The 114635-nt window shown below is 47.0% G+C and carries 111 protein-coding genes and 8 pseudogenes (1 of these 119 cut by a window edge); 54 read left to right on the forward strand and 65 right to left on the reverse strand.

The features are described from left to right. Both SPI9445_RS0114205 and SPI9445_RS0114210 read right to left on the reverse strand, forming a co-directional pair. A partial coding sequence (locus tag SPI9445_RS0114205; RefSeq protein ID WP_017305426.1) for an FAD-dependent oxidoreductase occupies positions 1 to 653 on the reverse strand: 653 nt, incomplete at its 3' end. Positions 654 to 808: 155 nt separating this feature from the next. After that, positions 809 to 1615 carry a COP23 domain-containing protein gene (locus SPI9445_RS0114210; protein ID WP_017305424.1) on the reverse strand — a complete coding sequence of 269 codons (807 nt, stop codon included), beginning with the start codon at positions 1613 to 1615 and terminating at the stop codon, positions 809 to 811. 169 nt (positions 1616 to 1784) lie between these two features. On the opposite strand from SPI9445_RS0114210, the gene SPI9445_RS0114215 reads away from it, so the two are divergent. After that, positions 1785 to 2051, forward strand: a complete 267-nt coding sequence (locus SPI9445_RS0114215) for a (2Fe-2S) ferredoxin domain-containing protein (protein WP_017305425.1) — start codon at positions 1785 to 1787, stop codon at positions 2049 to 2051. Positions 2052 to 2117: 66 nt separating this feature from the next. Continuing rightward, positions 2118 to 3302 carry an RNA-guided endonuclease InsQ/TnpB family protein gene (locus SPI9445_RS0114220; protein WP_017305427.1) on the forward strand — a complete coding sequence of 395 codons (1185 nt, stop codon included), beginning with the start codon at positions 2118 to 2120 and terminating at the stop codon, positions 3300 to 3302. Between the two features lie 104 nt (positions 3303 to 3406). Here SPI9445_RS0114220 and SPI9445_RS0114225 read toward each other — a convergent pair whose 3' ends face one another. The 6 genes from SPI9445_RS0114225 to SPI9445_RS0114250 form a co-directional block, all read right to left on the reverse strand. Beyond that, positions 3407 to 4645, reverse strand: coding sequence for an RNA-guided endonuclease InsQ/TnpB family protein (locus tag SPI9445_RS0114225; protein WP_017305428.1), 1239 nt, complete (start codon positions 4643 to 4645; stop codon positions 3407 to 3409). Positions 4646 to 5111: 466 nt separating this feature from the next. Further along, positions 5112 to 5774, reverse strand: coding sequence for a phycobilisome degradation protein NblB (nblB, locus tag SPI9445_RS0114230; RefSeq protein ID WP_017305430.1), 663 nt, complete (start codon positions 5772 to 5774; stop codon positions 5112 to 5114). A gap of 67 nt (positions 5775 to 5841) precedes the next feature. Further along, the gene (locus SPI9445_RS0114235) at positions 5842 to 6300 is read right to left on the reverse strand and encodes a CBS domain-containing protein (protein WP_026079796.1); all 459 of its coding nucleotides are present in this window, start codon (positions 6298 to 6300) and stop codon (positions 5842 to 5844) included. A 102-nt stretch (positions 6301 to 6402) separates the two neighbouring features. Continuing rightward, on the reverse strand, positions 6403 to 7083 hold the full coding sequence (locus SPI9445_RS0114240) for a Uma2 family endonuclease (RefSeq protein WP_017305432.1): 681 nt from the start codon (positions 7081 to 7083) through the stop codon (positions 6403 to 6405). Positions 7084 to 7351: 268 nt separating this feature from the next. Further along, entirely contained in the window at positions 7352 to 7801 is a 450-nt protein-coding gene (gene dtd / locus SPI9445_RS0114245) for a D-aminoacyl-tRNA deacylase (protein ID WP_017305433.1), read from the reverse strand. After that, positions 7801 to 8307, reverse strand: coding sequence for a hypothetical protein (locus SPI9445_RS0114250; RefSeq protein WP_017305434.1), 507 nt, complete (start codon positions 8305 to 8307; stop codon positions 7801 to 7803). Before SPI9445_RS0114250 ends, dtd begins: the two co-directional genes overlap by 1 nt. Before the next feature lie 209 nt (positions 8308 to 8516). On the opposite strand from SPI9445_RS0114250, the gene serA reads away from it, so the two are divergent. Together serA and prmA are read left to right on the forward strand one after the other, a co-directional pair. Next, positions 8517 to 10097, forward strand: a complete 1581-nt coding sequence (gene serA, locus SPI9445_RS0114255) for a phosphoglycerate dehydrogenase (RefSeq protein ID WP_017305435.1) — start codon at positions 8517 to 8519, stop codon at positions 10095 to 10097. A 251-nt stretch (positions 10098 to 10348) separates the two neighbouring features. Beyond that, a complete protein-coding gene (prmA, locus tag SPI9445_RS0114260; protein WP_017305436.1) occupies positions 10349 to 11239 on the forward strand; it encodes a 50S ribosomal protein L11 methyltransferase in 891 nt (296 codons plus the stop codon). 84 nt (positions 11240 to 11323) lie between these two features. Here prmA and SPI9445_RS0114265 read toward each other — a convergent pair whose 3' ends face one another. Continuing rightward, the gene (locus tag SPI9445_RS0114265; protein ID WP_017305437.1) at positions 11324 to 12136 is read right to left on the reverse strand and encodes an LmeA family phospholipid-binding protein; all 813 of its coding nucleotides are present in this window, start codon (positions 12134 to 12136) and stop codon (positions 11324 to 11326) included. A gap of 175 nt (positions 12137 to 12311) precedes the next feature. Between SPI9445_RS0114265 and SPI9445_RS0114270 the strand changes: the two genes are divergently transcribed. From SPI9445_RS0114270 to SPI9445_RS31670, 3 genes are all read left to right on the forward strand, one after another. After that, positions 12312 to 13064 (forward strand): pseudouridine synthase, encoded by a 753-nt coding sequence (locus tag SPI9445_RS0114270; protein ID WP_017305438.1) that lies wholly within the window; start codon positions 12312 to 12314, stop codon positions 13062 to 13064. 62 nt (positions 13065 to 13126) lie between these two features. Further along, the gene (locus tag SPI9445_RS0114275; protein WP_017305439.1) at positions 13127 to 13945 is read left to right on the forward strand and encodes a helix-turn-helix domain-containing protein; all 819 of its coding nucleotides are present in this window, start codon (positions 13127 to 13129) and stop codon (positions 13943 to 13945) included. A 55-nt stretch (positions 13946 to 14000) separates the two neighbouring features. After that, a complete protein-coding gene (locus SPI9445_RS31670) occupies positions 14001 to 14318 on the forward strand; it encodes a YgiT-type zinc finger protein (RefSeq protein WP_202803699.1) in 318 nt (105 codons plus the stop codon). Positions 14319 to 14368: 50 nt separating this feature from the next. Here the strand turns inward: SPI9445_RS31670 and malQ are convergent, their stop codons facing one another. Beyond that, positions 14369 to 15877 (reverse strand): 4-alpha-glucanotransferase, encoded by a 1509-nt coding sequence (gene malQ, locus SPI9445_RS0114280; RefSeq protein ID WP_017305440.1) that lies wholly within the window; start codon positions 15875 to 15877, stop codon positions 14369 to 14371. Positions 15878 to 15957: 80 nt separating this feature from the next. Continuing rightward, positions 15958 to 19968: an EAL domain-containing protein gene (locus tag SPI9445_RS27665; protein ID WP_017305441.1), complete on the reverse strand. Its 4011-nt coding sequence runs from the start codon at positions 19966 to 19968 to the stop codon at positions 15958 to 15960. A gap of 844 nt (positions 19969 to 20812) precedes the next feature. On the opposite strand from SPI9445_RS27665, the gene SPI9445_RS0114290 reads away from it, so the two are divergent. After that, complete coding sequence (locus SPI9445_RS0114290; protein ID WP_017305442.1) at positions 20813 to 21133, forward strand: PepSY domain-containing protein; 321 nt, start codon at positions 20813 to 20815, stop codon at positions 21131 to 21133. A 120-nt stretch (positions 21134 to 21253) separates the two neighbouring features. After that, positions 21254 to 24493: a carbamoyl-phosphate synthase large subunit gene (gene carB, locus SPI9445_RS0114295; protein WP_017305443.1), complete on the forward strand. Its 3240-nt coding sequence runs from the start codon at positions 21254 to 21256 to the stop codon at positions 24491 to 24493. A 53-nt stretch (positions 24494 to 24546) separates the two neighbouring features. Here carB and SPI9445_RS25650 read toward each other — a convergent pair whose 3' ends face one another. Next, entirely contained in the window at positions 24547 to 25281 is a 735-nt protein-coding gene (locus SPI9445_RS25650) for a methyltransferase domain-containing protein (protein ID WP_017305444.1), read from the reverse strand. On the opposite strand from SPI9445_RS25650, the gene SPI9445_RS30615 reads away from it, so the two are divergent. From SPI9445_RS30615 to SPI9445_RS0114345, 10 genes are all read left to right on the forward strand, one after another. Further along, positions 25219 to 25578, forward strand: coding sequence for a hypothetical protein (locus tag SPI9445_RS30615; RefSeq protein ID WP_164674436.1), 360 nt, complete (start codon positions 25219 to 25221; stop codon positions 25576 to 25578). The two genes, SPI9445_RS25650 and SPI9445_RS30615, sit on opposite strands and share 63 nt — an antisense overlap. Positions 25579 to 25826: 248 nt before the next feature. Beyond that, the gene (locus tag SPI9445_RS27670) at positions 25827 to 26387 is read left to right on the forward strand and encodes a Pvc16 family protein (RefSeq protein ID WP_017305445.1); all 561 of its coding nucleotides are present in this window, start codon (positions 25827 to 25829) and stop codon (positions 26385 to 26387) included. Positions 26388 to 26472: 85 nt separating this feature from the next. Next, entirely contained in the window at positions 26473 to 28191 is a 1719-nt protein-coding gene (locus SPI9445_RS0114310; RefSeq protein WP_017305446.1) for a phage tail sheath family protein, read from the forward strand. Positions 28192 to 28268: 77 nt separating this feature from the next. Beyond that, complete coding sequence (locus tag SPI9445_RS0114315; RefSeq protein WP_017305447.1) at positions 28269 to 28775, forward strand: phage tail protein; 507 nt, start codon at positions 28269 to 28271, stop codon at positions 28773 to 28775. Between the two features lie 219 nt (positions 28776 to 28994). Next, positions 28995 to 29522 (forward strand): phage tail protein, encoded by a 528-nt coding sequence (locus SPI9445_RS0114320; RefSeq protein WP_017305448.1) that lies wholly within the window; start codon positions 28995 to 28997, stop codon positions 29520 to 29522. Positions 29523 to 29848: 326 nt separating this feature from the next. Further along, positions 29849 to 30343, forward strand: a complete 495-nt coding sequence (locus tag SPI9445_RS0114325) for a phage tail protein (protein ID WP_017305449.1) — start codon at positions 29849 to 29851, stop codon at positions 30341 to 30343. Positions 30344 to 30701: 358 nt separating this feature from the next. Beyond that, positions 30702 to 32045 (forward strand): Pvc16 family protein, encoded by a 1344-nt coding sequence (locus SPI9445_RS0114330; protein ID WP_017305450.1) that lies wholly within the window; start codon positions 30702 to 30704, stop codon positions 32043 to 32045. A gap of 14 nt (positions 32046 to 32059) precedes the next feature. Continuing rightward, complete coding sequence (locus SPI9445_RS0114335) at positions 32060 to 34207, forward strand: ATP-binding protein (protein WP_017305451.1); 2148 nt, start codon at positions 32060 to 32062, stop codon at positions 34205 to 34207. Beyond that, positions 34182 to 34361 carry a hypothetical protein gene (locus SPI9445_RS25660; protein ID WP_017305452.1) on the forward strand — a complete coding sequence of 60 codons (180 nt, stop codon included), beginning with the start codon at positions 34182 to 34184 and terminating at the stop codon, positions 34359 to 34361. The genes SPI9445_RS0114335 and SPI9445_RS25660 overlap by 26 nt, the downstream gene beginning before the upstream one ends. Before the next feature lie 353 nt (positions 34362 to 34714). After that, on the forward strand, positions 34715 to 36373 hold the full coding sequence (locus SPI9445_RS0114345) for a hypothetical protein (RefSeq protein WP_017305453.1): 1659 nt from the start codon (positions 34715 to 34717) through the stop codon (positions 36371 to 36373). Between the two features lie 124 nt (positions 36374 to 36497). On the opposite strand, the gene acsF is transcribed toward SPI9445_RS0114345, so the two are convergent. Beyond that, entirely contained in the window at positions 36498 to 37562 is a 1065-nt protein-coding gene (gene acsF, locus SPI9445_RS0114350; RefSeq protein WP_017305454.1) for a magnesium-protoporphyrin IX monomethyl ester (oxidative) cyclase, read from the reverse strand. 235 nt (positions 37563 to 37797) lie between these two features. Between acsF and hemN the strand changes: the two genes are divergently transcribed. Next, positions 37798 to 39183, forward strand: a complete 1386-nt coding sequence (gene hemN, locus SPI9445_RS0114355) for an oxygen-independent coproporphyrinogen III oxidase (RefSeq protein ID WP_017305455.1) — start codon at positions 37798 to 37800, stop codon at positions 39181 to 39183. A gap of 103 nt (positions 39184 to 39286) precedes the next feature. Here hemN and SPI9445_RS31420 read toward each other — a convergent pair. The 7 genes and pseudogenes from SPI9445_RS31420 to SPI9445_RS32140 form a co-directional block, all read right to left on the reverse strand. Further along, positions 39287 to 39727, reverse strand: a pseudogene (locus tag SPI9445_RS31420) (DUF29 domain-containing protein). Between the two features lie 151 nt (positions 39728 to 39878). Further along, complete coding sequence (locus SPI9445_RS31140) at positions 39879 to 41138, reverse strand: HNH endonuclease (RefSeq protein ID WP_017305457.1); 1260 nt, start codon at positions 41136 to 41138, stop codon at positions 39879 to 39881. Positions 41139 to 41615: 477 nt separating this feature from the next. Next, the gene (locus tag SPI9445_RS0114370; protein ID WP_017305458.1) at positions 41616 to 41990 is read right to left on the reverse strand and encodes a type II toxin-antitoxin system PemK/MazF family toxin; all 375 of its coding nucleotides are present in this window, start codon (positions 41988 to 41990) and stop codon (positions 41616 to 41618) included. Beyond that, entirely contained in the window at positions 41983 to 42207 is a 225-nt protein-coding gene (gene mazE / locus SPI9445_RS0114375) for a type II toxin-antitoxin system MazE family antitoxin (RefSeq protein WP_017305459.1), read from the reverse strand. The genes SPI9445_RS0114370 and mazE overlap by 8 nt, the downstream gene beginning before the upstream one ends. A 437-nt stretch (positions 42208 to 42644) precedes the next feature. Further along, positions 42645 to 42995: a DUF5615 family PIN-like protein gene (locus SPI9445_RS0114385; RefSeq protein WP_017305461.1), complete on the reverse strand. Its 351-nt coding sequence runs from the start codon at positions 42993 to 42995 to the stop codon at positions 42645 to 42647. Next, complete coding sequence (locus tag SPI9445_RS0114390; protein WP_017305462.1) at positions 42996 to 43307, reverse strand: DUF433 domain-containing protein; 312 nt, start codon at positions 43305 to 43307, stop codon at positions 42996 to 42998. A gap of 16 nt (positions 43308 to 43323) precedes the next feature. Next, a complete protein-coding gene (locus tag SPI9445_RS32140; RefSeq protein WP_017305463.1) occupies positions 43324 to 43539 on the reverse strand; it encodes a WD40 repeat domain-containing protein in 216 nt (71 codons plus the stop codon). A gap of 195 nt (positions 43540 to 43734) precedes the next feature. On the opposite strand from SPI9445_RS32140, the gene SPI9445_RS28625 reads away from it, so the two are divergent. After that, positions 43735 to 43935 carry a site-specific integrase gene (locus SPI9445_RS28625; RefSeq protein ID WP_202803701.1) on the forward strand — a complete coding sequence of 67 codons (201 nt, stop codon included), beginning with the start codon at positions 43735 to 43737 and terminating at the stop codon, positions 43933 to 43935. Here the strand turns inward: SPI9445_RS28625 and SPI9445_RS32145 are convergent. The 12 genes and pseudogenes from SPI9445_RS32145 to SPI9445_RS0114455 form a co-directional block, all read right to left on the reverse strand. After that, positions 43921 to 44085, reverse strand: a pseudogene (locus SPI9445_RS32145) (PIN domain-containing protein); the annotation flags it as partial. The gene SPI9445_RS28625 and the pseudogene SPI9445_RS32145 sit on opposite strands and share 15 nt — an antisense overlap. 370 nt (positions 44086 to 44455) lie before the next feature. Continuing rightward, positions 44456 to 44734: a BrnA antitoxin family protein gene (locus SPI9445_RS0114405; RefSeq protein ID WP_026079799.1), complete on the reverse strand. Its 279-nt coding sequence runs from the start codon at positions 44732 to 44734 to the stop codon at positions 44456 to 44458. After that, complete coding sequence (locus SPI9445_RS0114410; RefSeq protein WP_017305467.1) at positions 44688 to 44975, reverse strand: BrnT family toxin; 288 nt, start codon at positions 44973 to 44975, stop codon at positions 44688 to 44690. Before SPI9445_RS0114410 ends, SPI9445_RS0114405 begins: the two co-directional genes overlap by 47 nt. Positions 44976 to 45038: 63 nt before the next feature. After that, positions 45039 to 45476 (reverse strand): TM2 domain-containing protein, encoded by a 438-nt coding sequence (locus tag SPI9445_RS25675; protein ID WP_017305468.1) that lies wholly within the window; start codon positions 45474 to 45476, stop codon positions 45039 to 45041. 133 nt (positions 45477 to 45609) lie between these two features. Then, positions 45610 to 45918, reverse strand: coding sequence for a hypothetical protein (locus SPI9445_RS27030; RefSeq protein ID WP_017305469.1), 309 nt, complete (start codon positions 45916 to 45918; stop codon positions 45610 to 45612). A 524-nt stretch (positions 45919 to 46442) separates the two neighbouring features. Further along, positions 46443 to 46673: a hypothetical protein gene (locus SPI9445_RS0114425; protein WP_017305470.1), complete on the reverse strand. Its 231-nt coding sequence runs from the start codon at positions 46671 to 46673 to the stop codon at positions 46443 to 46445. A 79-nt stretch (positions 46674 to 46752) separates the two neighbouring features. Next, entirely contained in the window at positions 46753 to 46971 is a 219-nt protein-coding gene (locus SPI9445_RS0114430) for a type II toxin-antitoxin system HicB family antitoxin (protein ID WP_017305471.1), read from the reverse strand. Then, positions 46968 to 47192: a type II toxin-antitoxin system HicA family toxin gene (locus SPI9445_RS0114435; RefSeq protein WP_017305472.1), complete on the reverse strand. Its 225-nt coding sequence runs from the start codon at positions 47190 to 47192 to the stop codon at positions 46968 to 46970. The genes SPI9445_RS0114430 and SPI9445_RS0114435 overlap by 4 nt, the downstream gene beginning before the upstream one ends. 48 nt (positions 47193 to 47240) lie before the next feature. After that, positions 47241 to 47522: pseudogene (locus tag SPI9445_RS0114440) on the reverse strand (peptide chain release factor-like protein); the annotation flags it as partial. 276 nt (positions 47523 to 47798) lie between these two features. After that, positions 47799 to 48137: a type II toxin-antitoxin system PemK/MazF family toxin gene (locus SPI9445_RS0114445; protein ID WP_017305474.1), complete on the reverse strand. Its 339-nt coding sequence runs from the start codon at positions 48135 to 48137 to the stop codon at positions 47799 to 47801. Beyond that, positions 48137 to 48373 (reverse strand): hypothetical protein, encoded by a 237-nt coding sequence (locus SPI9445_RS0114450; protein ID WP_017305475.1) that lies wholly within the window; start codon positions 48371 to 48373, stop codon positions 48137 to 48139. Before SPI9445_RS0114450 ends, SPI9445_RS0114445 begins: the two co-directional genes overlap by 1 nt. Positions 48374 to 48560: 187 nt before the next feature. Beyond that, a complete protein-coding gene (locus tag SPI9445_RS0114455) occupies positions 48561 to 48911 on the reverse strand; it encodes a DUF5615 family PIN-like protein (protein WP_033374002.1) in 351 nt (116 codons plus the stop codon). Here SPI9445_RS0114455 and SPI9445_RS0114460 point away from each other — a divergent pair. After that, positions 48904 to 49317 (forward strand): annotated as a pseudogene (locus SPI9445_RS0114460) (transposase); the annotation flags it as partial. The gene SPI9445_RS0114455 and the pseudogene SPI9445_RS0114460 sit on opposite strands and share 8 nt — an antisense overlap. Positions 49318 to 49359: 42 nt before the next feature. Here SPI9445_RS0114460 and SPI9445_RS0114465 read toward each other — a convergent pair. The 7 genes from SPI9445_RS0114465 to SPI9445_RS0114495 form a co-directional block, all read right to left on the reverse strand. Further along, positions 49360 to 49815, reverse strand: coding sequence for a type II toxin-antitoxin system VapC family toxin (locus tag SPI9445_RS0114465; RefSeq protein WP_017305478.1), 456 nt, complete (start codon positions 49813 to 49815; stop codon positions 49360 to 49362). After that, on the reverse strand, positions 49815 to 50063 hold the full coding sequence (locus SPI9445_RS0114470; RefSeq protein ID WP_017305479.1) for a hypothetical protein: 249 nt from the start codon (positions 50061 to 50063) through the stop codon (positions 49815 to 49817). Before SPI9445_RS0114470 ends, SPI9445_RS0114465 begins: the two co-directional genes overlap by 1 nt. Before the next feature lie 86 nt (positions 50064 to 50149). Continuing rightward, positions 50150 to 50272 (reverse strand): PIN domain-containing protein, encoded by a 123-nt coding sequence (locus SPI9445_RS31675; RefSeq protein WP_017305480.1) that lies wholly within the window; start codon positions 50270 to 50272, stop codon positions 50150 to 50152. Beyond that, complete coding sequence (locus tag SPI9445_RS0114480; RefSeq protein WP_017305481.1) at positions 50265 to 50537, reverse strand: hypothetical protein; 273 nt, start codon at positions 50535 to 50537, stop codon at positions 50265 to 50267. The genes SPI9445_RS31675 and SPI9445_RS0114480 overlap by 8 nt, the downstream gene beginning before the upstream one ends. Before the next feature lie 88 nt (positions 50538 to 50625). Beyond that, positions 50626 to 51732 (reverse strand): protein NO VEIN domain-containing protein, encoded by a 1107-nt coding sequence (locus tag SPI9445_RS0114485; protein ID WP_017305482.1) that lies wholly within the window; start codon positions 51730 to 51732, stop codon positions 50626 to 50628. Between the two features lie 106 nt (positions 51733 to 51838). Then, on the reverse strand, positions 51839 to 52000 hold the full coding sequence (locus tag SPI9445_RS30625; protein WP_017305483.1) for a hypothetical protein: 162 nt from the start codon (positions 51998 to 52000) through the stop codon (positions 51839 to 51841). A 391-nt stretch (positions 52001 to 52391) separates the two neighbouring features. Further along, positions 52392 to 55208: a cation-translocating P-type ATPase gene (locus SPI9445_RS0114495; RefSeq protein WP_017305484.1), complete on the reverse strand. Its 2817-nt coding sequence runs from the start codon at positions 55206 to 55208 to the stop codon at positions 52392 to 52394. A 236-nt stretch (positions 55209 to 55444) separates the two neighbouring features. Between SPI9445_RS0114495 and ispF the strand changes: the two genes are divergently transcribed. From ispF to SPI9445_RS0114520, 5 genes are all read left to right on the forward strand, one after another. After that, the gene (gene ispF, locus SPI9445_RS0114500; protein ID WP_017305485.1) at positions 55445 to 55939 is read left to right on the forward strand and encodes a 2-C-methyl-D-erythritol 2,4-cyclodiphosphate synthase; all 495 of its coding nucleotides are present in this window, start codon (positions 55445 to 55447) and stop codon (positions 55937 to 55939) included. Positions 55940 to 55945: 6 nt separating this feature from the next. After that, entirely contained in the window at positions 55946 to 56956 is a 1011-nt protein-coding gene (locus tag SPI9445_RS0114505) for a glycosyltransferase family 4 protein (protein ID WP_017305486.1), read from the forward strand. After that, positions 56953 to 58518: an O-antigen ligase family protein gene (locus tag SPI9445_RS0114510; protein ID WP_017305487.1), complete on the forward strand. Its 1566-nt coding sequence runs from the start codon at positions 56953 to 56955 to the stop codon at positions 58516 to 58518. The genes SPI9445_RS0114505 and SPI9445_RS0114510 overlap by 4 nt, the downstream gene beginning before the upstream one ends. Further along, complete coding sequence (locus tag SPI9445_RS0114515) at positions 58478 to 59722, forward strand: glycosyltransferase family 4 protein (RefSeq protein ID WP_017305488.1); 1245 nt, start codon at positions 58478 to 58480, stop codon at positions 59720 to 59722. Before SPI9445_RS0114510 ends, SPI9445_RS0114515 begins: the two co-directional genes overlap by 41 nt. Positions 59723 to 59804: 82 nt before the next feature. Then, positions 59805 to 60989, forward strand: a complete 1185-nt coding sequence (locus SPI9445_RS0114520; RefSeq protein ID WP_017305489.1) for a glycosyltransferase — start codon at positions 59805 to 59807, stop codon at positions 60987 to 60989. A gap of 87 nt (positions 60990 to 61076) precedes the next feature. On the opposite strand, the gene pirA is transcribed toward SPI9445_RS0114520, so the two are convergent. Beyond that, positions 61077 to 61238, reverse strand: coding sequence for an arginine synthesis PII-interacting regulator PirA (pirA, locus tag SPI9445_RS30630; protein ID WP_017305490.1), 162 nt, complete (start codon positions 61236 to 61238; stop codon positions 61077 to 61079). 122 nt (positions 61239 to 61360) lie between these two features. On the opposite strand from pirA, the gene SPI9445_RS0114530 reads away from it, so the two are divergent. Next, a complete protein-coding gene (locus SPI9445_RS0114530) occupies positions 61361 to 62152 on the forward strand; it encodes an SAM hydrolase/SAM-dependent halogenase family protein (RefSeq protein WP_017305491.1) in 792 nt (263 codons plus the stop codon). A gap of 129 nt (positions 62153 to 62281) precedes the next feature. Here SPI9445_RS0114530 and SPI9445_RS0114535 read toward each other — a convergent pair whose 3' ends face one another. Both SPI9445_RS0114535 and SPI9445_RS0114540 read right to left on the reverse strand, forming a co-directional pair. Then, the gene (locus tag SPI9445_RS0114535) at positions 62282 to 62518 is read right to left on the reverse strand and encodes a hypothetical protein (protein WP_017305492.1); all 237 of its coding nucleotides are present in this window, start codon (positions 62516 to 62518) and stop codon (positions 62282 to 62284) included. A gap of 168 nt (positions 62519 to 62686) precedes the next feature. Next, positions 62687 to 63019: pseudogene (locus SPI9445_RS0114540) on the reverse strand (helix-turn-helix domain-containing protein); the annotation flags it as partial. A gap of 229 nt (positions 63020 to 63248) precedes the next feature. Here SPI9445_RS0114540 and SPI9445_RS0114545 point away from each other — a divergent pair. From SPI9445_RS0114545 to murD, 3 genes are all read left to right on the forward strand, one after another. Further along, the gene (locus SPI9445_RS0114545; RefSeq protein WP_017305494.1) at positions 63249 to 64388 is read left to right on the forward strand and encodes an AI-2E family transporter; all 1140 of its coding nucleotides are present in this window, start codon (positions 63249 to 63251) and stop codon (positions 64386 to 64388) included. 36 nt (positions 64389 to 64424) lie between these two features. Beyond that, positions 64425 to 65114: a hypothetical protein gene (locus tag SPI9445_RS0114550; protein WP_017305495.1), complete on the forward strand. Its 690-nt coding sequence runs from the start codon at positions 64425 to 64427 to the stop codon at positions 65112 to 65114. Between the two features lie 97 nt (positions 65115 to 65211). Next, complete coding sequence (gene murD / locus SPI9445_RS0114555; protein WP_026079802.1) at positions 65212 to 66567, forward strand: UDP-N-acetylmuramoyl-L-alanine--D-glutamate ligase; 1356 nt, start codon at positions 65212 to 65214, stop codon at positions 66565 to 66567. Positions 66568 to 66700: 133 nt separating this feature from the next. On the opposite strand, the gene SPI9445_RS25690 is transcribed toward murD, so the two are convergent. Beyond that, entirely contained in the window at positions 66701 to 67300 is a 600-nt protein-coding gene (locus SPI9445_RS25690) for a universal stress protein (protein WP_017305497.1), read from the reverse strand. 163 nt (positions 67301 to 67463) lie between these two features. Beyond that, complete coding sequence (locus tag SPI9445_RS0114565) at positions 67464 to 68384, reverse strand: ribonuclease D (RefSeq protein ID WP_017305498.1); 921 nt, start codon at positions 68382 to 68384, stop codon at positions 67464 to 67466. 57 nt (positions 68385 to 68441) lie between these two features. On the opposite strand from SPI9445_RS0114565, the gene SPI9445_RS0114570 reads away from it, so the two are divergent. Then, a complete protein-coding gene (locus tag SPI9445_RS0114570; protein ID WP_017305499.1) occupies positions 68442 to 69122 on the forward strand; it encodes a hypothetical protein in 681 nt (226 codons plus the stop codon). Between the two features lie 28 nt (positions 69123 to 69150). On the opposite strand, the gene SPI9445_RS0114575 is transcribed toward SPI9445_RS0114570, so the two are convergent. From SPI9445_RS0114575 to SPI9445_RS31425, 3 genes are all read right to left on the reverse strand, one after another. Beyond that, entirely contained in the window at positions 69151 to 69393 is a 243-nt protein-coding gene (locus tag SPI9445_RS0114575) for a hypothetical protein (protein WP_017305500.1), read from the reverse strand. A gap of 371 nt (positions 69394 to 69764) precedes the next feature. After that, the gene (locus SPI9445_RS25695; protein ID WP_017305501.1) at positions 69765 to 70196 is read right to left on the reverse strand and encodes an ABC transporter substrate-binding protein; all 432 of its coding nucleotides are present in this window, start codon (positions 70194 to 70196) and stop codon (positions 69765 to 69767) included. Positions 70197 to 70324: 128 nt separating this feature from the next. Beyond that, positions 70325 to 71974: a sensor histidine kinase gene (locus tag SPI9445_RS31425; protein WP_017305502.1), complete on the reverse strand. Its 1650-nt coding sequence runs from the start codon at positions 71972 to 71974 to the stop codon at positions 70325 to 70327. A gap of 419 nt (positions 71975 to 72393) precedes the next feature. On the opposite strand from SPI9445_RS31425, the gene SPI9445_RS0114590 reads away from it, so the two are divergent. Genes SPI9445_RS0114590 through SPI9445_RS0114610 form a run of 5 tightly spaced genes read left to right on the forward strand, consistent with a single transcriptional unit; the run spans position 72394 to position 76829 of the window. After that, complete coding sequence (locus SPI9445_RS0114590) at positions 72394 to 73263, forward strand: ABC transporter ATP-binding protein (protein WP_026079803.1); 870 nt, start codon at positions 72394 to 72396, stop codon at positions 73261 to 73263. Between the two features lie 40 nt (positions 73264 to 73303). Continuing rightward, positions 73304 to 73837, forward strand: coding sequence for an SMC-Scp complex subunit ScpB (gene scpB, locus SPI9445_RS0114595; protein ID WP_017305505.1), 534 nt, complete (start codon positions 73304 to 73306; stop codon positions 73835 to 73837). Continuing rightward, positions 73834 to 75192, forward strand: a complete 1359-nt coding sequence (locus SPI9445_RS0114600; RefSeq protein WP_017305506.1) for a GTP-binding protein — start codon at positions 73834 to 73836, stop codon at positions 75190 to 75192. The genes scpB and SPI9445_RS0114600 overlap by 4 nt, the downstream gene beginning before the upstream one ends. 51 nt (positions 75193 to 75243) lie before the next feature. After that, on the forward strand, positions 75244 to 75795 hold the full coding sequence (locus SPI9445_RS0114605; RefSeq protein WP_017305507.1) for a J domain-containing protein: 552 nt from the start codon (positions 75244 to 75246) through the stop codon (positions 75793 to 75795). A gap of 2 nt (positions 75796 to 75797) precedes the next feature. Beyond that, a complete protein-coding gene (locus SPI9445_RS0114610) occupies positions 75798 to 76829 on the forward strand; it encodes a hypothetical protein (protein ID WP_017305508.1) in 1032 nt (343 codons plus the stop codon). An 86-nt stretch (positions 76830 to 76915) separates the two neighbouring features. Here the strand turns inward: SPI9445_RS0114610 and SPI9445_RS0114615 are convergent, their stop codons facing one another. The 3 genes from SPI9445_RS0114615 to SPI9445_RS0114625 all read right to left on the reverse strand — a co-directional run bounded on the left by SPI9445_RS0114615 (position 76916) and on the right by SPI9445_RS0114625 (position 79061). Next, positions 76916 to 77389 (reverse strand): CRR6 family NdhI maturation factor, encoded by a 474-nt coding sequence (locus tag SPI9445_RS0114615; RefSeq protein WP_017305509.1) that lies wholly within the window; start codon positions 77387 to 77389, stop codon positions 76916 to 76918. A gap of 5 nt (positions 77390 to 77394) precedes the next feature. Next, positions 77395 to 77748 carry a hypothetical protein gene (locus SPI9445_RS0114620; RefSeq protein ID WP_017305510.1) on the reverse strand — a complete coding sequence of 118 codons (354 nt, stop codon included), beginning with the start codon at positions 77746 to 77748 and terminating at the stop codon, positions 77395 to 77397. 128 nt (positions 77749 to 77876) lie between these two features. After that, positions 77877 to 79061 carry a hypothetical protein gene (locus SPI9445_RS0114625; RefSeq protein ID WP_017305511.1) on the reverse strand — a complete coding sequence of 395 codons (1185 nt, stop codon included), beginning with the start codon at positions 79059 to 79061 and terminating at the stop codon, positions 77877 to 77879. Between the two features lie 513 nt (positions 79062 to 79574). On the opposite strand from SPI9445_RS0114625, the gene SPI9445_RS0114630 reads away from it, so the two are divergent. Beyond that, positions 79575 to 80918: a UDP-N-acetylmuramoyl-tripeptide--D-alanyl-D-alanine ligase gene (locus SPI9445_RS0114630; protein ID WP_017305512.1), complete on the forward strand. Its 1344-nt coding sequence runs from the start codon at positions 79575 to 79577 to the stop codon at positions 80916 to 80918. 106 nt (positions 80919 to 81024) lie between these two features. Here SPI9445_RS0114630 and SPI9445_RS0114635 read toward each other — a convergent pair whose 3' ends face one another. Both SPI9445_RS0114635 and clpS read right to left on the reverse strand, forming a co-directional pair. Beyond that, positions 81025 to 81312 carry a DUF2103 domain-containing protein gene (locus SPI9445_RS0114635; protein ID WP_017305513.1) on the reverse strand — a complete coding sequence of 96 codons (288 nt, stop codon included), beginning with the start codon at positions 81310 to 81312 and terminating at the stop codon, positions 81025 to 81027. Beyond that, positions 81312 to 81605 carry an ATP-dependent Clp protease adapter ClpS gene (gene clpS / locus SPI9445_RS0114640; protein ID WP_017305514.1) on the reverse strand — a complete coding sequence of 98 codons (294 nt, stop codon included), beginning with the start codon at positions 81603 to 81605 and terminating at the stop codon, positions 81312 to 81314. The genes SPI9445_RS0114635 and clpS overlap by 1 nt, the downstream gene beginning before the upstream one ends. Before the next feature lie 284 nt (positions 81606 to 81889). Here clpS and SPI9445_RS0114645 point away from each other — a divergent pair, with 284 nt between their 5' ends. Together SPI9445_RS0114645 and SPI9445_RS0114650 are read left to right on the forward strand one after the other, a co-directional pair. Then, positions 81890 to 83929, forward strand: coding sequence for an FAD-dependent oxidoreductase (locus SPI9445_RS0114645; protein WP_017305515.1), 2040 nt, complete (start codon positions 81890 to 81892; stop codon positions 83927 to 83929). A gap of 78 nt (positions 83930 to 84007) precedes the next feature. Continuing rightward, positions 84008 to 84538 carry a hypothetical protein gene (locus SPI9445_RS0114650; protein WP_017305516.1) on the forward strand — a complete coding sequence of 177 codons (531 nt, stop codon included), beginning with the start codon at positions 84008 to 84010 and terminating at the stop codon, positions 84536 to 84538. 189 nt (positions 84539 to 84727) lie between these two features. Here SPI9445_RS0114650 and ppc read toward each other — a convergent pair whose 3' ends face one another. The 3 genes and pseudogenes from ppc to SPI9445_RS31430 all read right to left on the reverse strand — a co-directional run. Beyond that, positions 84728 to 87814 (reverse strand): phosphoenolpyruvate carboxylase, encoded by a 3087-nt coding sequence (ppc, locus tag SPI9445_RS0114655; RefSeq protein WP_026079808.1) that lies wholly within the window; start codon positions 87812 to 87814, stop codon positions 84728 to 84730. Positions 87815 to 88008: 194 nt separating this feature from the next. Further along, positions 88009 to 88212 carry a hypothetical protein gene (locus SPI9445_RS0114660; protein WP_017305518.1) on the reverse strand — a complete coding sequence of 68 codons (204 nt, stop codon included), beginning with the start codon at positions 88210 to 88212 and terminating at the stop codon, positions 88009 to 88011. 374 nt (positions 88213 to 88586) lie between these two features. Further along, a pseudogene (locus SPI9445_RS31430) lies at positions 88587 to 88901 on the reverse strand (DUF3155 domain-containing protein); the annotation flags it as partial. A gap of 409 nt (positions 88902 to 89310) precedes the next feature. On the opposite strand from SPI9445_RS31430, the gene SPI9445_RS0114670 reads away from it, so the two are divergent. Then, the gene (locus SPI9445_RS0114670) at positions 89311 to 90660 is read left to right on the forward strand and encodes a sensor histidine kinase (RefSeq protein ID WP_017305520.1); all 1350 of its coding nucleotides are present in this window, start codon (positions 89311 to 89313) and stop codon (positions 90658 to 90660) included. Further along, positions 90653 to 92335 carry a DUF3685 domain-containing protein gene (locus tag SPI9445_RS0114675; RefSeq protein ID WP_017305521.1) on the forward strand — a complete coding sequence of 561 codons (1683 nt, stop codon included), beginning with the start codon at positions 90653 to 90655 and terminating at the stop codon, positions 92333 to 92335. Before SPI9445_RS0114670 ends, SPI9445_RS0114675 begins: the two co-directional genes overlap by 8 nt. Before the next feature lie 219 nt (positions 92336 to 92554). On the opposite strand, the gene SPI9445_RS0114680 is transcribed toward SPI9445_RS0114675, so the two are convergent. Then, on the reverse strand, positions 92555 to 92971 hold the full coding sequence (locus tag SPI9445_RS0114680) for a bacteriohemerythrin (RefSeq protein WP_052646640.1): 417 nt from the start codon (positions 92969 to 92971) through the stop codon (positions 92555 to 92557). 302 nt (positions 92972 to 93273) lie between these two features. Here SPI9445_RS0114680 and cysK point away from each other — a divergent pair, with 302 nt between their 5' ends. Then, positions 93274 to 94239, forward strand: coding sequence for a cysteine synthase A (gene cysK, locus SPI9445_RS0114690; protein WP_017305524.1), 966 nt, complete (start codon positions 93274 to 93276; stop codon positions 94237 to 94239). 280 nt (positions 94240 to 94519) lie between these two features. After that, a pseudogene (locus SPI9445_RS32150) lies at positions 94520 to 94672 on the forward strand (RNA-guided endonuclease TnpB family protein); the annotation flags it as partial. Between the two features lie 122 nt (positions 94673 to 94794). Here SPI9445_RS32150 and SPI9445_RS0114700 read toward each other — a convergent pair. Further along, a complete protein-coding gene (locus SPI9445_RS0114700; protein WP_017305526.1) occupies positions 94795 to 95400 on the reverse strand; it encodes a TerD family protein in 606 nt (201 codons plus the stop codon). Positions 95401 to 95545: 145 nt separating this feature from the next. After that, positions 95546 to 96124: a TerD family protein gene (locus tag SPI9445_RS0114705; RefSeq protein WP_017305527.1), complete on the reverse strand. Its 579-nt coding sequence runs from the start codon at positions 96122 to 96124 to the stop codon at positions 95546 to 95548. Between the two features lie 24 nt (positions 96125 to 96148). On the opposite strand from SPI9445_RS0114705, the gene lpxD (SPI9445_RS0114710) reads away from it, so the two are divergent. The 4 genes and pseudogenes from lpxD (SPI9445_RS0114710) to SPI9445_RS0114725 all read left to right on the forward strand — a co-directional run bounded on the left by lpxD (SPI9445_RS0114710) (position 96149) and on the right by SPI9445_RS0114725 (position 100967). Further along, positions 96149 to 97177: a UDP-3-O-(3-hydroxymyristoyl)glucosamine N-acyltransferase gene (gene lpxD / locus SPI9445_RS0114710; protein WP_017305528.1), complete on the forward strand. Its 1029-nt coding sequence runs from the start codon at positions 96149 to 96151 to the stop codon at positions 97175 to 97177. 63 nt (positions 97178 to 97240) lie between these two features. Then, positions 97241 to 98275, forward strand: a pseudogene (lpxD, locus tag SPI9445_RS27040) (UDP-3-O-(3-hydroxymyristoyl)glucosamine N-acyltransferase). A 430-nt stretch (positions 98276 to 98705) separates the two neighbouring features. Further along, the gene (locus SPI9445_RS0114720) at positions 98706 to 99287 is read left to right on the forward strand and encodes a Uma2 family endonuclease (protein ID WP_026079811.1); all 582 of its coding nucleotides are present in this window, start codon (positions 98706 to 98708) and stop codon (positions 99285 to 99287) included. A 249-nt stretch (positions 99288 to 99536) separates the two neighbouring features. Beyond that, the gene (locus SPI9445_RS0114725) at positions 99537 to 100967 is read left to right on the forward strand and encodes a GTP-binding protein (protein WP_017305532.1); all 1431 of its coding nucleotides are present in this window, start codon (positions 99537 to 99539) and stop codon (positions 100965 to 100967) included. Between the two features lie 114 nt (positions 100968 to 101081). Here SPI9445_RS0114725 and gnd read toward each other — a convergent pair whose 3' ends face one another. After that, positions 101082 to 102500 (reverse strand): decarboxylating NADP(+)-dependent phosphogluconate dehydrogenase, encoded by a 1419-nt coding sequence (gene gnd / locus SPI9445_RS0114730; protein WP_017305533.1) that lies wholly within the window; start codon positions 102498 to 102500, stop codon positions 101082 to 101084. Positions 102501 to 102784: 284 nt separating this feature from the next. Here gnd and SPI9445_RS0114735 point away from each other — a divergent pair, with 284 nt between their 5' ends. From SPI9445_RS0114735 to wecB, 3 genes are all read left to right on the forward strand, one after another. Next, positions 102785 to 103252, forward strand: coding sequence for a hypothetical protein (locus SPI9445_RS0114735; RefSeq protein WP_017305534.1), 468 nt, complete (start codon positions 102785 to 102787; stop codon positions 103250 to 103252). A gap of 879 nt (positions 103253 to 104131) precedes the next feature. Continuing rightward, the gene (locus SPI9445_RS0114740) at positions 104132 to 104503 is read left to right on the forward strand and encodes a hypothetical protein (protein WP_017305535.1); all 372 of its coding nucleotides are present in this window, start codon (positions 104132 to 104134) and stop codon (positions 104501 to 104503) included. A gap of 138 nt (positions 104504 to 104641) precedes the next feature. Continuing rightward, complete coding sequence (wecB, locus tag SPI9445_RS0114745) at positions 104642 to 105772, forward strand: non-hydrolyzing UDP-N-acetylglucosamine 2-epimerase (protein WP_017305536.1); 1131 nt, start codon at positions 104642 to 104644, stop codon at positions 105770 to 105772. 365 nt (positions 105773 to 106137) lie between these two features. Here the strand turns inward: wecB and SPI9445_RS0114750 are convergent, their stop codons facing one another. From SPI9445_RS0114750 to SPI9445_RS0114770, 5 genes are all read right to left on the reverse strand, one after another. Beyond that, on the reverse strand, positions 106138 to 107157 hold the full coding sequence (locus tag SPI9445_RS0114750; RefSeq protein WP_026079427.1) for an IS4 family transposase: 1020 nt from the start codon (positions 107155 to 107157) through the stop codon (positions 106138 to 106140). Positions 107158 to 107235: 78 nt separating this feature from the next. Then, a complete protein-coding gene (locus SPI9445_RS25710) occupies positions 107236 to 107577 on the reverse strand; it encodes a hypothetical protein (RefSeq protein WP_017305537.1) in 342 nt (113 codons plus the stop codon). Positions 107578 to 107698: 121 nt separating this feature from the next. After that, positions 107699 to 108658 carry a protein translocase subunit SecF gene (gene secF, locus SPI9445_RS0114760; RefSeq protein ID WP_026079812.1) on the reverse strand — a complete coding sequence of 320 codons (960 nt, stop codon included), beginning with the start codon at positions 108656 to 108658 and terminating at the stop codon, positions 107699 to 107701. 73 nt (positions 108659 to 108731) lie between these two features. Then, positions 108732 to 110132 carry a protein translocase subunit SecD gene (gene secD, locus SPI9445_RS0114765; RefSeq protein ID WP_017305539.1) on the reverse strand — a complete coding sequence of 467 codons (1401 nt, stop codon included), beginning with the start codon at positions 110130 to 110132 and terminating at the stop codon, positions 108732 to 108734. A 34-nt stretch (positions 110133 to 110166) separates the two neighbouring features. Then, the gene (locus SPI9445_RS0114770; RefSeq protein ID WP_017305540.1) at positions 110167 to 111150 is read right to left on the reverse strand and encodes an alpha-ketoacid dehydrogenase subunit beta; all 984 of its coding nucleotides are present in this window, start codon (positions 111148 to 111150) and stop codon (positions 110167 to 110169) included. Between the two features lie 44 nt (positions 111151 to 111194). Between SPI9445_RS0114770 and SPI9445_RS30005 the strand changes: the two genes are divergently transcribed. Continuing rightward, entirely contained in the window at positions 111195 to 111398 is a 204-nt protein-coding gene (locus SPI9445_RS30005; protein ID WP_017305541.1) for a hypothetical protein, read from the forward strand. A 180-nt stretch (positions 111399 to 111578) separates the two neighbouring features. Here the strand turns inward: SPI9445_RS30005 and SPI9445_RS0114780 are convergent, their stop codons facing one another. Further along, entirely contained in the window at positions 111579 to 112292 is a 714-nt protein-coding gene (locus SPI9445_RS0114780; protein WP_017305542.1) for an NnrU family protein, read from the reverse strand. Between the two features lie 225 nt (positions 112293 to 112517). On the opposite strand from SPI9445_RS0114780, the gene SPI9445_RS0114785 reads away from it, so the two are divergent. Both SPI9445_RS0114785 and SPI9445_RS25720 read left to right on the forward strand, forming a co-directional pair. Next, positions 112518 to 113525, forward strand: a complete 1008-nt coding sequence (locus SPI9445_RS0114785; RefSeq protein ID WP_017305543.1) for a LysR family transcriptional regulator — start codon at positions 112518 to 112520, stop codon at positions 113523 to 113525. Between the two features lie 103 nt (positions 113526 to 113628). Continuing rightward, on the forward strand, positions 113629 to 114635 hold the 5' portion of the coding sequence (locus SPI9445_RS25720; protein WP_017305544.1) for a DNA cytosine methyltransferase. 70 nt of this gene lie beyond the right edge of the window; 1007 of the gene's 1077 nt are visible here — the first part of the coding sequence; the start codon lies at positions 113629 to 113631; its stop codon lies beyond the right edge, outside the window.

Here is a 114635-nt window from a genome sequence, read left to right on the forward strand (position 1 = left end):
GCCGGTACCACCGACCAGCAGTAACACTCCATGTCAATGAATTTGAGTAATTCGGGGTCTTTAATATAGCGTCGGGCAATATCCCCCACATTTTGGGGGAGATATTTCACTAAACCTAAACAAGCGAGGGGGTGTTGAAAAAAGACGCGGAATAAATAACCCAATTCTTCGAGGGAGAGTAATTCCATAACATTGAGGCAGTTAAACACCCGCCAACACTCGTCATAGAAGCGACGAATGCCTTGACGTTCTTGGGGAAAGCGATCGCCTAATTCCCCTAGAAACTGCTCATAATCCCGATGCACCTTGAGTTCCAGACCTTGGGGCAAGTGATAATGAATCTGGCAACTATCGGGAATCGTCTCAATTTTCATCCCCACAGCATCTAAAGCACGGGTGAGTAAATTCGTTGTGCCTTCCGTGCCGAAGCCAAAAATCATCGAGGCCCCCACATCAAAACAATAGCCCTCGCGCTCAAAATAGCCCGCACTGCCCCCCGGAATCAAATACCGTTCTAAAACCAGAACCTTAGCCCCCTTCGCGGCGAGTTGGGTGGCCGTCACCAGTCCACCAATCCCCGAACCAATGACAATCACATCATAATCCGGGCGAGTCGATGCAGGATGGGAGGGAGTAGGCGCTGTTTTGGTCATTGGTCTTCAACAAATTGCACAAATGGGAGAGCAATCCTTATTTTACGGTGTTTTGTTGGCTCTATCCTCTGTCTTGTAGTGCAAAAAGTTAGCCCCCACCCACGAGAAACCCGGCGCTGGTCATCCAGAGCGCCGGGTTTGCCCTACCTGCAATCTTAGCGGAAATTATCCGGGTTTAAAGTCCGACCAGACCCCGGATTCCCCGGATTGCGGACGGGGCGGGGTGTATTCCGAATTGGACTACTTTGGCGTAAGTGAGTCCCTGTCCCCCCATCGGAGGGAGCGAGGAAGGGGCGCAAATTAATCCCACCGGGCGAAGACATCGGCGCACCGCCACCTGTGGCACCACTGCCGCCTAAAATGCCCCCTAAGTTAGAGGTATCAATCCCTAACACATTGCCCAGTTCCCCGATAATGCCGCCGACATTACCGCCATTAATAAAAGTGTTTACCCCTTGAGTCGCTTGGCCACTATCGGCCAGTGTGAGATTTTGGAACACTTGATCCCGTGTAGCGATGGGGTCTTGTCCGGGAGGTACTGTTAAGACAATACGACAACTGGGATCTGTTTGGGTCGTCACACAAATAACATTATAGTTATTTTCTATCCCCGTTCGTAGTTCTAACAGGCCATCGGGACGATATTGTTCTAAGCGTTGGCTGATGGTATTACAGCGTTTATCCGCCGTCCAGCCGCCCCCTAAGTCTTGGGGAGATGCCCAAGGATAAGCGTATTCTGGCTGCTCTTTGGGGGTATACATCACGGTGTAAGACCCGTTGTTATATTGGCAGGTAAAACGGGGGTCGTCTTCCGTTTGTATAATGACATCTTCTGCTTCTGTGGTCGCTTGACTCAGCAGGAGAGGGCTATGTTCTGTAGCTTGGGCGCTTCCGGCACTCAGCAGCAGCGCAAGACCGACCAGAGGCAAGGAGAGAGTTGAGTAGCTGGTTCGATATTCCATGATATCTGATGGTATTGAGGACTATATTTAGGTGTACAAAGATGAGAGTTGAAATCCTGTCGATTGCAATGGGTGCAATTAGGTTATGGTAGAGCAGACCTTATTTCTGTCTTCTAGACGTAGGTCAATCAGGATTGTTCCCACTGTTGCGATCGATAGCCCGTTAATCATGAACCAACCAATCACCCAGGAAATTCTTGTTTGTCAAAACCGCACCTGTCGCCGTCAAGGGTCTGAAAAAATTTTGAAGGTGTTGGCTGGGTGTGATCTTCCGGGGGTGCGTGTTGTGGGGTGTGGGTGTTTAGGACATTGTGGGAGTGGTCCAATGGTGTTGATCTTGCCGGAGTTGCTTTGGTATGAGGGGGTGACGCTGGGGGGGATTCAGGCGATTATCTTGATCGTCGGAAGAAGACCCTCGATTGTATCGACGGGATGAATTACGACATATTACAACAGCATACCCCAACCTGCTATAATCTTGCTAACAATGAGCAAGAATTGAATGCTTAACCTTACTTACAACTATAAGATAATTCCAACCAAAGAGCAGACAGAGAAGATCGAATTAAATTTAACTGTCTGCCAATCTGTTTGGAACTATGCTTTGGCTCAAAGAAAGCTTTGGTATAACAGTCGTAGTTGTCAGGTCAACGCTTGCTCTATTCGTTCTGAATATATTGTTGCTCCCTTTGAATATCCTAACTACCATACTCAATCTGCCAATTTAACCCAAGCTAAAAAGACTAACGATTTCCTTAAGTCTGGTAATGCCCAAGCGATGCAGCAAACATTGCGGAAATTAGATCGGGCGTTTAACGACATGAAAAGCAAGGGACTAGGTTTTCCTCGCTTCAAAAGGAACATGAAGTCTTTTAATTTAGTTAGTAGCAGAATTGAAGTCAATGGTAACAAGCTAAAGATGCCTCTATTGGGGGAAGTTAAGTTTGTCAAGTCACGGGATATTCCAGAGGGTTTTAAGATCAAACAAGTTCAAGTAATCAAGAAAGCATCGGGTTACTATGTCAACTTAGCAATTGAGCTTGATGTTAATATCCCAACCCCAATACCTCATGGTCACGCTTTGGGGATTGATGTTGGGATTCAAAGTATGCTGGCAACTTCCGATGGTTTGATTCTTCCTAGGCCGAAGTTTTTAGATAAAGCACGGCGTAAGATTAAATTACTACAAAGAAGGCTTAGGAATAAAAACAAAGGGTCTAATAAATGGCAGAAGCTACAGCATCGGATCGCTCTATTACATGAAGCCGTAGCCAACAGAAGAAAGGATTACCATTTCAAGTTAGCCCATCAACTCTGTGATGGAGTCGGGATGGTATTTGTTGAAGATATTAACTTCACAGCTTGGAGTAGAGGACTATTCTGTAAGCAGTCTCTAGATATAGGTTTAGGTCAATTCTTTACTATCTTGCAATATGTTTGCTCTCAAACGGATACATATTTTGCCAAGGTCAATCCAGACTATACCTCTCAAGTTTGTCCTGAATGTGGAACCCATACAGGTCAGAAAGAACTCTCTCAAAGGGTTCACTCTTGCTCTGAATGTGGCTACACCGTGGATCGGGATGTTCCTGCTTCAATGATAGTAAAACAGCGTGGATTAACTGCGGTCGGTGCGCCCGTGGTCAAACAGCCCAGTCATGGCGTTCTGTCGGGGACTTCGGTCTAGATAAGAGTCTATATGGGAATCCCTCGCTTTCAGCGATGGGAGGTTCAAAGAGCAGGTAACGCAATCCCCACGCTGATACGATATGGGGCTTGGTGACATACTCCCTACGCTGACCGCTTTGCGGTACAGCGAGGGCTTCTCCTCCGGGTTGCCCCAGATTCGCGTTTTATAGTGAGGCGATGCCCCAGCCCCACTTTTTTGATAAGCACCCCAGAGTTCACATCTCGCGGCATAGACGCTCCACAATGGGGGCAATCATGCCATCGGTCAGATAGCTTTTTGGGGACTCTATTCAGGCAAATTGCACAATGTTGGGATGTGCCAGCAGGGTTAATCTTCACAACCATCTTTCCAGCTTTCGCAGCTTTAAAAGGTAGGATTTCGTTCAAAAACCCAGCTATCCCAGCATCAGCGAAACTTTTGTTCAGCCCCGATTTAGCCGATTGACCGTTAGGGAGAAACACTCCGTCTTCTCCCTGTTTCGGCTTATTGCGTCGGGACATATTGGAAACTTTTATCTCCTCGACAAAGATGACTTCCGCTTTGTCGAGTAACTCTTGAGCGGTTTCAAAATGCCACTGCTTCCGTTGTCTGGCAATGCGTTGATGCAACTTAGCAATACGCTCATTGAGCTTACGGCGTGATTTTGAGCCTAATCCCCTCTCATCTCGCTTGGACTGGAGTTTAGCCAGTTTATCTTCAGCTTGCCGATAAAACTTTGGCGGCGGCTTCATAGTGCCATCCGAGCAAGCCATAAAGTATTCCAGTCCAGCATCAACCCCAATACTGTTGGCGACCGTCGTCACAATGGTTTCTACTAGCTGGCTTGGCACAGACTTGTCTTCCAGCGAGAAAGTCACATACCACCCATCAGCCTTAAGAGTAATTGAAACGGTTTTCAACGCAAAGCCATCAGGTAAAGAACGATGCTGAATGAACTTCACCGCCCCAATCTTAGGGAGTTTAATACGGTTTCCGTCAATCCAATCAGGCTTGGCCTGTGGGTAGGTAAACGTCCGGTAGCGGTTCTTCCCTTTGAATCGAGGCTTGCCGCTTCGCTTGCCGTTTTTGTCGCCTTTGACAAATCGGTCAAACGCTTTCCCAACACGCTTCACCATGTCCTGAAGTACCTGAGAGTGAATCTCTTTGTACCAGGGGCGTTCATCTTTTAACGAGACCAATGACCGTTTTTGGTTGTAGTAGTCGGGTTGCTCTCTGGGTTCAGCGATACTACACACCAAAGGACAGACGTTAACCGGAGTGCGATTCATTTCCCACCAGTCGAATCGGTCAGCCAGCATCCAGTTGTACTGACAGCGCAGCATATCAAGCCAGCGTTCCATCTGGCATCGCTGCTCATAGGTTGGCTTAATTCGGTACTGGTAGGCGATTCGCATGATAAACTTTAATATTCACCATCTCTGTGCTGAAACACTACATCGAGCAGCAACAGGCATGAGTAATTGGCGACTCCGCTTTAGCTCCATCGCCTCGGCTTTCATCCCGACACTCACGCTTCGCGTAGAGTGCGGGGCTTCCCGCCGATTAAGCTAAATAAGTCCGAGTGTCGGGAGTCGGGAGTCGGGAGTCGGGAGTCGGGAATAGTTAATAATTATCAACTCCCCCTCTCCCCTGCTCCCCTCTCCCCCTGCCCCCCTGCTCCCCTGCTCCCCCTCTCCCCCTGTTCCCTGTTCCCTGTTCCCTGTTCCCTAAAATAAAAGAGTTTTGGCTATTCACTACCCACTATTCCCCTGCTCCCCTGCTCCCCTGCTCCCCTCCCCCCTGCTCCCCTGCTCCCCTCTCCCCTGCTTAATCCAGTGCCGCTTGAGCATCTTGGGCAATTTGGGGGAATTCATCTTGGGTCAACTGGGCTAATAAGGCGTGACTTTCTGGGGTGCCTAAACGAGTTAAAGCTTGCACTAAACGATGGCGAATTTGCCAATCGCTATGGGTGACAAAGGGGGCAAGGAGGGCAATGGCACGGGGATCGCCTAATTCCCCGAAAGAACCGATGGCGGCGGTTTGTAATAAGGTATTATCGGAGTCTAGGGCTTCTTGTAGGAGGGGGAAACTGCGGGGATCTCCCATTTCGCCTAAAGCGGCAATGATGCTAAATTGAATCAGCCAGTCGTCGCCGGACTGTTGATACACTAGGAGCAGATCATCAAAGGCTTCGGTGAGTTTTAAGGCGGCGATCGCATCGGCAGCCGCAGCGCGTACATCGGATTCCTTATCTGTGAGCAAGCGTTCCCGCAACAAGGGCAGGGTTTCGGCGAGATTCTGCCCCCCCAAGGAATCCATCTGACTCACGGCCGAGTAGCGCACTCGCGGATGACTGTCTGTAATCAGGGGTTTAATCAGGCCAAAAGCCACGTCTGGAGAGAGTTGGCGTAGTTTATTTAATCCACTTAGGCGATCGCCATAATCTTCAGAATTTAATAGGACTTGTACGGATTCCGGCGTAATGGTCATGAATTTACTCTGCTCAAAAAAATTTGTGATCTTCCCCACCCGCAACAGATGGGGCTGGATTATCCCGTTATTCAGCCGCCAAGGCCTGAATCACATCCCCTTGGGTGAGAATTCCCACCACTTTTCCCTCTTCATCTAACACAGGCAAGCGGCGAACGTGCTTCTCGTGCATCAGTTTGGCCGCTTCCCGTAAGGGCTGATCCGGCTTCACCGTAATGGGTTTGGTACTCATCACCTCTTCCACCGTTTGCCCTAAAGCCTTGTGCAGTTCCTTCTCATATTTGGCGGGATTTTCCAGAAAAATCACACTATCGAGGAACATAATATAAGGCGGGGGATCAGCCCCCGTCTCTTGCCACATCAAGTCCGCATTGGCTAAAATCCCCAGCAATTTCCCCCCTTCGTCCACCACAGGCAAACCACTAATCCGGTGTTCTGCGAGAATCTGAATAGCCTCCTTTAACGGGGTTTGGGGGGTGACGGTTAAAGGATTGGGGGTCATGTAATCAGCAACGGTTTTTGACATGAGCGCGATAAGTCACCATAAATCATGGGTTTATTGTAGAAAAATGTGCGCCACAAACCAAGAGACGATACAGATTGTTACAGGATCTTCGCATTTCTCATGTTAGTCCTGGGGGTTGCGATTCCCCTCTAGTTCCTGTAAACGAGCCTCCAATTCCCGCAGCCGTGCTTCTGCGGACTCCGCCCTCTGACGCTGTTGTTCGGCGAGTTTAGCCAACTCCGTGGGGGTGAGAAATCGCTGACCATCGGGACGGTAGATGGTGAACTGGTCATCCTGAAGTTCAAAGCGAATCCCTAAACGGGGACTCGTCCAGCTATCGGGCTGATCAATGGTTTCCAGTGAACCCCTTTGACGGCGAACCAAACCATTAAAATCCAGACGATCTGGGTCAAAAATATAATATTCTTCCACCCCATAGCGATTGTAAAACTCTTGTTTCTTCGCCATTTCCTTGAGGCGATTTCCGGGGGAGAGAACTTCAAACACCACTTGGGGGGGGATGTTCTCTTCTTCCCATTGTTTATAAGAACCGCGATCGCCTTTAGGTCGTCCAATGGCCACCATCACATCCGGCGCTTGACGTACTTTATTATTCCCTTCTTGGGGATACCAGAGTAAATCCCCCGCCACAAAGACATTGGGATCATCATCAAACAAAATCTCTAAGTTTTCTTTAATCACCACAATCCAACGGAACTGGCGAGTACTATCAGACATGGGATTTCCGTCACAATCAGGGTAGATGACCTTAGTCGGTTGTGTGGGTTGAGGGGTAGTTACCATAAATTTAGACCTCTCAATAATTGAACGGAACTGCAACACCCTTAAATCAGTGTCAGACCCTCTTTAGGCAAGACTTGCAAAGCGTCTCAGTCCGGGATTAGGGTTGCCTAACATTCTAGCTGATTTTTTAGTCAAGGGTCAAAAACCGGGTTTCTAGGCTACTCAAATCGGCTTCAACTGAGTGTGAATGGCGGATATCAGATGGGGAAATCATTTAACAAAAATGTTGCGGAATTCCCCTTCCTCGCTAACGGCAGGGTGGGGGAGTTCACGTGGCTTCCCGTTCTAACAACAATGTCACGGGGCCATCGTTTTCAATATTGACCTGCATCATCGCTCCAAACTGTCCGGTTTCTATCTTTAACCCACTGGCTCTTAACCGTTCCACAAATTGGTTATATAAGGCTTCCGCTTGGTCTGGGGGGGCAGAATTGCTAAAGGAAGGACGGCGACCTTTCCGACAGTCGCCATAGAGGGTAAACTGACTAATCACTAACAACTCCCCGCCGATTTCTTGCACCGATTTATCCCAGCGTCCGCTTGCTGTATCGGCGAAGAGTCGCAAATCTAAACATTTTCTCGCCATCCAGTCTAATTCTTCCGGGGTGTCCGTTGGTGCAATGGCGACTAAAAGATTTAAACCTCGGCCAATTTGCCCGATCATTTGACCCTCTACTAAAACAGAAGAAGACCTAACTTTCTGAATAACAACACGCATTAGCTTTCTGCATAGCCTTGTAAGGATTCTGGTTCAAATTGTCGCAAAATGGGTGTGGCTTGGTTTTTCAATTTTTCGGAGCCTTTGACGACGACAATATATTTGCCTGCACTGAGTCGATTCCGGTAGGGTAAAGCATCCCCACTCGAAGAGGCGGCACCAATACCACCCCCGACAAAAAAGCTGCCCATGCCGCCGCCAATTGCGCCGAAAAGACCGCCTATCAGGTGATTGCCCAAGGCCCCCGCCCAAGGGAAGAGGTTAAACTCCGTGAGTAGATTAAAGGTGAATCCGGCAATGAAGCCAAAGGGAACGAGCCAAAAGGCCATAAAAATGGCTTGTTTGCGCCCTTGGACGGCGGGATCAATTAAACCAAACTCGTCGGCGGTTTTGTAGCCTCGCCCTAGGATTGAGATGTGTTGGGGGGGGATTTCGGCTTTTTCTAGGGCTGTATAAGCTTCTTCGGCTTTAATTCGGTCGGGGAAGACGGCAAATAAATAGTTCATTTTAATTTTTTATTAGTTATTAATACTCAATTATTAATTATGGGGTTAAGGTGAGAATCCAGTCAATTACAGGCCGGAGTGGATTTGATCTTAGGGCAAATTGTAGGGGAAACCAAGACGGAGAACTGAAAATCTTTCCAACGATTCCGTCCATGTTGTCCCATTTCCCCTTAAAATGCCTATGCGCTGTATGAACTAGATGAGCTACTATGTCCAAAGTCCTTGTTTCTGACCCCATTGATCAAGCGGGGATCGATATCTTGTCTCAAGTTGCCCAAGTGGATGTTAAAACGGGTCTGAGTCCAGAAGAATTAATACAAGTTATTCCTGAATATGATGCCTTGATGATCCGTTCCGGTACGCGGGTAACGCAGGAGGTGATTGAGGCGGGAACTCAGTTGAAGATTGTCGGTCGGGCGGGTGTTGGTGTGGATAATGTGGACATTCCGGCGGCGACTCGTCGGGGTGTGGTGGTGGTGAACTCGCCAGAAGGGAATACGACGGCGGCGGCGGAACACGCTTTGGCGATGATGTTATCTCTCTCGCGCTATGTTCCCGAGGCGAATCTGTCAGTGAAGGCGGGGAAGTGGGATCGCAAGAGTTTTGTGGGGGCGGAGGTGTATAAAAAAACCCTAGGTGTGGTGGGCTTAGGGAAGATTGGCTCTCATGTGGCGACGGTGGCGAAGGCGCTGGGGATGAAGTTGTTGGCCTATGATCCGTTTATTTCGGCGGAACGGGCGGAACAGTTGGGCTGCCGTTTGGTGGATTTGGATATTTTGTTCCAAGAGGCGGATTATATTACGCTCCATGTGCCGAAAACGCCGGAAACGACGAATTTAATCGGGGAGGAGGCGATCGCCAAAATGAAGCCCACCACCCGCATCATCAACTGTTCCCGAGGCGGGATTGTGGATGAGGAGGTGTTAGGGAAGGCTCTAAAAGAGGGGCGGATTGCTGGGGCGGCTTTGGATGTATTCAATGAGGAACCCCTCGGAGAGTCCAGTTTACGGGAGTTAGGCAAGGAAATCATCCTCACCCCCCATTTAGGCGCGTCTACGGCGGAAGCTCAAGTCAATGTGGCCATTGATGTGGCGGAGCAAATTCGGGACGTTCTGCTTGGTTTACCAGCCCGTTCGGCGGTTAATATTCCGGGGCTGAATCCTGATGTGATGGAACAGTTAAAGCCCTATTTACAACTGGCGGAAACTTTGGGAAATTTGGTCGGACAGTTGGCCGGGGGGCGAGTGGATTTGTTCAATGTCCGTCTACAAGGGGATTTAGCAACGGCACAAAGTCAGCCCATTGTGATTGCTTCCCTGAAAGGGTTATTATCTAAGGCCTTACGCGAACGGGTGAACTATGTTAACGCCAGTTTAGAGGCGAAGGAACGGGGAATCCGGGTGATTGAAACCAAGGATGCGTCAGCTTCGGACTATTCGGGGTCATTGTATATGGAAGCGCGGGGATCTTTAGGTCAGCATTCGGTGACGGGGGCTTTACTCTCCGATGGTGAAATCCGGGTGACGAATTTGGATGGTTTCCCAATTAACTTACCCCCTAGCCCTTATATGTTGTTTACCCTACACCGGGATATGCCGGGGATTATCGGCCGTTTAGGGTCGCTGCTGGGTGAATTTAATGTCAATATTGCCAGTATGCAGGTGGGGCGTAAGATTGTTCGAGGGGATGCGGTGATGGCGTTGAGTTTGGATGATCCGTTACCGGAGGGAATTCTAGACGAAATTCGGCGCATTCCGGGGATTACGGATGCTTATACGGTTGCACTGTAGGCTAAGGTTTCGTTTGATTTCTTAGATTAGGGTCTACTGAATAACACGCCTACGCTAGGCTCAACAAGGGAACGGAGAACACCGGATCTGGGAACAGAGCATCGAAAACTGGCACGACTCCCGACTCCCGACTCCCAACTCCCGATTCCCCAACTCTCGGAGTTATTCAGCAAGCCCTAGATTAGGGGCGATCGCATTGTAACAATTGAGCAATGTTGAGATCGCCCATCCGTCCTCATTCCTCAAAACGCATGGCTAACAACTGGTGGGAAATCAAAATTCTCTGTGAACCGATTCTAGAAGATATGATCTTCTGGCGACTAGAGCAATTTGGTTGTCGTGGCATGGCCGGGGAACAACGGGGAAATTCTTGGTTAATCACCACCTATTTAGACCAAGAATCAATCCAGTTATTAGATTTAGCGGCACTCTCGTTGTTATTGAGACAAGATGCCCTCACCTTAGAACTGCCTGCACCGATCACGAAATGGAGTCTGATTGATGAGGAAGACTGGTCGAGTAGTTGGAAACAATACTGGGAACCCCAGGAAATTGGCGATCGCTTTTTAATTTATCCGGCTTGGCTAACCCTTCCCCCAGATAGTGATCGGGTGATTGTCCGACTGGACCCCGGCGCGGCCTTTGGCACCGGCACCCACCCCACCACCCAACTTTGTCTAGAATCTCTAGAAATCCGCATTACCCCCAATGAACCCCGTCAAACCCTAGCAGATATTGGTTGTGGTTCAGGAATTTTGTCCATTGGTGCGGTCTTATTAGGGGCTGAACGAGTTTATAGTGTGGATATCGATCCCTTGGCGGTTCGTGCCGCTAAAAGCAACCGCGATTTAAACCAAATCAACCCCAATCAACTCAGCATTCACAAGGGAAGTGTTGAGATTATTCCCCAACTGATCTTAGAACCCGTCGATGGCATTCTCTGCAATATTTTAGCGGAGGTGATTTTAGAACTGATTCCTCAGATGACGGACTTGGTAAAACCCAAAGGATGGGGAATTTTTAGTGGGATTTTATTAGAACAAGCTAAACCCATTGCCGATACTTTAGAAGCCCATGGTTGGATTGTGGCGACGCTTTGGAAGCGGGGGGAATGGTGTTGTTTTAATGTAAGACGACCGTGACCTAGCCCCTGTGACGTTCTCTCCCGTTACCCTTTTAGGTCTAACGGGAGCGTCAAAACAAACTAAGCTGAACCCAGTGTCTTATTAAGGCGAAACTAAAATTTCCCCCTGAACAGCTAACTGTCCTGACGTTAGACTCAATGTGGTCAGGTTTACCTCGGATCCCAAGGGAATTTGCAATTCATGGGGTGGATGCTGGGTAAAGTCTGATTGCAAGGTGAGGGGAGAAAGGTGTAAAATTTGACCGTGAAGGATTTTTAATCCGGTTTGCAGTAAGACGGAAGAGTTCGATGGTTTTCCTTGGAGCCATTCCCCCCGTACTGTGATCTCTTCAGGTGTAATTTCGGCCGTTTGCCAGCGAATTTGTACCGAAGGTGAATCTGTAGAGACATCAGTATGCTGGGGGGGCTGTTGACCCAAGGTGACAAGAGAGCCAAGGGACACAAATAAATCCTGTAAGGCACTGGCTAAAAGCGGTGCATCAAGAGAGGCTTGTAGATCCGATTGCTCTAAACGGACATGACCCATAACAGGGACGGGTTGCAATAAACGTAAGGGTTTGCCTTTGAGGACTTCACCTAAATTGATCCGGATATTTTCGGCTGTTAATTCAACTTCGCTGAGGTGTAAGCCTTGATAGACAGCCCCTTGTGCAGAAAGAGATACTTTGGGTAAGTACCCGGTTAAAATTTGCCGATTGCGCCCGTGAATCTTAACTTGTAACGCTTCAACTTTGTCCGCTTGCGATCGCAGCCAAAATTGCACCGCCGGACTAAGGATCTTACTGATTAACTGACTTTGACCCTCTTTCTCTTGGGAGTCAAGGGGTTCAGAGGATAGGTTCTCTGACGTTAAACGTGATTCGTCTGGGGACATAGTTCGCAGGTTAATTTCCATCTAAACTCTAACCTTGAGCCGTTGTCCTGTCTTTAACTCTCAGGGAGGAAGTTTCTACCGCAAAATCAAGGTTAGGTGGTAATCTTGTAATATTTGTACATAGTTCCGGGATCAAGTGCAACGTCTGCCACCAGAAATCCACCAGTCCACTAAGTTCTCAACGGGAGAAACCCCTATGCCAGAACGGGTTCAAAAATTAATCTCTCAATGGGGTATTGCCTCACGTCGTCAAGCTGAGACTATGATCTTAGAAGGACGAGTGCGGTTAAATGGGCAAGTGGTGCATCTGGGTCAAAAAGCGGATCCCACCCAAGGCGATCGCCTAGAAGTAGATGGAGAACTGCTCCATCCCCAAAACCGTCCTCCGTTTGTATATCTTTTACTCAACAAACCCAAAGGAGTTCTCTGTACTTGTGACGATCCCCAAAAGCGCAAAACTGTTCTGGATCTTTTGCCCCCTAGTCTGGGTCGCCATCAAGGAATCCATCCCGTGGGGCGCTTAGATGGGGACTCCACCGGAGCCGTCTTGTTAACCAATGATGGCGATTTAACCTTAAGACTCACTCACCCCCGTTATCATCTCCCCAAAACCTATGAAGTTTGGGTGCAAGGCTGCCCCCGTGCGGCCACACTAGAACAATGGCGTAGAGGGGTTTTACTGGCAGATCAATGGACTTTACCCGCAGAAATCACTGTGTTAGCTTCTCATCCTCAACAAACGTTATTAGAAATTGTGTTACGAGAAGGTCGAAATCGCCAAATTCGCCGAGTGGCTGAACAACTCGGCCATCAGGTGTTAGAACTTCATCGTACAGCCATCGGCACCCTCCAACTGGCAGATCCTCAACAGCCTGACCTACCTACGGGTCATTATCGTTCCCTGACGAAGCAAGAAATTTGGGGGCAATTTGCCCCTGTAGCCCTTTAGTCTTATCCCCCATCTCTAAGCATCCCAGTAGACATCCCAGTAGACATCATGGAGAACCTTGTATGAGCAGAAAAATTCACTTAACGGCAAGCCAAGGGGAAAAACTTAGGGAACTCGGCTCTTATCTCCACGAAATCCGCCGGAAACAAGCCTTATCCCTAGAAGAAGTATCCCAAAAAACTCGGATTCAGGTTCGTCTACTGCGGGCGATTGAGGAAGCGGATACAAATGTTTTGCCAGAACCGATTTATATTCGGGCATTAATTAAGCAATTTGCCGATGCTTTAGAGTTAAATGGGGCGGACTTTGCTAGTGCCTTCCCCACTCAGTACCAAGTCAAGCCGATGAAACCTGCTTGGCGAGAATCGACTCCCACTCAATTACGCCCATTTCATCTCTACTGGATTTATATTGCGGTGTTAGTCAGTGCGGTGAGTGGTTTGTCCATGCTGGTGCAGAAATCGAACTTACAACTGGCGGGGGATAATCCCCCGGTGGATAGTCTTGCTCCCTTGTCTGACGATACGGCTCAACCCTCTTCCCAGCAAATTAGCCCTACCATTGAGGCCGTTAATCGTTTAGAAAATTCATTAAATCCGAACACTCTTGGGGAAAATAACCCGGTTTCTAATCGAGTGGTGGTGTCGATGAAGTTACAAGATGATTGTTGGTTGAGAGTAGTGGCCGATGGTGCGGTGGCCTATGAGGGGATTTTACAGAAAGGAGAGGAACGGACTTGGGAGGCGGAAAAGTCCCTGAAAATCACGGCGGGTAATGCGGGGGGCGTGGTGATTACGTTCAATAATGAGGAAGCGCGTCCTCTGGGCAGTCCGGGGGCGGTGCAAACGGTGACCTATCAAACGCCTAATCCTCAGTCTTGATAGGAAACAGGGAACAGGGAACGGGGAATAGGGGGAGTTGATTCTATGTACGGCTTTGAACCTCCCATCGCTGAAAGCGAGGGATTCCCATATAGACTCTTATCTAGACCGAAGTCCCCGACAGAACGCCATTACTGGGCTGTATAAATGTGAGTATTGCGAAGGAACAATAAACCGTTTTGTTGAACGTCAAGCCTTTAAGCATCGGTCGAGATTTGTTATTCTCGAAAATGTGACCATTGGTGTTGGTGAAACCTGCGGCAATCGATATTATTCTGCCGATATTCTTCACGCAGTTGAGGCTGTGGCGACAGGAGTGCGATCGCCAGAACGAACAGAATCCATCCCCGTGGCTCACCTCAAACCGAATTAAGCCATCACTACCTGAAGTATTGATAATTGATAATTAATCTTGCTCTCTCCTTATTCGCGGGGGAGACGGTTATAGATATCTGAGAGGAAACGCAGGCGATCGCGCAATTCCTGAGTTAACATTTCAGAACGGTAGCGCCACGTCCAATTCCCCTCCGCCGCGCCGGGGTAATTCATGCGAGTTTCGCCCCCCAACCCCAAAGCATCTTGAAGGGGGAAAATGGCACAATTGCCCACAGAACATAAAGCCATGCGAATCATCGCCCAGTGAATCCCCTCTTCTGGGTAGCCACCGAGATAATTTAACACCCGTTCCTTTTCTTCATGCGATCGCGCCTCATACCAGCCCACCGTCGTATTATTATCATGAGTCCCCGTATAGACCACACAATTGGGGTGATGGTGGAACGGTAAAAACGGATTGCCCGGCCCCGAATCAAAGGCAAAATGGAGAACCTTCATCCCGGCAAAAGAGAACTCATCCCGTAGGGCTTCCACCTCCGGCGTAATCACCCCCAAATCCTCCGCAATAATGGGCAATTCTCCCAACTCCTCCCGCAAAAGTTTAAAGAATTCCGATCCCGGTGCTTCCACCCACTCCCCATTAATCGCCGTTTTCTCGCCCCCCGGCACCGCCCAGTAAGACTCAAAGCCCCGGAAATGGTCAATGCGCATTAAATCCACATAATTCAACATCCCTTTAATGCGTTGAATCCACCACTTAAACCCCGTCGCTTGTAGAGCCTCCCAGTTATACACCGGATTCCCCCACAACTGTCCAGTTTCGCTAAAATAATCCGGCGGTACTCCTGCCATTAACTCCGGTTGTCCCGTTTCCTCATCCAAACAGAAGATTTTCGGGTGCGCCCAGACATCCACACTATCATGAGCCACATAAATGGGAATATCGCCAAACATCTGGATGCCCTTATCGTTGGCATACTCCTTCAGCGATGACCACTGACGGAAAAACTCCGCCTGCATATACTTGTAATAAAAAATCTCATTCCGTAACTGTGCCGTCGCCAACGCCAACGCCTTGGGATCTCGTTGGGCTAACTCTTCTTCCCAATCGTACCAACTCGCCCCCCCATGGGCATCCTTGAGGGACATAAACAGAGCATAATCATCCAACCAGTAGGCTTGAGTGGTACAAAATTCCTCAAAATCTTCTAACCGTTCCGGTGTGGCTTGGTCTAAAAAATTCTGACTGGCCTTTTTCAGAAGGGGCATTTTGACCTGAAAAGCCCCATCATAGTCCACCTGATCCGGATTAAAAGGGGGTAAATTTTCCAGGTCTTCTGAAGAGAGTAAGCCCTCGGATTCTAACCACTCTAGATTAATCAATAACGGATTCCCCGCCCAAGCCGAATAACACAAGTAAGGAGAATTCCCGTAGCCCGTGGGTCCTAGAGGTAACACTTGCCAGACTTGTTGACCACTATCGACCAAAAAATCCACAAATCGATAGGCTTCTGACCCAAGATCACCAATGCCAAAACGACCGGGCAGGGAGGTGGGATGCAGGACAATACCACTAACTCTATTTGAAAAAGGCATATCTGACATTTAGCAGTAAGAAGTGGGGGTGCGACCGAGCCGCACTCGTTCCCTGACTGTACTGCTTAGGGAGACAGAGATCAAGACAATGGGACAAATCGTTTTTGACCTAGACAAGTTTGGGCTAAAAACTCTTCTGCACTTTGGGCATCTAAGGGACGACAGAAATAATACCCTTGGCCGTAATCACAGCCTAAGTTTTGCAGTTGTCGCAGTTGGATTTCCGTCTCAATGCCTTCGGCCACTACATTAATCCCTAGGGTATGGGCGAGGGTAATGACCGCTTGGATAATTTCTAGGTTGGTACCGTTGGGCTGCATTCGCATGACAAAAGAGCGATCTATTTTTAAGGTGCTGACGGGGAAGCGGTGGAGATAACTGAGGGAGGAATATCCAGTGCCGAAGTCATCAATACAGAGTTGTAGATTGCGGGCGCGTAGGGCGAGGATGACTTCATCGACAGAATCGGCGTTTTCCATTAACACACTTTCGGTAATTTCCAATTTTAGACAATTGCCATCAAGTTGCAGTTGTTCTAGGGTTTGGTCGATATAGTCCAGTAGATCCCGTTCCCGGATTTGTTTACCCGAGAGGTTAATATTCATGGTCAAGGGAGGACATTGGGGGAATTTGTTCTGCCATTGCCGCAGTTGGGCGGCGGCTTCGCGGAAAATCCACTGTCCCATAGGTAGGATTAAGCCGGTTTCTTCGGCGACGGGGATAAATTCGGCGGGGGAGACAAAGTTTTGTCCGGGAGGATGCCAGCGCATGAGGGTTTCAAAGCCGACGATCTCACCACTACTGAGGGAAATAATGGGTTGATAGTAGGCGAGGAATTCCTGTCGTTCAATGGCGCGCCGCAGGTCGGTTTCTAGGGTGAGTCGGGCGAGGACGCGCTGGTGCATATTTTGGTCAAAGACGGTGTAACGGCCTTTGCCGTGGGCTTTGGCGCGATACATGGCGGTGTCGGCATCTCGGAGTAGGTCTTCGGGGGTGTCGTAGTCGGGGGCGGCGATGGAACAGGTTAGGGGGATGTTTTCGTAGGTGATATGACTGAAGGCGATGCCGATACTGGCGTTGGTGAAGACTTCATAACCCCCAAGAATGAAGGGGGATTTGATCTGTTCGAGGATTTTTTCCGCCACGGCGATCGCATCTTGTCGATCTCCGATGTCTTCTAAGAGCAGGGTAAATTCATCCCCGCCTAAACGGGCTAGGGTATCACTGGCGCGCAGACAGGATTCTAAGCGTCGGGCGAGGGCAATGAGCAGTTGATCCCCGATGGTGTGACCTAAACTGTCGTTGATCACTTTGAAGGAGTCTAAATCTAAGAAGAGAACGGCGAATAAATAGCCTCCCCGTCGTTTAGCGCGGCGGATGGTGTGCCAGAGACGGTCAAGGAATAACACCCGGTTGGGTAAGTCGGTGAGGGAGTCGTAAAAGGCGTTATGGCGCAGTTGTTCTTCGGCCTGTCTGCGTTCGGTAATATCGCTACAAATGCCATCAAGTCGCAAGGGTTGGCCTTTGATGTCCCGCACGACTCGGCAACGACTGGCTAACCACCGGATGGTGCCGTTGGGTTGAACAATGCGAAACTCGCTTTTTGTGGTGCCGAGTCGGAAAAGACTCTTAAATTGATCGATGAGATGGGATCGATCATCGGGGTGAATGGTGTCTAGCCAGAGGGCGGGATTGTCTAAAAAGTCCTGTACCGAACGCCCATAGACCGTTTCTGTGGCGGCGTTAAGATAGAGGAGGTGCAGGGTGCGGGCATCGGCTGACCAGACGACATCATCAATGGAACTGAGGATGCCTTCTAGACGCTGTTCACTTTCTTTGAGGGCTTCTTCGGCACGATTGCGATCGCTAATATCCACCACCTGACCAATCATATAGCGGGGAATCCCTTGACCATCCCCGACTACCACCACTTTTACCAACGCATGAACAATGCTTTCATCTTGGGCAATATAGCGTTTTTCGAGTTGGTAATGATTGACCTCATTGAGTAATAACCGTTGATTAATGGCCGCATCGGCCGCTTGATCATCTGGGTGGGTCAATTCAATCAGGTTTTTAAGCAATAATTGAGAGGGTTTATACTGCAACACCTCACACAGAGCATGATTCACCTTTAATAAATGACCATCTAAGGACGAGATAAACATTCCAATCGGGGCCAGTTCAAAGGTGAGACGAAATTGTTCCTCGCGCTCCCGGACTTCCTGTTCAGCTTGATACTGTTGGGTAATATCATTAACTGAGAATACAATCGCCAAAATTTGACCCTGTTCATCTTTGAGGGGAGAACCATTAATGGAGAGATATTTTAAGGGGCCCCCACTAAATTGGATGGCATGACGGACATTAAACACAGGTTTCCCAGTCTTCATGACCTGATTAAAAGGCAGTTGTTCTAAGGGGAACGGTTCCGCTTCAAAATCCACAATGTGCCAGCGTTGGTCATCATAAGTCCAAGTTTGCTCATCGGAGAAGGTTAAGCCTAAAATCGCCTGGGCTTGTTGATTGGCAAAGGTGATCTGACCTTGGGCATTTACGACGGTAATAGCGGCTACACTAGTCTGCATAATGCCGTTGAGTAAGTCCCGTTCATTGCGTAGTTGTTCTTCAAACTGTTTCCGTTCGGTAATATCGGTTTGGACTTCGATAAAGTGGGTTAAATTTCCCTCGGAGTCGTGAACTGGAGCAATATAGAGTTCGTTCCAGAATAAAGACCCATCTTGACGATATTGTTCTAAAACCGCGTGATATTCTTCCCCATAGACCCGCGCTTCTTCAAGTTGCCGTTGTACGTCGGGATCGGTTTCTGTACCATTTAGCACAAAATCAGGATTACCAATCACTTCTTCTGCTCGATAGCCTGTGAGTGTCTCAAAACTGGGGTTAACGTAGATAATAGGACAGTTGGAGGCGATCGCATCTCGAATGGTGATCCCATTACTACTGGCATCAATTGCCCGTTTCATCAAATCCAATTGAGCCTGTTGTTGATGGCGTTCAATAGCTGTGGCTAAAATATGGCTCACCAGTTGCAAAAACCGGATATCATCCTCTGTAAATTGTCGCCCTTGATGACTATAAGCGCCCAAAATGCCATAAGCTTTTTCCCGATTAGGAATAATGATACTTACCCCACTGACGATTTTATGATTATGGAGCAAAGGCGACCCCCGAAAACGAGTTTCTAGAGCCAAATCTTGAAACACTACAGGCTCATGTTGTAGTAGAGTATAACCGGCTTCGGAATTGGGCGAAGCACTCACCGTCGCATACCCCACCATCTCCTCTTTCCAACCGACTCCCGCCCGTAATAATAAAGCATTATTATTCGGTAACAATTCTAAAATTTTGCAATATTTCACCTCTAAGGTTAAGGCCACTAAACGCACCGCTTGATCCATCAAAGCGGACAAGTTAGAAGTCGCTAATCCAAATTGACCTAAACGAGTGACGGCAGATTGTTGACGCAGGCGAATATTTAACTCCTGTTCTGTTTGTTTCTGTTGAGTGATATTCTCAATATGCAGCATGATAAAATCTCCATCCATCCAAACCCAATACAGGCGCAACTGTTGGCGAATTTCTTGGGATTCTCCGATGGTAATTTCTCGTTGAATGGGCAAATGATTATTCGCACAATGGAGTAAGGTTTGATAGATTACAGGCGTTTCAGCAAACAGTTCTCGCGCTTCTAGACCCACCTCTTCAGTCCGATAAAAATAAGGAAAATGACTAGCCGCTTCGTTCCATTCCACTAACACAAATGCCTTGCTTTGTCGTCTGAAAGTATAAGTCGGCAGAGGAAGATGATGATATTGTAATTGATAGTAATCGTTCTGTTCTTGTAAAATTTTAATTTGAGCTTGATATCGCTCAATTTTTTGCGTTAATTGCTCTTCAATTGTCTGTTTATGCTCATTGTATTCAGTTAGTTGATGCTTATAGTACTGATGAATAGCTTCTAATGTCCTACAGCTTTTAATCCGATTTAAGCCATAGCTTATCAAACCTAAAACAGTCAAAATAATCAACCCTAACCAAGGATAAACACAGGGAAATTGATTAACCATAACGTACCGACTGACCCCAAGTTTACAAATTCTTTAGTTTATGTCAGATGCAGCAATTCTCAGTGGACTGAACAGTTAAAGTAAAAATTTTTTATACCCTCCTCGTAACGGATAAATACTTAGGTATCAAGGAATTTAATTAGAAGGGTTTCTAGCAGATTCTGAAAATTGCTTTGCTTTTAAATTTTATTCATTGTTTTTTCATCGCCCATCAGGCATTAAAAACATAGACCGTTTAAATTAATTCCTGCAACAGATAAGCTGTTTTTATCAGGAACACTCTATCCCTTCGACAGTGTTATTGAGTCGAGGTTTAGTCTATAGCATTTTCGTGACTCATGAGGTGGACTTTTGTTAGACGCTCTGTTCCCTGTTCCCCATTCCCTGTTCCCTCAAACTAGAGACTCTGTACCTCGCCAGTAGGGAAATTGCTATATTTTAGATTTTCCCTTTTCGGAACACCATCGGTTGTTTTTAAAAAGTGGTTTTAAAAAATAGTGATAATGGTGTTTGGTCTGATCCCTCCTCTATTCTATAAAATTATGGCTAAGTTTATCGACAAGATAAAATAAATTGAAAAAAGTCTTGGTTGTTTTAGATGTAAAATTTTTTTGAAATAAGTTGACAAAAAAGATTAAATATGGTATGGATGCGCAACAAGGGAATCAGCGTATTGCTGACCAAGATTTTTTGAGGAGTAAACCTTGATTTGTTGTCAATTTCTGCATCCTAGCGCAAATTTTGGCTAAAAACAGCTTTTGGCTTGATGTCATATTCAAGCTCCATCTAGGATTAAAAATCAATACCCCTACCCACAAGACGACGGAGTTCCTCGGAGATTTTTATGAATAAACGTCTATTTCGTCAACTGCACCGCACCCTAGCGCCCATTATTATTTTGCCCTTTTTAATTACCGCACTAACGGGGATCAGCTACCGCCTAGGGAAAAGCTGGTTGGGTTTATCCCGGGATCAAGTCCATTGGCTAATGACGATTCATGAGGGAGAATATCTCGGTCCGATTTTAGAGCCAATTTATGTATTGCTCAATGGTTTAGGCGTGTTATTCATGATTGGTACTGGGACATATATGGTCATCCAGAGTTGGCAACCTCAGCGTTGGTTTCGTCCTCGGCAAAAGCAGGAGGAAGGAAAGAACTCATAATCTAGAGCCTGATCTGAACCTAATGGACTCTAAGCTAAAAAGATTTGGAGCAAACCGAGGGTAAGCCAAATCCCTGCTATACAATAATCTGGACAAAAAACCCTATGCTTGATAATCACTATGCCTCGTCGCGAAGACCTACAAAAGATCCTAATCCTCGGTTCTGGACCGATTGTTATTGGCCAAGCTTGTGAGTTTGACTACTCAGGGACCCAAGCTTGTAAAGCCTTGCGTCAGGAAGGATACGAGGTGGTGCTGGTAAATTCTAACCCGGCTTCCATTATGACGGACCCGGAAACGGCAGACCGCACTTATATTGAACCGTTGACTCCCGATATTGTGGAGCAGGTTTTAGCGAAAGAACGCCCGGATGCCTTATTGCCGACAATGGGGGGGCAAACGGCGTTAAACGTGGCGGTGACTCTGGCGAAAACGGGGGTTTTGGAACGCTACGGGGTGGAGTTAATCGGCGCGAAGTTGGACGCGATTGAGAAGGCCGAAGATCGTCTGTTGTTTAAAGAGGCGATGCAGAAAATTGGGGTGGGAGTTTGCCCTTCCGGGATTGCTCATAATTTAACGGAAGCGCGGGAAATTGCCCAAGAAATCGGCTCTTATCCCTTAATTATTCGCCCAGCCTTTACGTTAGGGGGAACAGGGGGCGGTATTGCCTACAACCAAGAAGAGTATGAGGAAATGGCTCAGGTGGGGATTGATGCGTCTCCGGTGAGTCAGATTCTGGTCGAGCGCTCCTTGTTGGGTTGGAAGGAGTACGAGCTAGAAGTGATGCGGGATTTAGCCGATAATGTGGTCATTATCTGTAGTATTGAGAACTTCGACCCGATGGGGGTTCATACGGGGGATTCCATTACGGTGGCTCCGGCGCAAACCTTGACCGATAAGGAGTATCAACGCCTGCGGGATGCTTCGATTAAGATTATTCGAGAAATTGGGGTAGAAACCGGGGGATCTAATATTCAGTTTGCCGTGAATCCGGTGGATGGGGATGTGATTGTGATTGAGATGAACCCCCGGGTGTCTCGCTCTTCGGCCTTAGCGTCTAAGGCGACGGGATTCCCCATTGCTAAGTTTGCGGCCAAGTTGGCGGTGGGTTATACGTTAGATGAGATTAAGAACGATATTACTAAACAAACGCCAGCCTCCTTTGAACCGACCATTGATTATGTGGTGACGAAGATTCCCCGCTTTGCCTTTGAGAAGTTCCCCGGCACGAAACCTGTGTTAACCACTCAGATGAAGTCCGTGGGCGAGGCGATGGCGATTGGACGGACGTTTCAGGAGTCGTTCCAAAAGGCGTTACGGTCGCTGGAAACGGGGCGTTTTGGCTTTGGTTGCGATTCCTACGGAACTGAAACCCTCCCCACGCTCTCTCAAGTGCGCGCCACCCTACGAACTCCCAACCCAGAGCGGGTTTTCGGCATCTACGATGCTCTGAAGTTAGGGATGACGGTAGAAGAAATCTTTGAGTTGACGGCTATTGACCCTTGGTTTTTGGATAAATTGTCTCAGTTGTTAGTGACTGAACGGTTTTTGAAACAAACCTCCCTGCCTGAAATCACAGCCGATCAAATGTGGGCGGTCAAACAGCAAGGATTTAGCGATCGCCAGATTGCCGTTGCTACCAAAACTAATGAGGATGAAGTCCGCCGCTACCGTAAAGGACTAGGCGTGATTCCGGTCTATAAAATGGTGGACACCTGCGCCGCAGAATTTGCCGCCACCACCCCCTACTATTACTCCACCTACGAGCGTTCCGAGTCCGAAGTTCTCCCCTCTGACCGCGCCAAAGTGATGATTCTCGGCGGTGGCCCCAACCGTATTGGCCAAGGGATTGAATTTGACTATTGTTGTTGTCATGCCTCCTATGCCTTACGAGACGCAGGTTTTGAAACAATTATGGTCAACTCCAACCCCGAAACCGTCTCCACCGACTATGACACCAGCGATCGCCTGTATTTTGAACCCCTAACCAAAGAAGATGTCTTAAACATCATTGAGGCCGAAAGTCCCCAGGGGATCATTGTGCAGTTTGGCGGTCAAACCCCCCTCAAGTTAGCCGTTCCCCTGCAAAAATTCCTCGAAACCTATCATTCCACCCAAATCTGGGGAACCACCCCCGACTCCATCGACATCGCCGAAGATCGGGAACGGTTCGAGAAAATCCTCCATGAATTGGAGATCAAACAACCGCCCAATGGGATTGCTAGGAGTTATGAAGAGGCACTGGCGATCGCCAATCGCATCACCTACCCCGTCGTCGTGCGTCCCTCCTACGTTCTCGGCGGTCGAGCCATGGAAATCGTCTATTCCGACGAAGAACTAGAACGGTACATGACCTTTGCCGTCCAAGTCGAACCCGACCACCCCATCCTAATTGACAAATTCCTTGAAAACGCCGTAGAGGTTGATGTAGACTCCATCACCGACCACACCGGACAAGTCGTGATCGGCGGCATCATGGAACACATCGAACAGGCAGGCATCCACTCCGGCGACTCCGCTTGTTCCCTCCCCTACACCTCCCTCTCCCCAACCGCCCTAGACACCATTCGCGGCTGGACCGTGCGCATTGCCCAAGCCCTCAAAGTCGTCGGCTTAATGAACATTCAATACGCCGTACAAGGGGATACCGTCTACATCCTAGAAGCCAATCCCCGCGCCTCCCGCACCGTCCCCTACGTCTCCAAAGCCACCGGAGTTCCCTTAGCCCGTATGGCCTCCCTCGTCATGTCCGGGCAAAGCTTGGCAGAACTGAACTTTACCGAAGAACCCCAACTGCGTCACGTAGCCGTTAAAGAAGCCGTCCTGCCCTTTAATAAATTCCCCGGCGCTGACACCTTACTGGGGCCAGAAATGCGCTCCACCGGGGAAGTTATGGGCATTGACCAAACCTTTGGTAAAGCCTTTGCCAAAGCCGAAATCGCCGCCGGGGAAAAACTCCCCCTCTCCGGCACCGTCTTTGTCTCCACCAACGACCGAGATAAACCCCTCGTCGTCCCCATCGTCAAAGACTTTATCGAACTCGGCTTTAAGATCATTGCCACAGCCGGAACCTATCAAGTCTTGAAAGAACAGGGCGTTCAAGCTGAATTAGTGCTAAAACTCCATGAAGGTCGTCCCCACGTCTTGGATGCCATCAAAAACGAGCAAATCCAACTGATTATCAACACCCCCTCCGGTCAAGAAGCACGAGAAGACGGCATCTTAATCCGTCGGACTTGTTTAGCCTACAAAATCCCCCTAATTACCACCCTAGCCGGAGCCAAAGCCACCGTATCCGCGATTCGCATCCTGCAAACTGAACCATTAGGCGTGAAAGCGTTGCAGGATTATATCTACTAGGCCGCAAATAACCCTCCTCAACAGGATTAATTCCCCCTTCACAGGGGGAATTTTCAATCGGGCTTTCTGGCTAAAAGCACCAAAGAAATCCCCCAAGGACTCCCATAACGCACCTCCCAAGCCAGCATTTTTTGTAAACACTCAAGCAAAAAAGACTTCTTCTGCACTTGTTGCACCGGATAGGGTTTCTGTAACCAAGTGCTATAGAACAACACAACCGGAATTAAAACACAGCCAAAATAGCGAACTCGACGCACCTGTAAAAACTCAGCCACACGATTCACCAATGACTGGCGACTATATCGCCGATAATGACCCAACATCCGATCATGATACCCAAATAAGAACTGAAACGCCGGGACAGAGATACATAAATAGCCCCCCGGCTTCAACCAAGAAGACAATATTTTTAAAGCATTAACATCATCTTCAATGTGTTCTAAAACATCATTAGACACAATAATATCATAACAAACTGTTGGCTGAAAATCTTCAATACTAGAGTGAAAAACCTCAAGATTGTGTAACCCGGTGTATTCTTTTAACTGTTTTGATAAAGAAATCGCCTCTGGATCAATATCTATAGCCTCCACCTGCCAAGAAGGATTTTGAGCAAGGAGCAGATTCATTTCCCCCGAACCACAACCAGCATTTAACACCTTTAAATTCTCTTGCTTCGGAAGCCATTGCATCACAAGTTTATACTTATTTAAACTGTAAAAATCATGGGAACGAGCAAGATAATCCGCAACTTTATAGTTTCTGTCTTCGATTTGCATTTTAATCATGACCTCAAAGTTAAATTAATGTCATGTTCTAAAAAAATAGCAATTCCCGCGCAGATTCCTAGTTCTGGGTTTGAGAGAACCCGGAACAGATCATCTAAAAAATCTGTACCTCATCAGACGGGGAAAGGCGATAAAACGGATAATTTAAAGCTGAGCTCATTAGTCGCTTCTGGGGTTATCAAGCCAAAGGCGATCAAGATTCAATGGCACCCCCCTAGATATCCTAAAAGATATCCTGATTTTTCGGTGCTTGCTCACTTTGTTTCTGTTCCGGTGCTTGATGTTGTTTTTTCTTAATAAATCTTCTTAATTCCCCATCTTCTCCAACCCATTAGACATCTGCCCTAATTCGGCTGAAACGCCTGTGCTGCCGTGCCGAAAAGGGGATTTTAGGAGAGGTTCAATTGAGAGGAATTGACGGGACTCCCCCCAAGACACAACCGGAGAGCAGAAGAGGCCAGATTAGCTTTCGACCAAAGTCTAATAACCAGATTCTGCCCCTGCCCTTAAGGTAAAGGGTATGCAACCTTAATCTATCTGGCACCATGATTCCAGTCGTTGCCCAAGCCCTAGCCCATCTTTTGGTCGCCGGAACCTCTCTCGACAGTGTGGAGCAAATCAGTTTTCACCGACCGGAGAATCCCCAAACCATGACCCGAGGAGTCAATGTATACTTCTATGATCTTCGTGCCACAGAGAAAGCTGGGGACAACGCAGAGAATCCGCCCCCTTTAACAGAAAAAGACTCGCCTCAGATGACCACGACTCAAACAGTCGGGCAGGAGGGAGTCCTCTGGTTTGATGTTTCGTTTTTAGTTAGTACCTACGACTATACGGCCTTGGGCGCGCAACAATTGCTTTCTGAAAGCTTAACTTTATTTTTGCGTTATGCTCAGATTCCCCACCCCTTTCTAGATGCCAGTATCCCCGGTTTTCGGGCATTACCCTTGAGGGTCAATCTAGAGACGGACTGGGTGGAATTGTGGAAAGCGTTGGATTTGCCTCTGCGTCCTGCCCTCTGTGTCACCGTGACGATGCCTGCTAGCCAGATATCTGTTCCTGTTTTACTGGACAATTCCTTAGAATTCATGCTCCCTCATCCTTGACCAGTCACCCCTGAAATCGGTTGATGAGTTGATTTCTGGAACCGAAGTTGCATAGCCCACTTTAAATTTATGGTAGAGAGCAATTATGGCGAGACTCGATTATTTCGCACCTGGTGTTTATATTGAAGAAGTCAATCGTGGAAGTCGTCCCATTGAGGGTGTTCCGACGGCGATCGCAGGTTTTGTTGGCTTTACCGAAGATATCCGAGGCGGGGCTGAACCCTTCAAACCGATGTTAGTCACCACTTGGGACCAATACCTACAATACTTTGGTCGTCCCAACTCCGACGGCTTCACCGACTTTAACGCCTACCTGCCCTTCTCCGTCTATGGCTGGTTCCTCAACGGAGGCGGACGCTGTTGGATTACCAGCATTGGAACTCAACTCCCCGGCACCCCCGCCCCCGCCCTCGCAGAAACCGGAACCCAAGTCAACAACCGCCGCAAACGCCCCAGCTTGCGCTTTTCCCTGCGTTCTGACGAGTCTAGAAGCAACGGGAACGGCAACGGCAGCAGCATCACTCCCCGTTCCTACAACGAGATGTTAGCCCATCCGACCCCCTCTCTCCGGGTTCGGATTAACGACAGCACCCCCAAAACCCCCGAAGGAGAAAGCCCTCTCCCCGATAACACCGGAGAATATTTCCGCGTCATCGTCATGGATGGGGATACCGAACTAGAACGGTATGATCACCTGACCATGAATCCCGAAACAGATCCCCAAGTGGCGGATTATGTCGTGACAGCCTTCCAAGAGTCCCCCAGCTTACTGGTGACAGACCTCTCCCAACTGGGCAGTCCCTTAGCACGTCGTCCCAGTAACGGAATGTACGAAGTGAGTCCGCCCCCCTTCGTCCCCAGTGCCGAACGCTTTAACGACAGCGTGCGAGGCGTTCGAGACGACCGAACCGGGGTTCAAGGTCTGTTTGAAATTGACGAAATCACCATTCTGGCTTGTCCCGACCTCATGCGGGCTTATGAAGCCAACTTGATCAACCTTGACCAAGTACACGGCATCATGGATTTAATGGTCAGTATGTGCGAGGGAGCCGCCTCTGGGGACATTCCCAACCCCCCCAACCGGATGGTTGTTTTAGACACTCCTCCCGACCTCTACAAACCCCAAGATGTGAGCCAATGGTTAACCCAAGAATTTAACCGTCGCTCCCAATTTGCCGCCCTGTACTATCCTTGGGTTCTGGTACCCAATCCCCGCAACCAAGGACGACCCATTGCGGTTCCCCCCTGTGGTCACGTCATGGGTGTATGGTCCCGCACCGACGAAACCCGGGGCATTTATAAAGCCCCCGCCAACGAAGTCCCCCGAGGGGTTACGGGCTTAACCTATGACTGCAACTTCCGGGAACAAGAACTTTTGAACCCCATTGGGATTAACTGCATTCGCACCTTCCCCAACCGAGGTATCCGCATCTGGGGTTCAAGAACCTTAGTTGAGCCGGAAATCACCGAATGGCGTTATATTCCCGTCCGTCGCTTAATGAGTTACATCGAAAAATCCGTTGAACTCGGCACCCAATGGGCTGTATTTGAACCCAACGATGAAGACCTCTGGGCGCGGATTACTCGCACGATTAGCGACTTCCTGACCGGATTATGGCGGCAAGGGGCGTTAATGGGTGCATCCCCCAGTGAGGCCTTTTATGTGAAGTGTGACGAAGAACTGAACACACCCGACACCATGATTCTGGGTCGTTTGTATGTAGAAGTGGGGGTTGCTCCGGTGCGTCCGGCAGAGTTTGTCATCTTCCGCTTTAGTCAATGGACTGGACAGGATGAAGGTTAAATAAATTAGCTGGGAAAATCATCAATTATCAATTATCAATTCTTAATTCAACTTCCCCAAAGCAGGAGTATTGATTTATGGCCACAAGAACCACTAATGCGAGTAAGTTCTACATTCAATTTACGGGGTTAGATGCAAAGCCTCTGCCGATTAAAAGTGTGACAGAAGTGAGCTATGAAGCTAAAGTCACTGGGGGAGAAAAACCCTTAGAATCGACCAAACAGGGCAGAAGTAACCGTCAAACCAGTTCCGGGGGTTTTGACTCTAGCCCAACTATGACTGTAGAAGCTTATCTTTGTGCCGCAGAAGATAGTTCAAGTAAGGTGATGTATAACTGGTTTAATCAAGCCATGCCCACCAGTGACGGAGGGAATGGAGATTGGGCAGGAAGTCGCAGAAGTGGTTCTGTGATTGTCTACGACCCAGACGGGAAAACCGAAATTCTACGCTGGAACTTTTTTAATGCTTGGGTTAAGACTTATTCGATTACCGATGCAGATTGTACGGGGGGAGAATTAGCGGTTGAGTCCTACGAGTTTGTCTGTGAAAAAATTGTCAAACAGTTTAGTAAATTAGGGTCTTAATGGGTCATTCAAGCCTAAATCTGAGTGAGTATATTTTGCATTTTTACTCAGATTTAAGTGAGAATGAGGTGACATACCAAAAACCATACTATCTGTCGGTTGCTGTAGGTTGGGTGCAGCGACAGCGAAACCCAACAAATCCCCCCAAACCTTTGAGTATTTCCGATGAGTTGCCTTTGGTTGGGATAGTTTTCTATTAGTTTTGTAGGAGTTCTTTATATGCCGGATACCCCAGAATATTTAACCCTAAGTCGATTTTATTTTGAACTGAGTGGGGGCGCGATTGGGAATAGTCAAACCTTGTTAGTGTCTAAAGTGAGTGGGGTGACAATTACCCTAGAAGCGGCCGCAGAAGGGGAGTCTCTTGGTGTGAGTAAAGGGGCAAAAAGTGAAACCCAAATTACCGTAGCGGGAACGACTCAAAGTAATATTACGCTGGAATTTGTGGTGACGCGGGAGAATGACATTTTAGAGCAATGGTACAAGTCTGTTCACCCCACCTCAATGGATGGGGGCGGTACAGATTGGGAGAAAAACCGGGCGAGTGCCTCGCTGGTTTTTTATGCCCAAAATGGGAAGGAAGGGGCAAGGTTTAATCTCCGGGATGCGATTCCGGCGAAATATACCTCTACTCCGGTTTCTGCGGATAGTACGGATATGTTTAAGGAAACGGTGGAAATTGCCCATGCGGGATTGAATCGAATGCCTCCGGGTGGTAGCACGATGAATGTTGCTCCTCGGAAGTAGGCGGGTTATTGAGGGCTTGCTGAATAAGTCCGAGAGTTGGGAGTCAGGAGTTGGGAGAAGACTCCCTAGGGCGCAAGCATTGCGCCCCTACACCGACTCCCGACACCTTGACTTCTAAAGTTGAGCCTTAACTTGTCAAGATTGCCTATTCCCTATTCCCGATTCCCTATTCCCGATTCCCCATTCCCCATTCCCCATTCCCTATTACCTATTCCTTATTCCCTATTCCCCATTCCCTGTTCCCCATTCCCTATTACCTATTACCTATTCCTTATTACCTATTCCCCATTCCCTATTCCCTGTTCCCTGTTCCCTAATTATTGATTATGACCGACTCAAAATTCACAGAAATCCTGACAACTTCCCGGTTTTATGTTGAGTTAAAATTAGATGGTTCTCAAGACCCCGTAGACGCTTATTTTAAGGAGTGTAAGGGGTTTAAATATAGTCAGGAGTTGGTAGAAATTCCTGAAGTTACGCCTCTGGGGTGGGGTGCGGCGAAACAGGGGCGAATTGTTATGACGAAAATGCCGGGTTATGTAAAGTTGAGTAATTTCACGTTGACGCGCAGTTTAAGAACGTCTCAAACGCTGTGGAATTGGATTAAGGTGGTGCAGGAGGGGAACTGGGCGAAACAACGCCGGGATGGTTCTTTGGTGATTTATAAAACGAGTTCTAAGGAGGGGGCGAGGTTTAATTTTAAGCGGGCTTGGCCGGTGAGTTATAAGTGTTCGGATGTTAAGGCGGATGGGGCGGAGTTGGGTATTGAGGAGTTAGAAATTGCCTGTGAGGAGTTTGAGCGAGTGGGGGTTACGGAATAGGGAACAGGGAAGGGGGATAGGGAATGGGGAACGGGGGGGGCAGGGGAGAGAGGAGAGGGGAGAGGGAGACGAGGAATTAAGACTTATTCCCGACTCCCTTTCTTCAGGGAACAGGGAATAGGGAACAGGGGGAGAGGGAGAGCAGGGGAGAGGGGGAGAGAGGGAGAGGGGGAGCAGGGGAGCAGGGGAGAATTGATAATTATTCCCTATCACCTATTCCCTATTCCCTACTCCCTATTCCCTACTCCCTATTCCCTACTCCCTAGGGCGCAAGCATTGCGCCCCTACACCGACTCCCGACACCCGACTCCCGACTCCCGATTCCCCGTTCCCCGTTCCCCGTTCTTCGTGAAAAATTATGAGTAATTATTTAGCGATCGCAACCGTAACAGCTACACTCCAGAAACTCCTCCAGTCGGCGATTCAAGGCGATGTAGAAGGGGCGAGAGTCACTACGGTACGGCCGGACAATTTGGGCAGTGGTGCGCCAGAATCAGGGGTGAATGTGTTCTTATATCAAGTCACACCGAACCCCGTTTGGGCGAATAATGTGTTACCCGCCCGACAACGACGGGCTGAGGTGGTGGTGAAGTCTCAAGCGCCCTTGGATTTGTTTTATTTAATTAGTTTTTATGGCAATGATGTAGAACTTGAACCCCAACGCCTTTTAGGGAGTACCATTCGCACCTTAGAGGATAAATCTGTATTAACGGGGCGCATGATTCGGGACACCATTGGGGATGGCAGTTATCCCTTTTTGGTGACATCGGATTTAGCAGAACAGGGAGAACAGATTCGCATTGATTCCTTGACCTTTGAATTAGACGAGTTATCAAACCTTTGGGGGACTTTTTTTCAGGCTCCTTATTTGCTCTCGATTGCCTATAAAGTGACGGTGGTCTTGATTGATGGGGAAGAACCGGCCGCTATGCCTTTACCTGTGCGCGATCGCCTTCTCAGTGCCGCCCCCACGGATTTACGCCCCTATATTGAGTCCGTCATCTCCCACCGAGGGCGCTATGAACCCATTGTCACCAGCAGCACCCTGTTAATTAATGGCAAATATTTAGCCTATACCAACGCACAAGTTAAAATCGCTGGACAACTGATTACCCCCCAACGGATTAGCGAAAAACAGGCCGTTTTACCCCTAAATTCTGTGGTGCGGGACAGTCTCCGGGCAGGATTGCAAAGTGTGCAAATCATTCATCCTCGCCCCCAACGTCAATCCCTCTTTTCTGGCCCCAAACCTCCCCCCGAGGAAACCCCTCCGCCCCCTCCCTCCGGTGCTTCAGAACCTACTCCTCCTCCTATTAAAACCGTCGAATCCAATGTAGTGGGGTTTATCCTCCGTCCTAGTATTCAAAGCGTAACCCTTGACAATATTCGGGGCAGTGAGGATGATCCCCGTTCAGGAGATGTCACCGTAGAACTCGATGTTTTAGTGGGTCGAGAGCAGCGCTTTATTTTGGTGCTGAATCAACAGGCAACGGGAGAAAATGAGGTGTCAGAATACCTCTTTGAAGCCCCCCAACGGGCCGAGGTGAGTCGTCAGGTGACGGTGACGGTGCGGGACATTTCCCCGGGGGGTTATTTAGTGCGGGTGATGATTGATGGTGCCGAAAGTCCGCTCCAAGTTGACACGAATGAAAATAGTCCCACCTTCCGTCAATATATCGCCCCCTCCCTAATTGTTCCTTAACTGGGTAGTTCACTATGCTGGGTCATGAGATTAATCGCAGTTATTTAGGCGATCGCCTTTTCCGGATCCGGCAGCTATTAGAGCGCCGGATTCAGGGGGTTGGTTTTATCCCCCCTAGCCCCCCTTTGAAAGGGGGGGACAGTGTTGGTACTCCTTGGGAAGGGGGGGGAAGTGTTGGCACTCCTTGGAAAGGGGGGGGAACTTCTGGGAAAGGGAGAAAAGGGGGGTTTCGTCTTTATACCAAATCGGCGATTTTAACCCGTCTGACCTTTAATCTCCAACTCGCCACCTACCTGTTAAAACTTACCCTCGCCGAATTCACGAACCTTGAACAAGTCTGTTATCTGTTTGGGTTAGACTCCTTTGAACGGGATCTTTTATTACTCTGTGCGGGGATTGAACTAGAATCTACTTGGAGTCCCCTCTGTGCGGCCGCCCAAGGAGATCCCCAGCGCAATTATCCCACCTTTAGCCTTGCCCTCGCTGCCCTACCGAACCCCAATTGGCAAGCCCTCACCCCAGAAGCGCCCCTGCGACGTTGGCGACTGATTCACGTCGAGAAAGGACAAGCCCTCACCGCCAGTCCCCTGCGGATTGATGAGCGGATTCTGCACCATTTGTTAGGATTGCCCTACCTTGATGAACCCCTGATGGGATTAGTCCAACCCCTGCAAGAGCGGGGGATTTTAGTTCCCTCTCAACAAACCCTAGCCCAGAGTTTGCTGGAGGTTTGGCAGGGGATGGGGGCGCCCTCCTCCTCTCGTCCGGTGGTGGAACAAAACCAGCGTTATCCGGTCATCCAACTCTGTGGAGAAGATCGGGCGGGGAAACAGGCGATCGCAACCCAAACCTGTCAACACCTCAACCTCAACCCCTATCTCCTCCCCGCCCCTCTCCTACCCACCGCCCCCCAAGACCTCGCCCAACTCACCCGCCTCTGGGAACGAGAAGCCCTACTCAGTTCTAGTGTATTAGTGTTAGACTGTGAGGATAGCAACCCCAACGAAAGCAGCCGGGAAAATGCCATCACCTACCTCATTGAACACCTGAAAAGCCCCCTCATCGTCTTAAGTCGCGATCGCCGCCCCCCCCACTCCCGCCCCCTCCTTACCTTTGAAGTCCACCGCCCCACCAGCAGCGAACAGCGCACCCTCTGGCAAGAAGCCCTCGGCCCCCTCGCCCACACCCTCGACGGCCACGTAAATAGCCTTGTCTCACAATTTAACCTCAACGCCCCCACCATCCGCGCCGCCAGTCGTCGCGCCGTCGGACACCTGCAAAACACCCAACCCGACCCCCAAACCATTAAAAACCTACTCTGGCAAACCTGCCGCAGCCAAGCCCGCCCCCGTCTCGAAGACCTCGCCCAGCGCATCACCTCCAATTCCCTCTGGGATGATCTCGTCCTCCCCGAAACCCAGAAAGACGTATTACGGGAAATCGCCGCCCATGTACGACAGCGCGCCAGAGTTTATGAAGAATGGGGCTTTGGGGGCAACGGCGGCCGAGGATTAGGCATTACCGCCCTCTTTGCCGGAGCCAGTGGCACCGGGAAAACCATGGCGGCCGATATTCTCGCCAGTGAACTGCAACTCGACCTTTATCGCATTGACTTAAGTTCCGTCATTAGTAAATATATTGGCGAAACTGAGAAAAACCTCCGCCGCGTCTTTGATGCCGCCGAAACAGGGGGCGCAATTCTCCTGTTTGATGAAGCCGATGCCCTCTTTGGCAAACGGTCTGAAGTCAAAGACTCCCACGACCGCCACGCTAATATTGAGGTCAGTTATTTATTACAACGCATGGAAGCCTATCGCGGTTTAGCCATCTTAACCACCAACTTAAAAGACGCTTTAGACCAGGCCTTCCTCCGTCGGATTCGTTTCACCGTCAAATTCCCCTTCCCCGATAGTGACCAACGGGCGGAAATTTGGCGCAGAGTCTTTCCCCAAAATACCCCTACCGAAGGCATCAACCCCGAAAAACTCGCCCGTCTTAGTGTGGCCGGGGGGAATATTCGCAACATCGCCTTAAATGCCGCCTTTTTAGCCGCAGATGCCGGGGAACCCGTCAGAATGCAGCATATCCTCACCGCCACCAAGAGCGAGTATTCTAAGCTAGAAAAACCCCTAACGGATGTGGAAATTAAAGGCTGGGTCTAGTTGGGGTTTGAGGGAACGGGGAGTCGGGAGTCGGGAGTTGGGAGTCGGGAGTCGGGAATCGGGAATAGGCAAAAGGCAAAAGGCAAAAGGCAAAAGTTATCAACTCCCCCTGCTCCCCTGCTCCCCCTCTCCTGTTCCCTCTTCCCAACATTAGGGTGAACTACCCCACCCTGCCGAGGCGCGAGGATGGAGCTTCCTGATTCAATGGGAAGTGCTTTCTATACCGAAATATAGCGAGTCTTATCTTCCCTCCCCAGGCAGAAGTCCTAGTTCCTAAGACCCAAATTTTCTCTGGCAACACAGCCCTTTTTAGCTTGGTTTTCGCTTTGGGAGTTAGTGGTCAAGTCCATCCCCTCCCTGCAAGCGAGGAAGGGGAATTCCGCAACATTTTTGTTAAAATAGCCTTAAGTGACCTCCCCTTTGGGACAGCTTGATGTAGACAATGGGGGATATTGGCTGATGTTCCGGGTCTAGCCAATCCACAAGTTGGTGATTTGATAGTAAACAATGCGGCAAAAACTTTCCGATGGGGTCTGGAGTGTTATTCTTGGTGTTGCAGTGGGTACAGCCGCCTATGGTGTCAGTCTTTCCCCGAAAACTGGGCTGTTGGTAGGGGTAACAAGTGGAGCCACAGCAGGCGTTTCTATCATCCGTCTGAGAACGATCGTAGAACAACAACATCAACACTTCCAAGACCTCAGCCAAACGCTGCAAAAGGAATTACTCTCCGCTATCCACAAAGAGCCAAATCAAACCCCCACCCTCATCACGCCAGACTCTAGCCAAAAGCGAGAAGAGGAATCCCCCGGAGACAAACTGATGATTCCTCCGGTTCTTCCCCCTCCAGATGAGCCTGTTTTAATCTCAAATCTCTCGGTTTCTGTCCCGCAAAAAGCCTTAAATTGGCTAACAGATCAAGGGATTACTATTCAAAACTACAAAAATAATCAAGACCAAAAAATTCAAGATACAGAATTAATTTTTAATCGCATTGCTTGGCTTTTAGGGAATAAATACTCTACGATCAAGACCTTCTATAGAAGGATTAAGCATACCGTCCCCAAAGAGACTCCTTTTCGAGTGGATCTCTCGGGTAAAGGTGAACAAGAGATTCGAGATTGTACCCATTTTGGCAATCAACTGGAGAAATACGCTTTTTTAAAGAGTTATTGGTACGATAAAAATAATAAAGTTATCCATGCCACACCTCAAAGAACGCCCCAATTTCAGAACTTTTTTTCAGGGGAATGGTTTGAACGTTTTGTCTTTTTAAAAGTAGCAGCACTTTTAGAAGAACTATCTTTAGAGTATGAATGTGTCATGAATCCTCAAATCAGATTACCTACGAGTAATAATGGGGAGTTAGATTTATTCTTCTTAATTGAAGATATGCCGTTGTGGATAGAGTGTAAAACGGGCAATTTTCAAAGGCATATTGTAAAATATTCTCAACTGCGACCGACTTTAAAAGTTGAACCAGAACGAGCTTTTATTGTCATTTTAGATATTCCTGAAAATGAGGCAGAAGGTAATTCTAAGTTGCACAATATCCGGGTTTTAAACGAAAATAATTTCACGGAAGTCATTGCCAAAACATTAAAGGGAGAAAGTGATATCACGGTAAGTGAACTAACTGTGGTGAAACCTTCTACTTCTCCAGTGTCCCCTCAAAGTTTCCCAGTCAGCCAAGAGGAACAAAAATTTATTACCCTCTTAAATAAGAAGGAATTGCGGCCTCTCAGTATAGAGCGCCGGGTGGTGATTGAAAAACTGCTTGAGGTGTGGAAAAATGACCCCACACCTCGCAATGTAATTGAACTGAAAGCTCTTATTTTTGATGATTTAGACTTAGAAAAATTACCTAATTTTTCTAAAAGCAAGTTACAGCATATTTTTAATGCACTATTAGAAAGTGAGTGTTTTTTAGATGAGCAGGGAAATCCTCTCACTTTAAGGAAACAAGTGATTCATCGTTTGGTTTCGGAAGAGTTGGAGGAGTTAGATAGACGTTGCATTGAACGTTATGCTTCTGTGTTATTGGGGTACAAGTTGGATTATTTTGAGTCCCCGAATAATGTAGCATTGTTTGAAAAAGTTGTCGCCGGAAATGTACCCCCTCCTGATGTTTTGGCAAGGCTTAAGATGGGAATAGAGAATAGGGAATAGGCAACAGGGAACAAGGGGGAGTGTCGTCCAATTTATTGGACGCTATATATGGGACTTGACAAAATGCACACAAGCTTAAATTGTCAAGATTACCTATTACCTATTACCTCTCCCCTGTTTCCTATTAATAAACCGTGCCACGTAGGGCTTCAGCGTCGATGGGTTTGATGAAGTATAAGCGGACTAAATCCCCAAAAATAGCGGCCATTAGGGGCAATTTGCGCAGGGTTTTGAGCCATTTGGGGGCGTTGCTTTGCTCAATTTGCTGCATTTTTTCATGACGTTGGGCGCATTTTTCTAAACGGGGGAAAAATTCGGGGTGGTCTACGTCGAGAATTTCTGGGAAAGACCGGGCGGCTGTTTCGTTGGTTTTGCGGGCAACGTGACGGTCAAATTCTTGGGCATTTAAACCAATGGACTCGTAAAAATCAGCCCGTTCATGGACGGTGAGGGTGTGGGTGGCGAAGACGGTGAGGAGGAAGAAACGACTCCAGAGACGACCGCGCCAAGTGTTCCACATGGATTTCTGCGATCGCAATAAGGCGTTGAAAATATCCCCGTGGCGGTTTTCGTCTTGACACCAGCTTTCAAACATTTTGAACAGGGGATAGTATTGCTGTTCGGGATGTTGTTCTAGATGACGGTAGATGGTGATATAGCGCCAGTAGCCAATCTTCTCCGAAAGATACACGGCGTAAATAACCCACTCCGGTTTAAAGAAGGTATAAGTCCGGTTTTTGGTTAAGTATTGTAAATCAAGGGAAATATTAAAGTCGCTCATGGCTTTATTTAGAAAACCCGCGTGACGGGCTTCATCTCGGGCCATGAGGTGGAAAACTTTGGATAATAGGGGGTTACGGTCTTTAATTTGCCGGGAAATCTCTTTAAATAACAGAAAACCGGAAAATTCGGAGGTACAAGACCGTTCCAGAAAGTCAATGAAACAGGCGCGGGTGGCTTCGTCGATATGATCCCACGACTGCTTAAATTCTTCGGTGCGGCGGAAGTGATGACAGTTATAATCGGCTTCCATTTCCGCCAGAACTGCCTCCAGTTCGTCTTTTTGGGCGGAAATGTCCATGTTGGCGATCGCCTCAAAATCCGTCGTATAGAAGCGCGGAGTGAGCAGGGTTTCTTGACTCGGTGCCTTGATGCCGGGTTTCAATTCTTCGATGGTAGCAGTTGCCATAGTGACCTTGTAACAGTTCTTAAATTTATAACCAAACGTTCAAACGGGTGAGACTATATTTTCATAGCCATTGTCATTTAGCAAGCTTTGTTAAGAATTAAAACAAAATCTGGTTAGTTGGTCACATTATTATATGCTCAGACAAATGTATGCAGTCGAGTCTAGCCGTGAATGATCCGGTTGTGCCTCGACAGTTTTTTAAAACAGCGATTCAGATAAATTCAGAGAAACCCTTATGAAGTCTTACTTAACTCCCGTTGAATTTGACACGGATTTGATCAACCGCTACAATCGTCCGACTCCCCGCTATACCAGTTATCCTCCGGCAACGGAACTCCACAGCCAGTTTACGAGTGGGGATTGTATGCAGGCGATCGCACGGAGTAATCAGCGTTCCTCTCCGATTTCCCTCTACTTCCATATTCCCTTTTGTCAAACGGCCTGTTATTTCTGCGGGTGTAATGTGATTGTCACCCAACAACAGGAGAAGGTGGTCAATCCTTATCTTCAGCATTTGTCCCAAGATATTGACCATTTAACGCGCTATTTGGACACTGATCGTCCGGTGGAACAACTCCATTGGGGTGGGGGAACTCCCAACTATCTAAATATTGCCCATGTTGAGCAATTGTGGAGCAAAATTAACCAACATTTTCACTTTGACCCCAAAGCGGAAATTTCCTTAGAGGTGAATCCTCGGTATATTGACCGCAACTACATTTTATTTTTGCGAGATTTAGGTTTTAATCGCATTAGTTTTGGGATTCAAGACTTTAACTCCCAAGTGCAGGCGGCCATTAATCGGATTCAACCGGAAGAGATGTTATTTAATGTCATGAGTTGGATTCGTGAAGCGGGGTTTGAAAGTGTTAATGTAGACTTAATTTATGGCTTGCCGTATCAAACGGAACAAACCTTTGAACAAACCATTGCGAAAACCATTGAGTTAGATCCCGATCGGATTGCGGTGTTTAACTTTGCCTATGTGCCTTGGTTAAAACCTGTTCAGAAGAAAATTCCCCAGGATGCCTTACCCAGCACGGCCGAGAAGCTGCGGATTTTCCAGTCGGCGATCGCACAACTGACCCATAACGGCTATACTTTCATTGGCATGGATCACTTTGCCAAACCCAATGACGAACTAACCATTGCTCAAAAAGAAGGGCATTTACACCGCAATTTCCAAGGATACACCACTAAGCCCGACATGGATTTATTTGGTTTTGGGTTAACGTCCATCAGTATGTTAGAAGATGCTTATATCCAAAATCACAAGACCCTCAAAAGTTATTATAGTGCCGTAGAAGCAGGGCAATTCCCCATTGAAAAAGGCGTTGTTTTAAATCAAAATGACAAGATTCGTCGCGCCCTGATTATGGAGTTAATGTGTCACTTTGGGGTGGATAAGCAGGAATTTTCCCAAGCGCATCAGTTGGACTTTGATGATTATTTTACTACAGAGTTAGTCAATCTTGAACCTTTAGAAAAAGATGGTCTAATTCGGTTATACAAAGACCATTTAGAAGTAACTTCTGTGGGGCGCTTACTCATTCGTAATATTGCCGTTGTTTTTGATAGTTACTTCCCCCAACAACAGCAACGATTCTCTAAGTCAATTTAGTGTATAGGGCTGGCGGAGAAAGTCTGCTCCGAGGGGGAATCTAGGCGTTTGACTCACTAACTTTTGTTTCTTCGATTTGCCCTCAAGTCTGTTCAATTTGGCATTACCAAAATTTTCCGGTTAAAACCTGCTCAAGATTCGTCGAAAAGGGACAAATTTGGGGAAACTTAACATCATACTCATCCACTAGATTGTTCACAGCATCTTGATAGTAATTATCTTTAATTTGCTCACAATACTGTTTTAAACTCGGAGAATCTCGGATAATTTTTTGAATCTCTTTTTGGGCTCTTTTAATTGTAACTTTTCACCCTCTATAACAGTCATCTAAAGGAACATAAGACCGCTTTAAAGCTTGTTCAAACAAGGTAGTTAAACGGCTTTCTAACTCTCGTTTATCCCGTTTACCCAAGGATTCGATCTCCTCGATTAAGTTGTCCCAATCTAAGTTTTCCAGATGGCGTGCTTTTAGCTGTTCAATAGTTGCCTCAATCCAAAGAGCAAAATCTACATCGTATAGTGTTTTCCTATGGGTTGTTGGCATTCGATCTAGAGGGTATCTGTAGGTATAGACTCCATCATAATCTTTTTATCCAAGATTTTGGGTCTAAAGCCCCGTCCCTTTGCTACGCAACGTTTCACAAACAACTTGGCTTAGGGGTATTCATTCAGCGCTTCAGGATGAAATACATACCTCATGGCTCAATCAGCCCTCTGACTTGCGCTAAAGCATCTTCGCCTGAAATTGGTTGAACCTTAGCTCGATGCAATAGTGCCTGAAGTTCCTCAATCTTTAACGGAGGACGATGACTATGAATCATAGCGTGACAGTTTGGGCAAACTGGGCGTAAATCTTTTACAGGATCAACTTCATACTCTTCACCAATCTCTGAAATAGGGCGTAAATGATGCACATGGATAAAGCCTTCGCCTAGCTCTCCAAAAAACTCACCAAAGTTAAAACTACAAACTGAGCAACTTGTGCCATAGTAATCAATACATTTCTGGCGTGCTTTTGAATCTCGTTCATAGGCATTAACTGAGACTTGACGCACTGCCCCTTCTCGAAAAACTTCTTCTGAAGTCACCTCATCAGGATAGATATTAGTGAGATTCAGTATCTTTGAGCCAGAAGAATTAATTTGATATTCTTGAGCTAAAAAATTGTAAGCTGCCTGAATTTCTGAGTCAGAACACTTTCCTAATTGCAGTCCAAAATGATAACCTAAATTGTTCCAAGTAAGAGTTGAATTTAAAGTTTCATCTGTATAGGCTCTTCTTGATAGAGCGGCATTCTCCCAGCCAATCTTAAACTGTGCCTGCCTTCGAGCATCAGGAGGACTACGATTGTCCCTTTCATAGATTAGACCCTTAAAAATGCTCCTGTAGATTGCATTGTCATTTTCCTTTTTTTGAAAAATTTCATCAAGAAAGGCGACTCTAAAAGTTAAGTCAACGACCACTTTATAGATAAGTGGTTCGTGAAAATGCTTATAAGGGGATTTGGAACAGCGACCTATTTCAGCTAAGACAGCTTGCTTCCAAGCAGATTTCTGTTTGGGTGTTAATAGGTTTGCAGGGAAACCTTCAAATGCAAGAAAATAAGGACATTTTTCTGCAACTTCTCCAGGATGAGGTTTCCATTGATGTGAACTAAATTCTGGAGGTTCGGATCGAGCTATTAATTTAGATAGGTTTTCAAAGTCATAAGGTACAGTAAAGCCTACTAACGGCTTACCTTTACGAAACCCCGATAGAACATATCTCCTATTGATGGTCACAGGGAAGTTATTACGTTGCGTTAATGATAAAACAAGTCGAGGATCATCGTTCTCGAATTTCCCTAAGTCTATAACTTCTTTCACTAAATCGAGATACTGTTCTATCCATTCTCGGCTAGGAGATTGCTGGAGTAGTTGAACTAAGCGTTCATGGACGGAGTTATCGATACCCACAGTTAATTTGTAAGCTTTTAGATACTAACTGATTGAAATTATGCCGCCTAACTATTTATTAGACCACAACTGCAAGATAACTCACCCTTGGAGGGTGTTGTCAAGCGCTGGCGGTCTAACTCCGATATTATGGGTGTTAATCCCGCACGTGCGGGATAACAGCCGTTAATGATGCTAGTACAAACGCTGTCTTCCCCGACATCTACAATATGCTGGAAAATCTGACCGGGAGAATGAGTTATCCCAGCAGCAAAGCAATTGCGTTCTGCTCACTTTCAGGTAAGGCTTGTAATAAAGGCGATCGCACACTCCAGCAACTCAGTCATTGCTACTTCCCCATTCTATCGATGATTGCGGCTCTCAGGCAGATTGAGCATAGTGCGATCGCGCTCTTGGAAAGGGGGTAGACTTCCCTGAACCTGCCAATGTTTTTGAAAAGTAGGCATTGTCTCCAAAAACATCACATTGTTAGGCGAGCTACGAGGATTTGAACGCTAAACTGAAACCAAGCTCAATCCATACTGCTTTCTCGATTTTTTCCCAATAAACTTCTTCCAAAGTACCCTGTTTATGCTTAATTCTCTGAGCATCTACAGCCCTCATTTGACTTAAGTTGATGTGCCGATCTCTATCAAGTCCATTCTGTGTAGTTGGTGTAATATTCACAACGAACGGATAAGTCTTTGTTCCAGGCAACAAAGGAGCAACTATTGTTGTTGTCCCATTTTGGTTGCCGATATCATTTTGCAAAATTAAACAAGGGCGTTTTTTATCGGTTTCATGACCAATAACAGGTTTTAGATCAACCCACCATATCTCTCCTCGTTTGTAGGTTAAGTTTCCGTTAGGCATTTAAACCATCGCCCACTGTAACATCCCAGACAGAGATTTCTTCCTGGAACTCCGGGTCATTAGCCTGATCTTTATAAGCATCTTCTAGCTCTTTCATAAAAATCCTTCTCTTCTCTTGCCAGAGGACATCATTTATAAAGCTGCTACGATTGCTTGCTAGCCGATCTACAAAATCTAGAACTTCGTCATCCAAGGTTATACTGACTTTCTTACTCATGGCCGTAAGCTGCCCGCGACAGTCTAGTAGGATTTCACTGTCATACTAACCAATCCTACATTAGTTGTCAATAAGAATATCGGGAGACCGGGAGCATGAGCTATCTCCGCAGCGAAGCAATTGCGTTCTGCTCACGTTCAGGTAAGGCTTGTAATGGCGATCGCACGCTCAAGCAACTCAGTCATTGCTACTTCCCCATTCTATCGATGATCGCCGCTCTCAGGCAGATTGAGCATAGTGCGATCGCGCTCTTGGAAAGCGGGCAGACTCCCCTGATCCTGCCAATGTTGTTGAAAAGTAGGCATTGTCTCCAAAAACATCACATCCCCACCTTGATAAGATTTAACGTTCCCCTTCAGCGGCGGCTAGTAACCTTTGCATCTCCACCAATATCTTTCAACCGTCCGCTGCAAGGGGGTTGTTATGTGCTTTATCTTTCACTTGAACGGGATGTACTCAACTGCATTCATCCATTCATCGGGTTCTGAGGCTTTGGCAATCAATTCTAAATCTCTGACAAACTGACCAATTGTACCTCCAAGTTGATGACCGAAGATCAGTCCAGAAAACTGCTTTCCTTCTACTTGCCAAGTTTCGGCTAAAACGCGAAATCGAATGTCTTGGGTAAAAAGAACTCGACTAAGTTGAGTCACCCTTAATAAAAGCTGATCATCAGGGAGTTCTTGACATTCATCTTCAAACGCCGTCAATATATCTACACCTCGACGACGCAACTGATCAGTAATAGCCTGGGGAATGTGAACATCCATATACAAAGCAATAGCCACTTACAGCAGCCCTCTAGCTTTCATTCTGGTATAAAAGGGTGATCTAGCTACTTGAGTTACGCTAGTTTGCACCTGCTCCCATTCTTGGGTGATTTCTCGGTCAATTTCTTCCTGATGGTCAAAATAGTAGCCCATTGCCGCATGAGCTTCGGCGGGGGTTAAGTAAAGGTGCTGTCGGCAGATCTCCTCTACAGACCAACCGTAGGCAAGATAATCCATGACAATCTGTGCGACTCGAACACGTGGCAATCGTTGTAATCTTGCAGGCTGATTCTCTGGCTTCTCAATATGTGGGTAACTCAGGACTAGCATACTAATTCATTTTTACCTAGATCAGTTTCCATATTCTTATAGTTTTGCTGCCACTAGCAAGTAATTTCCCGTCGGGGCTAAAGCTGACCGACGTTACGGATTTATCATGTCCAGAGAGTAACTGACTATTTTGATCTTGCCCTTTATTAATATCCCAAAGTCTTATCGATCCGTCATCTCCTGCACTAGCAAATATTTGATCGTTACAGTTAAAAGCCAGGTAATTGTTCATAGATGATGTATTCCTCTTTGTTCCTCATCTTTGACTGTGGAGGGGGGCATATAACTATATATTAGACCGCAATTGCAGGATAACTCACCCCTGGAGGATGTTGTCAAGCACTGGCGGTCTAACTCCGATATTATGAGTTATCCCGCACGTGCGGGATAACACCCGTTTTCGTCGTCTTTTAGCGCAAGTCCTGTCATGGAAGTGCCTCAATCGCCCAAACTTCTCGATCGCGTGCGCCAAGCCATCCGCTTCCGGCATCTGAGTCCCAAAACTGAGAAGTTCTATCTCTATTACATCCGAGACTTCATCTTGTTTCACCAAAAACACCACCCCAGAGAGATGGGAGTACCAGAAGTCCGCGTCTACCTATCTCACCTCGCGAAGGATGCGTTCTAGTTGCTGTCCCAGACGGGAGGAACCACTCTTAAGCACTCCAAATCGTAGTTCACACGCCACAATGATGCTAGTACAAACGCGGTCTTCCCCGACATCTACAATATGCTGGAAAATCCGACCGGGAGAATGAGTTATCCCAGGGACGCTCATCCTCAATTTCCTCTAGGATGAGCGAAGCAATTGCGTTCTGCTCACTTTCAGGTAAGGCTTGTAACAAAGGCGATCGCCCGCTCCAGCACCTCAGTCATTGCTACTTCCTCATTCTATCGATGATCGCGGCTCTCAGGCAGATTGAGCATAGCGCGATCGCGCTCTTGGAAAGCGGGTAAACTTTCCTCAGCCTGCCAATGTTGTTGAAAGGTAGGCATTGTCTCCAAAAACATCACATCCCCACCTTGATAAGATTTAACGACCCCAATCAGCGGCGGCAATCAACCTCGAACTCACTACCGATACACTGTCAACTGTCCGCTGTCCGCTGCATTGGGATTGTTAGCCTGTTGGATGATGCTCACTTTGCTTACTGATATAAATGAGCTTTGTGTGCCTCAGCATAAATTCTTAACGCCACAGACATCTGCTGTTCAGCGCTTTCTCCTTGTGCCTGAAACCAAGCAAGTGTGTCTGGATCGACTAAAACTGATACTTTTGTCGGTGACTTGGGCATTCGCAATTGTGCTTTGGAAAAAAAATCTTCCGAAAGAGGTGGAATATCAGAGGTGTCGATATCCTCATCGCTCATCGCGTCGATCCTATCCCAATCGGTTTTTGAGGTATTGTTCATAGCGTCTGCGTTCATAAGAGAGTGCCTTTCGTAAGGAGATAATGCGAACTGTTTCCTCATCAGGCTCTGTGTAGACAACAACTACGACCCGCCCACTCAGTAGCCCAATACCAATGTAGCGATCTTCTCCGTAATCTTCACGATCATCAAACTCAATCACCATCGGTAGTTCAAAAACTCGAAATGCATCAGCAAAGTCAAACCCATGCTTTTCAAGATTACTTTGATTTTTATATTCATCCCACTCAAATTCCATGATCCAAAACCCAGCCCCTAAGCCAAGTCTAAACCAAAGAGTATGGATACCATACTCATGCCACTAGAGTTCTATGATACCAAAAGCCCCCTGCATCTTTTTGATTTTTCTCTCAAATGCCTGATCTGTCATTGAAAGATAGCGAATGCCCAGAATCAACCCAGCAATTGCAGGAATGTAAGTCCAACAAAATAGCACACTAACTAGTCCCCATCCCCAGGTTCCAAGGTAGAAAAAATGTATTCCCAAGCCACCTAGCAGTAAAGCCAGGATACCTGTTGTCGTTCGAGACTTTGTAGTTTGCGTTGCAACTGCTGCATTGGGATCTTCATAAATCGAAATAGCATGATTGCCGTCTACATCAAAATCTACTCTGACTCCCTGAGTAGGGGTGTTGCTCAAATTCCAGTCTGAACCAAGAAAGTTGTATCGTTTTCCGTCGTCTCCTGAAATGAATCCCTGATTTGATTGAATCGAAAAACTAAGAACTGTGCCTCGCATATAAAGACCTCTTGATTGATTGCACATCAAAGAACCGCAGGCTAACGTTCCTGCTCACCGGGCGCAGATACCCTTTGTATCATGACAAAAACTTAAAATTGCTCCGGTGCAGCAGGGTTGTTATGCCGCGTCATTAACGAATTGGATTAATCTTAAGCCGGAGTTTACCACTAGCGTCAATTTCTATGTCTACGTGGTGCTTCCCGCTTGATGTCGCTACAGCAACAGTTCCAACTATGGCTCCAATACCACCGCCAACTGCTGCTCCAACGGGGCCACCAACTATGGCTCCAAAAAGCGCACCCACACCTGCACCCGCAAAAATATAGAAGACAGAGTAATTTATTGTAGTGGCCGAAGCGGACAAGGGAATGAACGCGCCTGTAGCTACATTGACCCATTCACCTGATTTATTCTTATGTAACTCAAAAATTGTTTTCAACTTCTCTGGAAGGTCTGAATACCGTTTTTAATCGGTAATAACCTCAACTTGCTCACCTTGCTCCAAGGCTGTTTTTAACTCACGGTAAAACGTTTCTGTATCTGAGAAAACTAGCTTTCGCATATACCTAATTAACCTTGAAAAGCCGCTGGTAAAACCGCACTATTTTAGTATGCCCACTCATATCATCTTGGTGATCGTCTCATCAAAAAACTCAAAATGCTTCTTTATCAATGACCTCACATTGTTTTGTTTTAGTTCAGGAACAGATAATCTTTCGGCTGCCGTCCCCACTGAGGACTGAGCGGCATAACTATTTATTAGACCGCAATTGCAGGATAACTCACCCCTGGAGGGTGTTGTCAAGCACTGGCGGTCTAACTCCGATATTATGGGATTATCCCGCACATACGGAATAACACCTGTTTTCGTCGTATTTTAGCGCAAGTCCTCTCATAGAAGTGCCTCAATTGCCCAAGTTTGCTCAATACTGCGCGTGTATCTTCCAGTATCGATGAAAACTCTCACTGAAGGTCTTTCTCCACCCGATGCTCTTCTCGCATCGCAGCTACTTCTTGGTCAGTGGGTGCAGGCTGGTCTGTTTTGAGTAAGCCGCGCATCCGTTGAATGGCACCAGAACGATCAGGCTTTGGACTTGGGGTATTCTGCAACGACTCAATGATGCCACTGACCAACGCAAGTCGATCGCTCGGTGATAACTTGACCGCTTCTTCCTTGAGGTTTTGCAGTAACATGGATCGCTCTCTAGTCCAGATAGTCTAGATTGTATTAAAAACAATGATAACCCCGACGACTAGCTCGAATCCTTGCGTGTCAAGCAACTTGGACTGTTCTGGCTTCGGGAATCATTTCACCTTCTGCCTGCCAAGCTTCTAAGTACATTTCTATGACTTCTTCACCGTTATGAATTGCTTCTTCACGAGTTTTTCCGTGAGTGCAAGGCATCACAACAAGATCAGCAAATTCTGGAATTGTGACCAAAAAAAGCTGATCTTCATCAGACCACTGAACAATCATGCTGTATCGATTCATGAATCATCCTCCTCTCTTAACTCTTTCAGTGCAGTCAGTAACTTTTCTAGTTGTTTTTCTAGGTAGAGTGGCACATCATCTCCATCCTTGCCTGGAATAGTCAGTGTTTTTCCAATCAAAGGATGTCGCCAACGTTCATGGCTACCTTTGCCACGCTTGGGCAAGTAAACAAATCCTTCACGCGCAACCTGGGCTTTCAACTCTCGAATTTTCCTGGGCATCGATTTTGACTAAAAACACAAAGGTAGGTACACCCTACTTCTCACTTTCTACTCCGTTGCATTCGCCAACTGCTCCAGCCGCTCCTGCTGATCCTGAGAGATACAAGCCTCCATCACCTGATCAATATCCCCATCGAGGATATTTGCCAGCGTGAAATTTTGCCCTAAACGGTGATCGGTGATGCGATTGTCCTTGTAATTGTAGGTGCGGATCTTCTCCGATCGCGCCCCCGTCCCCACCTGCGATCGCCGCAACGAAGTCACCTCCTCCTGCCGTTCCTGAAGTTTAATATCGTAGAGCTTCGCCCGCAGGATCTGCATCGCCCGCTCCAGCAACTCAGTCATTGCCCCTTCACCCAAAACTTTATACCCATTCTATCCATTATCGCGGCTCTCAGGCAGATTAAGCATAGCGCGATCGCGCTCTTGGAAAGTGGGTAGACTTCCCTGATCCTGCCAATGTTGTTAAAAAATAGGCATTGTCTCCAAAAACATCACATTCCCAGCTTGATAAAATTTAACGACCAAGATGAGTGGTGATGAGCCATACTGAAACGAAGCAAGAAACTGATATTCGCCGCTCCATCGACTTGTTAGCTGGTGCTGCTACAGATACAAAACTGTTCGTAAGCCCTCATCTATCTCCTCCTGCAAGTAGTCTGGTAGTGAACCAATACGCTCAACCAAAAAAGTCTTATCGATCGTGAAAATTTGAGAGACATTTACAACGGAGTCTCTCGACAAACCCGACATTTCACGCGGCAACAGTACATTGCCCGGTGCTTCCGCTAACTGAATATTTGAGGTGATGATAACGACGATAACCGTGCTAATTCGGCTTTGGGTAAAAGCATCATCCTGAATCACCAAGACGGGGCGACGATATCCAGGTTCTGAGGCGACTGGAGCGGGTAGGTTCGCCCACCAAATTTCTCCTCGATACATTACCAATCCTCGCAAGGCAAAGACATAAACTGCATCTTTGCCATCACTGGATCAAGTTCGGAGGACTCTCTAGCGTAAACTTGGTTTAACTTGAGCAAGATTTGATCACGGTTGTATCTTTCCAGATATACCTGTAACGCTTTTGTATAAAGCTCACTGCGCGACAACCCTAACCGTTGAGCGAGTGCTTCTGCCTGCTCAAAAACTGAATCTGGAAGCGAAATTGCAGTTTTCATAGTGACCTTAGCTGAAAGTTTTACTCCTTGGTTATACCTCAGTTATACCAGAACGGCAAGAACCAGCACACCCAAATGGCAACAGATAGCCTTTCTGTACGTCCCGAACCAAAAACTGGAGCCAGCTAACTATTTATTAGCCTGTACAACTTCGGCCAGGACTAGACAACATGACTTTATGAAAGACTTATGCGTACAACAACTGGTTTCTAATTTCATCAGTTGTAAGCGTACTTACTAAAATGCCAATCCTCTGTGCAACCTCATAAGCATTTTTCTGGGGAACAATGATAATCCCGAAGTGTTGTTTACTCTCCTCCACATACTGGAGATGTAATCGCTCAAAATCAACACGATTATGTGTCAGGAAGCATCTTTCCATAGAAATTGCAAATTCCAGTTGTTCGCTGTCAGTTTTACCAAGTGCTGATTGTTCAGGAACGGTCGTGACATCCAGTCCGCGTGACCTTAGCAACGTGGCAACTAATGTTGACCTATCCTCATCAGTGTAAAGGGCTGCGAACACTGATAATGGCAATTGTTTACTAGGCCAAGGTCGCGAACAAATTGAAGCTAGAGTCGTGAGTTTTAGCGACTTAGAGAAAAAGACTGAGTTTCGATTAGTAACGAACTTACCCGAGACGGGAGAAGGAGGAGTTAGCTCAGAAGAAATTGCCGAGTTTTATCGTTTGCGTTGGTCAATTGAGTTGCTTTGGACATTTTTAAAGATGCACCTCAAATTAGATCGCCTCATCCCTAAAAATATCAACGGAATTGAAATCCAGATTTATAGTTGTCTGATTGCCTATTTACTTCTAAATATGCTCAAGATACCGACAGAGTTCGGTAAATCTTTATTGGATAAATTGCGATATTTACAGGCGTTTATGTGTCAAAAAATTAGCTATGTACACTGGTTTAGAGAGCTAGTGCCACCTGGTTAAATTTACCCCTTAACAGGGTTAGTGTGTCCATTTGTACTTAGTTCATAAGTACCGATTCAACACTTCTGCTTTAGGATTAACTACTATTATCTCAGAAAAACGACTAAAATCATCGGAATTAAAAGTTAAAATATGAGTTAAATTATGTACCAACATAGCCGCTACTAAACGAGCATCATGAACATTGACCCCCTTGACTTGATAAGTGCGAACCAATCTTTCCCATTCAGAATAAATATTAGGATGGTCTGATAATAAAATGAAAAAAGCTTTTACTTTCTTAATTTCCTCTTGTGTTTCAGAAATTGAATAACCTAACCCATTTTTCTCTTTAGGTCGAGTACACACATTCCAAAACTCAATTAAGTTTTGAGGCATAATATATAATTGATTTTTCTGTCTTTTTAAAATTGAAACTGAGTTAATCGCATCCTCATACATAGGATGGTCAGAATCAGCACTCCGTAAAAGAATGTTAGTATCCACTAAAAATAACATTAACCTCTATCTCCATACATACTTTCTCGACTAATTGCTTCATCAGATAGCATAGGACTATTTTTAGAACGATGACTTTCAGCCCATTCTCGAAATGCTTTTATCCATTCTTCTGTGGTTGCTGTTTCATAAAAAGGACGTTCTTCTATTTCATCAAGAGACATTACTTTTTGATTAAATAATTCCCTTTCTTCGGGGGTTAAAGATTGAACCACTTGTGCTAAAGATTCTACTAATTTTGTATTCATCATTAATTTACCTCAATTAATTTTAACCATGATAAAGATTGAGAAACCGCATTAAATAAGCGTTTATCTGCTGTCCATAACTCTACTTATAACCGTTGGGCTAAAGCTAAATAATGAGCATCATAAGTTGCCGAAAGATTATATAAACTAGCAAATTTTAACGCTTCTTGATGTAAATTAGCATCAAGACAGACTGTATTCTTAGTCATTAGCTTTCTCCTTCTCAAAACAACTACGAATTAATTCATCTTGTTGGGCGGTTCTTTCATCCCTTGTCTGTGTAATATATTCATTTAGAGGAGGATCAAAGGGTTTACCTCCTCGTCGGGCAAAAATCTTCTCTCGAACTTCTACCATCTTTTGATAAGCTTCTTGATTTTTATTAGAGGTTGTTTTTTCTTCTAAAAGTGTCTTTTCCTCAGGAGTTAAAGCATTAATGATTTGGGCTAAAGTCTCAACTAATTGAGTGTTCATTGGGGGTTTCTCCTTGTTTAATTAGATTATTGGGAATAGAAATCAGCAAATTTGAAAAAATAAGAACTTATTAGAAATTTACTAATCCCTAGATTGCTTTGTGCCTCGCGGCGGACTCCCTAGCCTCTATTTTAGCTAAAGCTTCAGCCCCAACGATATACCTTGTCACTTGTTTAATTTCCTTAACCTCACCTGCTAATACTAAAGCTGGATTTTGAATCGTTAATAACTGGGGTTGTTCACCCTGACAATTCCACACCACATACAACCAATAGGTATCCCCTAATTGTTGCGCCCTACGCCACTCATTAGACGTTAGTGACACATCCTGATTCATGCCAGCCCGTCCTTTAACCTCAATGCGTCGAATCGGTAAATTTCCCGTAATTTCGTCAGTTTGTCCCTCACTGCGAATATCAAACCCACTACCATCATTACGCTGAGAAATATCTTCAGGGGTCCATCCCCGTTCTCTCTCATAGTTCATCACAAATTCCATTGCGATCGCTTCCACTTCAGGATCATTTCGCATTCCCGATGAGATGGGTTCAGTCGGAGGAATGACTAAGGCTGTCCCTAAATACACTAACCGCCCCGGACGTACTAATTGCAGGTAATTTAGTTCATTTTGCTTATTTTGATAGCGTTCGGTTAAGGTTCTCACCTTATTCTGGGCATTATCCCTTGCCACTCGGTAAGTGTCATCTCCTTTGGCCACTTTACCTGATAACGTAATATAAGCCTGTTTAGCGTCAGAAATCGCTGCTTCCATCGCTTTTGTCAGATAATCTTGCCGAATATGTAACTCCCGTTCCCGTTTTTCCCGTTCCTCCTGCATTAATTTCATTTGTGTTTTCACTTTTAACCATTTCTCTAAGGCTTGCTGTTCCTCTGGGGTAGGAGGTTGGCAGGAATTAGGAGTTAGGAGTTTGGAATTGGGATTTAGAGATGAATTACCCCCAATTCCTAATTCCCGATTCCCAATTCCTAATTCCAGTGGCGTAAAATCATGCAAACAGTCCGTTGAAATAAATTGATAATTCCCTGCTTCTTTTTCCCGAATTGCTACCATTTTCGCCCGTAAAATAACAGGATTACCCTTAATATCCTGTCCTGCTACCTGTACCTCAAAAAAGTGAATCCGATAAGGCGAAATCGCATCCGCATCTAAAAATAACGCTGATTGGTACCCCACCGTTTGTACTAATTGGCGGTCTAATCGTTCTGCAACCGCTCCAAATAAAGGATGCCCCGGCGAGACAAATTCCGCATCTCCATGACTGGCTTCTTCCAGTTTTTCTTTATAATAAGTTCATTAACCGTTGATGTTGTTCAGAAGGGGAAAGATCCCCTAATTCCTCTAATAAATCGGCAAAACACTTCTCCCGTTTCTTTAATGACGAGTAAATAGCATTTAAACTACTGGCTAACCGACGTTGTAACACGGTTCTCGCTAAAGCCACAGATCCCTTCTTCTTACCTTGGGTTCGACCTAAATAACGGTTGATGTAGGTGGTGACTTCATCATAAAGGCGTTTTTCTGAACGTGATAATTCAAATACCTACAAGGTTATCTATCGGATGACTAAATGAGTTTTGACTAACCATAGTATCAATTTAGCGTTTTGCTCGACACCAAACTCCCTTCTTGACTTTATCAAGTTTGCTCTGGCTCTGGCCTAAACTCCATAAAACTTAAAATTGCTTAACAAGCTTGGGGAAAAATCGAGGACACAAAAGTTAGTGAGTCCAAAGCCTAAGTTCCCCTGATTCCCTGTTCCCCTAACCTCCCCCGTTGGCCTACCCCTCAAATTAAATGGGTATTAAAACCCCGGGTTTTTCACGGTGGGAGGATCAACTCTCTAAATTAACCCCTTTACCAAACCAACGGATAAATAACTTTTCTCCCTCCACCCAAACAAACATTAAACTACTAAACCCAATACAAATTAATAACTCCTCTGCTGATAAAATCTGGGTACCGAAAAAATTCCGCAGGAACGGCACATAAATTAACATGAATTGTAAGGCTGTTGTCCCCAAAATAGCCCAGAGTAGCGCCGGATTAGAAAAGGGGTTTATCTCAATGGTTAAACGATTAAACGAACGGGCGGCGATGGCGTGTCCCATTTGGGCTAAACAAAGGGTGGTAAAGACCATAGTTTTCCAGTTTTCACTGTGATCTGTTCCCTGTTCAAAAGTATAAGCTCCCACCATTAAGGTAATGGAAAAGAGGGCAAAAATTAGCCCAATGCGCACAATATAAGACCCTAAACCTCGGGCAAAAATGCTCTCATTGGGACTAAAAGGAGGGCGTTTCATCACATCGGGATCGGCGGGTTCTAGGGCGAGGGCTAAGGCGGGTAAACCATCGGTGACAAGGTTCATCCAGAGGATTTGTAGGGGGGTCAAGGGTACCCCACCGAGGCCGATGATGGGGGCGGAGGCAATGGTAATCACTTCCCCTACATTGCTGCCGAGGATGTATTTAATAAAACGGCGGATGTTGGTGTAGATGACTCGTCCTTCTTCGGCGGCGGCCACAATGGTGGCAAAGTTATCATCGAGTAGGATCATATCACTGGCTTCTCGGCTGACATCGGTTCCGGTGATGCCCATAGCAATGCCGATGTCAGCCTGTTTGAGGGCGGGGGCATCGTTGACCCCATCTCCGGTCATGGCGACGAATTTTCCGCGTTTCTGGAGGGCTTGGACGATGCGCAGTTTGTGTTCTGGGGTGACACGGGCATAAACGGCGACCTCATCGACGGCTAATTCTAGATCCAGTTGGGAGAGTTTTTCAAGTTCCTGTCCGGTGAGGGTGCGACTCTTTTCTTGGGCAATGCCTAACTGTTGCGCGATCGCCTGTGCTGTGAGTTGATGGTCGCCTGTAATCATCACCGTGCGGATTCCCGCCGCTTTAGAACGTTGTACCGCGTCCTTGGCTTCTGGTCTAGCCGCGTCCATCATACCCACTAGCCCTAACCAAATCATCTCCTGTTCTACATCCTCCTCAGTTTCGCTTGACCGAGGGCTTTCTGGGGCTTTGTAAGCCACCCCTAAGACCCGTAACCCCCGGGCGGCCATTTGGTTGTTCACATTCAGGATAGCGTGGCGTTGTTCGGGGGTGAGGGGGTGGGTGTCGTTGCCCAACTGATAAGCCCCACAACGGGCTAGGATTAATTCCGGGGAGCCTTTACTAAAGAGGGAGGTGGCCTCGTCATAGTGGCGATGTTCACAAAATACGGTCATTCGTTTCCGTTCCGAGGAAAAGGGCAATTCTCCCACCCGGATAAACTGTTCATCTAGCAACTCCTGATAGAGTCCGGCTTTTGCCCCTAGGGTGAGTAAAGCCCCCTCGGTGGGATCCCCTAAAATCGACCACCCGGCCGCCTCGGTGGGATCTCCCTGTAAAACCCCATCGTTGCACAAGACCACCGCCACTAATAGCGCTTGCAATTCGGGATAGTCTGAGGTGGTGATGGCCTCCTCCCCAGCCCAAAAGTCCCCCACTGGACTATAGCCTTCTCCCGTGACCCGAAATTCCCCGCTTTGAGTCTGGACTTCCTGCACGACCATTTTATTCTGGGTTAAGGTTCCGGTTTTGTCGGAGCAAATGGTGTTCACACTGCCCAAGGTTTCCACGGCAGGCAATTTGCGGATTAGGGCCTGGCGTTTGACAAGGCGTTGGGTGCCTAAGGCCAATGTCACCGTAATCACGGCAGGCAAGCCCTCCGGCACGACGGCCACGGCCATACTGAGGGAGACTTCTACTAATTCCCGCATCCGGTCTAAATTGCCCGCTTGTATCAGCCCAACGGCAATGACAAGAGCGACTAAAATTAGAGATCCGGTGACTAAAACATTGCCCAACTGGGTCATCCGTTTTTGCAGGGGGGTCGGTTCATCTTCTACGGACTGAAGCAAGGCGGCAATTTTGCCCAATTCGGTGATCATGCCTGTGGCTGTTACCACCAGTTTGGCGCGGCCTTGGAGGACTTCTGTTCCCGCAAAAACCATGTTCAGGCGATCGCCTAAGGGGGTATCGAGTTCTAGGGGGGCAGAGACTCGCTTTTTCACCGCTTCCGCTTCCCCCGTTAAGGCCCCCTCCCGAATCTGTAAATTTGCCGTCTCGATTAACTGCCCATCGGCCGCCAACTGCACCCCCGCCTCTACTAAGAGAATATCCCCCGGCACCACCTGTTCTGAGGGGATTTCCTGCCATTGCCCATCCCGCAACACCCGCACTTGAGGAGAGGCCAATTTTTTCAGGGCGGCGATCGCTTTTTGGGCGCGCACTTCTTGGATATAGCCCAGAATGCCGTTGAGCAGGACAATTAACAAAATGGCCAGGGTATCTTTAAAGGGGAAATCCTGCTCTACCTCCCCACTTTGCAACGCCCAAAAGTCTAGCCCCCCAGAGACTAAGGCCACCCCGATCAACATCAGCAACATGATATTGCTAAACTGATCGAGCAAGATTTGCCATCGGTTGCGTGCCTTGCCTTCTTGCAATTCGTTGTTGCCATAATAAACCAGACGTTGATCAACGGCTTGCTGGCTTAACCCCTGTTCTGCATCGGTTTGGAGGTGGGTTAAGGTTTCCTGAATGGTTTGGGTGTGCCAAGGGCGCAATAATTGGGGCAGGGGGTGTTCAGTTGTGGCGGTCATAGATTGTTTGGTTAACAAAAATGTTGCGGAATTCCCCTTCCTCGCTTGCAGGGAGGGGATGGATAGCAACCCAGTAATACACTGAGCTACAGCGAATCGATGATAAGATAAATATATCTTGACCACTAACTCCCAAAGCGAAAACCAAGCTAAAAAGGGCTGTGTTGCCAGAAAAAATTTGGGTCTTAGGAACTGGGACTTCTGCCTAGGGAGGGAAGATAAGCTAAAAAAGAATGATGAATATTCGTATTGGTAACGGTTATGATATCCACCAACTCGCGCCGGAGCGAGATTTAATTTTAGGGGGGGTGAAAATTCCCCATTCTTTGGGTTTGTTGGGACATAGTGATGCGGATGTCTTAACCCATGCCATTATGGATGCTTTGCTGGGGGCTTTATCTTTGGGAGATATTGGTCATTATTTTCCCCCTTCTGATCCTCAGTGGAAAAATGCCGATAGTTTGGTTTTATTGCAACAGGTGTATCAACTGATTGAGTCGAAGGGGTGGGAGATTGGCAATATTGATTCAGTTGTGATTGCGGAACGGCCGAAGTTAAAGCCCTATATTGAAAGGATGCGCGATCGCCTTAGTCAAGTTCTCCGGGTCGATCCGGATCAAGTTGGAGTAAAAGCCACCACCCACGAAAAGTTAGACGCTGTGGGGCGAGAGGAAGGAATTGCCGCCTATGCCGTCGCCTTGTTAGTGCAGAAAGCAGGACGTGGGGAATAATAATCCGTGAAAATTTTAGTCTATTCCCCGCTTTTTTACCCCAGTGTGGGGGGAGTGGAAATAATTACCCATCTCCTCGCCCAGGAATGGACAAAACTCGGGCAGGAGGTGATGGTAGTCTGCCAAACTCCCCACAGAGAACCGGATGATTTTCCCTTTCCAGTCCTGCGTAACCCCAGCCTGAAAAAATTGCGCGAATTAACAGGCTGGTGTGATATTTTTTTCCAAACTTGTGTCAGTTTAAAAGGGGTTTGGTTGCCCCTCTTGATGGGCAAACCCTTAGCCATTAGTCATCAAACTTGGTATCGTGAACCGGGGCATCCTTTAACCTTGCCCAGTGCCTTAAAGCTAGCGGTGACGCGCTTTGCCACCAATATTTCCGTCAGTGAGGCGATCGCCCAACACCTCCGGTCCCCCTCCACCGTCATCCCGAACGCCTACTGGGACAATATCTTTAGCCTTCACCCCTCCACCCCTCGCCACCGCGAATTAATCTTTGTTGGTCGTCTCGTTTCCGACAAAGGCGTTGATCTACTCATCAAAGCCCTCCAGCAGCTAAAAACCCAAGGACTCACCCCCCACCTTACCCTCATTGGAGAAGGCCCAGAAGAACCCCTGCTGCGTCAACAGGTGGCAGAATACAACCTCACCCCCCAAGTCGATTTTAAAGGCCTTCAACCCCCCGCCACCATCGCCCAACTCCTCAACCAACACCAGATATTAGTCATTCCCTCCCGTTGGCAAGAACCTTTCGGCATTGTCGCCCTAGAAGGCATAGCCTGCGGTTGTGTCGTCGTCGCCTCCCAAGGAGGAGGCCTCCCAGAAGCCATCGGCCCCTGTGGGGTAACATTCCCCAACCAAAACCTTGAACAACTAACCACTCTTCTTTACGATTTATTGACAAATCCTGAGCAACTCGCTAGTTATAAAGCCAACGCCATCCCCCACTTACAAAAACATCAACCCCAAACCATAGCCCAAGCCTATCTTAATCTCCTGAAAACAGTCCTTCCGTGAAAATTGTTATACTGGTTTTAATTCTTCTCAGCTTTGTTTACTTGTTCCTCCAATCCTTGGGGACAACATTCCAAACGGTTGAATTAAAAAACGTTGAGCAGATTTCGGTTTTCTCGGATGTCATTTTGGGAACAGGAGGTCATTCCTTGGCTAGACTTATTATCGCCTCATTTATTGTCCTGAGTATTTTTTATTGGTCTTTTCAAGATTGGCGGAGATCCCTAAAAGCCATATTTTTTATTTTAGTCATTGAAGGAGCATTAAGAAAATGGTTTCTTCCCCAATTTAGTGAACCCCTTTATTTTCTCAAAGATTTTGTTCTACTAGGCTCTTACTTTCGCTATTACTTTTTTTCCCGGTCTGAAAGACATTATCCCATTAAAATCAACTTCACCAATACGGCGGTTTGGGTTGCATCAGGCTGGTGTTTATTCCAATCCTTTAATCCCTATTTAGGTTCTCCTTTTGTGGGAATGCTCGGCATTAAAGCCTATTTATTCTACATCCCCATGATTTGGATGTTACCCGATTTATTTCGCTCAGAAGAAGAATTTTATATCTTTCTGCGTAATCACCTAATCTTAATTATTCCCGTCGGAATTTTAGGCATCGTTCAATTTGCCAGTCCGGCCGACAGTCCCATTAATCAATACATCCCCGGCACACAAGAACCCGTCGCTACCTTCGGGTTTGCCGGAACAACCCGCGTTAGAATTACAGGCACATTTTCCTACTTAAACAGTTATCAAGGCTATTTAAGCGCTTGTTTTGGGTTATTTATCGCCATGCTTTCTTACCCCCAAACATCTCGCTGGGTCATGATTACCTATATCGCACTCTTTTTTAATGTGATTAATGCCTTTATGACAGGTTCTCGAACCCCGATTATTGCCGCCATTCTTTTCTTATTTGGTTTTGTGGTTATTCGCACTATAAAAGATCCCGAAAGAACCCTTATTTGGCTGAGTCGATTAGTGCCTTTCGTCGCCGTAGGAGGGAGTGCAGCCTTGATTGCATTCCGCCCCGTAATTGATGCTTTTTCTACCCGTGTCACCAGTAACAGTGACCTAGGAGAACGAGTTTCTCTGGGATTTTCGGGGCCTTTCGATTTTATGGCTTTAACCCAATTTGATGGATATGGTACAGGTTCAACCCATGCCGGAACCGCTACTTTACGCTATCTTCTCGGCTTACCTATGGGCGCACCTATTCCCATTGAAGTTGAACCGGAAATGGGAAAAATTGCCCTAGAATTGGGACCAATCGGCTTTATTTTTTGGTATGGGATGCGAGTGGTTATTATTATTATGTTATTGCGGACATTCTTTAATCTGAAACGTCCCTTTTTGCGTGATTTAGCCCTTGCTGGTGCTTTAATCCATACAGCCTTGTTTATTGGTCACATGGTTTTTCATCACACCTTTTCGGTTTATTATTGGTTCTACACTGGGTTTATCTTTATGTTGCCTTGGTTAGAGCAGATTGAGAACTGGCGCAGTGAACAGCAACTGATGCAATATTATGATCCAGCCTCGTATTTCCCTCCTCCACCCCACAGGTAATCCTTTTGCTCGCAACGCGGCGATCGCACTTTGGGAAGCCCATGCCCTAAAAGAAGTCATCACCTGTCTCAATTATGCCCCCACCCCCCCACTCGATCAACTTCTCCAACGCTTCCTAAAACCCCTCCACCAAGAGTTAGGGCGACGCAGTTGGCTACCCCCCACCCTTCCCTGCACCACCTACCCCCAAGTCGAATTACAACGGATTGCCCTCCTGCGTTCCCAACTCTACCGCCCCCTAAAACTCAACCCCCAAACCCTCGCAGACCGCGTTTATGCCGTTCTAGACCGCAAAGTTGCCCAAAACCATTTAAATGACCTAAATGGGGTCTACGCCTATGAAGACGGGGCAGCTAGCACCTTCTGGGAAGCCAAAAAACGGGGGGTGCAATGCTTTTATGACCTGCCCATTGTTCACTACCGCCACAGCCAAACCCTCCAACAGCAGGAACTCGAACAATTTCCCGAACTCGCCCCCGCCCTACAATCTCTCCAAGAACCTCCCAAAAAATTAGCCCGAAAAGAACAAGAAATTGCCCTAGCGGATCTCATTTTTGTCCCATCTACTATTGTCAAACAATCCTTAATAGATGTAGGCGTTTCTTCAGCAAAAATAATAGTTCTTCCCTTTGGTTCTCCTCACGATTATTTCCTCCCCCAGCCAAAATTAGATAACATCTTTCGGGCTTTATTTGTCGGACGAGTTGGACCAAGAAAAGGCGTTCATTACTTACTAAAAGCTTGGCAAATGCTGAATCTACCCCAGGCAAAATTATCTCTAATTGGCTTTAATGAATTTCCTCGAAGTTGGTTAAATCAGTATCAAAACCTATTTCATTATATTCCCTCCATTCCCCATCGTTTACTGGCGCAATATTACACCCAAGCCAGTGTTTTTGTTTTTCCCTCCCTCATTGAAGGACTGGCTTTAGTTCTCCTAGAAGCCATGTCTTGCGGCATTCCCATTATTACCACCCCAAATTCTGGGGGTTCTGATATCATTACAGATGGGGTTGAAGGATTTATTATTCCCATCCGAGATATTAACGCCCTTCAGGAGAAACTAGAATGGTGTTATCGCCATCCTGAACAGTTAAAGCAAATGGGAAAAGCCGCACGCGAGAAAGCAGAATCACTAAATTGGGGATTATATCGTGAGCGATTAATTATAGCTATACAAAATCATTATGATCACTTATCATGATGATTTTTTAACGTTAAACGAGGACGGGACAAAATACACCTAAAGGATTTTCTAAAATCTTGTTAGTTTATGCTTAATTTTTATGAAAAATGCCATTCATTTTAAACCAGTTAAAGAACCGCATTTTCATCTGTGGTGTCCTGATATCTTTGAATTTAAAGGGGGAATTCAAGTCTATTCTGCCTTCTTACTCACGGCACTCCAACAACTCCATCCCCAAGGAAAATATCAAGTTATCCTCAAACATGATCGCCAATCTTCCCCGGAATTTTCTTTTTTACCCAACACCCATTTTCACTTTACTGGGAAGATTCCCTTACCTTGGCGAACATGGGTATTTGCGGCAAGGATTGCCTTCCTCGCTATTATTGATCGTCCTGATTTAATTATTGCTACCCATGTTAATTTTACAGTAGTAGCCGATTGGTTAAAGCGTTGGTTTAAGATTCCCTACTGGGTAGTTGTACATGGGGTGGAAGCGTGGAATTTAGAGAAACCTAGTTTACAGCGCGCTTTACACCATGCCGATTGTGTGGTATCGGTAAGTGGTTATACACGCGATCGCCTTTTAAAAGAACAACAGCTAAATCCCAATCAAATCGCCCTTCTCCCCAACACCTTTGACGCAACACGCTTTCACATTACCCCAAAACCCGAGTTTCTCCTGCAACGCTATTATCTCACCTCACAACAACCCATTATCCTCACCGTTGCGCGACTCGATAGTAGCCAACCCTACAAAGGCTATGACAAGATTCTCCACGCCCTGCCTCGCCTGCGTCAAGTCCTCCCCGACGTTCATTATCTCATTGTTGGGAAAGGATGCGATCGCCCTCGCATTGAACAGTTAATTGATTCCTTACAATTACAAGATTGTGTCACCCTCACTGGATTTATTCCCGATGAAGAATTATGTGATCATTACAATCTCTGTGATGTGTTTGCCATGCCCAGTTTAGGGGAGGGATTTGGTATAGTTTATCTAGAAGCCTTAGCTTGTGGCAAACCCACATTAGGAGGGAATCAAGACGGTGCTATTGATGCCCTTTGTCATGGAGAATTAGGGGTATTAGTTAACCCAGAAAGTGTAGAAGAAATTGCTCAAGCTTTGCTGGATATTCTCCAGCAGAATATTCAGAATCCCTTACTTTATCAGCCGGAAAAATTGCGCGATAAAGTGATTGAAGTTTACGGATTCAGTAGTTTTAAACAAGCTTTAAGTCATATTTTCAAAAAAACTAGGGTCACTTTAAAACAATTAATATGAACAGAGTGGGGATACCGTTATCACCCGGTATCCCCACTCCGTTGAAAATTGAACAAATACTATCAAACCTGCCCCGGAATCAAGAGATTAGTCCATCCCTAAATAATTAGCTTCTGCTTGAAGTTTCTGCACTAAATCTTCATTCCCGGACATTCTCGCTGCTTCTAGGCGACGTTGTAAGCTTTTCCGAAGACTATCCCGGTGGCTGGCAGCAGCGTTTTTTAAAGTTTCTTTGCGATTCTTATTCATGGTTAGCCTGACTCGTAACTCGACTGGTACACTGAACTTTCATTTCTTAAGATAGCATTTTTTTGTAGTACCGTATCAATTGTTACAGAAACTTATCGATTCAGTGGCTCGGGGGACGGGTTATGACCAAAATAAGAACAATTGCCCTACTTAGTGACTTTGGGTTACAGGATGTGTATGTAGGGGTAATGAAGGGTGCGATCGCGCAAATTAACCCCCATCTGACTCCCATTGATATCACCCATCAAATCCCCCCCCAAAATATTGGCGCTGGGCGTTTTTGTCTGATGAATGCGGTGCCCTATTTCCCCCCCGACACCGTTTATGTTGCGGTGGTAGATCCCGGAGTGGGAAGCGGGCGGCGTAGTGTCGCGGTATCCTGTGAGTGGGGAATCTTTGTCGCCCCCGATAACGGTTTATTGAGTGGCGTGTTCAGTTTATGTGAACCTCAAGAGGCGGTAGAATTGACCAATCCCGCTTATTGGCGATCGCCTTTTCCCAGTTCCACCTTTCACGGGCGAGATATATTCGCCCCCATCGGCGCTCATTTAGCCAGTGGAATCCCCCTTAAAGACGTGGGAACAGCCATTAATCCTCAGAGTTTGATTACCCTGCCCATTTCCCCCATCACAGGCACCGCTAACACCATTCAAGGCTGTATTCAATACATTGATTACTTTGGCAATCTAATCACCAACATTCCCGCCAATCAAGTGCAGGGTAGGGCTTGGGCAGTCCATTTAGAGAAGCAAGTGATTAGTACCAGTTACACTTATAGCGATCGCGCCCTTGGAGAAATCGTCGCCCTCATTGGCAGTCATGGCTGGGTAGAATTAGCCATCAATGGCGGCAACGCCCAGCGTCAATTACAACTCGACTACGGAGACACCGTAACCGTTGTTTTTGGGGATTAAACCAACAACAAAAACAAACGCGGTTTCAAGCTTGAAACCGCGTTTCTTGTACCCCTTTATTTAGGGCGTGCTGAATAACTCTACTTGTGGGGCTAGAGAACAGGGAAGGCTGAATCACAATTTGGTAGCTCATTCCAAGCCTAGCTCTTGCTTCAATTTAGCCAGGGGAATTCCTCCTGATTCCTGCTGTGCCACCTCCGCATCAAACCCATCCATTTCATCCTCTAAAACTTCTAAGACTACCTCTAAATCTAAATCATGTTTGAATTGTAAATATTGCAAAAAATGATAAAGCTCATCCAGCGCCATTCTATTTAATGGAGGTAACTCTAATTTAAGGTCAGAAATGAGAGGTAATGTCTTCATCGCGTTGGCATTCCTGAAGAAAGACTCGATTTTTCCCCATCATAGCTCGGCTTATCCAACCAATCTTGACAAGTAACGAACGAGCGGGGTTTGTAGTTGCGCTTCAGCGCTCTAGATTTAGGGCTAAAGCCCAACAACGAACAGGGTTTGTAGTTGCGCTTCAGCGCTCTTTTTCTTAAATTTGGGTCGGGCTTTCTTGTTTTTAAAGCAGTCTTGCCACCCTTGGACGAGATGTCTTAAGGCATACTGAGGCGCACATTTGGACACTTCGTAGTACCAAGGATGTTCTGGCTTGACTAGCTTATTTAACCATTTATGTAAGTCAATGGCTGTGGGAAATTTGATTTTTTCTTCGGGGGGACAATGAGCATTATGGGATAAAATCCCTAAACACAAACTGTTCCCCCAATTGTAGGCATGACGTGCGACTCCGGCATGACGAGCCAATTGTTGCCGTTGAGTTGGATTGATTTTGAGTTGTGTTTTAAACCCTAATAACATGGAGCCATCATTCCAAGAAGCCTAACCCACTCCAATCTTAGCACCACGAATGACCTGTTCGCGCAGCGTCCCGGAGGGATGGACAATCTGAATTGAACAATCTTGCTCGATGCTCGGGTAATTTCTGAGGAATTGAGCCGTTTCAGGTAAGATTGGGTAAGTTTTCGGCTTCTGTAGTTAGCCCTAGGGGATGCTGTGCTAATACACTATCGACTTAACTAATTCAGCTATGAATGAACCACCAAAAACCGAAACGTTACCCATTTCTCGCTTGCAAAAATTCCTCATCACTTGGTTACTCCTGTTAGTCAGTCTCTGGGCTACCATTAGCGCCCTTAGCTACATCGGGGAACTCATTAGTATTCTCCTCACATCTGCCCTCATTGCCTTTGTTCTCAACTATGCTGTCGCGGCTATGCAGCGCCTCATTCCTCGCCCCATTGCGGCAGTTTTAGTTTATCTCGCCGCCGCCTTTCTGGTCACAATTTTAGCCCTGATTGTTGTTCCCCCTCTCTTTAACCAAGGGCGACAATTGTTAATCCGTTTACCGGAAATTCTCGCGGAAGGACAAGAACAATTTACCAATTTTCAACAGTGGAGTCAGCAGAAAAAACTCCCCCTTGATTTACAAATTCTTGCCCCCCAACTCTTCAACCGTCTACAAACTCAAGCGGAAAATATTGCCTCTAGAGGATTTGGCATAGTTTTAGGAACATTTAATTGGTTAATTGACCTTGTTTTAATTCTCGTGATTTCTTTTTATATGCTGATTGATGCGGAACGACTTTGGCGGAGTTTTACGTTCCTCTTAAACCCCATCATTCGAGAAGAATTAACCTCATCTCTGCGGCGGAATTTACAGCGTTTTGTCACGGGTCAATTACTACTAGGTTTGTTCATGGCTATTACTCTATCGGTTTCTTTCCGGTTGTTGGCGGTGCCGTTTTTCCTCTTCTTTGCGGTGTTCATTGGCTTTATGGAAATTATCCCCTTTGTGGGGGCAACTTTGGGCATCGGTGCGGTGGTGATTATTGTGGCTTTTTTAGATGTTTGGTTAGCCCTGCAAGTGTTAGGAATTGCGGTGGCTTGGCAACAGGTGAAAGATAATTTGGTGGCTCCCCGGATTATGGGGAATTTAACCGGACTTTCCCCGGTGATTATTTTTGTCGCCCTCCTGCTAGGAGCAAAAACGGGGGGATTATTAGGGGTAATTTTGGCTATTCCTATGACGGGAGTTGTCAAAAGTTTAGTGGAAATTACCCTAGATCCTACCCTTCCCCCCCAAACGGGATCTTTTTTTTACAATCCTTTGACGGCTAAGGCGCTCCCTTTGACGGAAAATGGAAAGGGAGATCCACCCGGAATTTAAGATCCTACCCGGTGATGACGTTTTGAGGACGATTTTATGAGTCAGCCTACCCCCAAAGATTTACAGTTGTGGCATCAGTTGTGTGAAGAATTAGCAACTTATCCTAATCACTGTGCAACCTCGGAAATGTTGGGGAATGAAGAAAATCCCGCTTGGGTGTTGTTTGGTGAGGGGCCCCAAGCGATTCGACGACGGATTTGGCTGCGGGAGGTGCATCAAATTCAATTGATTGCCTATCAGCCCGGTGGGGAATGGAAACTCTGTCCCAATTGGCTGGATAAGTTAAGTTTTTTAGAGCAAGTGTATTTAAAAGGGGTGGATCCTCTCAGTCTGCCTCAGCCTTGGATTGCGGAGGTGAATCCCCCACTGCCTCATCTCTCTACCACCCCACCCCCGGAGGCGGCTGGAACGTTGGAGAATAAGCCCTCTGAGGGGGGGGAAGGGGCTGTTATGAGTGGGGATAGTCTAGGGGGGTCGGAAGGCTCTTCTGGGGGGGAAATCAATGGACTGGAGCGGGATGTGAGCGGCTTAACTCGTCCGTTGGGGGAGTTGCGGTTAAGTTTGTATTTGTTGGGGGATGTGTCGCGGCAGTGGTCTTATTTGGAGATGACTCCCCGTTGGGAAGATTATGTGCGGCAACAGTGTCAGGCGATCGCGCATTCGGCGAAAACTCTACGGCTCCAGTTCCACCAGTGGCATCAGGAGACGGAAGAACCATCGGATTAAGGGAGAATCTCCGGGATTCTTCCCGATCTGACCAAAAAACAGTAGGATCAAAAACATCTTACTTTTTCACCTTTTCCCCATATTTTTAGTCATTTCTATGCCTCACGCTGCTGTTGTTGGACTGGGACGCTCTGGAATTGCTGCGGCACGATTACTGAACAAACAAGGCTGGATGGTAGAATTAAGCGATCGCGCCTCCTCGGACAATTTACAAACCCTAGCCGCCAGTCTACAACCAGAAGGAATTACCGTTAAACTCGGCCACAGTCTCAGTCTAGACTCCCCCCATCCCCCCGATTTAATTGTGGTCAGTCCGGGGGTGCCTTGGGATTTACCGATTTTCCTCGAAGCCCGACAACGGGGCATAGACACCATCGGGGAAATGGAGTTAGCTTGGCGCAATCTCCAAAATTGTCCTTGGGTGGGCATCACCGGAACCAACGGCAAAACCACCACCACCGCCCTCATTGCCGCTATGTTCCAAGCGGGCCACCTCAACGCCCCCTCCTGTGGCAATATTGGCTATGCCGCCTGTGAACTCGCCCTTTCCGGTCAAACCTATGATTGGGTGATTGCTGAAATTAGCAGCTATCAAATAGAATCCTCCCGTGAACTCGCCCCCCAGATTGGCTTGTGGACGACCTTCACCCCCGATCACCTCAACCGTCACTATACCTTAGACAATTACTATCAAATTAAGGCCGCCCTGTTGCAGCGTTCCCAGTGCCAAATCTTCAACGGGGATGATCCCTACTTGCGCAATTTGGGCTTAAACGTTTGGCCCGATGCCCTTTGGACGACAGTTAAGGGGAAAGATCATCTCGTCGCCTCAGAGGAACGTTCCGTTTACTTACAAGACGACTGGATCTTTGCCTTGGGGCAGAAAATCGCCCCCATCCATGAGCTTAAAATGTTTGGGGAACACAATAAACAAAACGTCCTCATGGCAGTTGGGGCGGCTTGTGTGGCGGGAATTGCTCCAGATGCGATCGCCCACACCATCGCCACCTTCTCCGGCGTTCCCCACCGTTTGGAGTTCATCTGCACCTATCAAGGCATTGACTTCATTAACGACAGCAAAGCCACCAACTACGACGCGGCCGAAGTAGGCTTAAATGCCATGCCCGCCCCCGTGATTTTAATTGCTGGGGGAGAACCCAAACAAGGGGATGATACCGCCTGGTTAGTCAGCATTCACGAAAAGGCCGCCGCCGTCTTACTGATTGGGGAAGCATCCCCCCACTTTGCCCAACGTCTTAAAGCGGTAGGCTATACCCACTATGAGCAAGTAGAGACAATGGAACGCGCCGTCCGTCGTAGTGTGGAACTCGCCCAGTCTCACAAGGTTTCCACCGTCCTCCTGTCCCCCGCCTGTGCCAGTTTTGACCAATACCAAAGTTTCGAGCATCGGGGGGAGCATTTCCGCCAGTTGTGTTTGAATCAGGCTGGTTGAGAAAGTCCGGGAATCGGGAGTCGGGAATCGGGAGTTGGTGTAGGGGCGCAATGCTTGCGCCCTAGGGTGTCGGCAAAAGGCAAAAGGCAATCATTATCCACTCCCCCTGCTCCCCTGCTCCCCTGCTCCCCTACTAACGCGAACGCCTTTCCTGTACAGCCATCACCGTACAACCCGCATGGTGAATCACATATTGACTCACACTGCCCAGTAAAATTTCCGACAATCCAGTACGGCCTCGACGACCAATAACAATTAAATCCGCTTGCCACTGTTCAGCCATTTGACAAATTTTATGACCGGGTTCTCCTTCCTGATACTCAAATTCCGCCGCCACCCCTTCAGCACCCGCTAGTTCATAAAAACCTTTTAACCAGTGGCTGATTTTTTCCCGTTCTTCTTGTCGCGCTGCTTGTAATTGTTGGAACACTTCCGGGGAATAATTGCCCCCATACACTCCAATACTACCCGCGACTAAAACATTGGGAGTTGTGGGAATCGGGTCAGTCAGACAATGGAAAATCATTAAGTGACTAGCTTCTGCTTTGGCTAAGGTTAAAGCCCGTTCAAAAACCATCCCGTCGGAACTGCCTCGACCTAATGCCACTAGAATCTTTTTAAAACGATTATCTGAACTCTTAGCATCGGGACTCGGGGCAGGGTTGGATTCATGCCCTTGCTCAACGGTTTGATCATCGACAGCGTTAGAGGTTGGATTCGCTAAATTCTCCATATCTACCTCCCTTACTTTATTTTCAGGGTCGCATATTTTCAGGCAGAGTTGACAATTTGACAGAAAAATTAACTAAAGATGCTAGACCCAACAAGGGAACAGGAGAGAGGGGGAGAGGTGGGGTCATTCATCGGACAGGAATTCCCACTCTCCTGACCACCCTCTAAAAGGGCATTTCCTCATCAGATTGTTCCCCAACGTCGAGACGCGGAGATTGCGTCACTTCTTCTTCAATGGGTAATTCCTCGATAACTGCCCCGATTTGTTTTTGTATGGTTTGGGTGAGGGTAATGGGGAAATCCCAATCCGCTTCTAATGCTTCCATAGCTTGGGCGAGTTGGGAGAAGGGAATTTTTCGGGTAGTTCTGGGGGAGATGGTCAGCTTAAAACCCTCAATTTCCGTTAGGTTTTGGCTGATCATAGCGGCTTTGATGCGATCGCGCAGATGTTCCTGTTCCGTGTTCAATTTGCGCCACTGGTGTTCAATTTGGCGATACCGTAAGGTCAAGGCAGTAATATCTTCCGTTTTTGGGTCAGGATGGGCTTTGTGGTGTAGTTTCTTCAAGTGTTGGTAAACTTGGGCTAAATAGACCACATCCAGCGCGGCATAGTCGAGTTGTTTCGCTGAAAGAGGACGCTGACCCCAGTCACTCTCCTGGGGGGTTTTGTCCACTGAAAAAGCCGGACAAAAGTATTCGGTCAAGGTCGCCAGACGATAATGAGTCAGAGGGAGTAAATAATAGGGGATTCCTTTGGCCATCTTCAAGGTACAGATCACCGACTCAACGGTTTTTTTGCCTAGGAATCTACAATCATAGTCGGCATTGTGGAAAACCTTCGTAATGCTCGGATTTTGCATGATCTGTGCAATAAACAAGTTCACCAGAGGGGGGCAGTCTAACACATCCAAGACTGTCACCGTCTCCCCTGTAATATCATGGGGATTACTCGAAATTTGGATGAGAGAGAGTCTGGGCTTTTTCGTGTTGTAGTCTGCTACCTCTGTATCAAGCCACAGTATCTCCCCTTGGGCAAATTGTGCGATCGCCGCTTCTATCCCTTGGACATCGGTTAAATAATTCATCAATATTGCAGTTTTTCTTGATAGGGTTGGGATACAGTCTAGAACGATCTGTAAACAATGCAAAAAACAGCCCTCAATCTCCTCGCTATTGGTATCTTTGGGATCACCCTGTCCATCCTTTTGGGGCCGATTATTCATCTCCCCTCCACTGTCCCCGCCATCCTAACCCTCGGCGTGTTAGGATTAGCCACCATTGACACCCTCGGATTACATAGTAAGGGAACCACCCTTTTATTAGATACTGTCGCCGGACTTTCCCCCAAGCATCGTCAACGCATCGCTCACCACGAAGCCGCCCACTTCCTCACAGCCTACTATTTAGGCATCCCCATCACCCAATACACCCTAAATAGTTGGGATGCCCTCAAACAAGGCCTCCCCGGTATCGGTGGCGTACAATTTGATACCACCTCTTTTGAGCAAAAAAATCTTAGTTATCCTGAACAACAGTTATTATTAAACCGCTTTATTACTGTTTGGATGGCCGGAATTACCGCCGAAATATTAATCTATGGTGATGTGGAAGGGGGCGGCGATGATCGGCAAAAAATAACCGATGCTTTAGTTCTATTTGGTTATGGTGAAAGCGTCTCAGCCAGTAAGCAACAATGGGGCAAATTACAGGCTAAAACGCTGTTAGAAAAGTATTGGGACAGTTATCTAGCTTTGGTCGAAGCCATGTTACAAGGGGTAGCCGTTGACCAATGCTATGTCATCCTCGACCAAGGGAATCGGTAAACTTCCCCGTTAAGTGACGTTCAACTCTTTAAAGAAAACCGTTATTATTCAGGTCTTCATTAATCAAATCCAAAAGCTCCTTTAAGGTAGCTTCAAATTCTGCTTGTAATTGCTGTTTAATCTGCCCTAGATCATTCTCAAATGGTTGATCATGGACTTGCTCATTAAAGGCATTCAAAATATTTTGAATAGCCTGTAAGCGCGACGCAAGTATTTTAATCCTTTGCCATCGACCATCATCTAAATTACTCATTTTCTGTTGCCGTTCCACAGGAACACTCCTTGGACTGACAACTGAGTTGATTTCTGAGTTAATAGGAATTTATTCCCTAAATTTTAAACAATCTATGGCGGCTGAATAAGGGATAAACAAGGCAGTTATGGGAAAACTCAATTATCAGTTTACTGATAGTGTAAGATCCGAAATTAAAGGTTAGTTTATGTTAGGATTAAGCATTAAAATTTACCGAACCACAAAAGGAGTTATTTGTCAAAATTTCGCAATAATTATTTAGGATCTCCTGAATAACTGGGCTAGGAAACCGGGAGCGGGGGGGTAGGGGAGCAGGGGAGAGGGAAAGACGAGGAATTCAGACTTATTCCCAGAAGTGTTGAATCGGTACTTATGAACTAAGTACCGATTCAACACTTCTGCTCTAAACGGTTGATATTACTATCTGCTTTGGCTGTTAAAGATTGATCACTATCATAATAAGGTTGGGCAAAATCAAAGTTTTCCTTCCGTTCAGCCGTGATGGTAATGGAGGCCATTGCAATATCAATCCGTTGGGAGAGTAGGGAGGGAAAAAGGTCAATAAAGGGTAGGTCTAAAAATTCTAAGGGGCGATTGAGTTGTTCGGCAATAATCCGAATCATATCGACTTCAAAACCAACTAATTCCCCGGCCTCGTTTTCAAACTCCCACGGCACATTCCCAACATTTAAGCCAATGCGCAGGGGGGCTGTTGTGCTTGGGGTTTGGGCGCGACAACTGCTAAAGGCGATCGCCAATCCTGTCCCTCCTAACAATTGTAACACAAAGCGCCGAGAAAGATGATTAGATTTAGATAACATAGCTCACGTTGAATCTATAGGACTTGTTGAACAAAACTAGATGCTAGAGGCCAGAGTCAATAGTGATTAGGAAGTGGGGACAATGTGCTTCTATCCAATCGTTGGTAGAGGGAATTTATGAATTGCCCCTAGGAATATGGGTTACAGGAATTCAGGGGTAAGATCAGCGTAAAGGCTGTTCCCTCTCCGGGGGTAGAATCTACCTTGATTTTACCTTCGTGTTTTTCTATAATTTTATAAGAAATCGCTAATCCTAATCCCGTTCCTTTGCCAATAGGTTTGGTGGTAAAAAAGGGATCAAAAAGTTTAGACCGAATGGATTCTGGAATCCCTACTCCATTATCGGCAATGGTGATCTTTACAAGGTTTTCTAATGCTTCTGTATGAATTTTAATCTGTTTATAGGGTTGAGTTTTATTTTCTGAAAGTGCATCAATGGCATTACTTAATAAATTCATAAATACTTGGTTGAGTTGGGCGGGATAACAAGGAACATCGGGCAATTTGCCGTAGTCTTTTATGATTTCAATTTCTTTTTTAATCCGATTATTCAGTAAAACCAATGTGCTATCAATTCCCTCATGAATATTAACGGCTTTTTTACTTGAATCATCTAAGCGGGAGAAGTTGCGCAACGATAAAACAATTTGCCGAATTCGTTCAGATCCCATGCGCATTGATTGCAGAATAGCGGGTAAATCTTCCCGCATAAATTCTAGGTCGCTGTCTTCTATTTGTTCGGCTAATTCATGGTTGACTTTAGGGTATTCTTTTTGATATAATTCAATAAGTTCTAGTAAGGTTTCGCTGTATTCTTCGATATGGGATAAGTTACCATAAATAAAGTTCACTGGGTTGTTAATCTCATGGGCAATTCCAGCAACCATTTGCCCCAAGCTAGACATTTTTTCCGTTTGAATAAGTTTGGCTTGGGCTTCTTTTAAATCTCGGGTGTAGTCTTGAATCCATTGGATAAGTTGATTGAGGGAACGAGCTAAAACCCCGACTTCATCTTCTGTCATAACAGGGGCGCGTAGTTCAGCATCTCCAGTTTTTGCCACTTGATAGGCGACATCACTCACGGCTTGAATGGGACGAACTAGAGCGCGACTGGTATATTGTGCGAGTAAGGCAGAAATAATAATAGAACAGAACAAACTAAATAAGATAACTTTGGTGCGTAAAGTGTTAGCTTCTTCTAAGGCTAATTCTGCCTCTTCAATATGTTCTTGTGAGTTTTCAATAAAGAAGCGAATTTCTTCAGAAAACCGAAAAAAACGCAAGGCAATACTACTATCAGCAAAGTGGGTTAAGGTATCTTCTGTTTGTAAAACTTCTGAGCGATTGTTAATGTTTAGATCAATTTGATTTAAAATATTTTGTTGATGGTGAATATAGGTTTGTGCCACATTTTGATAAAGCAGAAGGAAACTTTGTAGTTGTTGTTTTTCTTGAAGTTCAGGATGTTGTTGTAATGTTTGGATTAGATCCATTAAATACTGTGAACGATAGTCGAAATTTTCCATAGCTTGAGCGAGACGATTGGGATGGCGTAACACCGGGATAAATTCTCGTTCTGGCTGAAAATCACGGCTTTTTAAGAACAAGGAATTCAGCATTTTGCCTTCCCAGTGAGCGAGGGTCAATTCCTCCCGCGCTTGACGATGATAATAGTCTCCTAGCAGTAGACCTATTAATGTCCCGATGACGGCAATTCCGAGGGAAACCCCATATCCCCAATAAATTTGGGTGCGAAAAGAGCGCGCTTTAGGGGGCATTAAGCCAAACTTGGAGAAAGAAACGGATGAACAGAAAGAAACGGACGGAGGAAATTTGAACATAAGACAAGGGCAATCACCAGTCCCGTGATCTACCAAGAGTTAAATTTGATTTTAGTCTGGATTGCATCGGTAGATGTCCAATCGGAGCGCGTTAGAATTTCTACCCCTATCTTAACGACTGGTTTCGTCTAACCACAAGTCACGGTTATGGATCGACTCGGGATACCATTTGTTCGACCCGTTGGGGAGAAAACCCGCTAAACTGTCTGGAGTGCTATGGTCTATTAGCGATGAGGAGTATTGGGGTGAGGGGAATTCATGAATTCCCCCTAGGTGTTGAGGGGTTGGGGGAGGAGTTGCAGAAAATGGGGGCGATCGCTAATAATGTAAGCCTGTAATCTTGATCTAAGAAAACCGTGGGCGCAGTTACTCTGAAAAATGTGCAGAAGGTCTATAATCATGTCCCTGTGGTGAATGATCTCTCCTTTGAAATCAAATCTGGTGAAATGTTTGGCCTCCTCGGCCCCAACGGTGCAGGGAAATCAACCACGATTCGCATGATTATCACCCTCACTCAACCCACCGAGGGCTATATTGAAGTGGCGGGACATGAGGTAAAACAGAACCCTGTAGAGGTGCGGCGCAATATTGGGGTTGTGTTACAACAGGTGAGTGTGGATAGTGACCTGACGGTATGGGAAAATATGGAATTTCACGGCAGGATGCACCATATCCCCAACCCTGAACGGAAACGACGCATTGAACAGTGGCTAGAGTATGTGGATTTGAGCGATCGCACCAAAGACCTAGCGAAAACCCTTTCTGGGGGCATGAAACGCCGTCTCCAAATCGCTCGCGCTTTACTCCACCAACCGAAAATTCTGTTTTTAGATGAACCGACAGTTGGTTTAGATCCCCAGAATCGTCGCCGTCTGTGGGAAATTATCCGAGATTTGAACCGTCAAGGGATGACCATGTTGTTGACGACGCACTATATGGAAGAAGTGGAATTTTTATGCGATCGCATTGGCATTATGGACAGTGGGAAACTGATTGAACTCGGCACCCTTGAGGAATTTAAGGCCAAGTATGGCGAGGGATTGGTAATGAAACAAGTGGGCGTTCGTGAAACGTTGCGTAGCAATCGCAGTGAGTCTATATTCTTCCCCACCTTAGCCAAAGCGAACGAATATTTTGAGCAAATGCCCGACAAAACCGGAATGGTGGTGCGGGAGTCTAACCTAGAGGATATTTTTGTGCAACTCACCGGACACCAACTAGACTAGGCCGTAACTTGCCCTCTTCCCCACTGTTTGCTATTTGCCCATGAAACAACTGCCCATTCCCGATCTCACCACTTCCCCCCGATTAGCCACCCAAATTGAGGCCATTTTATACCTCAAAGGTCAACCCATGACCTTAGCCGCCATTGCTGAACAAATGGGCTGTCGGGGGAAAGATATCAAGGACGCTCTGTTAGAATTAATGGATGATTACGCCCACCGAGACAGCGCCCTAGAAATCGTGGAAACCCCAAGCGGTTATAGCTTGCAACTGCGGGAAACCTTTCAGCATTTTATGCACCATCTCGTCCCGGCGGAACTGGGAACAGGCGCTCTGCGGACGTTGGCGGCGATCGCCTTAAAATCCCCCATCCTACAAACCGATCTGATCGACCTCCGAGGGAGTAGCGCCTATCAACAGGTGCAAGAACTCGTACAATTCGGCTTTGTGCGCAAACGTCGCCAAGCGGAAGGGCGTTCCTACTGGTTAGAAATTACCTCAAAGTTTCACCAGTATTTTGAAGTAGACGAACTCTCCCAAATTTTGCAAGCCCACTCTTCGGGAGAAGAAGAATGAAAGCCCCCTCTAGCCAAGAAACCCACTATAACCAAGCCCGCGCCAGTCTCCAGCAAGCTCTCTCCTGGTATAGTAGCTTTCAACGACATGGCCACTATGCCCCCAACGAGACACTACAGGCCGCCGTGCGGGGAGAACTGCAAACCCTCAAACGGGCGCTGGATAAAATCGAACAAAACGCCCTCTGTATTGCTGCCTTTGGTCTAGTCAGTCGGGGGAAATCCGCCGTCCTGAATAGTTTAATCGGTCAAAATCTCCTCGAAACTGGCCCTCTGCATGGTGTCACCAAATACCCTCGCTCCGTGACTTGGACTCCCCTAGGGGGCAAAATCAAAGTCGAACTGATTGATACTCCCGGCCTGGATGAAATTGAGGGGCAAGGGAGGGCGCAAATGGCCAAAGAAGTCGCCCAACAAGCCGACTTAATTTTATTTATCGTCGCCGGGGATATTACCCGCACCGAATACGAGGCCCTGTGTGAGTTGCGCCAAGCCCAGAAACCCTTGATTCTGGTATTTAATAAAGTGGACTTATATCCAGAATGCGATCGCACCGCCATTTACCAACAACTCCAAACCCTCGCCACCACTAGCCAAACCCCCCACTCCCTCCAAACCCTCCTCTCCCCCGACGACATCGTAATGGTGGCCGCCCAACCAGCCCCCATCCCCCTCCGCATCGAGTGGCCCGACGGGCAAATTCAAGAAACCCTCGAAACCCCACCCCCCCAAATTTACCCCCTCCAAGAACGGATTCTCACCCTCCTTAACCAAGAAGGCCGTTCCCTCCTTGCCCTAAACGCCCTCCTACAAGCCCAAGCCGCCGAACAGCGTCTAGCCCGTAAAACCATTGAACTACGCGCCCAAGAAGCAGAAACCCTCATCTGGCGCTACGCCAAAACCAAAGCCCTCGTCGTCGCCCTGAACCCCATCGCCCTCCTTGACCTCCTTGGCGGCCTCTGGGCTGACCTCGCCCTAATTCGCGCCCTCGCCCGCCTCTACGGCCTCCCCATGACCAGTTACCAAGCGGTCGCCCTCCTGAGCAAAATCCTCACCAGTGCCGGAACCCTCTTCCTCGCCGAACTGGCCAGCACAGCCCTATTCAGCTTGAGCAAAAGCAGCCATTTCCTGAACGAAGGCCCCGCCGCCCTCACCACCTACGCCACCACCGCCGCCCTCCAAGGTGCGATCGCAGGCTATGGCTCCTATATCATTGGTAAAGCCGCTCAAGACTACCTCGAAAAAGGCTGTAGTTGGGGCGCATTGGGGGCAAGCACCGTCATTCAAGAGATTTTAGGCCAAATTGATCCAAAAACTATCATCTACCGCCTCAGAGACGAAATTTCCCTAGCTTGACATCCTAATATTTTGGTGCGATTAATAAGATAAAGTTGTGGTGGTACTCCTATGCCCCAAGTAGTTCTAGATCCACAAGTAAAAACTGAGATAGATCGTCTTGCTCAAGTCAGGCAAATTGATTCCAAACTTTTGGAGCAGTTTGCTTATTTCGTTTTGGAGATATCACAGCAAAAGTCAAGCAAGAAAGCTCAGTCGCTGACGATTTATGAGCTAAAAAAAGCTATTTATGAGCGGTTTAGCGTGAAGAATACATCAGAGTTGAAAAAATCTGGTGCTTTCCGGATGGCGACTGATGGCATGAACTCGTTAGACTTCCGCTTAAAACCAACCTGGGAAACACTCTATCGAAAGTTTGTGGGTATTCTTCCCCATGAGAAAAGCCAGGAGGGATATGGTTGTATTAATGGAATTGATATCTTTAAATACTTTAAACCCTGGCAGGTATTTGGACTAGATCCCAAAACTGCTACCAAGAATGATGTCAAAACTGCCTACTATCAATTATCCAAAATTTATCATCCGGACAATTTAGTGACGGGTGATAGAGCTATTTTTGAGCAGGTCGAAAATATGTACAAGAGTATAATTGCTGGATTTTGAAGATGCCTTTTGATAGAGAAGTTTTCTATATTGAAGAAATAAAATTGGCTGAGGCTTTAGGGCTAACTCAACAGGGTTTAGACGAAATAGTGGATTTTTTAGAGGCATCAACCGATGAAAGTATTCAACTCAAAGAATGGTTGCATTTTGTCATCCAAAATTATGTAAATCAACAACAACCAATTCGGATATTTTCCCGTGAAGGAGCTTTAGCTATTGCCAACTACCTGGATTTAATCGGTGATGCTACTCAAATTTCCTTAAAACGAGTTATTGTATTACTAGATAAATATAACCTCAATCAAATAGATTCCAAAATTCGTAAGGCTCTGTATGAAAATAGTTCTTCTTTAGCTTTCAGGAACGAACGTCATTGGCTTAGTCGAACCGATGTAGTCAGGATATTTATGACAACTTCATCAAGGTTAAGGCAGGCGTTTGGAGATATTCAAAAGTCGTATGATCCCATGAGAATAAATATAGATTTTGAGGATTATGACGGCATAATGCCGAGGTTTTTCTCGTTGTCTGGCTTAGAAAAACTCAGTATAGAATTGTCCTTAAAATTGCGCTCAGAGGAGAGGCGTGCTTATTGTAAACGGGTGAGTGAAGTAGCTCCTCCGGTATTAGAATTTCTGGCGATCGCACCCTGTCCAGAGCCAAAACAGATTGATCAAGCTATGAACTTTGCCAAAAATAGAGATAAAAAAACTTGTCAGGTGACGGGTGCTGTTAGAGATAAATATAACCCACGAATTGAACTGGTTGGTCATCATCTTTATGACAAAAAAGCATATCATTTTCTCAGCGCCGATCCAGATAAAATCTTAACCATTGACAAAAGACTACATGAAGATTTTCATCAATGGAATGGAGGAACACAAAAAACTTGTACAATTTATGATTTCATTGATTATGTGGAGTGGCGCTATCCAGAAAAGCATAAATTAATCTTAACCTTGCATAATAAGCAAAGAGTTCTCAGGCTAAAATTGACTCAAGTCCAACGGATATTACCGGAAAGTGAAGATTAAAGTTCTGGTATTCTTGACTGGCTGAACTATGACCAGAAGGCGACAGTAGAGGAAGTGGAAAAAGTAGAAGACGGTTTGAGCTTATATTAAACCTCTCCCAACAGGTTAAATAACCCCTCATCCACCTCATAGCCCAATACCTGCATCATATCCTGAACCTTCCCCGTCGCTCCTTCCCCCCGTTGGTTTAACCAGTGGGTAATGCCAAACACCTTATACATAACAAAAATTTCCAACGCTTCGGGATTATATTGAATCCCCTCTGCCCGATGGAATTGGTGCGGAACCAACATCGCCACATAGCGCGCCCATTGAGTCCCCCAATCTAACACAAACGGAAACCAAGGATAGACCGCATCTAAGCGCACAAACCACAAACGAACCTCGGGAATTTCTGATAGCTCCCGGGGGTCTGTTTCCTCCCGAGGAAAATCAATTTCTAGCTGAACCGATTGGGCTAAATTTGTCCCCTTTTTTCCTTGATTTAACGCATCAATTACAGGTTGTACCGGGGAAATATCCAGCCTATAAATATGTTCAGCCGTAATTGTTATTTTCATTTGCCTTATTCTTTTTTCTCCTTATGCTCTTGTTTTTTAACTAAACCCTCAACAATGATATAACCCCAGTGGGGATTTTCTTCCGTTAACTCTTGGGCAAGTTCGACTTCTCCCACCTCACAAAGTTCTACTAACTGCTCATAACCACTTTCTTGGACATAACCATTATTAACAGTATAACCCCAGTGGGGATTTCTCCCCGCTAACCGTCGCGCCATCTCAATTTCGCCCACTTGACAAAGCAGGGTCAATTCTTCATACCCTTTTAGCCTCTCCTGTTCTTTTTGGGTTTGGATTTGTTCCTTCCTGCGAGTAGTTTTGACGCCTTCATTAAGAGAAATCTGGTCAATCTTTTTCATTTTTGAGAGAAAATCGTTACTTTTTTTGACCGTAACCGCAGGGGCAACTCATGAATTACCCCTATCACAATTAGGTTAGGATTGCTATACTCCCTTGGGAAGATAAAAGAGCAATACTAGATCATTCCCTACAATAAACGGTTAAGGAAAGAAATATCAATTGAGCCAAAATGAACACTTAAAGCAATGTGCATATTTTCCATCGATTTAACCAACCAAGGAACGCCATCTTCTTCTGAGGCCTCGTAATGGTTAAATAAAATGGAAAACCGCTTTTCTAAGTAAGGCTTAACCTGTTTACATAACAAGGTTATTTTTAATAATAAAACTACCGTTGAGGTGGGGCCTAAATTTGTGACTAAATCTACAAAAATATAGTGATTGGGACGCTGTAAACTTTCCACCACTAAAAAGTTCAAAAGGTGGCTAGATGTGCGTAAAAGGAGGGTATTATTCGGCTTTTGGCTATCGTAACGGGTCAAAGTATCCCGCAATTGTTGATAGAGACGCTCGTTAAATTGGCGGTTGCCGTAGCGCGGATCAATGGAGTCTATTAAATAATCATAGAGGTCGTCTTTAAATAGACGAAAGGAGGAAGTGCGTAAACTTTGTTTTAGGAAACTATTGGCGAGATCATAATGAGTCCTGTCGCCTTGGATTTTGCCCACAAATTGATGCAAGGCACTTTGCAGTTCCTGATCACTTAATAGGGTAGGATTAGGGACAGGCTGAATAATGCGTCCACTTTTCCCGGTTTGGAGAGAACGCATCTGATACATGGCAAACTGGGATAAGTCTAGTTCAAATTGCTTTTGAATGCGATCGCGAATTTGACGGACGGTTTGCTGATGTTCATAGCTGCTATCTTGAGAGAGTAAACAGTGTTCGTAGAGATAGGGATAGCGATTAATTAAAGTTCCCACTAAATTACTACCATCGCGTTCCCTCGCTGGGCGCAATTGTCCGCTTTCTTCGTGGGTGTGTTCAATCACCCGGGCTAAACGCTGTAAGGTCAAATACTGTTCCGTTTCCCGAAAATCCCATAACAGTTGGCGCACCCGTCGCGCTCCCCGAGACTGCACCGTACCCACGGGGGGAATAAATCGGAACACTTCCACTAACTCCGGAATCGCCCAGCGTGTATTGGAGTTTGTTTGCCAACGATTAATCAAAATATGACAGCAACGATTGAGAATAAAGGGAAATTCGCCCTCAATCTGTTTTTGACAAGCTAAATCTTCTAAAGCCGCACGAACCGCAACAGGCTGATAGTCGCGCCCCCCAATAAATAGGCGACGGAAACGCTCGATCATTTCCCGTGCAGGTTCTGTCTGTACGAAGTATAGCAAATGGTCGTACAGCAGCTGTTCCTCTTTTGTCGTTCGTCGTAAATAGCAGTCTGCCAAGGTTTGCACTTTAGTCAGCCCTCCTTACATGATGATGTATTAGGGCTGTGTAGGATTGACAAGAAAATGTACGAAAAAAACACATTGAAAAAATACAAGGGGTAACAACACAGGAGACAAAAACCCAGGAGTTTGTCACGCTTTGCTCTTTCTTGTTTTTTCGAGTTCGGGGACTGACAACCGGAGAGTTTTCCGATTTTAAGTCGCAGTAGATGCGGAAGTACCATAATAGCTGACTCGCCCAGTTTAAGGCAGCCCAGTCCCTAAAACTTGAACATTAAAATCCCTGACTGTACCCCCATCATAACGTGACTTCCCTGATTCTGAGTTCGGCAATTCTACCGAAAAACAGGGGTTTTGCCCAGTGGTTGGGGGCTTGAGGGCGATACAATGAAAGCGGATTTGCTTTAACTTCATATCATGACTCCTGAACTGTCTTTACACCAACTGGCTGATTTACTGGGAACAACTTGTACTTCTTCTGAGAATATTCTCTCACAAAAAATAAATAACGTGGTGACGGATAGCCGCACCCTCAAGGCGGGGGATTTGTTTGTTGCCTTGCGGGGAGAGCGTTTTGATGGTCATGATTTTTTAGCGACGGCGGAACAGGCTGGGGCGAGGGCGGCGGTGATTGCCCAGGGGGTGGACTGGGGGGGAAAACTCCCGGTGTTGCCTGTGGCGGATACGCTGGCGGCTTATCAGAGGATTGGGCGGTGGTGGCGGGAACAGTTTACCCTCCCGGTGATTGGGCTAACGGGCTCTGTGGGCAAAACGACGACTAAGGAGTTGCTGGCGGCGGTGTTGGGGACTCGGGGGGAGGTTTTGAAGACGGAGAAAAACTATAACAATGAAATTGGGGTGCCGAAAACGTTGTTAGGCTTGACAAATAACCATGATTATGCAGTGGTGGAAATGGCGATGCGGGGGCGGGGTCAAATTGCGGAGTTAACGGAAATTGCTCGGCCGACCATTGGGGTAATTACCAACGTGGGGACGGCACATATTGGCTTGTTGGGGTCGGAACAGGCGATCGCAGAAGCCAAATGTGAGTTACTAGCGACCATGCCGAAAACCAGTGTAGCGGTGCTAAATGCCGACAATGAGCGGTTGATGAAAACGGCGGCGCAGGTCTGGCAGGGGGAAACGGTGACCTATGGGCTGAGGGGGGGCGATGTGCGGGGAATTGTCCGGGAGGGAAGATTAGAGGTGGAGGGGATGCGCTTACCCTTACCGTTGCCGGGGGAACACAATGCCTCGAATTTTTTGGCCGCGTTGACGGTGGCGAAGGTGTTAGGGGTGGATTGGACTCCCTTACAGGGGGGTTTAGTGGTGGAGTTACCGGGAGGCCGGGCGAAGCGCTACGATTTGCCCGGAGGGGTGACGGTGTTAGATGAGACATACAACGCGGGCTATGAGTCGATGATTGCGGCGTTGCGGTTATTGAAGGAAACCCCCGGAGCCCGTCATATTGCGGTATTGGGGACAATGAAGGAGTTAGGGGAGCAATCGACCGCTCTCCATCGGGGGGTAGGGGAAATGGTACAAGACTTAAAGCTAGATCATCTCTTGGTTTTGGTGGATGATCCCGAGGCAGAAGCGATCGCCCAGGCCGCCCCCCAAATCCCTCAGCAGCGCTACACCACCCACGCTGAACTGTTAAGTGCCCTCAAAAATTTATTACAACCGGGGGACACGGTATTATTCAAGGCCTCTAATTCGGTGGGCTTAAGTCAAGTGGTGCAATTAATCATTGAAAATTGAGTATGAGGGCTTACTGTTGGGGGAGAGAGTCGGGAATCGGGAATCGGGAATAATTCTTAATTTCTAGTCTCCCCCTCTCCCCCTCTCCCCCGCTCCCCCGCTCCCTTCAACGCATACAAGCTTGAATCGCCCCCTCTAACTCCCCTTGACTTAACTCCGTGACAAAAAACACCTCTTGGACCGTTTTCCCTTGACGAGCAATGACCTTGTAACCCCCACGAATGGGAACCGACACCCGCAACTTGAGCGCGGGGGCGTGACCTTTAGAACGACTAATCACCCCCGGGGTTACAGTGTTGATCCCTTCCCAATCGACTAACCGCTCTAGAATGGGGATTAAGCCGGGGATGTGGGTGGAATGGTTCCAGACTAGACGACCGGAAGATTTACCCATTAGGCGGCCTCCAGAGGGGCCATTGTTAATCCCGCTCGACTTAACTGTTGGTGGTAGAGTTCGGCCGGTTCTTGGGGACCGACCCAGACGATAGCTTGTCCCTCAAAATGGACTTGTTCGGTCAAACTCCAAGCGCGATCGCTCGTCATGCCCGGAATATACTTCATGAGGCACTCTGCAACGTGCTGAAAGGTATTAAAATCATCGTTTAGCACAATTACTTTATAGTTCGGGTAAGGTTTACGGGCAACTTGGCTCGATTGGGTTGGGCTGACAGTGGGGCTAGTAGTCATAGGCGTGACTGCTCTAAAAACTCCTCTTAGTGGTAATAGTACGGCTTAATTTAGGGCAAAAGACATCGGGAACAGAATCACAACGCAACAGTCTAGAGGGGGAATTAGCCCCCAATCCTTAGAGGATTAAAGAGTAACTTTCCTCGTTAACCCTTGAAACCCGCCGAAAATCCTGATCCCCTTCCTAGGGTCTATTTCCCTTTTCTTATATATCCTCTATTCTTTTTAACAATTTCTTTATCTTTTCGCTACCCACCCCTCTCATAACCCCAGTTTTTCAACCGATGCGTTTTTCCCTCTCATCCCCCCTCTCATGGTGTAAAATCCTCGCTCTACCCGCCAGTATTCTGCTTTGGCAGGGCTTGAGCGCTCCGGTTGAGTCCACCCCACCCCGTAGCCCGGATCAGACCGTAGACTGCGAAATTTTGGTCATTGGGGGCGGATTAGCGGGGGCGGCGACGGCCTATGAAAGCTTACTGGCCGGGCGGACTGTTTGCATGACCGAAATTACCGACTGGGTGGGGGGACAAATCTCCTCCCAAGGCACCTCGGCACTGGATGAAAAAAACAAACAGCGATCGCGCCTTTTTTTCCCCCGAGGCTACAATAACTTTCGGCAACGGGTAGAACGGAAATATGGTCGCCTCAATCCCGGTGAGTGCTGGGTCAGTCTTTCCTGCTTCCTACCCCTTGATGCTCATCAACTGCTCACCGCTCAACTGCGCGCTGCTGAACGACGGGGAAGAGGTACATTGAAATGGTTTCCCAACACCGTCATCAAAGACCTGGCCTATAACGAAGCGGGAAATCAGATTACCCGTGCGATCGCCATACAACACCGCCGGGTCACCAACACCCCACCCCTCAACAGCGAACCCCTCTCCCAAATCATCGAAGACACCTACACCTACGAAAACTCCCCCCGTCTCGATAAAACCATCCTGCACTTTATCCCCCAAACCCTCAAAAAGCCCGGCCCCGCCGATTGGTACGTCATCGATGCCACCGAAACCGGAGAAATCATCGCCCTCGCCGATGTTCCCTACCGCGTCGGCATTGACCCCCTTTCCCCCGACGAACCCTCCTCCAGCAGCATCACCGGAGATCCCTACTGTACCCAAGGGTTTACCTACACCTTCGCCATGGAAAAAATGGCCGAACCCCAAACCTACGAGATCCCCGACTTTTACCCCCGTTACGCCCCTTACTACAGTTACGAACTCCCCCGCTTCGCCAATGTAGACCTCCTCTTCACCTATCGTCGCATTTGGAGCCCCACCACCGGAGAACCCGCCAGCTTCGGCGGCATCCGTTGGAGCGCCGTCACCCCCGGCGATATTTCCATGCAGAACTGGACCTGGGGCAACGACTACCGCCCCGGCACCTCCCGAGATAACCTAATCTTGACCCGAGAACAGTTAGCCGCCACCGGACAACTGAGCGAGGGAGGCTGGTTAGGCGGCCTGCGCACCGAAACCCTCAGACGAGGGGAAGAACACGCCATTGGCTTCTTTTATTGGCTCGTCATCGGAACCACCGACTCCCAACTAGGAGATGGGGTAAAAGAACCGGACCCCACCCATCGTTACCTCACCGGATTAACCTCCCCCATGGGAACCGTTCACGGCCTCTCGAAATACCCCTACATTCGGGAAGGACGGCGGATTATTGGTCGCCCCATGTTAGGTCATCCCCAAGGCTTCACCGTCAGTGAGCTAGATATTTCCGCCCGGAACTACCGGGATGAGTATTACCGGGAAAACCTGCCCCCCGAAATGTATCGGGTTTTGTGGACTAGACTTGCTGGCCTTGAAGGAGTTGCCGCCATAGAAGGGATTCTTCCCATTGACCAAATTTCCCGGCGCACCCGTTCCACCATTTACCCCGACGCGGTAGGCATTTCCCACTACAACATTGACTTTCACCCCTGCATGGCCGAATATCCCCCAGAAGCACCGGGCAATCGGGAACGAGAAGGCACCCGCCAAGGTCAAGGCACTACTTACCCCGCCCAAATCCCCTTACGGGCGATGATTCCCCAAAAATTAGATAATTTCCTGGTTGCTGGGAAAAGCATCGCCACCAGCCACACCGCCGCCGCCGCCTATCGGGTGCATTCTTTTGAATGGTCTGTGGGGGCGGCGGCCGCCGCTACCGTGGATGTTGCGCTCAGTGAGGGGGTGTTCCCCTATCAAATGGTGGCAACTCTGCCCCGTTCTAACCCGATGTTGCGTTTCCTACAATCCCGGTTAGCGAGTCAAGGGAATCCTACAGCTTTTCCGGATACGTCAATTTTCAATTTGGATTGGGATGGTTGGCGTTGACGCTCTCCGTATCAGTCCGGGAATCGGGAGTCGGGAAGAAGTAGAGTTATTCAGCAAGCCCTAGCTAAAAATGCCACAATGGAAGAAAGGCAGTTTTTGCAACTGCTAGGTCGTCTTATTGTGGAGGAACGGATGATGTTTTCTCGTCATGTCCGTTATGGGTTAGGTTGGTCTGTGTTGTTGTTGGTCGGAAGTTTACCCGTTTTAGCACAACAGGCCAATTTTGCCCCCTTACATTTAGCCCGAGAGGGGGAACAGATCAGTGGTCAAGTGACAGGCAGCACTGGCGGGGCGTTTTCCTTGGCGAATATTGCTCCACGCGATCGCCACGGCAACCCATGTTTAGGTTTTGGTTCCCCCACTCCCGATCATCTGATGATTTTAGAAGAAAATCTAGACCGTTTGACCTTAACGGTTCATAGTGGGGGCAAGGATACAACCCTTGTGATTCAAGGCCCCAATAACACGATACGCTGTGGCGATGATGGCGGTTCAGGAGAGGATGCGAGTGTACAAGATACAAACTGGGAAGCCGGAACTTATCAGGTTTGGGTGGGATCTTTTGAAGCTAGCCAGCGTTGGCGTTATCGTTTAGTGGCCAGTGAGTGACGTAGCACTTGGGAACGGGGAACAGGGAACAGGGGTGAGGTAATAGGTAATAAGTCTTAATTCCTTGTCTCCCTCTCTCCCCCTCCCCCCGACTCCCTAGGGCGCAAGCATTGCGCCCCTACACCGATTCCCGATTCCCGATTCCCCAACTCTCGGACTGATTCAGCAAGCCCTAATTAAGCTCCTCCCTCAACCCGTATTACGCATTCCCGCAGCAATCCCGTTAATGGTCAGTAAGGCACCCCGTAACAACTCTTCCTTGCTGTAACGGTAGTGAATCACTCCCGTGGGACCTTGACGGTTGTATTCCCGCAGGCGTTTCAACAAGGAGGTTTGTAAGAAGCCCAAGGGAACAATATTCCCGTTGCGCAACTGTACCGACCGTTGGAGTTCTAAATCGCCATCTAACAATTGTTGATGACCCGTAATGGTGAGAATAATCCGTTTCGCCCGTTGATATTCCTCGGAAATTTGGTCAAATAAACGGTTAAACCGCTCTAAATCCTCCGGTGCCGAGAGTTGACTGACGTAGTGATGTGCCATTTGCAAATCGACTTTCGCGAGGGTCATTTCTGCTTTAGAAATCACCATCTTAAAGAACGGCCATTTTAAGTAAAAATAGCGCAGTAATTTGAGGTTTTCTTCCGGTTCTTCATCAAGGAAACTTTGTAAGGCAGACCCCACCCCATACCAAGCGGGCAAGAGAAAACGGCTTTGAGTCCAGCTAAACACCCAAGGAATCGCCCGTAAACTACTGAGGTCTTTTTTCCCGGACTTTCGACGGGCCGGACGAGAACTAATCTGTAACATACTGATTTCTTGAATGGGGGTGACAGACATAAAGAAATCAATAAAGTCCGGTTGTTCGTAAATCAGCGCCCGGTAACATTCCCGCGATCGCGCCGCGAATTCCTCCATAATCTGGTTCCAGGGTTCAATATCATCAAACCCACTGCCCAATAAACTGGCTTGAATCACGGCTGTAGAAGCGGTTTCTAGGTGATAGAGTGCCAATTCCGGTAAGGAATATTTAGATGCCAACACTTCCCCCTGTTCCGTAATCTTAATCCGTCCCTCAATGGTGGCGTTGGGTTGGGCGAGAATGGCCTCATAAGCGGGTCCCCCACCTCGACCAACGGATCCCCCCCGACCGTGGAAAATGCGCAGGGCAAACCCGTATTCATTGGCTAGCTTTTGTAGGGCTTTTTGGGCTTTGTGAATCTCCCAGTTACTGCTGAGGAAACCGGAGTCCTTGTTACTGTCGGAGTAGCCTAACATCACTTCCTGTAAGGGTTGGGAGTGGGGCCGAGGGGAGAAGGGATGATCCGTGGGGGAACTTTCAAAGGTTTTGAGGGCTTCATACCCCCCCACTAAGGCCGCGCGGTAGAGGTCTAGTTCAAAGAGCGATCGCATAATTCCGGGCGCTCGTTGCAAATCATCCACTGTCTCGAACAACGGCACTATTTTTAGGCTACTCTTCCCGGTCGCGGGATCATACAGTCCGGCTTCTTGGGCGAGTAACAACACTTCCAACACATCACTGGCATCATTGCTCATGCTAATGACATAGGTTTGGCAAATTTGCGACCCGAACTCTTTTTGTAAACGACGCACCACCCGGAAGGTTTCTACAGTTTCTTGAGTCCGTTGGGAGAACGGCATTTCTGGGGGCGTGAGGGGGCGACGGGTCAAAAGTTCCGCCGCTAACCACTCCTGACGTTCTACCTCGGTTAATTCCTCATAGGGTTTTGGCAAAATCTGCAAATACTCAGCAATCTCGTTAATCGCTTCCGCGTGACGAGGAGACTCTTGGCGAATATCCAAGTGAGCCAGATAGAAGCCGTAAATTTCTACTTGGGCAATTAACCGTTCTAAATCCCGACAACCTAGCCCGGTTTCCTGCATATTGCGCTGAATCAGGCGCAATTCGGCTAGAAATTCCTCCCCAGAATAGTAAATGGTGCGGGGATTAATTTCCTCTAGGGCTTGCATTTGGTAAAAGTCAGCATTGGCCAGACTACGATTGCGATCGCGAGTATTTTCTAATCGCTTTTGAATATAAGCCAGTTTCAAGCGATAGGGTTCCTGACGGTAGCGAATCGCCAACTCCTCATAAACATCCCCCAAATGAGCGCGATCCTGTTCTAATGAGTCCAACAGTTCCGGTAACACATTGCTCCAGTGCAAGGACAAACTCAAAATATTGCTTAACTCTTCAATGGACTGCAAATATTTCCCCAGCACTAAATCCCGTTGATAACAGGCCGTTGACCAAGTAACTTGGGGTGTCACGGAGGGGTTGCCATCCCGATCGGAGCCCACCCAAGAGCCAAAATAACAGAACTTGTTTTGGGGAGGGCGTAAATGGGGAAACGTACTTTTCAGGGCTTGTTGCAAGCGTTCTGAGAGTTCCGGGATGGTTTCAAATAACACTTCTTGGAAGTAGTGCAGGGTGTAATCCACCTCGTCTAACACCGTGGGTTTAAATTGGTGCAGTTCATCAGTCCGCCACCAAAGGCGAATTTCCTCATACAGTTGCTCAATGGCTGTCTCTGCTTCCCAAGAATTATCAAACCCCACCCCCCGAAAAGCCTCCTCTGCCCGGTCGAGTTGACGCAAAATAGTAGAAACCCGGCGCTGTTTGCGTCGGATGGTGTGCCGGACAATTTCCGTCGGGTGTGCCGTAAAAACTAAACGAATATCTAAATTATCAATCAGACGCTGGATCTTTTGGGGGGGCATATTCTGGCGATACAGATAGGAGAATAGCCACTGGAATGTACCCGCTTTTTGAGGAGTGGGATCGGTATCCTGCCAACTCCGTTCGAGTTGTTCCCAACCCACAGGACTTGATTTTTCCTCGGAATCTCCTGCTTTACCCTTATCGCTAGAGGTTTTAGTCTCTTTGACCTTTTGTTGTAGCCCTTTATAAGTCGCACTGCGGGAGAGTCGCTGTTCCCGTTGTTCGTAGTGTTGTTCAAGGATGTTAATTAATTGGAAATACAGCGCAAAAGCCCGGGCAGCACGAATCGCTTCGTTGAGGTCAAGACGTTCAACCAATTTCAGGACGGCCGATTGATCTAAATTCGTGGTTTGTCCTTCGGGGGAACACATCGTACGCAGTTGACGCAACAGACTGACTAATTCTGTTCCACACTCCGACTCTAACACCGACTCCCATAAATCCTCAATCAGTTTGAGGCGATGACGCAAAAGCAGCATTGACGAGGAGGGGACGGTTAATGCTGGGTCAGACGATTGGAGAAGCGAACTCATAATGGTGTTCTGGTCTTATAACATCAATCTAATTTATGATTTTACGGTGTTGTGGCGCGTCTGGGTCGATTTTGAAGGTGATCCTTTAAGGTTTGCAGACAATTTTGGGGTGTGGGGTGTGGGGTGTCGGGAAATTAAGAATTATTTCCTATGGCCTCCAGCACTAATCCCTAATCCCTCTTCCCCCCTATTCCCTATTCCCCCTTCTCTCTCTGGTGCTGATGTTCAGGGAAGGGGAGAACCGGAAGGCGATCGCCTCGAAACACCTCCTCCCCCACTTCTCCGAGATCCTGTAGGCGTTGCAGCACTTCACCCATTACCACCACTCCCAACAAAAGGGGAAGCACCCCAGCACTTACTAACCATTCCGGAGCTATCCAAGTATCCTGTTGTTTCACGGTTTCTTACCCTAAAAAACTAAAGATTCTCTTCAGATTCAAAAAAATCCTAACAATATCAAGCGTTTAAGCTATTTTAACCCGGATATTTTACCCGTCATCCCTCATCGTTTAATCATTCCTCAGATGTTAATACCCCACTTTGCCATTTTCTGGTAAAGTGGGGAGATGAAAAATCGAATCGCCTTCGTTTTTTCTTTCTAAATTAAGGGTTTTGAGCGTTAGCGGCTGCCTAGAGATGTAACCACCGGGGCCACTGCGCTTTTTGTTTGGGTATTTTGAGTTTGGGTGTTTTGAGTTTGGGTATTTTGAGTTTGGGTATTTTGAGTTTGGGTATTTTGAGTTTGGGAGCTTTGTACTTGAGAACTCGACCCTTGAGACACCCTCACTGGAGTACTGGAATTATTCTGTGGTGCTATTAGACGTAAACTGGGAAAGAGAAAATGATTTTCTTCCACATATTGCGCTCCGAATAGCCCTTTTTCCGCCCAGAAATAACGATCTGTGGTATGCTCGTTTCGCTTAACAATTAATAACGCCGGAGGGGTTATCCCTTCTGAAGCAATATACTTGCGTGCGGCTGTTACGGGTTTATCTTCACCACTTTCTAGGTTATACTGAGGGACTAGCTCCAGAATCTTGCGTCCTTCTTGGCGACGACGACTTTTGCGCTTACGTTTTCTTGCCAATCTGCTTACCTCCTATTCTGGTTAACCTGTGTTGTTTTAACACCTGTTTTGCTTTAACACCTGTGTTGCTTTAACACCCATCTAGGCCTAACACCTGTTTTGGTTTAAGACCCGTTTCGGCTAACATATTATGTAATAATAGTTACAAAAGCCGTGCCTAGTATATCTGCTTTGGGCAAAAAAATCAAGGGTTTCAGGGAAAAAGTTTGGGGTGTGTTGAGTCTATTAAAGTATGATAGCTCATTACTTTGGGGTTGATCCCCAAAAATGGCAGATTCTTACGAAAAATTTATAGTCCTATAATTTGTAGTGGTCATCCGTTTTGAACCGACCCTCCCTTCTGCAACCAATCTCAAAGGCCGTGTTTTGGGTATTCTTGGCCGGGTGAAATTCAATCTCCCCTAGTAATATGTCTCTTTCTGGCAGTCGTGAATTTGTTAACCTGTGTCAAGCTCAACTGGCACTTTTAGCCCAGAGCTTTGATGTAGTGTCCTGTGCGGTGTATTTGACAGAACAGTGGGTGGAGGGTATTAACCCCAAATTAGTTCAGGTGGTGGTGTACCCCGAGGGTGCTACAGCGAAACCTGTACCCAATCCTTCTAGAATGCCCCAGAAGCCCCAATCCCAGATTTCCGCAAAGAACCTTTTGCTGCCTGCGGGGGTCTTCCTGAGCGAGCTAGCCCCTTCTCAGCCCACCTCATCTAGGGCTTTGGTGAAGTCGTCTATAGCTTTCCCCCTGACAGGACAGCAACAGATTGTTTTGCCGTTACTACACAACAATGAGGTGTTAGGGGTATTAGTGACGCGACGGGAAGAGGAGGGATGGAGTGAGACGGAATTATCCCAACTGGAGAAAGTCGCGCAGACCTTAGCCATTGCTTGTTTTTTAGATCGTCAGTCCCGAGGAGTTCATGAGCAATTAGACCAGCGTCTGCGCTACATGGGAGAACAAACGGATCGTCTTGATGATCTGCTCCATCAGATTCGCAATCCCATGACGGCTTTAAGGACGTTCAGTAAATTATTGCTGAAACGCTTTTTACCCGAGGATCGCAACTATAAAATTGCTCAAAGTATTGTCCGAGAAAGCGATCGCCTGCAAGAGTTATTACAGGGCTTAGAACAGTATGGGAAGGAGCTAGAAACCCAACTTACCCCCACGCAAAAAGTCCTCCGGGCCGAGTCTTCCCGTCCCGTTTCCCTCCTACCGGGGGCGAGGTTAGAATTAGCTCCGGTGCAGCTATTGGAGATTCTCGACCCCCTTGTATTATCGGCTAGTGCGATCGCCCAAGAGAAAAACCTACAATGGTTTACCCACCTCCCCCCCCATCTCCCGCCCATTCTAGCCGATGGCAAAGCCCTGCGGGAAGTATTGAGTAACCTACTGGATAATGCCCTGAAATACACCCTCAAGGGCGGTGTAGCCGTAGAAGCAGGCTTAACCGAGATTACCCCCCAAGGCACTTATCAGGGGGTCGCCATTCATGATACAGGATTAGGAATTCCCCCCCTAGACCAAGGACAAATTTTCCAACGGCACTATCGGGGAGTACAAGCAGAGGGAAAAATTCCAGGCACCGGATTAGGTCTAGCCATTGTGAAAGAACTGCTCGACCAAATGCAGGGTAAAATTGAGGTCATCAGTCCTCGTCAGCCTAACCCCCATCTCGGACTGCAACCTCCCTCTGCCACCCAACCGGGAACCAGTGTGATTCTTTGGTTGCCCTTGTTTAATTCTGCCCCATCTCGGAATGACTGACTCTCAGATTGCCCTGTTGTTAATTGACCCTGACCCTATTTTTCGCCTAGGGTTAGCCACGGCTTTAGCCTCAGAAGCCGATTTAGAGGTGATAGGACAAATTGACCCATCCCAAGGATTAGACGCGCTCCGTGACCTCCTAGCCCCCAATCCTGACGCTTCCCAACAGGTCTGGGTGCTGATTTTTGACTTAAACTTAGAAGAGGGTCAGGGGGTGAATGATTGGTTAAACGCCTTCAGCCAACAGGAACGAGGGGCCACCTTGTTTTTATCGCGCTATCAAGAACCGCAACTGCTCCAAGTCCTGCAACAACGGGGGATTAGCGGCTATTTGCCTAAAGGGAGTGCGATCGCCCAAATTACCGACACCATCCGCCAACTCGCCACCGGAACCCCCCACTGGCCCAACCTTTCCCCCCAACCTCCCGCCCTTCCCACCCCCCAAAAACCCCCCCGTTGGTTATATAATCTCCGTTCCTCCGGCTTAAGGCAAATTGAAAACACCCTCAACCAAGTCAGTCAACAACTGAACCGGGAAAATCTCCCCGCTTGGGATTGGTTTTTCTGGCAAGGGCGACAACGGGAACTCAAAACCGCTCGCTGGTTAGTGAATCAACTGCTCCCCGTTGAAATTGTGATGCAGCCCTCCCTACCCCCGGAGCCCCCCCAAACCGCCGATAATCACCCCATCCCCCTCAACGATGCCCCCGGAGCTCTCACCCCAGCCCCCAGTTTATTAGATCAATTCTTACAAAAACTCGCCTTTGGTTTACAAAATTCTACAGCGATTTGCTTAGAATTAGAAATCTTGAAACGAGAGAAACAACAAGAACTGATCTATCGTGTCGTGAAGCAATTAGAAGAAATTCTAGAAGATTTAGAATTGTTAAAAGTTACCCCAAACGAGTTAGCCAACCAAAAGGGCTTAATCTTACGAGAACTCTGGCAAAAATCCGCCCTTTCCTTCTTGAGTCCCTACATTAGCGAGTGGAACAATCGCCCTTTATTTGATTGTATTGTTCAGAATACCCCCGCCATTGAAGAGAACTGTTTAGGTCGAATTCCCCTAAGTTTAGATTTGCTCTCCTACTTATTATTTGACAGTCCCTTATTAGTGGAAAATGTTCCCTATCGTCCCGAATCTCCCGAAGCCAAAACCCGCGCTAGTCAATTATTAGATCATTTAATTTTACAAGTGGCTAACGGAGTGATGCAGTTCACCCTAAACCAATTTGCCGAACTAGAAAGCTTAAAATATACCCTCTATGAACGCCAATTTCTCTCCTCCCGAGAAATTGCCCGCTTTCGGAATAATTTATCTTGGCGTTACCGTCAGGATAGGTATTTAGAAAACCCGAAAGCTATTTTTGAGAGTCAATATCGCTTATATACCCTAGAGGGAGGCCAGTTAAAAATTACCCCCATTTATGCCCCCCGTTTACAGGAATTAGAACAGTTAGAAGGGATTCCTTGGTTCGTGACCATTATTTTAGAAGGACGGGATGCCGTTGCTCCCCGTGTCCGTGCGGTGGTTTCTTTCCTCGGAAGTGGTGTCGTTTATGTATTAACCCAAGTGATTGGCAAAGGGATTGGGTTAATTGGTCGAGGAATGATTCAAGGGTTAGGAAATGTGGTGCAAGAAACCCGCTATCGACGGGAACGAATGCGGGAATAGGAGAGGAGCAATCTTGACAAGTTAAGACCCAAAGTTAGAAGTTAAGGGAATCGGGAGTCGGTGTAGGGGCGCAATGCTTGCGCCCTAGGGAATCAGGGGGAGGGGGAGAGAGGGAGACAAGGAATTAAGACTTATTACCTATTGCTTCCCGTTCCCCGTTCCCTAAAATAAAAGAGTTTTGGCTATTCACTAGCCACTATTCCCCTGCTCCCCTGCTCCCTATTCCCGAGAAGATGACAGATCACTCATCATACAGGGTTGTAATTGAGTGTCAATCTTGCGAATATGATTGATAAACCAATCTAGTAGATTTTCGTTAACTTTTAAAACAACTAAAAGACTAGGTTCATTATTTTTTAACTCGGCTTGAATTTCTTGTAAGTTCTGGATAAACTTCTGATGAGCATTTTTATTTTGAGAGGCTACAGGACAGTGGTAGCGGTGCATACACTGTTCCTCAAAACCAAAATGCTCGTTCACATAAACACCCAAAAAAGAGACAATCTTTTGTACTTCTGCCTTGCCCTGATTATTGCGCAATGCTTGCACTAATAAATCCATTTGATCAATCAACTGTTTGTGTTGCTGATCAATTTCAGGAATTCCGATCTTCATTGAATCATTCCAAGCTGGCATAATGTCTCATTTGATTAGAAGGGGTATTAAGGAAATCATAAAAATTCCATTCTGTCTTGTGTGGAAATTACAGAAAAATTTAAGATATTTGGCGTAATCTTATATTGGCTATATAGTGATTCAACTTTATTTAAATAAAGTTAATATAAATACTGTAATAGTCGCGGTAAAATAATAGCGCTTCAGTCAAAACATGATCTGAAAACTCGCCAATTGACTCCTTCTCATTCACTGTATCAAGGGTGAAAAAGTGCGAGTTGACTTGAACTGTAGCGTTAATTAACCGGATCAGGATAAAAGCTATGACCATTGCCAATAATATCACCGAATTAGTTGGGAAAACTCCTCTCGTGCGTTTAAATCGTATTCCCCAGGCGGAAGGATGTGTGGCGGAAATTTTGGTGAAATTAGAGGGGATGAACCCCACAGCCTCGGTGAAAGATCGGATCAGTGTGAGTATGATTGAAGCGGCCGAACAGGAGGGATTAATAAAGGCCGGAGAAACGATCCTTGTTGAACCCACTTCTGGGAATACTGGGATTGGTTTAGCAATGGTTGCGGCGGCGAAGGGGTATGCTTTAATCCTCACTATGCCGGAAACCATGAGTTTGGAACGACGAGCGATGTTACAAGCTTATGGCGCTCAGTTGGAATTGACTCCGGGGGGAGAAGGGATGAAAGGAGCCATTCGACGAGCGCAGGAAATTGTGGATACGGTGAGCCATGCTTATATGTTGCAGCAGTTTAATAATGCGGCCAATCCCAAAATCCACGCAGAAACGACGGCTGAGGAGATTTGGCAAGATACGGAGGGGAAGGTGGATCTCATTGTGGCAGGGGTGGGGACTGGGGGAACTATTACTGGAACGGCACAGGTTTTGAAGGAACGGAAACCGGAGTTAAAGGCGATCGCAGTAGAACCCACGAATAGTCCGGTTCTCTCCGGTGGAAACCCCGGCCCCCATAAGATTCAGGGGATTGGTGCAGGGTTTATTCCCCCGGTTTTACAGACGGAATTACTCGATGAGGTGATCACGGTTTCTGATGATGAGGCGATCGCCTATAGTCGTCGTTTAGCGCGAGAAGAAGGCCTCCTCTCCGGAATTTCCAGTGGTGCGGCCTTATCTGCCGCACTCCAACTGGCCAAACGACCGGAAAATGCAGGCAAGTTAATTGTTATGATTCAGCCCAGTTTCGGAGAACGTTATTTAAGCACTCCTTTATTTAAGGATTTACCTACCCCGGAAGTGGTTGATCTTGGGGAATAGGGAGCAGGGGAGAGGGGGAGATGTCTATTCCCTATTACCTATTCCCTATTCCCGACTCTCGGAGTTATTCAGCAAACCCTATTTATCCTATGACAACCCAAAAAAAGCCTTTATGATGCTGATTATAGCTAGTCCTAATGAGATGTGAACTCTGGGCTATTGTCCTATCTGGATTGTAGGCGAGCATTTTTTGCACGACTCAGATAGGCTGGCTATATACCCTTTGGTTATCAACCACAGCCCAGTTATTGAGGAAAAAATCACTCTCTGCCATTGATAAGGATTAAGTACCGTAGGACATACGGGATCTAAAGCTTGGGGAGAGAATGCCAAGACTTTGATAGAAGAAATTCTATTGAAGCAAGCAGTCTCTATGAACAAAGAATCCCCGTCTATGCAAGAGCGGGGAGTGTCAAAAAAGACTATGTTTTAGATGCCGAAAACTTGTTTGTTGTTGATGACAATGATTGAAAATTGGAGTTTGAACCCATAGCCTAGGGGGAATTCGTGAATTCCCTCTACCCCAAACGATTTAGGACTGGCTGGAGATAGCATTTAACGAGAGCGTTGATAAAGAGCCACTAATTCCCCTAAACCATCTACTTCAATTCCCTTGCCAATTGCCGTCATTCCCCAATCTTTTTCTCGCCGTTCTAGCTCGGCTAAAATTAATCCTGTCATCCCTTGATAATCAGAGCCTGACAGATTATAACGGGCTACTTCTTGCTGATTTTTTGAGTTCACTAATCGAACAAAAGCATTCTTAACTTGTCCAAAATCTTGCTTTCTTTCTCGACATTTATAAATATTCACGGTAAAAACTAACTTGACGATTGAATCAGGAACTTTTGTTAAGTTAACTAAAATTTGTTCATCATCTCCCTCTCCTTCTCCGGTCAAATTATCTCCTAAATGAATAATTGCCCCAGAAGAATGTCGCAAATTCGCATAATAAACTAAATCTTGTTTGTTGACAAAACGATCCCCTTGTGCTAAACAAATGACCGAAGCATCTAAATCAAAATCAGGTCGGTTTTGAAAAATGCCTAATAATCCCCCTCCTTGTTGAACATCCCAGCCTAAACCGCACATCACTTGTGTTAAACCGGGAGCTTCTTTTGTTAAAGAAATTCGTTGTCCTTTCTGTAAATTAATTGCCATTTTTGTATTATCCTTTTGTTGGGGTGCAAGGTCTATGCCTAATCTTCAATTTGTGTTATGACGCTAACGAAACCGGGGTTCTCAAAGTGGGGGCGCAATACTTGCGCCCAACTTTAGGTTAATGGTGTTAATCCTGCTAATTCTGCTAATTATAACGATCTAGTAACGCTTGTAATCCTCCTTGATAGCCTTCTCCGACGGCATTCATGCGCCATTCTCCATCCTTTAAATACAATTCAGCAATGATCATGGCTGTTTCAATGGAGTAGTCTTCTGAGAGGTCATAACGCAAGATTTCTTGCTTGGTTTGCACGTCTACTAAACGGACAAAAGCATTTTCAACTTGACCGAAACTTTGCCCCCGTTCTTCTGCTTCATAAATCGTGATTGTAAAGACAATTTTGGCTATCTCGGCGGGGACTTTGCGCAGGTCAATAATAATAGCCTCATCATCTCCTTCTCCGGCTCCGGTGAGGTTATCGCCCATGTGTTTAACCGATTGATCCGGATCTGGACTGGCTAGGTTATTGTAGAAAATGAAATGTTTATCGGAGAGAAGTTTCTCGTTCGAGCCTAATAGGAAGACGGAAGCATCAAGGTCAAAACTTTTGCCTGTGTCGGTGCGTTTTACGTCCCAGCCTAAACCGACGAAGACAGCAACTAAACCGGGGGCGATTTTTTCGAGGGAGACTCGTTGTCCTTTTTTGAGTGAGATTGAGGTCATTTTATGTTGAGTGAATGTACAACAATGAGATTTGACGAAATTGTAAACAAATTAAAGTCTGAACGCTTACAAGGGAGTAGCTTGGACTCCTATCCTGATTGTAACCCTCAAATTCTCAGTCTGGCATCCGTGGATGAAGCAACGGAACATTCTCTCAGCTATGTTGAGGGGGGGAAGTTTCGCCGTTGGGTGAAGGATACGGCGGCAAGTGCTTTGATTTTACCCCTTGATGAAGAATTGCAAAAACAGGCGAGTGAACGGGGGATTGCTTGGATGGCTACGGCTAGTCCTCGTCTATTATTTGCGGAGGCGATCGCACTTTTTTATCAACCTTACCGTCCTAAGCCTCAGATTCACCCCACGGCGGTGATTGATCCCACGGTCAGGTTAGGGCAAGATGTGTCCATTGGGGCCTATGTGGTGATTATGGAAGGGTGTACAGTGGGCGATCGCGTTTGTATTTTCCCCAACAGTGTAATCTACCCCGGTGTAAGCATTGGCGCAGATACCACCATCCATGCTAACTGTACGGTAGAGGAACGAACACAGATCGGTTCTCGTTGTGTTCTCCATAGTGGTTGTTGTGTGGGAGGAGAAGGATTCGGCTTTGTCGTCTCTCCCCAAGGGTGGTTCAAGATGGAACAGGGAGGGATTGTGGTGTTAGAAGATCAGGTTGAGGTGGGGTGTAATACGACCATTGACCGCCCCCCGATGGGAGAAACGCGCATTGGGTTTAATACTAAATTAGATAATTTAGTACAAATTGGTCACGGTTGCAAAATCGGAAGCAATTGTAGTTTATCGGCTCAAGCGGGACTGTCGGGACAGGTGAAGGTAGGAAATCAGGTTATTCTAGCTGGACAGGTAGGAGTGGCTAATCAGGTGACAATCGGGGAGGGTGCGATCGCCACAGCACAATCGGGCCTACATAAAGATGTCCCCCCTCAACAAATTGTCTCAGGCACCCCCGCCATCCCCAATAAACTCTGGTTGAAAATTTCGGCGGTTTACAATCGTTTGCCAGAAATGTATAAGAAACTAAGACAGGTGTAGGGTGCCTCAGCAGGTATTCGCTGAAGCTCCCGGTTTACGTCCCCATTTCCCCCCTAACCTTCCATGCAATTTCAGGAATTAATTACTCAATTAGGTCTAGATCCCAATCAAACCAGTTTAGCCCAGCGCCCGGATCTCAACCCAGAGATTCAGGCCATCTGTTCGGTCTATGAGGCCACCCCGGACTCCTTAAGCTATGTGGAGGGGGTAAAATATGCCCAATGGGTTGAGAAAACGGCCGCTAATAGCCTGATTTTGCCCCCAGATGCCACGTTACAAGAAGGGGCGACCCAACGGGGGATCGCTTGGCTGGCCACCTCAGAACCGCGTTTATACTTTGCCCGGGCGATCGCCTTATTTTATCAACCCTACCGACCGTAACCCGAAATTGACCCCACGACCGTAATTCATCCGAGCGTGGTGTTAGGGGAGTCGGTATATATTGGCAGTCATGTTGTGATTCGTCAGGGGGTGAAAATTGGCGATCGCGCTTGTATTCATCCCAATGTGGTTATCTATCCCGATGTAGAGATTGGGGAAAACACCACGATTCACGCTAACGCCACCCTCCACGAACGAACCCAAATCGGCGCGAACTGTATGATTCACAGTGGGGCTGTCATTGGAGGGGAAGGGTTTGGTTTTGTCCCCTCCGCTCAGGGATGGGTCAAAATGGAACAGTCGGGGCGAGTGGTGTTGGAAGAGGGGGTAGAAGTGGGGAGTAATAGCACGGTAGATCGTCCGGCAGTGGGAGAAACTCGCATTGGTCGCCATACTAAAATCGACAACCTCGTACAAATTGGCCACGGGTCTAAGATTGGGTCAAATACAGTCATTGCAGCCCAGGTCGGCATGGCTGGAGGGGCAAAAGTTGGGAATGGGGTAATCTTGGCGGGTCAGGTGGGGATTGCCAATGAGGCGGAAATTGGGGATGGTGCGATCGCCACCGCCAAGGCAGGTATTCATCACAACATCAAGGCCGGGGAAATTGTTACAGGCATCCCAGCCTTACCCCATAAAGTTTTCCTCAAAGCCAGCGCCGTCTATCAGCATTTACCGGAAATGTACAAGACTTTACGACGCTTAAAGCGGGAATAGGGGAGCAGGGGAGCAGGGGAGAATTAATAATTATTCCCTATTACCTCTTCCCCGACTCCCGACTCCCGACCCCCCTGTTCCTTGTTCCCTTAACGCCATTCACACTTCAACTTTCCTGACGAATGTAGTCCAACCGAAACGCCCACCGACTCATCACCTAATTTGTTTGGCTTCCATTGAAGATGATGCCACGGGTGAACAGTTGCCTATTTTTCAAAATATTAAACGAGTTAAATTCGACAAAAACCTAACCTTTGCTTTGGTGATTTATCAAGAAAATGAGTTAATTATTACTGGACAACATGAAAAAGTGATCATCTGTCGGAATAACGGCGAAATTGAACGGGTCGATACCATGGATTTAGGTTTACCCATTGGATTAACCGATGAGATTAAGGGTTATAATATGGGTAGATTAAGGAGGCTATCTATGTCCATTGCAACAGAATCAACCTTAGAAAAGAAGGTCTGGACAGATGAAGAATTTATGGCATTGCCCCAAGATGGACATCGCTATGAGATTGTCAATGGAGAATTAATTAATATGGGAAATTCAGGGGCATTGCATAGTTATATCTGTACCTTACTGTTAGCGGCTTTAGCAAGTTATAGTTTGTCTCAAAAGTTGGGGATTGTATTAGACTCTAGCACAGCCTTCAAAATGAAAAATGGGAATCGGCGTTCCCCGGATATATCTTTCTTTGCTAAACAACGGCTACAAGGCATGACAGAACTCCCTACGGGTTTTCTGGACGGTGCGCCCGATCTCGTGGTTGAAGTGCTATCTCCCGGTAACACGGTGGAAGAAATACACAACAAACTGGTTGAATATTTCGAGAATAACACTCGTTTAGCGTGGATTATCTATCCGAATGAACATTTTGTGTTAGTTTATCGCTCTGCCGAAGAACCGGATCGTCTCCTGAAATCAGTTGATTCTCTAGAGGGGGAAGAGGTAATCCCCGGATTTTCGTTTCCCGTTGCTGATTTGTTCCAAAAACTCTCATTCTGAACGACCCAATGCTTCCCCCTCTCCCGACTCCCGAACTTATTCAGCAAGCCCTAAATCAAGAGTCCCACCCCTTGAGCCTAGGGAACAAATAGGAGTGCGATAATGGAGCTTTATACCAAATTAAACAAACTTGAGGGCAAAGCGAAGAAACATAGGCAAGAGGGAATAATTATTAATTCCCCGACTCCCGACTCCCGGAAATTTCCCTTCTGCACACCACTCAAATTAACTTGGTATTACCTTTTCCCTATGTCTGATCCTCTCCAATGGAATCCCGAAGAATTGGAACAAGCCCTACAAAGTTTCGGGATGATTCAAGAAGAAATTAACTATCAACAGGCCCAGGATTCTCTACGGCAGTTGGTCAATCAATTAGACCTCACCCCCCAAGAACAAACGGGACTGGAATCCGAAATTGAGCATTTAATGAAAATGCTGGATAAGTTGAATCAGTCCGTGGTGCAGATTGTGGCCTTTGGGATGGTTGGACGGGGGAAGTCGTCGGTTTTAAATGCGTTGTTAGGTCAGCCTGTGTTTGAGGTGGGGCCGCTGCATGGGGTGACGCGCACTATTGATAGTGCAGATTGGCGCGTTGAGTCGGATCAAATTGCTCAGGTGCAACGGGTGGCAATTCCCAGTCAAGGCAACGCCCAAATTCAGTTAATTGATACGCCGGGATTGGATGAGGTGGATGGGGAGACGCGGGAGGCGCTGGCGCGTCGCATTGCGAAACAAGCGGATTTGATTTTGTTTGTCATTGCCGGGGATATGACGAAAGTGGAGTATGAGGCTTTATCCCAATTGCGGGAGGTGGGGAAGCCGATGATTTTGGTGTTTAACAAGATTGATCAGTACCCGGAGGCAGATCGGGAGTTAATTTATCAAACCATTCGAGATCAACGGGTGCGTGAACTCCTGTCTCCCGAGGAGATTGTGATGGTGAGTGCTTCTCCTTTGATTGTGGAACGGGTACAACGTAAGGATGGCACTTGGCAAGTGCAACGGGAACGGGGGGAACCGCAAGTAGAGGCGTTAAAGGTCAAGATTTTGGAGATTCTCCATCGGGAGGGGAAATCCTTGGTGGCGTTGAATACGATGCTTTATGCCGATGAGGTGAACGAGTTGGTGGTGGAGCGAAAAATGGTGATTCGGGAGGAGGCGGCCAATCAGGTGATTTTGCGAGGGGTGATGACCAAGGCGGTGGCGATCGCACTCAATCCCGTCACAGTGCTAGACCTCTTTACAGGTGCGGTGATTGATGTCGCCCTCATTCTCTCCCTCTCCCGTCTCTATGGCCTCCCCATGACCCAACAGGGAGCCCTCCGATTGCTGCAAAAAATCGGCTTGAGCATGGGGGGCATCACCGCCAGTGAATTCCTAGCCACTTTAGGGTTAAGTGGCGTAAAAAGCCTGCTAGGCCTCTCTGCGCCCATTACAGGAGGAGCCAGCCTAGCCCCCTATGTTTCCGTAGCCCTCACTCAAGCCGGTGTAGCAGGAGTTTCCACCTATACCATCGGACAAGTCACAAAAACCTATCTCGCCAACGGAGCCACTTGGGGCCCCGATGGTCCCAAAGCCGTAGTCCAACGGATACTAGAATCCCTTGACCAAGAATCTATTCTGAATCGCATTCGAGGGGAATTAAGAGCAAAACTCAAGGGAGTCGGGAGTCAGGAATAGGGAGTCGGGAGTCGGGAGTCGGGAGTCGGGAATCGGTAATAATTATCAACTCCCTCTCCCCTGCTCCCCTGCCCCCCCTCTCCCCTGCTCCCCTGCTCCCTATTCCCTCTAGCCCTAACTCATCCACTCCGTATGGAAAAACTCACCCCGAGGCTTATCTGTCCGTTCATAGGTATGCGCCCCAAAATAATCCCGTTGCGCTTGAGTCAGATTTTGGGGTAAACTCGCCCGTCGGTAACTATCAAAATAATCCAGAGAAGCACTAAATGCTGGGACAGCAATCCCCATACTATTAGCCGCAATTAACACATCACGCCAAGACTGTTGACGGTCGAGAATACTTTGCTTAAACTCAGGCGCTAACAACAAATTTGGCAGATTTGGATTCTCATTAAAAGCATTTTTAATCTTATCCAAGAAACCCGCCCGAATAATACAGCCCCCCTTCCAAATCCGTGCATCTTCCGCCAGATTTAAACCATAGCCAAACTCTGCCGAAGCCTTCCGCAACAGAGCCATCCCCTGAGCATAGGAGCACATCTTAGAACAATACAGAGCATCTTTTACCTTCTGCACAAACTCTTGAGCATTGCCCGAAAAAGGCGTTGTCACCGGGATTAATTCCCGAGATGCCGCCACCCGTTCCTCCTTATAGGACGAAATCACCCGGGCATTCACCGCCGCGTAAATCGTCGGCACCGGCACACCTAAATCTAAAGCCGTGTTCACCGTCCAGCGTCCCGTTCCCTTTTGTCCCGCAGAGTCCAGGATAAAATCCACTAAATGCGTCCCGGTTTCTGGGTCAATATACTTGAAAATATCCGCCGTAATTTCAATTAAAAACGAATTCAGTTCCTCTGTAGTGTTCCACTCCTTGAATACTTCATGAAGTTGAGGATTCGTTAGCCCTGCACACTGTTTGAGTAAATCATAGGCCTCGGCGATTAACTGCATATCGCCGTACTCAATGCCATTGTGAACCATCTTGACATAGTGACCCGCACCTCCGGGGCCAATAAAGGTCACACAGGGGCCATCATCCACTTGGGCGGCAATTTTGGTCAAAATGGGTTCTAATTCTTTATAGGCCGCTTCTGTGCCTCCGGGCATGAGACTGGGGCCGTTTAACGCGCCTTCTTCCCCCCCACTCACGCCCATTCCCACAAAGCCTAGTCCGGTAGCTTCTAAGTCTTTGGTGCGCCGTTCGGTGTCTTCATAGTAGGAATTCCCACCGTCGATAATCATATCCCCTTCTTCTAGGAGGGGTTTGAGTTGCTCAATCACCGCATCAACAGGTTTCCCCGCTTTGACCATGACTAGGATTTTGCGCGGCCGTTCTAGGGTTTGTACAAATTCTTCTAAGGAGTAGGCGGCTTTGATATCTTTACCTTGCGCCCTAGTGGTCATAAATTCTTCGGTTTTCGCAGACGTTCGGTTATATACTGCAATAGGAAAGCCCCGACTTTCCACGTTGAGGGCTAAGTTTTCACCCATTACGGCTAAACCGATTACGCCAAAGGTTCGTTTAGTCATAAATACTCTGTTACCTTGATTTCGGAAGGGGTTGGTTCAAGCTTGAACACTATTTTTAAGGGTACTCTGATCTCCTCTAGAGTCTTCTAAAGAAGAGATTAAGCTTCGGTGGTCAAGGAGAAAAGGGGTAAGGTTTGCTGAGAAAATACCCTACTTTGGGGGGATTTCAAGATAGGATGATGGGGGAAAATTAAGCTGTTGACAGTCCTCGCTGTTGCCTAAATGGGGATTCTTGACCCAACGAAACGGCTTAAAATTGATTGAGGATTTGAGAAAAAATACCTATGGAAAGTCCCCGTCCTTGTCCGGTCTGTCGCTCTGGTGAACTCACCACTTTAACGCTGATGGATGCCATGAGTTGTAATTTTTGCCGCCATATTTTGGTGCCGAATGGAGAGCCGGATGTGTTAACTTTGGCGGATAGTGGGGTGGCGTTAACTTGGCGTTGGAATGGCAAACGGTGGCTGGGGGTGGAACGTGACGGAACGATTGTGGGCTGGGAAGCTAGACTATTAGGGGCGGCTTTTGTGCTATTTCCCACGCTGATTATGGGGTTTTCGGCGTATCTTTTCCCTCCTCTACCGGGCAGTGCTTGGGCTTGGTTTCCTCTGTTTTGGACGGGACTCACCTTCTGCGCGCATTTGGCCTGTGTGCTGTGGCTGGCGGTGGAATACTATCAGTTTCCTCTACAACTCTATTTTAGGGCGATTCGACAAGCGGTAATTCTTAAGGGAACAGGGAATGGGGAATAGGGAATAGGGGGGGAGGGGGAGCAGGGGGGATGGGTTGATTACTGCTGCATGAGTGCCTTTTGCATGAGTGCCTTTTGCCTATTCCCGACTCCCGACTCCCGATTCCCCTTTCCCCACCCAGAATAGAGTGATTTAGCAAGCCCTAATTATTGCTAAATGTAACAAGGTTTTGGCTCTTTTTTAAGTTTTGTAAAATATGCGCAATAATACTAGCCAAAGGAAAAAGTTAGGTCTAAGGTTGATGCGTTTGGGAAATTACAAGGTCAGATTTTGTCATTCCTTGAGTTAAGTATGCTTGTGTTGTGGCAAGTTAACATGAACTTTCAAGACAAAATGTTAACTTTGCTGAATAATCTTTCATTTTTCTGAGAATTCTGTATATACTCAGGTATCACAGGAACAAATTTCTCGTTTCGGTGGGGGTTTAGTATTTCTAGATCCCGTGGGCTAGGCCAGAATCCAATGCTACGGCTTAAGACTGGTATCCCAAAATTACAATCTTAAATTTGAACTGATATACCCATCTATCTGTGCGTTCAAGATCAATTGAGTTAGATTAATTGAGTTGGATCAAGCAAGGCTCAATTAGTCACAACCTGTCAATGAGGTTCAAGCAATGAGGTTCAAGTTGCATTGAACTTGTATTGATCTCGGTTTTTGATCTAACTTGATGGATTTTGGGGTAATGAGGGATTCAAGTTTAATTGAATTCAGGTTGTACTGTATCTGTTTGTTGGATGGATATGTGGTTTGTTGCAGGTTTAGGGTCAGTTGTGGTTAACGTATCTCATTTCAAAATGATTTAATTCTGCGATCGCCGCGCTGTTAGATAGCGATAAAAAACTTAAGATTCTGTGTTGATTACTGGAGGAACAAGACATGGTGTTAGCTCAAAGACAAAGTTGGGAGAAAACCTATTTCACTTTAGCGAAAAGTTTTCTGATTTGGAGTTTCACGCTGACCGTGTGTCTGTTGGTGGTGGGCTTCCCCTTGGTGGTGGTGATGGCCACTTTGGGGGTTTTGTGTACCATTATTCTGCAATCGGTGTTGCCTGTGAGTGCAGTGTTGATTGTGTCTGGTGGGATGTTAGGGGCTAATGTCTTGGCTGTGCTGGTCGGGGCTGCCATCTTGACCTTTAAAGGGATTCATCCAGAAGATGTGAGTTGGTTACATTGGCTACATGGTAAAACCAACCATCCTCAACCCGCTACCTATGCAGCTTGTCCTTTAACTTGTAATCTGGCGCGATAGGTCAGGTGATTCTCTTCTCCCTCGGGGAGAAGGGGTTTGCTAGTTCGTTCTCTGTAGATTTTCCCCGACTCAATCGCGATTGAGTCGGGGAATCGCTGTATATTGCTTGAAGAGCTTTTGATCTTGTCCCGACAAATTATGAAGAATGCCCCTTTGCAGATTGATATTATTCTAGGAACTCGTCCCGAAGCGATTAAGCTGGCTCCGGTGATTCGGCAGTTTCGAGAAGATCCGGCGATCGCAACCCAAGTCATTTTAACCGGGCAACATCGGGAAATGGTCGATCAGGTCATGGCTTTATTTAGCCTGAAGGCGGATCAGGATCTGAACATTATGCAGCCCAGACAAAGCCTCACAGACATTACCTGCCGCACCTTACAAGGTTTAGAAGGCCTGTTTCGCGACCAACGGCCGGATTTAGTCCTTGTGCAGGGAGACACGACGACAGCCTTTGCGGCCACCCTAGCGGCCTTTTATCAACAGATTCCCGTGGGTCATGTCGAGGCCGGATTACGAACCGATAACCTCTGGAGTCCCTACCCCGAAGAAGCCAACCGCCGCCTCATCTCCCAACTCGGTCAACTCCATTTTGCCCCCACCTCCCTCTCTGTAGAACATTTGCACCGCTCAGGTATTACCCAAGGGGTGCATCAAACGGGAAACACGGTAATTGATGCCTTGCTCACCGTAGCGGAACGGAATCCCCCCTGTGAGATTCCGGGATTAGACTGGGACAAGTACCGGGTTTTGCTCTCTACCGTCCACCGTCGGGAGAATTGGGGAGAACCCTTACAGGACATTTTGCAGGGCTTTGAGGCGATTTTAACGGCTTTTCCTGACACGGCACTTTTACTTCCCCTGCACCGGAATCCGACGGTACGAGAACCGATTCAAGCCCATTTCGGCAACCATCCCCGAGTATTTTTAACGGAGCCGTTGGACTATGGGGAGTTAGTGGGGGCGATTCAGCGCTGCTATTTGCTGTTAACGGATTCTGGGGGACTCCAAGAAGAAGCGCCCAGTTTAGGTAAGCCTGTGTTAGTGTTGCGGGACACCACAGAACGACAGGAAGCGATCGCCGCCGGAACCGCCCGTTTAATTGGAACCCACAGCCCGGACATCTTTCAGGCCGCCCAAGAATTACTAGAAAACCCCCAAGCTTATGAAAAAATGGCCACGGCTGTTAATCCTTTTGGGGATGGTCACGCTTCCGAGCGCATCTTACAAATTTGTCGGGATTATCTCGGGCATTCTAGCGATCAGTCGTGATCACCCATTAAGTGGGTCAACATTCTCCCTAGAGAAAGTTTAGACGGGGACAGAAGAAACCGGGGTTTTGAGACAATTTGGACCCAGAACAAGCCAATCCAAACAACCCAATTTCTGGTCTTGATAGGAAAAAGTTCAACAACGGGTAAAAAGTTGTCATCAGGATGGTGCTGATAGTATTGAATCTCTTATGACGGTCTTAAATGCAATAGGCCGTAATCATTCTCTATGGAGAAAACGCCAGAGGGGATGGCGACGACCTTGGCGATTAATCTGTTGCACTTGTTGCTCTAATTGCAGAAGTGTTGAATCGGTACTTATGAACTAAGTACAAATGGACACACTAACCCTGTTAAGGGGTAAATTTAACCAGGTGGCACTAGCTCTCTAAACCAGTGTACATAGCTAATTTTTTGACACATAAACGCCTGTAAATATCGCAATTTATCCAATAAAGATTTACCGAACTCTGTCGGTATCTTGAGCATATTTAGAAGTAAATAGGCAATCAGACAACTATAAATCTGGATTTCAATTCCGTTGATATTTTTAGGGATGAGGCGATCTAATTTGAGGTGCATCTTTAAAAATTTCCAAAGCAACTCAATTGACCAACGCAAACGATAAAACTCGGCAATTTCTTCTGAGCTAACTCCTCCTTCTCCCGTCTCGGGTAAGTTCGTTACTAATCGAAACTCAGTCTTTTTCTCTAAGTCGCTAAAACTTACGACTCTAGCTTCAATTTGTTCGCGACCTTGGCCTAGTAAACAATTGCCATTATCTAGGAAAGTTAAGTGAACATTGTTCCTAATTCTCAGAACGAAGTAGCGATCCTTCAACTTTTGTAACAGGGCAATTTGAATTAGGCTAAAAAAGCCTCTATCCATTATTCCAACGCCATTAGCTGGAATTGATTCTAGGGTTGTATCGCCATATTTATAGTCATGACCTTGACCAAAATGAAGGAAGAGTCCGCCTGGAATTCCGGTGAAGAGATTTAGACCCGCAAAAAGCTTGACTTGGTGAACTTCTTGATGCCAGAGTAACTTACTGGTGAGAGTGACAATGGTTGAATCTAAGGGAAAAAGTTGTAGCTGATTGGATGGAATCTTATTCTGTTTAAGAAACTGTTGTGTTAGATGAACCCACAATTGATAAAAAATTTGAGGATCGCGATACTTACTGGCTTTAGAAAAGGTGGAAATATCAACAGACTCCCCCATAATATTAAGCCTCTTGAAGAGACTTCTCATACTGGTTTGACTCTGGTCAAGAACAAATTCAAGCCAAATGGAAACGAATTTAAAAGTATTTAAGACGGGATAGTCATCTTGAGGCAAATGACCGAGGCATTGTTTGACAATTTGAGGAAAGTTGGATAGAATCAAGGGATTAGTTTTTTTAAAAAAGTAAGCCCCTATTTTAAAACAATAGGGGCTTTTTGTCAAGTTTTTTACTAACATTCAACACTTCTGCTCTAATTGATATTTCTCCCGAGGAGATAAACCTAACACTTTTTTAGTTACTTGTCCCACAATCACAGCCACCGTAATGGCGAGACAAAAACCGATACTAAAACTCGGAATAGGGTTAAATTCCAAGCTATAACGAATCGTTGCCCAAGTAAAATGGTCTTGTAAAAGACTTATTTCTTCTTGTAAAAAGAGGAGAGCAATTGGGGCAATAATTAGCCAACATCCCCCCACAAACAACCAGCGACCATAAATCATCAGTTGTTGTAAGCGTTGAACTTGTACTTGAACATCGGGATCAGTTGAGATGGGCGTTCCATTATGATTTTCCATGTTTCCCCTCCCTTTATACAAGTTCAGTCGCTTTTGCCCCTAGCTCCCACTCAGTAATCAGTTTTTGACCTATTAATTATTACTGATTAATTGTTGCCCATTCCCAATTCCCCATTCCCTATTACCCTTCCTCGGAAACGGGAGTATCCCTAATAGCCATTGTTCCCACCCCTTGACGTTCTCGCCAGAGGGCTAAAAGGGTACTCGCGATAAAGATACTAGAGTATGCCCCACTAATAAAACCCACAATTAAGGCTAAGGCGAAAAACTTTAAGGTTTCCCCCCCAAATAAGAAAATCCCCAGCAAGGGTAACACGGTGGTGACACTGGTATTAATGGAACGAGTTAATGTTTCATTAACCGCTCGATCTACAATGTCACTAATGGATTCTCCGCCCTCACTATTGGCGCTGGTTTCCCGAATACGGTCATAAATCACCACCGTATCATTGACGGAGAAACCAATAATGGTGAGCAGGGCGACTAAAAATAGGCTGTCAATTTCGACTCCCAAGGTTAAGCCCAAAATGGCAAACGCTCCGGCTGCAATTAAGACATCATGGAGGAGGGCAAGAATGGCGAAAATGGCGTAGTCGAATTTAAAGCGGAAACTGAGATAAACCACAATACCGAAAAAGGAGGTCAGCAAGGCTCCTATGCCAGAAATGAACAACTCTTGACCGATGGTGGGGCCTACGGTGTCAATTTGTACGGTTTGGGGGTCAAACTCGCCGATTTCGTTGGTTAAGAGTTGTTGAAGTTCCGTCCGTTGGACATCGGTCAGGGTTTGCGTCCGCACGGAGAGGGTGTAGTTTTCGACAATTTGAATGGAACTTCCTTCTAACCCTTCTTGGGCGAGGACATTCCTCACTTCTGATATATCAATGGGATCGCTACAGGTACCAGTCGCGACGCAAGCGAGAGATAACTGTAATCGGGTTCCCCCGACAAAATCTAAACCGGGTCGCAGGGGTGCGCCGAATTGAGTCCAACACACCACCATTGCGATTGCACTAATCAGACAGGCTACGCTGGAAATCAGCCACCATAGGCGCTGCTGACCAATTACGTTAAGTTTCATCAAAACCTCCTTGTGGAATTGCCGCTAGACGGGACTGGGATTGACCCCAAAAAGACTATAAGATCCCCTTCTCCTAGGTTTGGGTGCGCAAATTGGGACAAAAGAGTTCTGGTTTTTGGCGAACACCGGGCATTCCTAGGACGATGGCTAACATGAAGGTGCGGCTACAGGTGAGGGCGGTAAACATACTCACTAATACCCCAATGGCGAGGGTGAGGGCAAACCCTTTCACTAGACCGGAACCGAGCCAGAATAGGGCAGCACAGGCGATAAGGGTGGTTACGTTACTATCTAAGATACTGGAGAAGGCGCGGTAAAAGCCGGATTCGACGGAACGATAGAGGGTTTTCCCGGAGCGCAATTCTTCGCGGGTGCGCTCAAAGATGAGGACGTTGGCATCAACGGCCATGCCAATACTGAGGATAAATCCGGCAATGCCGGGGAGGGTGAGGGTGACTCCGACGAGGGCGTAACAGCCGAGGGTTAAGAGGGCGTAGATGATCAGGGCGAGATCGGCGATCGCACCCGGTAAGCGATAATACACCACCATATAGACCAAGACTAGGGCTAAACCTGATAAACCCGCCACCACACTCCGGTTCACACTATCCCGCCCCAAGGTTGCCCCAATAGTGCGGTTTTCGACAATTTCCACTGGGAAGGGTAAGGCCCCACCCCGTAACTGAATGGCTAAACCATTGGCTTCTTGGAGGGTAAAGTTCCCGGTAATTTGCGCTCGACCTCCTGTAATCCCAGTTTCGGCGTATTCGATTGATACCGAGGGCGCACTGATTAGCACATTATCTAAGAAAATCCCTAACCCCCGCCCGGTTCCGGCAACGGATTTGGTTAATTCGGCGAACTTATTGCCCCCTTCGCCATCAAAGGCAATATTCACCTGCCAGCGATCGCTTGTGCCGATAGTACCAGCCCTTGCATCCCGTAAATACTGCCCGGTGAGGTCGGTGGACTCAAACAATTCGGCTAAGGCTTGATTGGCTAAATCCACTTGTTCTTGAGCGGCGGCAATGTCTTCAGGAGAGGCGTTTTCACGGCGCAGAGCTTCTAACTCTGCTTCGGCCAAGTCGCGCAGGTTCAGTTGGGGCATGAGTTCCCCTTCAGTCCCCCGTTTTTGGTTTTTGAATTCCAACTGAGCCGTCCCTTGGAGGACTTTTTCCGCTTGTTCTGGATTACTCACCCCCGGCAACTGCACCACAATTTTATCCGGGTTAACCGTTTGGATAATGGGTTCAGCCACCCCTAAACCATTGACCCGGTTTTCCAGCACTCGTTTCACATCGGCGAGGTTTTCTGTCGTAACATCGGGAAATTCGGCGGTGGGCTGAACTTGTAACGTGAGACGCGCCCCTCCCTTCAAGTCAAGGCCGAGGTTAAGCGGCATGAGGATCAAAATGGCGATCGCGGCGGCCACCAAGGCCAGAATAAAAGCTATCGTCAAACGTTGTTTTTGCATGGTGTTTTGAGCGTTGCCAGTAATCGCGAGTGGGTTAAATGCGCATTTCTACAATTTTCTGCACCGCTTCCACAATTTGGGGCGGTTGCACAATGGTTAAATGCTCTAATTTGCCATTGTAGGGGGTGGGAATATCTTGGGACGATAACCGCATCACCGGGGCATCGAGTTCATCAAACAACTGTTCGTTAATCAAGGCCATCACTTCGGCGGCGACTCCGGCGGTTTTCATACATTCTTCGACGATAATCACCCGATGGGTTTTCCGCACCGATTCCCGAATGGTTTCCATATCAATGGGTTTCAGGGAAATTAAGTCAATAATTTCTGGGTCGTAGCCCTCTTTTTTCAAGGTTTTAAGGGCTTGTAAGCAGTGATGACGCATCCGGGAGTAGGTCAAAATGGTGACATCTTTACCGGAATGGACAACTTCTGCTTTATCTAACGGACAGAGATATTCATGATCCGGTAAATCTTCTTTGAGGTTATAGAGCAGAACGTGTTCAAAAAACAGAACAGGGTTTTCGTCCCGGATGGCGGCTTTCAGTAAGCCTTTGGCATTATAAGGGGTGGAACAGGCGACAATTTTTAACCCCGGCACCGCTTGGAAATAGGCCTCTAATCGTTGGGAATGTTCAGCCCCGAGTTGCCGCCCTACTCCTCCAGGGCCACGAATGACGAGGGGAATAGTGAAGTTGCCGCCGGAGGTATAGCGTAACATCCCGGCATTATTAGCAATTTGGTTAAAGGCGAGGAGTAAAAAGCCCATGTTCATCCCTTCGATGATGGGGCGGAGTCCAGTCATAGCGGCCCCAACGGCTAAACCTGTAAAGCTGTTTTCCGCAATGGGGGTGTCTAGAACTCGCAAATCGCCATATTTTTTATACAGGTCTTTGGTGACTTTATAGGAGCCGCCATAGTGACCTACGTCTTCCCCTAGGACAAATACCCTAGGATCCCGCGCCATTTCTTCATCTGTTGCCGCACGGAGGGCATTAAAAAACAGAGTCTCTGCCATGCACTTTTACCAGTAGAGGGTATAGGCGATCCTATCATTGAACTGTGTCTGAGGGTAGGGAGTCGGGGAATAGGGAACGGGGAACAGGGAACGGGGAACGGGGAATAGGGAGTGGGGAGTCGGGAGTCGGGAGTCGGGAGTTGGGAGTCGGGAGTCGGGAGTTGGGAGTTGGGAGTTGGGAGTTGGGAGTCGGGAGTTGGGAGTTGGGAGTTGGGAGTCGGTGTAGGGGCGCAATGCTTGCGCCCTAGGGAGTCGGGTGTCGGGAGTTGATTAGTATTACCTATTCCCTATTCCCTATTCCCTATTCCCTCCCCCCTGTTCCCTGTTCCCTGTTCCCTGTTCCCTAAAATAAAAGAATTTTGGCTATTCACTACCCACTATTCCCCTGCTCCCCCTCTCCCCCTCTCCCCCTCTCCCCTGTTCCCCGTTCACCAAGGCACCCTAGCAGTAACAGTCATTAACCAAGGATGCCCCCACCAAAAGAGCAGGACAAAGGCCGCGACTCCCGCATAGGCTGGGCGGAGAAATTCCCGCAGTTCCAAGGTTTGGCGACCTTCCCAAATGGCGCGGAAGGGGATAACAGAAGTCCGCGCTTTGGCTTGGCGGAAGGCTTCCCCATAACGCTGTTCTAAACGGCGATCGCCATGCCATACAGCGAAGAGGTGATGAGCAATTAAGCCCAAGGATGTGACCACCATAAAACTGGTGCCTAACCAAAGGGTATGGGCTACACACCAGATAATCTGTCCCACCATTTGGGGGTGGCGGGTAATGCGAATAATGCCCTGTTCGTGTAGGTGAACTTGGGGTTTTTGGATGGCGGCCACTTCCAACAAGTTAAAGGTGGAGGGGTAGAGGAAGAGGAAAGATAGGGCGCTTAAACTCCAGACGATTGGTTTCACCCCGGGGACTCCTTGCACTTGCCACAAGAGGGCTCCATCATAGCGGTGGTTAAAGAAGTAAATCACTAAGATGGTGGCGAAGGGGACACTGACGAGGGCAAAGAGAACCCGATAAAGCCGAGCGCCGATCTTCTGTTCCCCCCAAACGCGGAGGGCGGCGAGTCCACTATGGGCGATCGCAAAACCCAACAACAAAGCCAACATGATGCCATGACTGGGGGTAAACCAAGAATTGATCATAAAAATTAATGTTTTTTAATATTTGGACTCAAGTCAAATTCCGTTTAGGGTTGGTTAAGTAACACTAATGATTGTAAGAGGACTTGTTCCCCTGTTGTGATACTGTCATTTTCAGGAGGCAATCGACAATTTAGCTTTGATTGACCTATAACTTCCTTAAATCACACGGATCAAAGCCCTTGATTCTCATGGTTTGCTTTTTTCCTCATTCTCTTTTTGGGCATTATGTCTGAAATCCCTTTCACTCTAGACCAACTCCGTATTCTCAAGGCGATCGCCGTTGAGGGGAGTTTTAAAAGGGCGGCGGATAGTCTATACGTTTCCCAACCCGCAGTTAGTCTGCAAGTGCAAAACCTCGAAAGACAGATGAATGTCCAACTGTTTGATCGAGGAGGGCGCCGGGCAAACATGACTGAAGCTGGGCATTTACTCCTCAACTACGGGGAGAAAATCCTCAGCCTCTGTCAAGAAACCTGTCGGGCCATTGAAGATTTACAAAATCTCCAAGGGGGGACACTCATTGTCGGTGCTTCCCAAACCACAGGAACCTACTTATTGCCCCGGATGATTGGCTTTTTTCGCCAACGTTATCCTGATGTCGCGGTACAGCTTCAAGTCCACTCCACCCGTCGCACGGCCTGGAGTGTGTCCAATGGACAAGTAGACTTAGCCATTATTGGCGGAGAAGTCCCGGCCGAACTTCAGGACACCCTAGATGTTCAGCCCTACGCTGAGGATGAACTCGCTTTGATTTTGCCCGTGTTTCACCCCTTGGCGAAACAGGACACCATTCAAAAAGAAGACCTTTATAAACTCAACTTTATTACCCTGGATTCTCAGTCCACCATTCGCAAGGTCATTGATTACGTCTTAACGCGCTCGGAAATCGACCCCAAGCGTTTAAAAATTGAAATGGAACTGAATTCCATTGAAGCCATTAAAAACGCAGTACAAGCGGGATTAGGGGCTTCTTTTGTTTCAATTTCTGCCATTGAAAAAGAACTGCAAATGAACATTCTCCACCGAGCGAGAATTGATGAGGTTGTAGTTAATCGCACCCTGTCAGTGATTATCAACCCTAACCGTTACCGTTCCAAGGCAGCCGAGGCGTTTATTCAGGAAATTTTGCCTGAATTTGCCACCAATCGGGATTTTGTTCTCCCGCCCAGAAGTTCTGAGAATAACCGCAAAAATAAAGCGGAAGCTAAAGCCATTGCTGAAGCTGAGGTTTAGTCCGGTTGATCAGTCGGGTTTATCGTGAACACTTGAATTATCAATTATCAGTTTCTTTTACGAGAAGCCCTAACAGGTTGGAACAGAAATCCTAGCAAAAGCAATGACAACCAACATCTCTACAATAGATTTGTTTTGTGGTGCTGGAGGTTTAACTCATGGTTTTGAGCAAGCGGGTCTTAAGGTTCAAGCCGGATATGATATTGATCCAGCCTGCAAGTTTCCCTACGAATATAATAATAAAGCTAGATTTTTTTTGCAAAACATCGAAACTATTAACGCTTCTGAATTGATAGAGTGTTTTGCGGATAGTCAGATTAAAATTTTAGCGGGATGCGCTCCTTGTCAACCCTTTTCGACCTATTCAAGACGGTATAAAGACAAAACAGAACAAGGAAAGTGGACACTTTTACAAGAGTTTTTGCGTTTAATTGAGGAATGTCAACCTGATATTATTTCCATGGAAAATGTTCTGCAATTAAAACAGTATCCCGTTTTTTCGGAATTTATTACTCAATTAGAACAACTCAAGTATTTTTTAGGTTGTTATACCGTCAATTGTCTAGATTATGGAATTCCTCAATCTCGTAAACGGTTAGTGATACTGGGTTCTAAATTGGGTCAAATTAATTTGATTCCAGCAACCCATACCCCCAATAATTACCAAACGGTAAGAAAAGCTATCAGCGATTTAGAACCTCTGGCAGCAGGTCAAGCTTCCACCAAAGACTTGCTTCATCGATGTAGTAAACTTTCACCCATTAATCTACGCAGAATTCAAGCTTCTAAACCCGGGGGAACTTGGAGAGATTGGCCAGAAAACTTAATTGCCAAATGTCATTTAAAAAATACGGGAAAAACCTATCCTGCTGTATATGGTCGCATGGAATGGGATAAACCAAGTCCTACTATTACGACCCAGTGTTTTGGGTTTGGAAATGGTCGTTTTGGTCATCCTGAGCAAGATAGAGCTATTTCTCTGAGAGAAGCAGCGTTATTACAAACCTTCCCCCTAGAATATCAGTTTGTAGCACCAAATCAACCTGTTGTATTTGATTTAGTGGGTCGGTTAATTGGCAATGCTGTTCCTGTTAAATTGGATCAAGTCAT

The sequence above is a fragment of the Spirulina subsalsa PCC 9445 genome (assembly GCF_000314005.1).
Taxonomy (GTDB): domain Bacteria; phylum Cyanobacteriota; class Cyanobacteriia; order Cyanobacteriales; family Spirulinaceae; genus Spirulina_A; species Spirulina_A subsalsa.

Coding starts and splice junctions, on each gene's coding strand:
- SPI9445_RS0114210 (WP_017305424.1), bottom strand. CDS start 1,615: ATGGAATATCGAACCAGCTACTCAACTCTCTCCTTGCCTCTGGTCGGT.
- SPI9445_RS0114215 (WP_017305425.1), top strand. CDS start 1,785: ATGAACCAACCAATCACCCAGGAAATTCTTGTTTGTCAAAACCGCACC.
- SPI9445_RS0114220 (WP_017305427.1), top strand. CDS start 2,118: ATGCTTAACCTTACTTACAACTATAAGATAATTCCAACCAAAGAGCAG.
- SPI9445_RS0114225 (WP_017305428.1), bottom strand. CDS start 4,645: ATGGAACGCTGGCTTGATATGCTGCGCTGTCAGTACAACTGGATGCTG.
- nblB (WP_017305430.1), bottom strand. CDS start 5,774: ATGACCATTACGCCGGAATCCGTACAAGTCCTATTAAATTCTGAAGAT.
- SPI9445_RS0114235 (WP_026079796.1), bottom strand. CDS start 6,300: ATGTCAAAAACCGTTGCTGATTACATGACCCCCAATCCTTTAACCGTC.
- SPI9445_RS0114240 (WP_017305432.1), bottom strand. CDS start 7,083: ATGGTAACTACCCCTCAACCCACACAACCGACTAAGGTCATCTACCCT.
- dtd (WP_017305433.1), bottom strand. CDS start 7,801: ATGCGTGTTGTTATTCAGAAAGTTAGGTCTTCTTCTGTTTTAGTAGAG.
- SPI9445_RS0114250 (WP_017305434.1), bottom strand. CDS start 8,307: ATGAACTATTTATTTGCCGTCTTCCCCGACCGAATTAAAGCCGAAGAA.
- serA (WP_017305435.1), top strand. CDS start 8,517: ATGTCCAAAGTCCTTGTTTCTGACCCCATTGATCAAGCGGGGATCGAT.
- prmA (WP_017305436.1), top strand. CDS start 10,349: ATGGCTAACAACTGGTGGGAAATCAAAATTCTCTGTGAACCGATTCTA.
- SPI9445_RS0114265 (WP_017305437.1), bottom strand. CDS start 12,136: ATGGAAATTAACCTGCGAACTATGTCCCCAGACGAATCACGTTTAACG.
- SPI9445_RS0114270 (WP_017305438.1), top strand. CDS start 12,312: ATGCCAGAACGGGTTCAAAAATTAATCTCTCAATGGGGTATTGCCTCA.
- SPI9445_RS0114275 (WP_017305439.1), top strand. CDS start 13,127: ATGAGCAGAAAAATTCACTTAACGGCAAGCCAAGGGGAAAAACTTAGG.
- malQ (WP_017305440.1), bottom strand. CDS start 15,877: ATGCCTTTTTCAAATAGAGTTAGTGGTATTGTCCTGCATCCCACCTCC.
- SPI9445_RS27665 (WP_017305441.1), bottom strand. CDS start 19,968: ATGGTTAATCAATTTCCCTGTGTTTATCCTTGGTTAGGGTTGATTATT.
- SPI9445_RS0114290 (WP_017305442.1), top strand. CDS start 20,813: ATGAATAAACGTCTATTTCGTCAACTGCACCGCACCCTAGCGCCCATT.
- carB (WP_017305443.1), top strand. CDS start 21,254: ATGCCTCGTCGCGAAGACCTACAAAAGATCCTAATCCTCGGTTCTGGA.
- SPI9445_RS30615 (WP_164674436.1), top strand. CDS start 25,219: ATGGGAACGAGCAAGATAATCCGCAACTTTATAGTTTCTGTCTTCGAT.
- SPI9445_RS25650 (WP_017305444.1), bottom strand. CDS start 25,281: ATGATTAAAATGCAAATCGAAGACAGAAACTATAAAGTTGCGGATTAT.
- SPI9445_RS27670 (WP_017305445.1), top strand. CDS start 25,827: ATGATTCCAGTCGTTGCCCAAGCCCTAGCCCATCTTTTGGTCGCCGGA.
- SPI9445_RS0114310 (WP_017305446.1), top strand. CDS start 26,473: ATGGCGAGACTCGATTATTTCGCACCTGGTGTTTATATTGAAGAAGTC.
- SPI9445_RS0114315 (WP_017305447.1), top strand. CDS start 28,269: ATGGCCACAAGAACCACTAATGCGAGTAAGTTCTACATTCAATTTACG.
- SPI9445_RS0114320 (WP_017305448.1), top strand. CDS start 28,995: ATGCCGGATACCCCAGAATATTTAACCCTAAGTCGATTTTATTTTGAA.
- SPI9445_RS0114325 (WP_017305449.1), top strand. CDS start 29,849: ATGACCGACTCAAAATTCACAGAAATCCTGACAACTTCCCGGTTTTAT.
- SPI9445_RS0114330 (WP_017305450.1), top strand. CDS start 30,702: ATGAGTAATTATTTAGCGATCGCAACCGTAACAGCTACACTCCAGAAA.
- SPI9445_RS0114335 (WP_017305451.1), top strand. CDS start 32,060: ATGCTGGGTCATGAGATTAATCGCAGTTATTTAGGCGATCGCCTTTTC.
- SPI9445_RS25660 (WP_017305452.1), top strand. CDS start 34,182: ATGTGGAAATTAAAGGCTGGGTCTAGTTGGGGTTTGAGGGAACGGGGA.
- SPI9445_RS0114345 (WP_017305453.1), top strand. CDS start 34,715: ATGCGGCAAAAACTTTCCGATGGGGTCTGGAGTGTTATTCTTGGTGTT.
- acsF (WP_017305454.1), bottom strand. CDS start 37,562: ATGGCAACTGCTACCATCGAAGAATTGAAACCCGGCATCAAGGCACCG.
- hemN (WP_017305455.1), top strand. CDS start 37,798: ATGAAGTCTTACTTAACTCCCGTTGAATTTGACACGGATTTGATCAAC.
- SPI9445_RS0114370 (WP_017305458.1), bottom strand. CDS start 41,990: ATGCCTAACGGAAACTTAACCTACAAACGAGGAGAGATATGGTGGGTT.
- mazE (WP_017305459.1), bottom strand. CDS start 42,207: ATGAGTAAGAAAGTCAGTATAACCTTGGATGACGAAGTTCTAGATTTT.
- SPI9445_RS0114390 (WP_017305462.1), bottom strand. CDS start 43,307: ATGCTAGTCCTGAGTTACCCACATATTGAGAAGCCAGAGAATCAGCCT.
- SPI9445_RS32140 (WP_017305463.1), bottom strand. CDS start 43,539: ATGAACAATTACCTGGCTTTTAACTGTAACGATCAAATATTTGCTAGT.
- SPI9445_RS28625 (WP_202803701.1), top strand. CDS start 43,735: ATGGAAGTGCCTCAATCGCCCAAACTTCTCGATCGCGTGCGCCAAGCC.
- SPI9445_RS0114405 (WP_026079799.1), bottom strand. CDS start 44,734: ATGAACGCAGACGCTATGAACAATACCTCAAAAACCGATTGGGATAGG.
- SPI9445_RS0114410 (WP_017305467.1), bottom strand. CDS start 44,975: ATGGAATTTGAGTGGGATGAATATAAAAATCAAAGTAATCTTGAAAAG.
- SPI9445_RS25675 (WP_017305468.1), bottom strand. CDS start 45,476: ATGCGAGGCACAGTTCTTAGTTTTTCGATTCAATCAAATCAGGGATTC.
- SPI9445_RS0114425 (WP_017305470.1), bottom strand. CDS start 46,673: ATGTTACTGCAAAACCTCAAGGAAGAAGCGGTCAAGTTATCACCGAGC.
- SPI9445_RS0114430 (WP_017305471.1), bottom strand. CDS start 46,971: ATGAATCGATACAGCATGATTGTTCAGTGGTCTGATGAAGATCAGCTT.
- SPI9445_RS0114435 (WP_017305472.1), bottom strand. CDS start 47,192: ATGCCCAGGAAAATTCGAGAGTTGAAAGCCCAGGTTGCGCGTGAAGGA.
- SPI9445_RS0114445 (WP_017305474.1), bottom strand. CDS start 48,137: ATGTATCGAGGAGAAATTTGGTGGGCGAACCTACCCGCTCCAGTCGCC.
- SPI9445_RS0114450 (WP_017305475.1), bottom strand. CDS start 48,373: ATGAAAACTGCAATTTCGCTTCCAGATTCAGTTTTTGAGCAGGCAGAA.
- SPI9445_RS0114465 (WP_017305478.1), bottom strand. CDS start 49,815: ATGTTATTTTTAGTGGATACTAACATTCTTTTACGGAGTGCTGATTCT.
- SPI9445_RS0114470 (WP_017305479.1), bottom strand. CDS start 50,063: ATGAATACAAAATTAGTAGAATCTTTAGCACAAGTGGTTCAATCTTTA.
- SPI9445_RS31675 (WP_017305480.1), bottom strand. CDS start 50,272: ATGACTAAGAATACAGTCTGTCTTGATGCTAATTTACATCAAGAAGCG.
- SPI9445_RS0114480 (WP_017305481.1), bottom strand. CDS start 50,537: ATGAACACTCAATTAGTTGAGACTTTAGCCCAAATCATTAATGCTTTA.
- SPI9445_RS0114495 (WP_017305484.1), bottom strand. CDS start 55,208: ATGACCGCCACAACTGAACACCCCCTGCCCCAATTATTGCGCCCTTGG.
- ispF (WP_017305485.1), top strand. CDS start 55,445: ATGAATATTCGTATTGGTAACGGTTATGATATCCACCAACTCGCGCCG.
- SPI9445_RS0114515 (WP_017305488.1), top strand. CDS start 58,478: ATGATCCAGCCTCGTATTTCCCTCCTCCACCCCACAGGTAATCCTTTT.
- SPI9445_RS0114520 (WP_017305489.1), top strand. CDS start 59,805: ATGAAAAATGCCATTCATTTTAAACCAGTTAAAGAACCGCATTTTCAT.
- pirA (WP_017305490.1), bottom strand. CDS start 61,238: ATGAATAAGAATCGCAAAGAAACTTTAAAAAACGCTGCTGCCAGCCAC.
- SPI9445_RS0114530 (WP_017305491.1), top strand. CDS start 61,361: ATGACCAAAATAAGAACAATTGCCCTACTTAGTGACTTTGGGTTACAG.
- SPI9445_RS0114535 (WP_017305492.1), bottom strand. CDS start 62,518: ATGAAGACATTACCTCTCATTTCTGACCTTAAATTAGAGTTACCTCCA.
- SPI9445_RS0114545 (WP_017305494.1), top strand. CDS start 63,249: ATGAATGAACCACCAAAAACCGAAACGTTACCCATTTCTCGCTTGCAA.
- SPI9445_RS0114550 (WP_017305495.1), top strand. CDS start 64,425: ATGAGTCAGCCTACCCCCAAAGATTTACAGTTGTGGCATCAGTTGTGT.
- murD (WP_026079802.1), top strand. CDS start 65,212: ATGCCTCACGCTGCTGTTGTTGGACTGGGACGCTCTGGAATTGCTGCG.
- SPI9445_RS25690 (WP_017305497.1), bottom strand. CDS start 67,300: ATGGAGAATTTAGCGAATCCAACCTCTAACGCTGTCGATGATCAAACC.
- SPI9445_RS0114565 (WP_017305498.1), bottom strand. CDS start 68,384: ATGAATTATTTAACCGATGTCCAAGGGATAGAAGCGGCGATCGCACAA.
- SPI9445_RS0114570 (WP_017305499.1), top strand. CDS start 68,442: ATGCAAAAAACAGCCCTCAATCTCCTCGCTATTGGTATCTTTGGGATC.
- SPI9445_RS25695 (WP_017305501.1), bottom strand. CDS start 70,196: ATGTTATCTAAATCTAATCATCTTTCTCGGCGCTTTGTGTTACAATTG.
- SPI9445_RS31425 (WP_017305502.1), bottom strand. CDS start 71,974: ATGCCCCCTAAAGCGCGCTCTTTTCGCACCCAAATTTATTGGGGATAT.
- scpB (WP_017305505.1), top strand. CDS start 73,304: ATGAAACAACTGCCCATTCCCGATCTCACCACTTCCCCCCGATTAGCC.
- SPI9445_RS0114600 (WP_017305506.1), top strand. CDS start 73,834: ATGAAAGCCCCCTCTAGCCAAGAAACCCACTATAACCAAGCCCGCGCC.
- SPI9445_RS0114605 (WP_017305507.1), top strand. CDS start 75,244: ATGCCCCAAGTAGTTCTAGATCCACAAGTAAAAACTGAGATAGATCGT.
- SPI9445_RS0114610 (WP_017305508.1), top strand. CDS start 75,798: ATGCCTTTTGATAGAGAAGTTTTCTATATTGAAGAAATAAAATTGGCT.
- SPI9445_RS0114615 (WP_017305509.1), bottom strand. CDS start 77,389: ATGAAAATAACAATTACGGCTGAACATATTTATAGGCTGGATATTTCC.
- SPI9445_RS0114620 (WP_017305510.1), bottom strand. CDS start 77,748: ATGAAAAAGATTGACCAGATTTCTCTTAATGAAGGCGTCAAAACTACT.
- SPI9445_RS0114625 (WP_017305511.1), bottom strand. CDS start 79,061: ATGATCGAGCGTTTCCGTCGCCTATTTATTGGGGGGCGCGACTATCAG.
- SPI9445_RS0114630 (WP_017305512.1), top strand. CDS start 79,575: ATGACTCCTGAACTGTCTTTACACCAACTGGCTGATTTACTGGGAACA.
- SPI9445_RS0114635 (WP_017305513.1), bottom strand. CDS start 81,312: ATGGGTAAATCTTCCGGTCGTCTAGTCTGGAACCATTCCACCCACATC.
- clpS (WP_017305514.1), bottom strand. CDS start 81,605: ATGACTACTAGCCCCACTGTCAGCCCAACCCAATCGAGCCAAGTTGCC.
- SPI9445_RS0114645 (WP_017305515.1), top strand. CDS start 81,890: ATGCGTTTTTCCCTCTCATCCCCCCTCTCATGGTGTAAAATCCTCGCT.
- SPI9445_RS0114650 (WP_017305516.1), top strand. CDS start 84,008: ATGGAAGAAAGGCAGTTTTTGCAACTGCTAGGTCGTCTTATTGTGGAG.
- ppc (WP_026079808.1), bottom strand. CDS start 87,814: ATGAGTTCGCTTCTCCAATCGTCTGACCCAGCATTAACCGTCCCCTCC.
- SPI9445_RS0114670 (WP_017305520.1), top strand. CDS start 89,311: ATGTCTCTTTCTGGCAGTCGTGAATTTGTTAACCTGTGTCAAGCTCAA.
- SPI9445_RS0114675 (WP_017305521.1), top strand. CDS start 90,653: ATGACTGACTCTCAGATTGCCCTGTTGTTAATTGACCCTGACCCTATT.
- SPI9445_RS0114680 (WP_052646640.1), bottom strand. CDS start 92,971: ATGCCAGCTTGGAATGATTCAATGAAGATCGGAATTCCTGAAATTGAT.
- cysK (WP_017305524.1), top strand. CDS start 93,274: ATGACCATTGCCAATAATATCACCGAATTAGTTGGGAAAACTCCTCTC.
- SPI9445_RS0114700 (WP_017305526.1), bottom strand. CDS start 95,400: ATGGCAATTAATTTACAGAAAGGACAACGAATTTCTTTAACAAAAGAA.
- SPI9445_RS0114705 (WP_017305527.1), bottom strand. CDS start 96,124: ATGACCTCAATCTCACTCAAAAAAGGACAACGAGTCTCCCTCGAAAAA.
- lpxD (WP_017305528.1), top strand. CDS start 96,149: ATGAGATTTGACGAAATTGTAAACAAATTAAAGTCTGAACGCTTACAA.
- SPI9445_RS0114720 (WP_026079811.1), top strand. CDS start 98,706: ATGTCCATTGCAACAGAATCAACCTTAGAAAAGAAGGTCTGGACAGAT.
- SPI9445_RS0114725 (WP_017305532.1), top strand. CDS start 99,537: ATGTCTGATCCTCTCCAATGGAATCCCGAAGAATTGGAACAAGCCCTA.
- gnd (WP_017305533.1), bottom strand. CDS start 102,500: ATGACTAAACGAACCTTTGGCGTAATCGGTTTAGCCGTAATGGGTGAA.
- SPI9445_RS0114735 (WP_017305534.1), top strand. CDS start 102,785: ATGGAAAGTCCCCGTCCTTGTCCGGTCTGTCGCTCTGGTGAACTCACC.
- SPI9445_RS0114740 (WP_017305535.1), top strand. CDS start 104,132: ATGGTGTTAGCTCAAAGACAAAGTTGGGAGAAAACCTATTTCACTTTA.
- wecB (WP_017305536.1), top strand. CDS start 104,642: ATGAAGAATGCCCCTTTGCAGATTGATATTATTCTAGGAACTCGTCCC.
- SPI9445_RS25710 (WP_017305537.1), bottom strand. CDS start 107,577: ATGGAAAATCATAATGGAACGCCCATCTCAACTGATCCCGATGTTCAA.
- secF (WP_026079812.1), bottom strand. CDS start 108,658: ATGAAACTTAACGTAATTGGTCAGCAGCGCCTATGGTGGCTGATTTCC.
- secD (WP_017305539.1), bottom strand. CDS start 110,132: ATGCAAAAACAACGTTTGACGATAGCTTTTATTCTGGCCTTGGTGGCC.
- SPI9445_RS0114770 (WP_017305540.1), bottom strand. CDS start 111,150: ATGGCAGAGACTCTGTTTTTTAATGCCCTCCGTGCGGCAACAGATGAA.
- SPI9445_RS0114780 (WP_017305542.1), bottom strand. CDS start 112,292: ATGATCAATTCTTGGTTTACCCCCAGTCATGGCATCATGTTGGCTTTG.
- SPI9445_RS0114785 (WP_017305543.1), top strand. CDS start 112,518: ATGTCTGAAATCCCTTTCACTCTAGACCAACTCCGTATTCTCAAGGCG.